Source organism: Variovorax paradoxus (genome assembly GCF_030811855.1).
GTDB classification, from domain to species: domain Bacteria; phylum Pseudomonadota; class Gammaproteobacteria; order Burkholderiales; family Burkholderiaceae_C; genus Variovorax; species Variovorax paradoxus_L.
The window spans coordinates 1-112777 of record NZ_JAUSRN010000014.1; the positions used below are offsets into that span (position 1 = coordinate 1).

The 112777-nt window shown below is 66.2% G+C and carries 100 protein-coding genes and 1 pseudogene (1 of these 101 cut by a window edge); 43 read left to right on the forward strand and 58 right to left on the reverse strand.

The window, feature by feature from the left end; all coding sequences use genetic code 11:
• Positions 1-310: 310 nt before the first annotated feature.
• From J2X92_RS22780 to mltG, 7 genes are all read right to left on the reverse strand, one after another.
• Positions 311-793 carry a DUF2726 domain-containing protein gene (locus tag J2X92_RS22780; protein ID WP_307579000.1) on the reverse strand — a complete coding sequence of 161 codons (483 nt, stop codon included), beginning with the start codon at positions 791-793 and terminating at the stop codon, positions 311-313.
• A gap of 112 nt (positions 794-905) precedes the next feature.
• The gene (locus J2X92_RS22785; protein ID WP_307579002.1) at positions 906-1583 is read right to left on the reverse strand and encodes an ankyrin repeat domain-containing protein; all 678 of its coding nucleotides are present in this window, start codon (positions 1581-1583) and stop codon (positions 906-908) included.
• Positions 1580-2389, reverse strand: a complete 810-nt coding sequence (locus J2X92_RS22790) for a TatD family hydrolase (protein WP_307579004.1) — start codon at positions 2387-2389, stop codon at positions 1580-1582. Before J2X92_RS22790 ends, J2X92_RS22785 begins: the two co-directional genes overlap by 4 nt.
• A gap of 116 nt (positions 2390-2505) precedes the next feature.
• Entirely contained in the window at positions 2506-2895 is a 390-nt protein-coding gene (locus J2X92_RS22795; protein WP_307579006.1) for a PilZ domain-containing protein, read from the reverse strand.
• Positions 2892-3914, reverse strand: coding sequence for a DNA polymerase III subunit delta' (locus J2X92_RS22800; RefSeq protein WP_307579008.1), 1023 nt, complete (start codon positions 3912-3914; stop codon positions 2892-2894). The genes J2X92_RS22795 and J2X92_RS22800 overlap by 4 nt, the downstream gene beginning before the upstream one ends.
• Positions 3911-4570 (reverse strand): dTMP kinase, encoded by a 660-nt coding sequence (gene tmk, locus J2X92_RS22805; RefSeq protein ID WP_307579010.1) that lies wholly within the window; start codon positions 4568-4570, stop codon positions 3911-3913. The genes J2X92_RS22800 and tmk overlap by 4 nt, the downstream gene beginning before the upstream one ends.
• Positions 4567-5604 (reverse strand): endolytic transglycosylase MltG, encoded by a 1038-nt coding sequence (mltG, locus tag J2X92_RS22810; RefSeq protein ID WP_307579012.1) that lies wholly within the window; start codon positions 5602-5604, stop codon positions 4567-4569. The genes tmk and mltG overlap by 4 nt, the downstream gene beginning before the upstream one ends.
• 122 nt (positions 5605-5726) lie before the next feature.
• On the opposite strand from mltG, the gene ygfZ reads away from it, so the two are divergent.
• The gene (ygfZ, locus tag J2X92_RS22815) at positions 5727-6653 is read left to right on the forward strand and encodes a CAF17-like 4Fe-4S cluster assembly/insertion protein YgfZ (RefSeq protein WP_307579015.1); all 927 of its coding nucleotides are present in this window, start codon (positions 5727-5729) and stop codon (positions 6651-6653) included.
• A 153-nt stretch (positions 6654-6806) separates the two neighbouring features.
• Positions 6807-7757 carry a hypothetical protein gene (locus J2X92_RS22820; RefSeq protein WP_307579017.1) on the forward strand — a complete coding sequence of 317 codons (951 nt, stop codon included), beginning with the start codon at positions 6807-6809 and terminating at the stop codon, positions 7755-7757.
• Here J2X92_RS22820 and J2X92_RS22825 read toward each other — a convergent pair.
• Positions 7751-8632 carry a YbgC/FadM family acyl-CoA thioesterase gene (locus J2X92_RS22825; RefSeq protein ID WP_307579019.1) on the reverse strand — a complete coding sequence of 294 codons (882 nt, stop codon included), beginning with the start codon at positions 8630-8632 and terminating at the stop codon, positions 7751-7753. The two genes, J2X92_RS22820 and J2X92_RS22825, sit on opposite strands and share 7 nt — an antisense overlap.
• The gene (locus J2X92_RS22830) at positions 8629-9603 is read right to left on the reverse strand and encodes an alpha/beta hydrolase (RefSeq protein ID WP_307579021.1); all 975 of its coding nucleotides are present in this window, start codon (positions 9601-9603) and stop codon (positions 8629-8631) included. The genes J2X92_RS22825 and J2X92_RS22830 overlap by 4 nt, the downstream gene beginning before the upstream one ends.
• Positions 9604-9671: 68 nt before the next feature.
• Here J2X92_RS22830 and J2X92_RS22835 point away from each other — a divergent pair, with 68 nt between their 5' ends.
• The 7 genes from J2X92_RS22835 to J2X92_RS22865 all read left to right on the forward strand — a co-directional run bounded on the left by J2X92_RS22835 (position 9672) and on the right by J2X92_RS22865 (position 18801).
• Positions 9672-10808 (forward strand): iron-containing alcohol dehydrogenase, encoded by a 1137-nt coding sequence (locus J2X92_RS22835; RefSeq protein WP_307579023.1) that lies wholly within the window; start codon positions 9672-9674, stop codon positions 10806-10808.
• Positions 10809-11086: 278 nt separating this feature from the next.
• Entirely contained in the window at positions 11087-13429 is a 2343-nt protein-coding gene (gene tssI, locus J2X92_RS22840; RefSeq protein WP_307579025.1) for a type VI secretion system tip protein TssI/VgrG, read from the forward strand.
• A 14-nt stretch (positions 13430-13443) separates the two neighbouring features.
• Positions 13444-13881, forward strand: a complete 438-nt coding sequence (locus J2X92_RS22845; RefSeq protein WP_307579027.1) for a hypothetical protein — start codon at positions 13444-13446, stop codon at positions 13879-13881.
• A 12-nt stretch (positions 13882-13893) separates the two neighbouring features.
• Positions 13894-16554 (forward strand): DUF2169 family type VI secretion system accessory protein, encoded by a 2661-nt coding sequence (locus tag J2X92_RS22850; RefSeq protein ID WP_307579029.1) that lies wholly within the window; start codon positions 13894-13896, stop codon positions 16552-16554.
• On the forward strand, positions 16551-17675 hold the full coding sequence (locus tag J2X92_RS22855; protein ID WP_307579031.1) for a pentapeptide repeat-containing protein: 1125 nt from the start codon (positions 16551-16553) through the stop codon (positions 17673-17675). The genes J2X92_RS22850 and J2X92_RS22855 overlap by 4 nt, the downstream gene beginning before the upstream one ends.
• Positions 17672-18391: a DUF3540 domain-containing protein gene (locus tag J2X92_RS22860; protein ID WP_307579033.1), complete on the forward strand. Its 720-nt coding sequence runs from the start codon at positions 17672-17674 to the stop codon at positions 18389-18391. Before J2X92_RS22855 ends, J2X92_RS22860 begins: the two co-directional genes overlap by 4 nt.
• 23 nt (positions 18392-18414) lie before the next feature.
• A complete protein-coding gene (locus J2X92_RS22865; protein WP_093019534.1) occupies positions 18415-18801 on the forward strand; it encodes a DUF4150 domain-containing protein in 387 nt (128 codons plus the stop codon).
• Positions 18802-18810: 9 nt separating this feature from the next.
• Here the strand turns inward: J2X92_RS22865 and J2X92_RS22870 are convergent, their stop codons facing one another.
• The 5 genes from J2X92_RS22870 to J2X92_RS22890 all read right to left on the reverse strand — a co-directional run bounded on the left by J2X92_RS22870 (position 18811) and on the right by J2X92_RS22890 (position 24098).
• Positions 18811-19794: a Bug family tripartite tricarboxylate transporter substrate binding protein gene (locus J2X92_RS22870; protein ID WP_307579036.1), complete on the reverse strand. Its 984-nt coding sequence runs from the start codon at positions 19792-19794 to the stop codon at positions 18811-18813.
• Between the two features lie 88 nt (positions 19795-19882).
• Positions 19883-20956 carry a patatin-like phospholipase family protein gene (locus J2X92_RS22875; RefSeq protein ID WP_307579038.1) on the reverse strand — a complete coding sequence of 358 codons (1074 nt, stop codon included), beginning with the start codon at positions 20954-20956 and terminating at the stop codon, positions 19883-19885.
• Positions 20957-20960: 4 nt separating this feature from the next.
• On the reverse strand, positions 20961-21374 hold the full coding sequence (locus J2X92_RS22880) for a type II toxin-antitoxin system VapC family toxin (RefSeq protein ID WP_307579040.1): 414 nt from the start codon (positions 21372-21374) through the stop codon (positions 20961-20963).
• Positions 21375-21384: 10 nt separating this feature from the next.
• On the reverse strand, positions 21385-21642 hold the full coding sequence (locus J2X92_RS22885; RefSeq protein WP_307579041.1) for a type II toxin-antitoxin system Phd/YefM family antitoxin: 258 nt from the start codon (positions 21640-21642) through the stop codon (positions 21385-21387).
• Positions 21643-21719: 77 nt separating this feature from the next.
• Positions 21720-24098, reverse strand: coding sequence for a Tex family protein (locus J2X92_RS22890; RefSeq protein ID WP_307579043.1), 2379 nt, complete (start codon positions 24096-24098; stop codon positions 21720-21722).
• A gap of 189 nt (positions 24099-24287) precedes the next feature.
• Between J2X92_RS22890 and J2X92_RS22895 the strand changes: the two genes are divergently transcribed.
• The 12 genes from J2X92_RS22895 (at position 24288) to J2X92_RS22950 (ending at position 35419) form a co-directional block, all read left to right on the forward strand.
• Positions 24288-25025 (forward strand): FadR/GntR family transcriptional regulator, encoded by a 738-nt coding sequence (locus J2X92_RS22895; protein ID WP_055806636.1) that lies wholly within the window; start codon positions 24288-24290, stop codon positions 25023-25025.
• 72 nt (positions 25026-25097) lie between these two features.
• The gene (locus tag J2X92_RS22900; protein ID WP_307579046.1) at positions 25098-25928 is read left to right on the forward strand and encodes a substrate-binding periplasmic protein; all 831 of its coding nucleotides are present in this window, start codon (positions 25098-25100) and stop codon (positions 25926-25928) included.
• Positions 25929-25965: 37 nt separating this feature from the next.
• Positions 25966-26820, forward strand: coding sequence for a substrate-binding periplasmic protein (locus tag J2X92_RS22905; RefSeq protein WP_307579048.1), 855 nt, complete (start codon positions 25966-25968; stop codon positions 26818-26820).
• A 4-nt stretch (positions 26821-26824) separates the two neighbouring features.
• Positions 26825-27862 (forward strand): L-idonate 5-dehydrogenase, encoded by a 1038-nt coding sequence (locus tag J2X92_RS22910; RefSeq protein ID WP_307579050.1) that lies wholly within the window; start codon positions 26825-26827, stop codon positions 27860-27862.
• A gap of 43 nt (positions 27863-27905) precedes the next feature.
• Positions 27906-28571: an amino acid ABC transporter permease gene (locus J2X92_RS22915; RefSeq protein ID WP_307579052.1), complete on the forward strand. Its 666-nt coding sequence runs from the start codon at positions 27906-27908 to the stop codon at positions 28569-28571.
• Between the two features lie 16 nt (positions 28572-28587).
• Entirely contained in the window at positions 28588-29247 is a 660-nt protein-coding gene (locus J2X92_RS22920; protein ID WP_307579054.1) for an amino acid ABC transporter permease, read from the forward strand.
• Positions 29244-30029 (forward strand): amino acid ABC transporter ATP-binding protein, encoded by a 786-nt coding sequence (locus J2X92_RS22925; protein WP_307579056.1) that lies wholly within the window; start codon positions 29244-29246, stop codon positions 30027-30029. The genes J2X92_RS22920 and J2X92_RS22925 overlap by 4 nt, the downstream gene beginning before the upstream one ends.
• Positions 30030-30066: 37 nt before the next feature.
• Entirely contained in the window at positions 30067-31278 is a 1212-nt protein-coding gene (manD, locus tag J2X92_RS22930) for a D-mannonate dehydratase ManD (protein WP_093019511.1), read from the forward strand.
• Positions 31279-31283: 5 nt separating this feature from the next.
• Complete coding sequence (locus J2X92_RS22935) at positions 31284-32813, forward strand: mannitol dehydrogenase family protein (protein ID WP_307579058.1); 1530 nt, start codon at positions 31284-31286, stop codon at positions 32811-32813.
• Positions 32814-32850: 37 nt separating this feature from the next.
• On the forward strand, positions 32851-33354 hold the full coding sequence (locus J2X92_RS22940; RefSeq protein WP_307579060.1) for a hypothetical protein: 504 nt from the start codon (positions 32851-32853) through the stop codon (positions 33352-33354).
• Between the two features lie 83 nt (positions 33355-33437).
• Positions 33438-33998 (forward strand): DUF2239 family protein, encoded by a 561-nt coding sequence (locus J2X92_RS22945; RefSeq protein ID WP_373424875.1) that lies wholly within the window; start codon positions 33438-33440, stop codon positions 33996-33998.
• Between the two features lie 56 nt (positions 33999-34054).
• Positions 34055-35419 (forward strand): MATE family efflux transporter, encoded by a 1365-nt coding sequence (locus tag J2X92_RS22950; RefSeq protein ID WP_307579289.1) that lies wholly within the window; start codon positions 34055-34057, stop codon positions 35417-35419.
• A gap of 15 nt (positions 35420-35434) precedes the next feature.
• Here J2X92_RS22950 and J2X92_RS22955 read toward each other — a convergent pair whose 3' ends face one another.
• The 3 genes from J2X92_RS22955 to J2X92_RS22965 form a co-directional block, all read right to left on the reverse strand.
• A complete protein-coding gene (locus J2X92_RS22955; RefSeq protein WP_307579064.1) occupies positions 35435-35911 on the reverse strand; it encodes a VOC family protein in 477 nt (158 codons plus the stop codon).
• 65 nt (positions 35912-35976) lie between these two features.
• Complete coding sequence (locus tag J2X92_RS22960; RefSeq protein ID WP_307579066.1) at positions 35977-37353, reverse strand: sensor histidine kinase; 1377 nt, start codon at positions 37351-37353, stop codon at positions 35977-35979.
• Complete coding sequence (locus J2X92_RS22965; RefSeq protein ID WP_307579290.1) at positions 37350-38006, reverse strand: response regulator; 657 nt, start codon at positions 38004-38006, stop codon at positions 37350-37352. Before J2X92_RS22965 ends, J2X92_RS22960 begins: the two co-directional genes overlap by 4 nt.
• Before the next feature lie 109 nt (positions 38007-38115).
• Between J2X92_RS22965 and J2X92_RS22970 the strand changes: the two genes are divergently transcribed.
• Positions 38116-40182, forward strand: coding sequence for a S9 family peptidase (locus J2X92_RS22970; RefSeq protein ID WP_307579067.1), 2067 nt, complete (start codon positions 38116-38118; stop codon positions 40180-40182).
• Between the two features lie 16 nt (positions 40183-40198).
• Here J2X92_RS22970 and J2X92_RS22975 read toward each other — a convergent pair whose 3' ends face one another.
• On the reverse strand, positions 40199-40537 hold the full coding sequence (locus J2X92_RS22975) for an antibiotic biosynthesis monooxygenase (RefSeq protein WP_307579069.1): 339 nt from the start codon (positions 40535-40537) through the stop codon (positions 40199-40201).
• A gap of 84 nt (positions 40538-40621) precedes the next feature.
• Between J2X92_RS22975 and soxR the strand changes: the two genes are divergently transcribed.
• Positions 40622-41116: a redox-sensitive transcriptional activator SoxR gene (soxR, locus tag J2X92_RS22980; RefSeq protein WP_307579071.1), complete on the forward strand. Its 495-nt coding sequence runs from the start codon at positions 40622-40624 to the stop codon at positions 41114-41116.
• A 33-nt stretch (positions 41117-41149) separates the two neighbouring features.
• Here soxR and J2X92_RS22985 read toward each other — a convergent pair whose 3' ends face one another.
• The 6 genes from J2X92_RS22985 to J2X92_RS23010 form a co-directional block, all read right to left on the reverse strand.
• Positions 41150-42748: an MFS transporter gene (locus J2X92_RS22985; RefSeq protein WP_307579073.1), complete on the reverse strand. Its 1599-nt coding sequence runs from the start codon at positions 42746-42748 to the stop codon at positions 41150-41152.
• Positions 42749-42899: 151 nt separating this feature from the next.
• On the reverse strand, positions 42900-43535 hold the full coding sequence (locus tag J2X92_RS22990; protein ID WP_307579074.1) for a PqiC family protein: 636 nt from the start codon (positions 43533-43535) through the stop codon (positions 42900-42902).
• Positions 43532-45175, reverse strand: a complete 1644-nt coding sequence (locus J2X92_RS22995) for a PqiB family protein (RefSeq protein ID WP_307579075.1) — start codon at positions 45173-45175, stop codon at positions 43532-43534. The genes J2X92_RS22990 and J2X92_RS22995 overlap by 4 nt, the downstream gene beginning before the upstream one ends.
• On the reverse strand, positions 45172-45888 hold the full coding sequence (locus J2X92_RS23000) for a paraquat-inducible protein A (RefSeq protein WP_307579292.1): 717 nt from the start codon (positions 45886-45888) through the stop codon (positions 45172-45174). The genes J2X92_RS22995 and J2X92_RS23000 overlap by 4 nt, the downstream gene beginning before the upstream one ends.
• The gene (locus tag J2X92_RS23005; RefSeq protein ID WP_307579077.1) at positions 45888-46520 is read right to left on the reverse strand and encodes a paraquat-inducible protein A; all 633 of its coding nucleotides are present in this window, start codon (positions 46518-46520) and stop codon (positions 45888-45890) included. The genes J2X92_RS23000 and J2X92_RS23005 overlap by 1 nt, the downstream gene beginning before the upstream one ends.
• Positions 46521-46540: 20 nt before the next feature.
• A complete protein-coding gene (locus tag J2X92_RS23010; protein WP_307579294.1) occupies positions 46541-47929 on the reverse strand; it encodes an MFS transporter in 1389 nt (462 codons plus the stop codon).
• A gap of 289 nt (positions 47930-48218) precedes the next feature.
• On the opposite strand from J2X92_RS23010, the gene J2X92_RS23015 reads away from it, so the two are divergent.
• Complete coding sequence (locus J2X92_RS23015; protein ID WP_307579079.1) at positions 48219-50093, forward strand: M48 family metallopeptidase; 1875 nt, start codon at positions 48219-48221, stop codon at positions 50091-50093.
• A gap of 2 nt (positions 50094-50095) precedes the next feature.
• The gene (locus tag J2X92_RS23020; RefSeq protein WP_307579081.1) at positions 50096-50569 is read left to right on the forward strand and encodes a group II truncated hemoglobin; all 474 of its coding nucleotides are present in this window, start codon (positions 50096-50098) and stop codon (positions 50567-50569) included.
• Positions 50570-50580: 11 nt separating this feature from the next.
• On the opposite strand, the gene J2X92_RS23025 is transcribed toward J2X92_RS23020, so the two are convergent.
• The gene (locus tag J2X92_RS23025) at positions 50581-51195 is read right to left on the reverse strand and encodes a pyridoxamine 5'-phosphate oxidase family protein (protein ID WP_307579083.1); all 615 of its coding nucleotides are present in this window, start codon (positions 51193-51195) and stop codon (positions 50581-50583) included.
• A gap of 27 nt (positions 51196-51222) precedes the next feature.
• On the reverse strand, positions 51223-52392 hold the full coding sequence (locus J2X92_RS23030; protein ID WP_307579085.1) for an MFS transporter: 1170 nt from the start codon (positions 52390-52392) through the stop codon (positions 51223-51225).
• A 78-nt stretch (positions 52393-52470) separates the two neighbouring features.
• Here J2X92_RS23030 and J2X92_RS23035 point away from each other — a divergent pair, with 78 nt between their 5' ends.
• On the forward strand, positions 52471-53385 hold the full coding sequence (locus J2X92_RS23035) for a LysR substrate-binding domain-containing protein (protein ID WP_307579086.1): 915 nt from the start codon (positions 52471-52473) through the stop codon (positions 53383-53385).
• A gap of 63 nt (positions 53386-53448) precedes the next feature.
• Positions 53449-54669, forward strand: a complete 1221-nt coding sequence (locus J2X92_RS23040; protein ID WP_307579088.1) for an MFS transporter — start codon at positions 53449-53451, stop codon at positions 54667-54669.
• A gap of 16 nt (positions 54670-54685) precedes the next feature.
• Here J2X92_RS23040 and J2X92_RS23045 read toward each other — a convergent pair whose 3' ends face one another.
• The 3 genes from J2X92_RS23045 to J2X92_RS23055 are packed head-to-tail and all read right to left on the reverse strand — an operon-like array spanning position 54686 to position 59049.
• Positions 54686-55243, reverse strand: a complete 558-nt coding sequence (locus J2X92_RS23045; RefSeq protein ID WP_307579090.1) for a methylated-DNA--[protein]-cysteine S-methyltransferase — start codon at positions 55241-55243, stop codon at positions 54686-54688.
• Between the two features lie 21 nt (positions 55244-55264).
• Entirely contained in the window at positions 55265-58342 is a 3078-nt protein-coding gene (locus J2X92_RS23050; protein ID WP_307579092.1) for an FAD-binding and (Fe-S)-binding domain-containing protein, read from the reverse strand.
• Positions 58343-58353: 11 nt separating this feature from the next.
• The gene (locus J2X92_RS23055) at positions 58354-59049 is read right to left on the reverse strand and encodes a GntR family transcriptional regulator (RefSeq protein ID WP_307579094.1); all 696 of its coding nucleotides are present in this window, start codon (positions 59047-59049) and stop codon (positions 58354-58356) included.
• Between the two features lie 120 nt (positions 59050-59169).
• On the opposite strand from J2X92_RS23055, the gene J2X92_RS23060 reads away from it, so the two are divergent.
• The 3 genes from J2X92_RS23060 to J2X92_RS23070 all read left to right on the forward strand — a co-directional run bounded on the left by J2X92_RS23060 (position 59170) and on the right by J2X92_RS23070 (position 62511).
• On the forward strand, positions 59170-60417 hold the full coding sequence (locus J2X92_RS23060; RefSeq protein WP_307579096.1) for a pyridoxal-phosphate-dependent aminotransferase family protein: 1248 nt from the start codon (positions 59170-59172) through the stop codon (positions 60415-60417).
• A gap of 50 nt (positions 60418-60467) precedes the next feature.
• Complete coding sequence (locus J2X92_RS23065; RefSeq protein WP_307579296.1) at positions 60468-61445, forward strand: Bug family tripartite tricarboxylate transporter substrate binding protein; 978 nt, start codon at positions 60468-60470, stop codon at positions 61443-61445.
• A gap of 307 nt (positions 61446-61752) precedes the next feature.
• Positions 61753-62511, forward strand: a complete 759-nt coding sequence (locus tag J2X92_RS23070) for a fumarylacetoacetate hydrolase family protein (protein ID WP_307579098.1) — start codon at positions 61753-61755, stop codon at positions 62509-62511.
• Here the strand turns inward: J2X92_RS23070 and J2X92_RS23075 are convergent.
• Positions 62460-63422 carry a LysR substrate-binding domain-containing protein gene (locus tag J2X92_RS23075; RefSeq protein WP_307579100.1) on the reverse strand — a complete coding sequence of 321 codons (963 nt, stop codon included), beginning with the start codon at positions 63420-63422 and terminating at the stop codon, positions 62460-62462. The two genes, J2X92_RS23070 and J2X92_RS23075, sit on opposite strands and share 52 nt — an antisense overlap.
• Positions 63423-63520: 98 nt before the next feature.
• Between J2X92_RS23075 and J2X92_RS23080 the strand changes: the two genes are divergently transcribed.
• Together J2X92_RS23080 and J2X92_RS23085 are read left to right on the forward strand one after the other, a co-directional pair.
• Positions 63521-64711 carry an MFS transporter gene (locus tag J2X92_RS23080; protein WP_307579102.1) on the forward strand — a complete coding sequence of 397 codons (1191 nt, stop codon included), beginning with the start codon at positions 63521-63523 and terminating at the stop codon, positions 64709-64711.
• Positions 64712-64746: 35 nt separating this feature from the next.
• Positions 64747-65778, forward strand: coding sequence for an aldo/keto reductase (locus tag J2X92_RS23085; RefSeq protein ID WP_307579298.1), 1032 nt, complete (start codon positions 64747-64749; stop codon positions 65776-65778).
• Between the two features lie 21 nt (positions 65779-65799).
• On the opposite strand, the gene J2X92_RS23090 is transcribed toward J2X92_RS23085, so the two are convergent.
• Positions 65800-66504, reverse strand: a complete 705-nt coding sequence (locus tag J2X92_RS23090) for an FMN-dependent NADH-azoreductase (RefSeq protein ID WP_373424873.1) — start codon at positions 66502-66504, stop codon at positions 65800-65802.
• 149 nt (positions 66505-66653) lie between these two features.
• Between J2X92_RS23090 and J2X92_RS23095 the strand changes: the two genes are divergently transcribed.
• Positions 66654-67541, forward strand: coding sequence for a LysR substrate-binding domain-containing protein (locus J2X92_RS23095; RefSeq protein WP_307579106.1), 888 nt, complete (start codon positions 66654-66656; stop codon positions 67539-67541).
• A gap of 16 nt (positions 67542-67557) precedes the next feature.
• Here the strand turns inward: J2X92_RS23095 and J2X92_RS23100 are convergent, their stop codons facing one another.
• The 19 genes from J2X92_RS23100 to J2X92_RS23190 form a co-directional block, all read right to left on the reverse strand.
• The gene (locus tag J2X92_RS23100) at positions 67558-68463 is read right to left on the reverse strand and encodes an SDR family oxidoreductase (RefSeq protein WP_307579108.1); all 906 of its coding nucleotides are present in this window, start codon (positions 68461-68463) and stop codon (positions 67558-67560) included.
• A gap of 115 nt (positions 68464-68578) precedes the next feature.
• Complete coding sequence (locus tag J2X92_RS23105; RefSeq protein ID WP_307579110.1) at positions 68579-69517, reverse strand: glutathione S-transferase family protein; 939 nt, start codon at positions 69515-69517, stop codon at positions 68579-68581.
• Positions 69518-69554: 37 nt separating this feature from the next.
• Complete coding sequence (locus tag J2X92_RS23110) at positions 69555-71195, reverse strand: isovaleryl-CoA dehydrogenase (RefSeq protein ID WP_307579112.1); 1641 nt, start codon at positions 71193-71195, stop codon at positions 69555-69557.
• A 95-nt stretch (positions 71196-71290) separates the two neighbouring features.
• Positions 71291-72307, reverse strand: a complete 1017-nt coding sequence (locus tag J2X92_RS23115) for an NADP-dependent oxidoreductase (protein ID WP_307579115.1) — start codon at positions 72305-72307, stop codon at positions 71291-71293.
• Between the two features lie 22 nt (positions 72308-72329).
• Positions 72330-72791, reverse strand: coding sequence for a PaaI family thioesterase (locus J2X92_RS23120; protein ID WP_307579118.1), 462 nt, complete (start codon positions 72789-72791; stop codon positions 72330-72332).
• Positions 72792-72795: 4 nt separating this feature from the next.
• Positions 72796-73590 carry an SDR family oxidoreductase gene (locus tag J2X92_RS23125; RefSeq protein ID WP_055806537.1) on the reverse strand — a complete coding sequence of 265 codons (795 nt, stop codon included), beginning with the start codon at positions 73588-73590 and terminating at the stop codon, positions 72796-72798.
• Between the two features lie 53 nt (positions 73591-73643).
• The gene (locus J2X92_RS23130; protein ID WP_307579120.1) at positions 73644-75041 is read right to left on the reverse strand and encodes a DUF2252 domain-containing protein; all 1398 of its coding nucleotides are present in this window, start codon (positions 75039-75041) and stop codon (positions 73644-73646) included.
• Positions 75042-75107: 66 nt separating this feature from the next.
• Positions 75108-75344 (reverse strand): hypothetical protein, encoded by a 237-nt coding sequence (locus J2X92_RS23135; protein ID WP_307579122.1) that lies wholly within the window; start codon positions 75342-75344, stop codon positions 75108-75110.
• 2 nt (positions 75345-75346) lie between these two features.
• Positions 75347-77203 carry an acyl-CoA dehydrogenase gene (locus J2X92_RS23140; RefSeq protein ID WP_307579124.1) on the reverse strand — a complete coding sequence of 619 codons (1857 nt, stop codon included), beginning with the start codon at positions 77201-77203 and terminating at the stop codon, positions 75347-75349.
• Between the two features lie 136 nt (positions 77204-77339).
• The gene (locus J2X92_RS23145) at positions 77340-78515 is read right to left on the reverse strand and encodes an acetyl-CoA C-acyltransferase (protein WP_307579126.1); all 1176 of its coding nucleotides are present in this window, start codon (positions 78513-78515) and stop codon (positions 77340-77342) included.
• A gap of 43 nt (positions 78516-78558) precedes the next feature.
• A complete protein-coding gene (locus tag J2X92_RS23150; protein ID WP_307579128.1) occupies positions 78559-80034 on the reverse strand; it encodes a M20 family peptidase in 1476 nt (491 codons plus the stop codon).
• A 19-nt stretch (positions 80035-80053) separates the two neighbouring features.
• On the reverse strand, positions 80054-82159 hold the full coding sequence (locus tag J2X92_RS23155) for a 3-hydroxyacyl-CoA dehydrogenase NAD-binding domain-containing protein (protein WP_307579130.1): 2106 nt from the start codon (positions 82157-82159) through the stop codon (positions 80054-80056).
• A gap of 229 nt (positions 82160-82388) precedes the next feature.
• On the reverse strand, positions 82389-83084 hold the full coding sequence (locus tag J2X92_RS23160; RefSeq protein WP_307579132.1) for an ABC transporter ATP-binding protein: 696 nt from the start codon (positions 83082-83084) through the stop codon (positions 82389-82391).
• Between the two features lies 1 nt (position 83085).
• A complete protein-coding gene (locus J2X92_RS23165; protein ID WP_307579134.1) occupies positions 83086-83862 on the reverse strand; it encodes an ABC transporter ATP-binding protein in 777 nt (258 codons plus the stop codon).
• Positions 83862-85178 (reverse strand): branched-chain amino acid ABC transporter permease, encoded by a 1317-nt coding sequence (locus J2X92_RS23170; RefSeq protein ID WP_307579136.1) that lies wholly within the window; start codon positions 85176-85178, stop codon positions 83862-83864. The genes J2X92_RS23165 and J2X92_RS23170 overlap by 1 nt, the downstream gene beginning before the upstream one ends.
• A 90-nt stretch (positions 85179-85268) precedes the next feature.
• Entirely contained in the window at positions 85269-86222 is a 954-nt protein-coding gene (locus tag J2X92_RS23175; RefSeq protein ID WP_307579138.1) for a branched-chain amino acid ABC transporter permease, read from the reverse strand.
• Between the two features lie 80 nt (positions 86223-86302).
• Positions 86303-87541 carry a branched-chain amino acid ABC transporter substrate-binding protein gene (locus tag J2X92_RS23180; RefSeq protein WP_307579140.1) on the reverse strand — a complete coding sequence of 413 codons (1239 nt, stop codon included), beginning with the start codon at positions 87539-87541 and terminating at the stop codon, positions 86303-86305.
• 199 nt (positions 87542-87740) lie between these two features.
• A complete protein-coding gene (locus tag J2X92_RS23185) occupies positions 87741-88970 on the reverse strand; it encodes a branched-chain amino acid ABC transporter substrate-binding protein (protein ID WP_307579142.1) in 1230 nt (409 codons plus the stop codon).
• A gap of 125 nt (positions 88971-89095) precedes the next feature.
• Complete coding sequence (locus J2X92_RS23190; RefSeq protein ID WP_307579144.1) at positions 89096-90739, reverse strand: 3-(methylthio)propionyl-CoA ligase; 1644 nt, start codon at positions 90737-90739, stop codon at positions 89096-89098.
• A gap of 298 nt (positions 90740-91037) precedes the next feature.
• Between J2X92_RS23190 and J2X92_RS23195 the strand changes: the two are divergent.
• The 6 genes and pseudogenes from J2X92_RS23195 (at position 91038) to J2X92_RS23220 (ending at position 95838) form a co-directional block, all read left to right on the forward strand.
• Positions 91038-92113, forward strand: a pseudogene (locus tag J2X92_RS23195) (AraC family transcriptional regulator).
• Positions 92114-92187: 74 nt separating this feature from the next.
• On the forward strand, positions 92188-93669 hold the full coding sequence (locus J2X92_RS23200) for a protein adenylyltransferase SelO (RefSeq protein WP_307579146.1): 1482 nt from the start codon (positions 92188-92190) through the stop codon (positions 93667-93669).
• A complete protein-coding gene (gene msrB, locus J2X92_RS23205) occupies positions 93666-94076 on the forward strand; it encodes a peptide-methionine (R)-S-oxide reductase MsrB (RefSeq protein WP_307579148.1) in 411 nt (136 codons plus the stop codon). The genes J2X92_RS23200 and msrB overlap by 4 nt, the downstream gene beginning before the upstream one ends.
• A 21-nt stretch (positions 94077-94097) precedes the next feature.
• A complete protein-coding gene (locus J2X92_RS23210; protein WP_307579150.1) occupies positions 94098-94640 on the forward strand; it encodes a septation protein A in 543 nt (180 codons plus the stop codon).
• Positions 94637-94921: a BolA family protein gene (locus J2X92_RS23215; protein ID WP_307579152.1), complete on the forward strand. Its 285-nt coding sequence runs from the start codon at positions 94637-94639 to the stop codon at positions 94919-94921. Before J2X92_RS23210 ends, J2X92_RS23215 begins: the two co-directional genes overlap by 4 nt.
• Positions 94922-95052: 131 nt before the next feature.
• Positions 95053-95838, forward strand: a complete 786-nt coding sequence (locus J2X92_RS23220) for a peptidylprolyl isomerase (protein ID WP_307579153.1) — start codon at positions 95053-95055, stop codon at positions 95836-95838.
• Between the two features lie 88 nt (positions 95839-95926).
• Here J2X92_RS23220 and purL read toward each other — a convergent pair whose 3' ends face one another.
• Positions 95927-99961, reverse strand: coding sequence for a phosphoribosylformylglycinamidine synthase (gene purL, locus J2X92_RS23225; RefSeq protein ID WP_307579155.1), 4035 nt, complete (start codon positions 99959-99961; stop codon positions 95927-95929).
• Between the two features lie 115 nt (positions 99962-100076).
• On the opposite strand from purL, the gene map reads away from it, so the two are divergent.
• The 3 genes from map (at position 100077) to pgm (ending at position 105282) form a co-directional block, all read left to right on the forward strand.
• Entirely contained in the window at positions 100077-100901 is an 825-nt protein-coding gene (map, locus tag J2X92_RS23230) for a type I methionyl aminopeptidase (protein WP_307579157.1), read from the forward strand.
• A gap of 34 nt (positions 100902-100935) precedes the next feature.
• Positions 100936-103542, forward strand: coding sequence for a [protein-PII] uridylyltransferase (locus J2X92_RS23235; RefSeq protein ID WP_307579159.1), 2607 nt, complete (start codon positions 100936-100938; stop codon positions 103540-103542).
• Between the two features lie 84 nt (positions 103543-103626).
• Positions 103627-105282: a phosphoglucomutase (alpha-D-glucose-1,6-bisphosphate-dependent) gene (gene pgm / locus J2X92_RS23240; protein WP_307579160.1), complete on the forward strand. Its 1656-nt coding sequence runs from the start codon at positions 103627-103629 to the stop codon at positions 105280-105282.
• Between the two features lie 19 nt (positions 105283-105301).
• Here the strand turns inward: pgm and J2X92_RS23245 are convergent, their stop codons facing one another.
• Genes J2X92_RS23245 through J2X92_RS23255 form a run of 3 tightly spaced genes read right to left on the reverse strand, consistent with a single transcriptional unit; the run spans position 105302 to position 108386 of the window.
• On the reverse strand, positions 105302-106360 hold the full coding sequence (locus tag J2X92_RS23245) for an amino acid ABC transporter permease (protein WP_307579162.1): 1059 nt from the start codon (positions 106358-106360) through the stop codon (positions 105302-105304).
• A complete protein-coding gene (locus J2X92_RS23250; protein WP_307579164.1) occupies positions 106357-107355 on the reverse strand; it encodes an amino acid ABC transporter permease in 999 nt (332 codons plus the stop codon). The genes J2X92_RS23245 and J2X92_RS23250 overlap by 4 nt, the downstream gene beginning before the upstream one ends.
• On the reverse strand, positions 107352-108386 hold the full coding sequence (locus tag J2X92_RS23255; protein WP_307579166.1) for an amino acid ABC transporter substrate-binding protein: 1035 nt from the start codon (positions 108384-108386) through the stop codon (positions 107352-107354). Before J2X92_RS23255 ends, J2X92_RS23250 begins: the two co-directional genes overlap by 4 nt.
• 174 nt (positions 108387-108560) lie before the next feature.
• On the opposite strand from J2X92_RS23255, the gene J2X92_RS23260 reads away from it, so the two are divergent.
• Positions 108561-108956 (forward strand): DoxX family protein, encoded by a 396-nt coding sequence (locus J2X92_RS23260; RefSeq protein WP_307579168.1) that lies wholly within the window; start codon positions 108561-108563, stop codon positions 108954-108956.
• Between the two features lie 34 nt (positions 108957-108990).
• On the opposite strand, the gene def is transcribed toward J2X92_RS23260, so the two are convergent.
• The 4 genes from def to J2X92_RS23280 all read right to left on the reverse strand — a co-directional run.
• Entirely contained in the window at positions 108991-109530 is a 540-nt protein-coding gene (gene def, locus J2X92_RS23265) for a peptide deformylase (protein ID WP_307579170.1), read from the reverse strand.
• Between the two features lie 51 nt (positions 109531-109581).
• Positions 109582-110028 carry a hypothetical protein gene (locus J2X92_RS23270; RefSeq protein WP_307579172.1) on the reverse strand — a complete coding sequence of 149 codons (447 nt, stop codon included), beginning with the start codon at positions 110026-110028 and terminating at the stop codon, positions 109582-109584.
• A gap of 115 nt (positions 110029-110143) precedes the next feature.
• Positions 110144-112228: an NAD-dependent DNA ligase LigA gene (ligA, locus tag J2X92_RS23275; RefSeq protein WP_307579174.1), complete on the reverse strand. Its 2085-nt coding sequence runs from the start codon at positions 112226-112228 to the stop codon at positions 110144-110146.
• A gap of 22 nt (positions 112229-112250) precedes the next feature.
• Positions 112251-112777, reverse strand: partial view of a cell division protein ZipA C-terminal FtsZ-binding domain-containing protein gene (locus J2X92_RS23280; protein WP_307579176.1) — the 3' portion only. Its footprint extends 577 nt past the window's final position; 527 of the gene's 1104 nt are visible here — the last part of the coding sequence; its start codon lies off the right edge, out of view; it ends in the stop codon at positions 112251-112253.

Consider the following 112777-nt stretch of genomic DNA (forward strand, 5'->3'; position numbering starts at 1 on the left):
GAACCAGGGGCAGGCGCCCTACTCCACCAAGGCTTTGCCAGGGACCAAACGGTCCAGGCAGTTCACGTCACAGGACCTCGACGAAGCGGTCAGAGTGGTCTGCCGGGCACCCAGGAAAACAACCGTGTTGGCCTCCGGCTGAAAGGCCTGTGCAGGCTCCAAGGCAAGGCAGTCACGGCGTTCGCCGGGCTCCATCCAAAAAGAAGAAATGCGACATTTCTACTTAGCCAGGAATGCGACATTTGAACTTGGCGTTGACAATACGGAGGTCGCGACCGGAGCCGGCAACCAAGCAAACCAAGGAACGCCCTCAGGATCCCATCGGACTCACAGACGCCATGGTTGGATCGAAGTCCGCCTCCACGCGCCCCACGTCCGGCACCCTCGGATAACGCAGCACGCGGTATCCGGCCTGCAACAGCAGCGCATACCGATCGAGGTCGCGCTGCGACTTGCCTTTGCTGCTCTTGTCGCCGAGCGCGACCACGGCCACGACTTTGAACGAGTGGTCGCACACGACGAAGTCGGCGATCTTGCGGCTGAACGAGCTTCGCGCCGCGCGCGTGCGGGCCGTGAGCAATGCACCGAAACTGACTTGCGGCAGCACCACGAGATCAGGCAGGGTTTGCACGAGCCGGTTGTACATGGCCTGCTCGCGTGCAGTGAGCGGCGGCCGGGCCTTGGGCTTGTCGACGAAGCCGCTGGCGTTCTGCGCTGACTTCTTCCGGGCAACCATCACGAACGCAAGCAATCCCACGGCCACCAAAAAGACCATGAATAGGAACGTATTCATCTCTGCTTCTCCTTCTACGGAGAGTCTCGCACGACTGTGCGGGCGCCCTTTTGAACGCTATTTCGGGCCTGTTCAAACCCGTCGATTCAGCCTTTGACGAGCGCCGCCGGTGTCACCATTTGCCGTCCTTGGGCACGGGCTTGGGGCCGCCTTTTGTGTCGGCCGCCGCGGCAATCAGCTGCGCGGCTTCGGGGCGATTTGCCTTGGTGGCAAAGTCCACCGCGGTCATGCCGAGCTGGTTCTTCATGGTGGTGTCGGCGCCTTCGGCCAGCAGCAGCTTCACGGCCTCGGTCGACCCATACATCGCGGCCATCATGAGCGGCGTGGTGCCGTTGGGCGATTGCGCATCGATGAAGGCGTAGTTGTCGAGCAGCACCTTCATGATGGTCAGCTGACCGCTGCTGGCGGCATAGTGCAGCGGCGTCCAGCCGGTCTTGTTGACGGCGGCGTCGCGCTTCAGCAATTGGGTGACGAGGTCTTGCTGCCCCTTGATGGCCGCCAGCATGAGCGGCGTCTCGTCCTTCGCGTTGGCAATGTCGACGTCGGTCTGCGGCGACTCGAGCAGCACCTGCGCCACTTTGGGCGACGGCTCGCGCAAGGCGATGATCAGCCCGGTCTGGCCATTTTCGTCACGTGTGTTGGGGTCGAAGCCGCGGTTCAGCAAGGTGCGCACGCCGCTGGCGTTGTCTCCGCGTACGGCCCGGAAGAAGTCTTCGAATGAACCTGCTTGTGCGGTAAAAGTTGCAGCTACGACAGCGAGATACAAGAACTTCTTGATGTACTTCTTCATGTTGTCTTGATTCCCTTGAACAGCGTTTCGAAGTTGTCGCTGGTGGCTTTTGCCACGGCTTCGAGCGGCAGATTGCGCAGTTCGGCGATCTGCTTCGCCACAAAAGGCACGTAGGACGGATTGTTGGTCTTGCCCCGGTACGGCACCGGCGCCAGGTACGGGCTGTCGGTCTCGATCAGCATCCGGTCGAGCGGCACGAAGGCCGCCACGTCGCGCAGGTCCTGCGCCTTCTTGAAGGTCAGGATGCCCGAAAACGAAATGTAGAAACCAAGGTCGAGCGCCGCGCGGGCGACTTCGGCGGTTTCGGTGAAGCAATGGAATACGCCGCCCGCGGCATTGCCGGAGCCGTCTTCGCCCTCCTCCTTGAGGATGGCCAGCGTGTCGGCCGAGGCTTCGCGGGTGTGAATGATGAGCGGCATGTGCGTTTGCCGCGCTGCGCGGATGTGCACGCGAAAGCGGTCGCGCTGCCATTCCATGTCGGAAATGCTGCGTCCGCCTTTGCGCTCTTCCATCTGGTAGTAGTCGAGGCCGGTTTCGCCAATGGCGACCACGCGGGGCATGGCCGCGCGGCGCACCAGGTCGTCGATGGTGGGCTCAGCGATGTCCTCGTTGTCGGGATGCACGCCCACGCTGGCCCAGAAGTTGTCGTAGCGGGCCGCCAGCGCCTGCACGTCGTCGAACTCCTCGAGCTTGGTGCAGATGCACAGGGCCCGATCGACCTGCGCCTCGGCCATGGCGGCGCGGATTTGCGGCATCTGGTCCGCGAACTCAGGGAATGTCAGGTGGCAGTGAGAATCGGTGAACATGGCGCTGATTGTCTGGCTTATGCCAAGACCCCGAGGAACCGGCGTTGCCGGCCTCTGATGTCGCCCCGTAGGGAAAGGCGCGCGCGGCACGAAGGGCGCGCAGCCTGCGAGTAAGCTTAGATGGTTTGAGTGGGACGGTCGGAGGCCATCGAGCCGCCGAGCGCCGCCTCGATGCGTGCCTTGAGCTGGCGCGATTTTTCGTCCGACGGGAAACGGATGCCCACGCCCGGCGCCCGGTTGCCGGCGGCGCGCTGAGGCGTGATCCACGCAACCTTGCCGGCCACCGGATAGCGCTGCGGGTCTTCGGGCAGCGTCAGCAGAACGTAGACATCGTCGCCCAGCCGGTATTCGCGCGAGGTCGGAATGAAGATGCCGCCCTCGGCAAACAGCGGAATGTAGGCGGCGTAGAGCGCGCCCTTTTCCTTGATGGCGAGTTGAATCACGCTCGGCCGTTGAGGCGTTGCGGCGGCGGCGGGGACGGGGACGGGGACGGCTGGTTGGTTCATGGGCGGCGAGGAGCAGAGTTTAGGGTGGTTCGCGCCTCGCTCACAAGCGCTTCCAGCATCAGGCCCGCATTGAAGGGGTGTTCGGCGGTTCTGGCCGCGTTGGCGAGCGACTTCGACCAGCGCGCCAGTGCCAGGTGCGAAGGCACGGCGGCCGGCAGGTCGGCGGGCTCGAAAAAGCGCGGCGCGGCGCCGCTGCCGATGGCCATCAGGTCGTGGCAGAGCTTTTGCAGCGCGCTGATGGCCTGCGAGGGCGCCTGATCCGTTAACGCTCCGACGTCGCCGCGCGAAATGGCCTTGGGCAGCAGCGACCACGCCTTGGGCGACTGGCCGGAGCGTGCCAGCCGCAGCGCGTCGCTCGGCCGGCCACCGGCGGTGCGCAGCAAGGCCGCCGCGTCCGCAGCCGGCACGTCATGCGCCACCAGCCAGGCTTCGGCGTCGGCCGTGGCGGGCCATGGCAGCGTGAAACCCAGGCAGCGGCTGCGGATGGTCGGCAGCAGTTGCCACGCGGCCTCGCTGGCCAGCACAAAGCGCACGTCGCCGACCGGCTCTTCGAGCGTCTTGAGCAGCGCGTTGGCGGTGATGGTGTTCATGCGCTCGGCCGGATACACCAGCACCACCTTGCCGCGGCCGCGCGCGCTGGTGCGCTGGGCAAAGCCGACCGCGTCGCGCATGGCCTCGACGCGGATCTCGCGGCTGGGCTTGCGCTTCTTGTCGTCGATGTCGGCCTGCGCCTTCTCGTCGAGTGGCCAGCCGAGTTCTTGCATGGCCACCTCGGGCATCAGCACACAGAGGTCGGCGTGGGTCCGTACCTCGATGGCGTGGCAGCTCGGGCAATGGCCGCAGGCGGCGCCGCCCTCTTCCGCCTTCGGCTGTTCGCACAGCCAGGCGGCGGCCAGCGCCAGCGCGAGTTCGTATTGGCCGAGGCCCGAAGGACCCTGCAGCAGCCAGGCATGGCCACGCTGGCGCAACAGTTCCGCGAGCGGCCGAGCCAGCCAGGGCGACAGCGCCGCCGTGCTCATGGTGCCGCTCCGCTCAGGGTGGCCAGGACGCCGCGCGCGATGAGCGCGGTCTCGACCTGCTGCCAGACCTGGTCGCGCGTCTGGCTGGCATCGATGCGCACGAACCGCTGCGCATCGGCGGCCGCCCGGGCGGCATAGCCGGCCGCAACGCGACGGAAGAATTCAACCGGCTGAGACTCGAACTTGTCGGGCAAGCGAGCGCCGGCCAGGCGCTGTGCAGCGATCTCGGGCGCCAGGTCGAACCACAGTGTGATGTGAGGCTGCAGCAGTTCCGGCGCATCCGCCCTGCCCTGCACCCATCGTTCCAGCGTCGACAGCACCTGTGTGTCGAAGTCGCGCCCCGCACCCTGGTAGGCAAAGGTGGCGTCGGTGAAGCGGTCGCACAGCACCACGTCGCCGCGCGCCAGTGCCGGCTCGATCACCCGCATGACGTGGTCGCGCCGCGCCGCAAACACTAGGAGCGATTCGGTCAGCGGATCCATCGGCTGCTCGAGGATGAGGCCGCGCAAGGTTTCGGCCAGCGGCGTGCCGCCGGGCTCGCGCGTGCGCACAACCGTGCGGCCCTGCGCCTTGAAGAGCGCCTCCATAGCATCGACGTGGCTCGACTTGCCCGCACCGTCGATGCCCTCGAGCGTGAGAAACAGCCCCTCGTTCATTGCGCAACTTTCGGTTTGGGTTCGCCACTGCTGCTGGTGCTGCCACCGCGCTGGTAGCGGTTAACGGCACGGTTGTGGTCGTCGAGCGAACTGCTGAACTGGCTGGTGCCGTCGCCGCGCGAAACGAAGTACAGCGACTTGCTTTGCGCCGGCTGCACCGCGGCGAGCAGCGCCGCCTTGCCCGGCATGGCGATGGGCGTGGGCGGCAGGCCGCCGCGCGTGTAGGTGTTCCAGGGCGTGTCGGCCAGCAGGTCTTTCTTGCGCAGGTTGCCGTCGAAGGCGGTGCCCAGGCCGTAGATCACGGTCGGGTCGGTCTGCAGCGGCATGCCGGTGCGCAGGCGGTTGACGAACACGGCGGCAATCTCGGCGCGGTCCTTGGCTTTTCCTGTCTCCTTTTCGACAATGCTGGCCAAAATAAGCGCCTCATCCGCCGACTTGATCGGCAGATCGGCTGCGCGGGCCGCCCAGGCGGCCTCCAGCTTCTTGTCCATGGCCCGCATGGCCCGCTGCAAGAGCGCGATGTCGGTGGAGCCCTTCGAATAGGTGTACGTGTCCGGGAAAAAGCGGCCCTCCGGGTGCACGCCGGGCCGGCCCAGCTTGGCCATCAGCGCGTCGTCCGGCATGCCGATGGTTTCGGGCTTGAGCTGCTCGGCCTTGGCCAGGGCCGCACGCACTTGCCGGAAATTCCAGCCCTCGACCAGCACCAGGCTGCGGGTGGCCTCTTCGCCGCGCACCAGCACGTTGAGCAGCATCTTGGGCGTGATGCCGCGCTCCAGCTCGTAGCTGCCGGCGCGAATCTGCCGGTCTTGCCCAGAGATGCGGAACCAGAAGTACAGCAACTGCGGCGGCACGTCGGCGCCTGCATCGGCCACGGCCTGTGCAACGCCGCGCGGCGTAGTGCCGGGCTCGACGGAAAGATCGAGGCTTGGCGCGGGCAGCTTGAGCGGCTGGTGCACCCACCAGAGTCCGGCGGCGCCCAGGCCGAGCGCCGCCAGGGCGGCCAACAGAAAAAGCGTGAGGAAGAAGCGGCGCACGGGTCCGATGAATGAGCGGAGAAAAGAAAACGTATAGCGGCGAAAAGCCGGAAGCCTTGCGAGAGCCGGGGCTTGATTCCCCGCTGGCCCGACTGAACGGCTGCGACCATGATAATTCAGCGATGACTACTGTCGTTCTCAATGGTATTACCGCTCTTTCCCACCTTGGCGTGATCCGCGCCGAGGGACCGGACGCCGCGAGCTTCCTGCACGGCCAGCTCACGCAGGATTTCGCGCTGCTCAACGCCGCGGAGGCCCGCCTGGCCGCGCTGTGCACGGCCAAGGGGCGCGTGATCGCGAGCTTCGTCGGCATCCGGCCGCAGCCCGACCTTGTGCTGCTGGTGTGCAGCCGCGACATCCTGGCCGCCACGCTCAAGCGCCTGTCGATGTATGTGCTGCGCGCCAAGGCCAAGCTCACCGACGCCACGGAGCAGTTCGCGCTGTATGGCCTTGCCGGCACTGCGCTGGCGGCCAACGGCCTCGATGCCACGGCCCTGCCCGGCCAGCGTACGGCCATTGGCGAGGACGTCAGCGCGGTATCGCTCTATCCGGCCGACGGCATCCCGCGCGCCATGTGGATCGCCCCGGCCGCCAGCCCGTCGCCCGCTGGTCCGGCATTGGATGCGGAGCTCTGGCAATGGAGCGAGGTGCGCAGCGGTATCGTGACCGTGACCACGCCTGTGATCGAGGCCTTCGTTCCGCAGATGATCAACTACGAATCCGTGGGCGGCGTGAACTTCAAGAAGGGCTGCTACCCCGGCCAGGAAATCGTGGCACGCAGCCAGTTCCGCGGCACGCTGAAGCGCCGCACCTACCTCGTGCAGGCCGATGCGCCGGTGAGCGCGGGGCAGGAGGTGTTTGCCGCCGCCGACGCCGAGCAGCCCGTGGGCACGGTGGCGCAGGCCGCGCCGGCACCCGGTGGCGGCTGGGCCGCGCTGATCTCGATCCAGATCTCGGCCCTGGAAACCGGTGGCCTTCATGCCGGCGGCGCCGACGGGCCGGCGCTCACGGTCGAGCCGCTGCCCTACCCATTGCTCGAAGACATCTAGTCTTTTTTTTCGAATCCCCCAGCGTCCGAAGACACGGACGCTTGGCGCTGCCCCGAAAGAGGCTGCGCCATTTTTTTTGCGCGCGTTTAACCCTGCCGCCGGTGCTGCTCCGTAGAAGCCGTACCGATTCACTCCTGGCAAGGAAGAACCACCATGAAGCGCAGACTCCTCATCTCGACCGCCCTCGCGTGGGCTGCCCTCTCGGCGTGCGCCGAAAGCCCTGCACGGCCGCAGTTTCCGCACTCGCCTCCAATTACATACGAGCGCATCGGCTCGCTGATGCAGGTCAGCGTGGTCGACCGCACGACCGGCCGCGAGTTGCCGATTTATCGGCACCGTGGCGAATACTGGGTCGCCGGGCGGCCCGGCACACGCTACGCCATTCGCGCACGCAATGCGATGGGCGAACGCGTCATGGCCGTGATGTCGGTGGATGGCGTCAACGTCGTCACCGGGGAAACCGCGGGCGTGCTGCAGAACGGCTATGTTTTTTCGGGTGGCGAGCGCAGCGACATCACAGGCTGGCGCAAGAGCGACTCGCAGATTGCGGCCTTCGAGTTCACGTCGATCGCCAATTCGTACGCGAGCCGCACCGGCCGGCCGGATGACGTCGGCGTGATCGGCGTCGCCATGTTCCGTGAGCGGGTGCCTGTGCCGCCTCCGCCGCCCATCGTGCTGCCGCGCCGTGACGACAGCAGCAGTTCCAGCCGCGAGATGGAGCGCCGCAGCGAGGCGCCCTCGGCGGTGGCCGAGGCTGCGCCGGCCGCACCCGCGGCAAAGGCCCGCTCCGCCGACAGCGCCCTGGGTGCCGAATCCGCGGCATCGGCAAAGGGCGGCCTCGCCCGGCAATCGCCGCCCGCCCCGAGCCTGGGCACAGCGCACGGCCGGCGCGAGACCTCGCATGTCGGGCACACCACCTTCGAGCGCGCGCAGTCCACGCCCGACGAAGTGGTCCGCATCCGCTACGACAGCCGCGAGAACCTCATTGCCGCGGGCGTGATTCCGGTGCCGCCGCCCCCGCCGCGCTGGCCGCGCCCTGAAGGGCCATCGGCTTTCCCGGGATCGGAAATGGGCTACGTGCCCGACCCGCCGGCTCGCTATTGATCCAGCCTGCGCCGCATCTCGATATGCGGGATGCCGGCTTCCTCGAACGGCTCGCCATGCACCGTGTAGCCCAGCCGCGCATAGAAACGCTCCGCGCTGCGCTGCGCATGCAGGCCGATCTCCCGGTCGCCGCGTGCCCTGGCGGCGGACTCGAGCGCCCGCATGATCGCGGCGCCATGCCCGCCGCTGCGCAGCACACGGTGCACGGCCATGCGGCCGAGCATGGCCGTGCCGTCCACCGCGTCCAGCAGCCGGCCAGTCGCAATCACCTGGCCGAGCCGATTGCGTGCGACTGCATGCAGCACCACTTCATCGTGCTCGTCCCACTCCAGTTCCTTGGGAATGTTCTGCTCCTCGATGAAGACCGCGCGGCGCAAGGCACTCGCGCCTTCGCCCAGGGTTTTCCAGTTGCCCGTTTCCACCGTGCGCATCGACTCGCCCGCTTCGAAGCCCGTGAGAATTTCGCGCAAGGCAGGCGGCACCGGCCTGGAGGTCTGCGTGGCGGGGTCGGCAAACACATAGACGAGTTCGCAGCCCACCAGGTACTGGTCCTGCCGGAACAGCGCGCCGTCGAAGACGATGGACGAGTTGCCGATGCGCGTGCACTTCATGGCCACGTCGATCACGTCGTCCACGCGCGCGGACGCACGAAAATCCACCGTCGCCTTGCGCACGTAGAGATCACCGCCCAGGGAATGCATGGCCTCTTCATAAGGCAGCGCGAGCGCGCGCCAGTAGTCGGCAATGGCGGTGTCGAAATACATCAGGTAGTGCGCGTTGAACACTATCTTCTGCATGTCGACTTCGGCCCAGCGCACGCGCAGGCGGTGGAAGAAGCGGAAGTCTTTTCTCTGGGGTATGGTTTCTTCGGTCATGGTTTCAGTGCCTCTCTGAGTGCGCGCGCCGCATCGTCCTGCGCCTGCAGCGCCTCGGGAATCGCGCGCCCCATTTTCAGGAATTCGTGGATCACGCCGCGGTAGATCTCCAGATCGACGGCAACGCCTGAGGCGCGCAGCTTGTCGGCGTAGGCAATGCCTTCGTCCACCACCGCATCGCATTCGGCCAGGCCGATCCAGGCCGGTGCCACGCCGTCGACGTCGTCGGCCAGCAGTGGCGCAAAGCGCCAGTCGTCGCGGTCGGCCGGCGTGCGCACGTACTGGCCGAAGAAATAATCGATCAGCGCCTTGGTGAGCAAGGGGCCATCGGCATAGCGTCGGTGCGAGGCAGTGTCCTGGTGGGCCGTGGTGCCGGGGTAGATCAGCATCTGCAGTGCGAGCGGCAGGCCCGCATCGCGGGCAAAAATGGCGCACACCGCGGCCAGCGTGCCGCCGGCGCTGTCGCCGCCCACCGCGAGCCGGCTCGCGTCGATGCCCAGGCGCGCGCTCTCGTTCGCAATGAAGGCGAACGCATCCCAGGCGTCGTTCGAAGCGGTAGGAAACTTGTGCGCGGGCGCCAGCCGGTAATCGACCGAGACCACCGCGCAGCCGCTCTTGTGGCTCAGCACGCGGCACAGCGTGTCGTGCGTGCGGATGTTGCCCACCGTGAAGCCGCCGCCGTGAAAATACACCAGCGTCGGCAGCTTTGCCGATGAAGGCGCATAGAGCCGTGCCGGCAGCTCGAAGCCGTCGCGGGCGGTAATGCTGAAGTCTTCGATGCGCGCAAGGTCGGGCTTGGGCACCTCAAGTACGCCCGCTCCTTTTTCATAGGACGCCTTGGCCTCTTCGGGCGTGAGCTGGTCCAGGCTCGGATGGCCGGCTCGCGCCATGCGTTCGACCACGCTGGCCATCTTGCCGGTGAGCGGTGGCTGCCATGTGCCGGGCGCGACAGCGGCAAGGGTTTTGTTCATGTGCAAGACTGTTCCTGCTTGTTAGATTTGGGTGGTCCGCAATCGTACTGCCCAGGCACCTACACCCCATGGCCCTCATCCAATACCTCACCCAAATCCAGTTCGAGTTCGGCGCCATCAAGCTGCTGTCCAGCGAGTGCGCGCGCATCCGCATCACTCGCCCGCTGATCGTCACAGACGCGGGCGTGCGCGCGGCCGGGGTGCTGCAGAAAGCGCTCGACGCCATTGCTGATCTTGAAGTGGCGGTGTTCGACCAGACGCCGTCCAACCCGACCGAGGCTGCCGTGCGCGCCGCTGTCGAGCTGTATCGCAGCGCCCGATGCGACGGGCTCATTGCCGTCGGCGGCGGCTCCGCCATCGACTGCGCCAAGGGTGTGGCGATAGCCGCCACGCACGAAGGCCCGCTGAAGACCTACGCCACCATCGAAGGCGGCTCGCCCAAGATCACCGACTGCGTGGTGCCGCTGATTGCGGTGCCCACCACCAGCGGCACAGGCAGCGAGGTCGCGCGGGGCGCCATCGTCATCGTCGACGACCACCGCAAGCTCGGCTTCCATAGCTGGTTCCTGATGCCCAAGGCCGCCATCTGCGACCCCGAGCTCACGCTCGGCCTGCCCCCCAAGCTCACGGCCGCCACCGGCATGGACGCGATCGCGCACTGCATGGAAACCTTCATGTCGGCCGCCTTCAACCCGCCGGCCGACGGCATCGGGCTCGACGGCCTGGAGCGCGCCTGGCTGCACATCGAACGAGCCACCAAGGACGGCAGCGACCGCGAGGCACGGCTCAACCTCATGAGTGCCTCGATGCAGGGCGCCATGGCCTTCCAGAAGGGCCTGGGTTGCGTGCACTCGCTGAGCCACAGCCTGGGCGGGGTCGATCCGCGCCTGCACCACGGCACGCTCAACGCCCTCTTCCTTCCCGCGGTCATCCACTTCAATGCCGGTGCCGAGTCGGTGCAGAAGGAGCAGCGGCTGCAGCGCATGGCGCAGGCCATGCACCTCGATTCGGCTGGCGATCTCGGCGATGCGATCCGCGACATGAACGCGCGCCTGGGCCTGCCCAAGGGCCTGGCCGAAGTGGGCGTGACGCCCGGCATGTTCGAGCAGATCATCGACGGCGCCATGGCCGACCACTGCCACAAGACCAATCCGCGGCTGGCTTCGCGCGATGACTACAAGGCGATGCTCGAAGCTTCGATGTAAGTGGGCTTGGGGACGCTGTAGTTCAGGGCGTGTTGTTCAGGGCGGTGGTTGATCGAGCGGAACAAGAGCAGCGCCTGGTGTGCACAGGGCGCCGGGTGCTCCCCGCAGCGAAATAAAGGAGGAGCCGAAGGCGGGGGACATTCGCGGAGGGGAGTACCCGGTGGCCTGTGCACGCGCCCTGAACAAAAGCCACGTCATGTACATGACATAAGGAATTCCTAGACTGCCATCCGAAGGCTTCGCATCCGCAGAAGCCCCAAGGGCGAGGGAAATTCCGAATGACGCGTACCGTCCAGGTTCACACCGTACTGAACGCCGAGCAGCTCAAGTTCCGCGCGATGCGGGGGCATGAAGGACTGTCGCAGTTGTTCGAATTCGAGGTCGACATGGTCAGCACCAGCTTCAACCTCGACCTGAAGAAGCTGCTGGGCACTTCGCTCACGCTCGAACTCACGGACGGCGGCGCGCCGCGCTTTCTCAACGGAACCGTGGTGCGCTTCGAACTCGTGGGCCGCGCCAACGAAACCGGCCGCCACTATGTGTACCGTGCCCTGGTGCAGCCCTGGCTTTGGTACCTTACGCGCACCACAGACTGCCGCATCTTCCAGAACAAGAGCGTGCCCGAGGTGCTCGACGAAGTGCTGGGCAAGTACGGCTTCGAATTTGAAAAACGCCTGACGGGCAGCTATCGCCCCTGGGAATACTGCGTGCAATACCAGGAAAGCGATTTCGCTTTCGTGAGCCGCCTCATGGAGCACGAAGGCATCGCCTACCACTTTGAGCACAAGAACAATTCGCACCTGCTGGTGCTGGCCGACGACACCGGCGGCTACGGCAAGCTGCCGGGCTTTGCCACCATTGCGTATCGCCCGCGCGACCGCGTGCTCCACGCCATGGAGCCCTGCATCGACCAGTGGCGCATCTCGGAGCAGATCACGTCGGGCCGCGTGATGCTCGACGACTTCGACTTCAAGAAGTCGCGCGCCTCGCTGCAAAGCGTGCGGCAAGACCCCAAGGGCCACGATCATTCGAGCTACGAGGTCTACGAATGGCTGGGCGGCTACAGCGAGCACCAGCAGGGCGACACCTACGCGAAGATCCGGCTACAGGAACTGCAGTGCGCGCACGAGCTTGCCGCGGGCCACACCAACGTGGTGGGCATGGCACCGGGCTACCTGTTCGAGATGACGCATTGCCCGCGCGAGTCGGACAACCGCGAGTACCTGGTCACCGAAACCCGCTACGACCTGCAGGAGTCCGAATACTCCACCGGCGGCAGCACGGAATCGGTCTGCCAGTTCGACTTCACGGTGCTGCCTTCGAACGTGCCCTACCGGCCCGCCCGCAAGACGCCCAAGCCGCGCACCAATGGCCCGCAAACCGCCACCGTCGTCGGCCCGGAAGAAATCTGGACCGACCGCTTCGGCCGCGTGAAGCTGCAGTTCCGCTGGGACCGCTATGGCCAGTCGGATGAAAACAGCTCGTGCTGGGTGCGCGTGTCGAGCAACTGGGCCGGCGCCAACTACGGCACCATGCACATGCCGCGCGTGGGCCAAGAGGTGATCGTCGATTTCATCGGCGGCGAGCCCGACCGCCCCATCATCACGGGCCGCGTCTACAACAACGACCAGATGCCGCCGTGGGAGCTGCCCGCCAATGCCACGGCCAGCGGCATCCTCACGCGCTCGAGCACCGGCGGCGCGGCCAACCAGGCCAACATGCTGCGCTTCGAGGACCGCACGGGCGCCGAGCAGATCCTGCTGCACGCCGAACGCGACCTCGACGTCGAGGTGGAAGCCGACGAAACGCACACCACCGACGGCACCCGCACCACGGTCATCGGCGGGCACGAATCCTCCACCTACAAGAGCGGCGAAACGCGCGACATCACCGCGGGCGCGAAAGAAACCATCACCGGCGGCGACACGCGCGACGTTGCCGGCGGCTTCAGCGAAACCGTGACAGGCGGCGTCACACAGACCATTTCGGGCGGCAAGAAGCGCACGCTCAGCGGCGGGCTGAACGATACGATCACGGGCGGCGTGAAGCTGGCGATCGCCGGCGGCTTCCACGGCACCATCGACGGCCAGGAGATCCGCTTCGTGAGCGGCGGGCGCAACGACACCATCAACACCTCGAACACCGTGCTGGTCGACGGACCGTCGAACACCACCGTGACGGGCCCGACGGTCCACACCTCGCCCGACGTGACCTTCAACACGACGAACCACATCCACAACACCACGCAGCACGTCATCAATACCAACGTCTACAACACGACGTCGAACACCTACAACAACATCACGAACGACTACACGAACAACTCGAAAACCTACACCAACAACTACGCCAAGAGCAGCGACTGGCGCCTGTACCGCGCCGGCGGCGTGGGATTCCGCTTCTCCGCGGTCGGGATGGCCATGGACCTCTGGGGGCTGCGTCAGCAGAATTACATCCTCAACTCGCAGTTCTCGGGCGTCCGCCTCGACGTCGCGGTGTTCCGGGCGCAGAACGAGGCGACCGAAATCAGGGGCACGGCGCTCAAGGTCGCGAACATCGGCATGAAGATCGCAAGCGGCGGCCTGGCGTTCGCCGCAAAAGCCATGACCGTCAAGGTCTGAACCACTGGAACTCGATGGACGTCTGGGAGCAGATTCTGTGGGTCGTCTTCGCGGTGATGATGGGCGGCGCGCTGGTGGCCTGCGTCTCGGTGGCGGTGGTCGCCACCGGCGAACAGCGCAAGTACACCAAGGAGCAGCGCGTGGGCAAGGCCTTGGGCAGCACCGGCGTGCTCGCACAGGGGACCGTGCTCGAAGTGCGACGCCCGGAACATCAGCTCACCAGTCCCGGAACCCATGGGCAACGCATGGTGGCGCTCGAACTGGACCTGCAGATGGGGCCCGCGGCCCAGGTGCCGACCGTGGTGCTCAGGACGCTTGTTGACGAACTGCTCCTGCCCCGAATCGCCGTGCCCGGCGCAACCATCCATCTCTTGCAAGACCCCGCCAATCCCGCCGTGGTGTCGGTCGACAGGCAGCGGACGCCCCTTGAAGTACCGCCCGCACAGGGTTAGGGCCTACGGACAATGAAAACCGTCAAGCCGCTCCGGCTGAGCGTCATCACGCGCCCCTTTCTGCGCAGCGGGCATCAGCGGCTGGGCGTGACCGTCATCGGCATGGTGTCGATGGGCGAAGCCCCCGTGCTGCTGCCCGAGCCCGAGTTCTGGAAGATCGCGGCCGACGAGCTCGGGCCCATGGGCGCCATCGACCTGGGCATCCCCAAGGTCTGCGCCGAGTTCCTCGCGACCGGCCATGCCTACACCCATCACCAGAAGGAAAAGACCGCCTGCGCGGTTGCCTTGCGGGTGGGCGGGATCGAGCGGCAGTTGCTCGCCTTCGGCGATCGTTTCTGGCTGGACGGCCGTGCCACCGCGCCGCAGACTTTCGAATCGATGCGCCTGGACTGGACGCGCGCGTATGGTGGCCCCGGCTTTGCCGACAACCCGCTGGGCATCGGCCATGCGCCCGAGATCGTCAACGGCCTCGCGGTGCAGCGCCTGCCGAACATCGAGCACCCGCTGCGCCGGCTCGATCGCCCCGACCGCGAGGTGGAGCCGGCCTCCTTCGGCGCGATCGACCTGAGCTGGCCGCGCCGCATGCGCCTGATCGGCCGGCACTACGACACGCACTGGCGCGAGAACCTGTTCCCCGGCTTTTCCGAGGACATGGACTGGCGCTTCTTCAATGCCGCGCCGCCGGAACAGCGCTGGGCCGACCTCGACAGCATCCCAGGCGGCACGCCTTATGAAGTCTGGAACATGCACCCCACCCTCCCGGTGCAGCGCGGCCAGTTGCCGGATTGGCGCGCGCGCGCCTTCATCGCCCGCAAGACCGCACCGGGCCAGCGTGAGCCGGAGCACTTCGACGAAGTGCCCATGCGCCACACCACGGCGTGGTTCTTTCCGCACCTTGCGCAGGTGGCGCTGATCTACCACGGCGAGATCGGCATTGCCGAAGACGATGCCGACGACGTCACCCACGTGATGCCTGCCATCGAGGCCGCGGGCGATCCGCCCCGCCCGCTCGCGCACTACTTCGAGATCCTGCAGCGCCGCTGCCACCCCGAGACGGGTGCGCTGTACGCGGCCCGCGACGACGAACTGCTGCCCGCCGAGGCCATCGGCCCCTGGCTCGACACGCTGGACGACGACAACGAATCGGCGCTCGTTCGCAACATGCGCGAGCGCGGCGATCGGCTGCGCCAGGACATGATGCAGAAGGCGCGCGAAGCCGGCCACGACCCGCGCCTCTTGCGCGAGCGGTCGGTGCCCGAGCCCTTTCGCAAGGCGCCGACGCTCGCCGAGTTGCCCGAGTTCATCGAGCGCACGCGCGTCTTCACGCAGGACCAGCGACGCAGGCTCGAGGATGGGCGGCAAGAGCTCCAGCGGCTGGGCCGGCTCAACGCGGTGGAGTCGCGCAAGGTCGGGTTCGACACCGGCGAACTGGTAGCCGGCATCGATCGCATGACGACCAAGGGGCCACCCGTCTTCGACGGACAGACCGCGCTGCAGGGCATGTTCGGGATCGCCGAAGCGACCGGGACGCCCGCGCTCTCGCCCGCCCAGCAGCGGGAGTTCACGCAGGTGGTGGAAAAAGGCCAGCGCGGGCTCATCGACATGTACCGCATGGGCGCGCAGCACCAGTCGCCGGCCGATGCAATGCTGAGCGGCCCCGCCGCTGAAGCACGCCAGCGCGTGCAAGACATCATGGGCGCCACCCGCGATCTCTCTGGCATGGATCTCACGGGCGCCGACCTGTCGGGCATGGACCTGCGCGGTGCGCGCCTGCACCGCACGCTGCTCGAAAGCGCGAACCTCGAGGGCGCCCGGCTCGACGGCGCCGACGCCACCGAGGCCGTGCTGGTGCGCGCGCGGCTGTCGCGCGCATCGCTGGCCGGCTGCGTGCTGCACCGCGCCAACCTGAGCATGGTTCAGTGCGTGCACACCGCGTTCACCGGCGCGCGCATGCACGAAACCACGCTCGAGAAAACACGCTTCGACGGCTGCGACTTCTCGAACGCCCTGCTCGAGCATCTGAACTTTCTGGGCGTGCACTTCGCGCGCTGCAACTTCGACGAAGCCCGCTTTTCCTACGTGACCTTCATCGAACAAAGCTGCCTGCAGGATTGCAGCTTTCGCGGCACCACGCTCCACAAGGTGGGATTGATCTCGTGCGTCGTGGCACGGCTGGACTTCACGCGGGCGCAGCTCGAGGCCTGCGCCTGGGCCCACACGCCGGGAGACGACGGCATCCTATTTCGCGACGCAACGCTGCGCACCACCTGCTTTGTCGGCACCAGCAGTCTCCGCAACATGGACTTCGAAGGCGCGACGCTCGTGCAATGCGGCATGCGCGAAATGCCGCTGGATGGCGCCCGCTTCGTGCGCGCGACGCTCGACACCTGCGACTTCTCCGCCTGCAGCTTCACCGGCGCCGACCTGAGCGCCATCGATGCGCTAGAAAGCCTGTTCATCCGGGCGGATTTCACGCATGCCTCGCTGCGCGGCGCCAACCTCATGCATGCCAGCCTCCAGAAGGCACGGCTGGTCGGCACCGACCTGCGCGAGGCCAACCTGTTCCGTGCCGACGTGTCGCAGACCCTGATGGACGGCGTGACCGAAACACGCGGCGCGTACATCGAACAGGCCAAGACCCTTCCGCGCCGCGCCGCGGATCCCGCGCAATGACGCGGGATGAGCTGGCAACCAAGATCCGCGGCGGCGAGCACATCCAGGACCAGGACTTCAAGGGCATGAACTTCGACGGAACGGACCTGCGCGGCGGCACCTTCGGCGCCTGCGATTTCTCCGGCGCGAGCCTGCGCCGGGCGTTGTTGGCCGAGTCGGTGTTCGATGCCTGCCGCTTCGACGACGCGGTGCTCGACGCCGCCGACCTGCACCACTGCGCTTTCACCCGCTGTGGCCTGCCGCACGCGAGCCTGCGCTCGGCCGCGATGATGCATGCGGTCTTCACCGAGACGGACCTGCGGGGCGCCGACTTTGCCGAAGCCCGCCTGGTCCAGGCCACCTTTCACCAGAGCACGCTCGACGGTGCGAACTTCGAACGCGCCGACCTCACGAAGTCGGTGTTCGGCGAAAGCAGCCTCGCCGGCACACGCTTCGACGACGTGGCGCTGAACACCACCGTGTATTACCGCGCCGGACTGCGCGGCGCGAGCTTCAGCGGCGCAAGCTTTCACAACGTCATCTTCAGCGAGGCCGCGCTCGCGGGCCAGGATTTCTCGGCGCAATCGTTTCATCTCTGCCAGTTCATCGACGCCGACCTGGCGGCCTGCAACTTTGCCGGTGCGCGGCTGAGCCAGTGCAACTTCAAGGGCGCGAGGCTCGAGCGTGCGGTGTTGACGGGCGTGCACGCGCCCCAATGTCTTTTTCCGGAAGCCGACTTGCGCCATGCCGACGCCCGCGGCGGACATTTCGACCAGAGCCTGTGGGTCGATGCATGGCTGGACGACGCTGACCTGTCCGGCGCAAGGCTCGAGCAGTGCGTGTTCCACCGCGCGCGCTGCCGGCGAACATCGTTCGCGCGCAGCCAGCTGGTGTATGCGGATTTCTCGTACGCCGACCTCAGCGGCGCAGACCTGCGCGGCGCCACCTTCCTGCGAACCCAGACCCATCGATCGATACAGGCCGGCAGCCGCTGGAGCGACCGCATCGGCGTGCTCGACAGCGACCCCGCGCTATTCGAGGCTGAGCGCTTTTCGGCGGCACGCTCGAGCCGGCCGCAGCGCGCGGGCCGCGACACCTTCGGACGGCCGCTGCCTCCCGATGCACCGGACACCGCCCCATGAATCATCACCACCACGCCACCCGCGAAGCCACCCAGCTCCCATCCCAGGACGACGGCACCGACCGCAATCCCCATGCCGCCGAGATGCGGGCCCTGATGGGCAAGCCGCTGCCCTCCGCCGCAGCCGCCACGCCTTCCTGGACCGGCAGCGCCTTGGGCACCGTCGTGAAGCAGCTACCGGATGGTGGCTTCATGGTCGAACCTCAGAGCGGCGGCGATCGCTGGCACTGCCCGCGCGCTGCGAGCTGCCTGCTCGAGCCCGGCACGGGCGACACCGTGCTGGTGGCCGGGCCGCACCGTGAGAGCCTCTACCTGATCGCCGTCGTTACGCAGGCGGACGCCAGCCAGTCGCACATCGTGACCGAGGGCGACCTCACGATCCGTTCGCGCCGCGGTCGCATCGCGCTGAACGCGCCCGCGCTGGCGCTGCAGGCCGAACGCGCGCAGGTCGACATTGCGGACATGGAATACCGGGGTGCCGAGCTGCGCGTGACCATGCTCGTCGCGCGCTTCGTGGGCCGCACGCTGGAGACCGTGCTCGACCGCCTGAGCGTGCTGACCCGCTCGAGCTTTCGCCTCACCGAAGAAGTCGAGCAGGTGCGGGCGGGCCAGATCGACATGCAGGCTGCCGAGACCCTGCGCCTGCATGCGAAGAACACCTTCGTCACCAGCAAGGCGCTGGTGAAGGTGGATGCCGAACAGATCCACATGGGCTGATCAAGAAAAGAAGGAGCATCAACATGTTTGCCAATGCACAGATGATGGGCATGGACCTCGCGTTTCCGGACGTTTGCAAGACGCCGCCCGCGGTCCCCATCCCCTACCCCAACTTCGCGCTCGGGCCCACGGCCATTCCCAACGCTTGGAACATCCTCTACGGTGGCACCCCGGTCCACAACATGGCCACCACCACGCCCATCACCAACGGCGACAACTCGGGCGTGCTGATGGGCGTGGTGTCGCAGACGGTGATGGGGCCTTCGCGGCACATCACCGGCGCATTCACCGTGCTGCTCAAGGGCACGCCCTGCACGCGCATGACCAGCCTGTCGGTGCAGAACCGCTGCAACATCGTGGGCATGCGCATCGTGCCCAGCCAGTTCAAGGTGCTGGTGCTCGCGGCCTGAGCTTTTCTCTTATTCCGCCTTCACGCCCGCCGTGCGGATCACCTTCGCCCACTTGGCGGTTTCGGCGGCAATGAAGGCATCGAACTCCTCCGGCGTGCTGCCTGCCGGGAACGTGCCCATGGCATCGAGCTTGGCGCGCGTCTCGTCGCTCTTGATGATGCGCGACACCTCTTCCGACATGCGCTTGACGATGTCCCGCGGCGTGCCGGCCGGCGCCAGCATGCCCGCCCAGGTGCTGCCGGTGAAGCCCGCGAAACCCTGCTCGATGAAGGTCGGCACATCGGGCAGTGCGGGCAGGCGCTTGTCGCCCGCCACGCCGATGAGGCGCACCTTGCCGGCCTTGGCCTGGTTGATGAGGCCGGTCGGCGCATCGAAGAATAGCTGGATCTGCCCTCCCATCAAGTCGGTCAGCGCAGGCACCGCACCACGGTATGGGATGTGGATCATGTAGGTCCGCGTGAGCGACTTCCACAGCTCGGTCGTCAGGTGTGCGGCCGAGCCGTTGCCCGACGAGCCAAAGCTCACCTTGCCGGGGTTCGCGCGCGCATAGTCGATGAGCTCGCGCGCGGTCTTGAATGGCGCATCGACATTGACCGCCGCCAAGAGCGGCGACACGCCCATGAGCGAAACGCCCTTCAGGTCTTTCTGCGGGTCGTAGGGCAGCTTGGGGTACAGCGTGGTATTGGCCGCATAGGCCGCAATGACGACCCCGAAGGTCGAGCCATCGGGTGCCGCCTTGGCGATGACATCGACACCGATCAGGCTGTTGGCGCCGGGCTTGTTGTCGACGAGCACCGGTTGACCCAGCTTTGTCTGCAGGCCAACCTGCACCAGCCGCGCCATCTGGTCGGTGAAGCCGCCCGGCGTGTAGGGCACGATGATGCGGATCGGTTTGTTGGGCCAGGTGCTTTGGGCCAGTGCGGGCAGTGGAATGCTTGCGGCCGCAACGGCGGCAAGGGTGAATCGGCGGCGTGAAATTCGGGCCTGCGGCATGGGACGGCTTTCTGGAGAGCAAGAATGACCCGGCCATTCTCGAAGCCGCTGCGCGCGCGCAGCCTCAGGGTTTGCCCCGCCGGAAAATTCAGAGCGGCAGAACGTCTCGCGTCCGGCCGGTCGCAAGCCAGCCCTCGAACTCATCCGAAAGCCGCTCTGCCTCGCGCACGGCCCTGCTCCATGCGCCGATGCGCGCCTGCGGATCTTTCGCAAAATGGATGAAGTCCTTGCGGTCGGGCAGCTTGCCGTTGGGCAGCGAGCGCACCCAGTCGGGGTCGGGCGCGAGCACCACCATTCGATCGAGAAAGCCGGTGGACTTGTGGCGCCAGCGCAGGCCCTTGTCGAGCCAGCCGGGCACCACCGCCCGCTGGAAGTGCGGGTACAGCACGATGCCTTCGTCGGCCGGCTGATAGTCGAGGTGCAGGTGGTAGTCGGTGATGCCGCCGTCCCAATACGCTCCGCGCGGCGCACCGGGAATGTCGTGCACCGCGGCCAGAAGGAACGGAATCGAACATGACGCCTGCAGCACCAGGTTGAAGTTCTCTTCACTCAGCGCATGCTGGCGCGTGCGGAAATCCTTTGTGCCGAAAGGCAGGGCCGCGCCGGGCGTGGAGAACACGCAGCGTTCGAGCCATGCGCCCAGGCCCTTGCGGTACAGGCTGTTGGTGGCAAAGGCACCCAGGTAGCCGAAGGGCGTGCGCGCCCTGCCCTCGCGGCCGAGGATGTGGCGCCCGCGCGAAGTCACCACATGCAGGCGATAGCGCGAATGGTTCAGCACCTCGCCAATGCGTCCGCCGTAGAAGTCGACAAGGCTCTCGGCAAAGCGCTCGCTCAGCTGCTTCGGGCTGAGCCGCTTCTGCCCAGGCGGCACGTCGAACTGCTGGCGCACATAGTCATACTCGAAACGCTCGAAGGCTTTCTGCGGATCGGACAGGCAGGCGGTAGCAAGCCGCCATGCTCCAATCGATGCGCCGACCAGATGAACCGGCTGGCTCGACTGCGCGAGCCAGCGTCCGAAGACGAAACGGTCGAGCGGCCCGAGCACAAGGCCCTTCGGCCCACCTGCCGCGCCGGGAATGGTGCGCACGTCCTGCGGACGCAGTCCGTGCGCTTCGATGTGCTTGCGGGATGCGGGGCCGGCGTAGATGCGCAGGGCTTTCATTTCCTCATGCCGCGCTTGATTCAAACGGGTTGAAGACTTCAACACCGAAACCGGCGAAGTCGCCGACGTTGCGCGTCACGACCGTCAGTGCATGCTGTTTCGCCGTCGCGGCAATCATTGCGTCTTCGTACAGCGTGTTCGAGTTGCGGTGCATCAGCCTGGCCCACAGCCTGAACGTTTCCGCATCCATGGGCAGGACGTTGTACGAGCCGGCAACCAAGGCCGCCCATTGCTCGATCTCATCGGCCTTGGCTGCATCCTGTTCACGCGTGATCTCGATGCCGGCCTGGATTTCGCCGATTGTCACCGCGGAAAGATGCAGGTTGCTGTCGGCAATGGGCGCAAGCCATGCGACGACCGCGCCGTGCGGACGAGGCCGGCGCAGTTCCGAGATGACGTTGGTGTCCAGCAGGTACATACCACCGGCCTCAGCGGATCGGGTTGATGCGCCGCCGGCGTGCCGCGCCGCGCTGCGGAACGAGAAACTCGGTGCGTGCCTCGGCCGAGAGCAGCAATTCCTTGAGGGAGGGCTTGGCCGTAGCATGCAATCGCCGCCACTCTTCCGCCGGCACCAGCACAGCGGCCTCGGCCCCCCGCTTGGTGACCATTTGCGGCCCGTCTGCGAGACAAGCCTCAAGAAACTCGCTGAAACGCGCCTTGGCGTCTTGCACGGGCCAGGTTTTCATTTGAGCCGCCTTGTCTGACTAGTGTTCTGACTAGTGTTCTGACTAGTTTAACAGGCCGGCTGCAAATATGCCCACACCTACTTTCGCAGCCCCTGCAGCTTGGCGAAAGCGCTCGCCATCTGGCCCGCAGGCTGCGGCGCGTTGTCGCGGCGCGCGCCCTGCTGCTGCTGGCCGCGCCCCGCGCCTTCGAAGCGGTTGTCGCGGGGCCCGTCGCGTCGCGCAGGCGCTGCGTCGAGCTTCATCGACAGTCCAATGCGCTTGCGCGCCACGTCCACTTCCATCACCTTGACCTTGACGATGTCGCCGGTCTTCACGACCTCGCGCGCGTCGTTCACGAACTTGTGGCTCAGCTGGCTCACGTGCACCAGGCCATCCTGGTGCACGCCCAGGTCGATGAAGGCGCCGAACTGCGCCACGTTGCTCACAGTGCCCTCGAGGATCATGCCCTCGACCAGGTCCTTGATGTCGTCCACGCCGTCGTTGAAGCGCGCCACCTTGAAGTCGGGGCGCGGGTCGCGGCCGGGCTTCTCGAGTTCGCCGAGGATGTCCTTCACCGTGATGACGCCGAACTTCTCGTTGGCGAAGAGCTCCGGCTTCAGCGTCTTGAGCATTTCGGCACGGCCCATCAACTCGGCAATCGGCTTGCCGGTCTTGACGATGATCTGCTCGACCAGCGGATAGGTTTCGGGGTGCACCCCGGTGATGTCCAGCGGGTCGGCGCCGCCGCGGATGCGCAAGAAACCCGCGCTCTGCTCGAAAGCCTTGGGGCCGAAGCCGGTCACGTCGAGCAGCTGCTTGCGGGTGGAGAACGCGCCGTTCGATTCACGCCAGCGCACCACCGCTTTGGCCACGCTGGCCGACAGGCCGGACACGCGCGACAGCAAAGGCACGCTCGCGGTGTTGAGGTCCACGCCCACCGAGTTCACGCAGTCTTCCACCACGGCCTGGAGCGTGCGCGCCAGTTCGCTCTGGTTCACGTCGTGCTGGTACTGGCCCACGCCGATGCTCTTGGGGTCGATCTTCACCAGCTCGGCCAGCGGGTCTTGAAGGCGGCGCGCAATGCTGGCGGCGCCGCGCAAGCTCACATCCACGTCGGGCATTTCCTGCGAGGCGAATTCGCTGGCGGAATACACCGAAGCACCCGCCTCGCTGACCACCACCTTGTCGACCGTCATCTCGGGCGCACCCGCCTGTGCGGCCATCTTGGCGAGCAGCTTGATGAGGTCGGCCGCCAGCTTGTCGGTCTCGCGGCTCGCGGTGCCGTTGCCGATGGCGATCAGGTTCACGCCATGCTTGGCGCAGAGCTTGCCGAGCGTGTGCAGCGAGCCTTCCCAGTCCTTGCGCGGCTCGTGCGGGAATACCGTGGCGGTTTCGACCAGCTTGCCGGTGGCATCGACCACGGCCACCTTCACGCCGGTGCGGATGCCGGGGTCCAGGCCCATCACCACGCGCGGGCCGGCCGGCGCAGCCAGCAGCAGGTCGCGCAGGTTGTCGGCAAACACCTTGATCGCGACCTTCTCTGCGTCTTCGCGCAGGCGGGTGAACAGGTCGCGCTCTGTGGAGAGCGCCAGCTTCACGCGCCAGGTCCAGGCCACGCACTTGCGGATCAGGTCGTCGCTCGGCCGCCCGGCGTGGCTCCAGCCCAGGTGCAGCGCGATCTTGCCTTCGGCGATGCTGGGCTTGCCCGGTTCGGGCTCGACCGGCAGCACCAGCTTGGCATCCAGGATCTCGAGCGTGCGGCCACGGAACACCGCCAGCGCGCGGTGCGAAGGCACGCGGCCGATCGGCTCGTCATAGTCGAAGTAGTCGCGAAACTTGGCGACATCGGCGTTGTTCTCGTCCTTGCCGGCCATCAGCGTCGACTTGAGCAGGCCTTCGGCCCACAGCCATTCGCGCAGCCGCTGCACCAGCGCTGCGTCTTCGGCCCAGCGCTCGGAAAGAATGTCGCGCACGCCGTCGAGCACGGCCGGCACGGTAGAAAAATCGGGGCCCGGCTTGCCATCGTCCAGCGTGGTGGCGGGCTGAAGGAAGGCCTTGGCTTCCACCGCGGGATCGAGCGTCGGGTCGGCCAGCAGCTTGTCGGCCAGCGGCTCGATGCCGAACTCGCGCGCAATCTGTCCCTTGGTGCGACGCTTCTGCTTGAACGGCAGATACAGGTCTTCGAGTTCCTGCTTGGTCGGCGCGAATTCGATTGCGGCACGCAATTGGGGCGTGAGCTTGCCCTGCTCGTCGATGCTCTTGAGCACTGCGGCGCGGCGGTCTTCGAGTTCGCGCAGGTATGAAAGGCGTGCTTCCAGTTCGCGCAGCTGGATGTCGTCGAGGCCGTCGGTCACCTCTTTGCGGTAGCGGGCAATGAACGGAACCGTGGCACCGCCATCGAGCAGTTCGATGGCAGCCTTCACCTGGTGCTCGCCGACCTTGATCTCGGTGGCGAGCTGGCGAATGATTTTTTGCATGTCGGAGGGGATCCCTGGAACTGGCGACGCCGCTCGGACGCCTTGCGGATAAAGCCGGGAAGTTTGCCATAGGGTGCGGCCACTCCAACAGCAGCCGGGGCACTGCGGAAGCGCTCGGCCTTAGTGGTAAACCACTATGGGTCAAATTGGTTGGCCACGCACAATGTGGTCCAACCACTTTGAAACGCCATGGCACTCAAGCTCATCCATCCCTCTTCCGCGACGATGTCGAAAATCGGCCAACCTCAGATGGAGAAGCCGTACCAACGCCTGGCGGCCAATATTTTCGAATTGGTCAAACAGGGTGAGTTTTTGGTTGGCCAGAGACTGCCGTCCGAAAGAGCATTGGCGGAGCGCTTCGACGTCAGCCGCACCTCGGTGCGCGAGGCCATCATTGCGCTGGAGCTACAGGGCGTGGTCGAGGTGCGCGGCGGCTCGGGCATCTACATCTGCCAGGCGCAGGACGCGCCAACGCGGCTGCCGGTGGTCCAGGAAACCGGCGCCGGGCCTTTCGAGTTGCTGCGTGCGCGCTGCCTGATCGAATCCGAGATCGCATCGCTGGCGGCCACCACGCGCAAGGACGCCGACCTGGACAAGATGTTCGGCGCGCTTGCCACCATGCGCGAGCAGATGCACGACAAGGAAGCCAACGAGGCGGCCGACCGCATGTACCACCTGCACATCGCCGAATCCACCGGCAACAGCGTGCTGCTGCAAACGGTGACGAACCTCTGGGATCAAGCGAAGGGCCCGATCTGGACCCAGATCGAGCAGCACTTTCATTCGCCCGACCTGCGCCTGAAGTCGCAGGACGACCACCAGCGCATCTTTGCCGCGATCGTCTCGGGCGACGCCGATGCCGCACGGCTGGCCATGCGGGCGCACCTGGAACGCGTCATCGGCGAGTTCGCCCAGAGCTGGCGCTAGCCCCCGCCCCGCAGCGTCTGCCGCGGCGATGCGCGGCGGCGCTTCACCCTCGAAAAGACGGAGACACAACCCATGAAGCCCATCCTCGCCCGCGGCCTGACCGCACTGTTGCTTGCCGGCATCTTCGGCAGCACGCATGCGCAAGAGCCGCCCGCGGCCGGCGCGAGCCCACGCATCGATGCCATCCGCAAGGCCGGCGAGCTGCGCGTCGGCGTGCTGCAGAACGCGCCCTGGCTGATCGAGAACACCACCGGCAACGGCGAGCCCTGGAGTGGCCCGGCATGGCTACTGGCCAAGGAGTACGCCCGCCTGCTCGGCGTCAAGCTCAGCACGGTGCCGGTGTCGCACGAGACCAAAGTGCCGGTGCTGGCGTCGAACCAGGTCGACATGACCATCAGCCCGCTGGGCGAAACGCCGGAGCGGCTGAAGGTGGTCGATTTCGTCGCCTACTCCACCACCAGCGTGTGTATGTTCGGCCGTGCCGACAACGCCAAGCTGGCCAAGGCCACTTCGGTCGACGACCTCAACCGGCCCGAGGTGACCATCGCCTACTTCACCGGCGGCGCCGAGGAAGGCTGGGTCAAGGAGCGCTTCCCCAAGGCCAAGCTGCGCGCCGTCGCCAGTTCCGGCGCCACGGCCCCGGTCGAAGAAATCATGGCGCGCCGCGCCGACGCGGCCCCGATCAACCGCGTGCCCTGGGTCGGGCTGCAGCAGAAGGTCAAGGGCCTGGCCGTCCTGCCCAAGGAAAACAACTGCCAAGGTAGTACCGAGAAGGCCTCGCCGGTCGGCCTGGCCGTCGACAAGAACCAGCCCGCCTACCTCGACTGGCTGCGGCAGGTGGCAAAGGCCCGGAAGGCGCAGCTCGATGCCGACGAGGCCCGCGTCATCGGCGCACTGAAATAAGCAAGTCGCACATCAGCCCCAAAAGCAGGAGACCCTCATGTCACACATCCCCAGCACCTTCTTCGGCCGTAAGCTGGCCAGCGCAGCACTCGCCGCCGCCCTGGCCGGCGCTTGCGTGGGCGCGTCGGCCCAAACCCCGCCGGCACCCGGCGCGAGTCCGCGCGTGGACGCCATTCGCAAGGCCGGCGTGCTGCGCGTGGGCGTGGTCAACAACCCGCCCTGGCTGGCGCAGAACACGGCCGGCGATGGCGAGCCGTGGTCCGGCCCGTCGTGGACGCTGGGCAAGGAATTCGCCAAGCTCTTGGGCGTGAAGGTGGAGCCCGTGGCGGTGAGCCACGAAACCAAGGTGCCCGCGCTCACGGCCAACCAGATGGACATCATGATCGGGCCGCTGAACGAGACGGCCGAGCGCGCCAAGATCATCGACTTCGTCACCTTCTCCAGCACTGGCGTGTGCATGTTCGGCCGCGCCGACAACCCGAAGTTCACCGGTGCGCGCTCCCTCGAGGACTTCAACAAGCCCGAGATCACCATGGCGTATTTCTCGGGCGCGGGCGAGGAGCCGCTGGTGCGCCAGCAGTTCTCCAAGGCCAAACTGCGCGGCGTTGCCAACTCTGGCTCGGTCGCTCCCATCGAAGAGGTGTTGGCCGGCCGCTCCGACGTGGCGCCGCTCAACCGCATGCTGTGGCCCAACATCAGCAAGAAGGTGAAGGGCTTGGCCGTGTTCCCCAAGGAAAACGACTGCCAGGACAGCAAGATCTTCCAGATCCAGACCGGCATGGGTGTGGCAAAGGAACAGCAGGTGTACCTCGACTGGCTGCGCGCTGTGGCCCAGCGCATGCAGCCCGCGCTGAGCGAAGAAGAGCGCCGCATGACGCAGAACCTGAAGTAACGCCATGCTGAACTGCGAAATCCACGGCGCGCTCGACCTGCGCCTCGCCGAACGTCCGGCCGAAGCGCTGGCGCCCACCCAGGTGCGCGTGGCCGTCAAGGCGGTCGGCATCTGCGGCTCCGATCTGCACTACTACCGCCATGGCCGCGTGGGCGACTTCGTCATCCGCGCGCCGCTGACGCCAGGGCACGAGGCCTCCGGGCAAGTCATCGAAGTGGGCGCGCAAGTCAGCTCGGTGAAGCCGGGCGACCGCGTGGCCCTCAACCCATCGCGCACCTGCGGTGTCTGCCGCTTCTGCCGCGCGGGCGCCTCCAACCATTGCGAGAACGTGCACTTCTTCGGCAGCGCCAGCCGCTGGCCCCACATGCAGGGCGCGATGCGCGAACAGGTGGTGGTGGAGGCCACGCAGTGCCTCGCCGTGCCCGACACGCTGTCGTTCGAGCTGGCCGCCTTCGGCGAGCCGCTGGCCGTGGCGCTGCATGCGGTGCAGGAGGCCGGCTCGCTGCTTGGCAAGACGGTGATGGTGGTGGGCGCCGGTCCCATCGGCGCGCTGATCCTCATGGCCGCCAAGCTTGCGGGCGCGAGCCAGCTCATTGCGGTGGACATCGTCGACGAGACGCTCGCGGCCTGCACCCGCGTGGGCGCAACGCGCACCATCAATGCGGCCAAGGAACCCGACGCGCTGCAGGCGCTGGCGGCGGACAAGGGTCAGATCGATGCGTGCTTCGAGGTCTCGGGCCATTACGACGGCCTGGCCAATTGCATCCGGTCGACGCGCCCGCGCGGCACCATCGTGCAGGTCGGCACGCTCGGCGGCAACAGCGAGACCTGTCCCTTCAACCAGATCATGGTCAAGAGCCTGCACCTGGTCGGCAGCTTCCGCTTCGTCGACGAATACGCCTGGGCCGTGGACTACCTGAGCCGCGGCGTGCTGGACGTATCGCCCCTGCTGACCGAGGCGGTGCCGGTGGCGCGCGTGCACGACGCCTTCGCGCTGGCGGCGGACCGGCACCGCGCGATGAAGGTGCTCGTCACGTTCTGACGAGATTGCTTGCCCTTCCCCGCCCTACTCTCGCGGAGCTTCAATGGAATTCGATTTCTCGCCGATTGCGGACAACTGGCGCTTCTTTGCCAGCGGCCTGGGCGTCACGGTCGCGCTCAGCCTCATCAGTGCCGTCACCAGCATCCTGGCGGGCCTGGTGATCGCGCTGCTGCGGCTGTACGGCCCCGGCTGGCTGCGCCCGGTGCTCATCTTCTACATCGACTCCATGCGCGCCATCCCGGTGCTGGTGGTGCTGGTGTGGATGTACTTTGCGTTCCCGCTGCTCGTGGGCTTCACCTTTGCGCCGTTCTGGGCCGCGGTGATCGCGCTGACGCTGCACATCGCGGCCTATGCCGCCGAGGTGATCCGCGCCGGCATCGAATCGGTCCGGCCGGGCCAGACGCGTGCCGCACTGGCGCTGGGCATGTCGCGCGCACAGCTGCTGCGCAAGGTGCTGCTGCCGCAGGCCACCATTCGCATGCTGCCGGCCTTCGGCTCGATCCTCACCATCGCCATCAAGGACACCGCCATTGCCACCGTGATTGCCGTGCCCGAGCTGATGCACCGCGCCGAGACCGTGGCGGGTCAGAGCTACCGGCCGGTGGAAGTGTTCACCGCGGTGATGGTGGCGTACTTCGTCATCCTGTTCCCGGTCACGCGCGGGATCGACAGGCTGTACCACCGCGTCGCGCATCTGGGGCGTTCATGATGAAGAGGGCCATCCAATGACTTTCGATTGGTCCGTGATCTGGACGCACCGCCAGGCCTTGCTCGAAGGCGCGGCGCTCACCGTCGGACTGACGGTGCTGACCATGCTGCTGGCCGTGCCGGGCGGCATCATGCTGGCGCTCATGCGGCTGTCGTCGAACAAGCTGCTGCAGTCGGCCTCGCTCGGCTTCGTGGAGTTCTTTCGCAACCTGCCGTTGATCCTGGTCATCTACTGGGTCTTCTACGTGATGCCGATGGCGGTCGAGTTGCAGCTCTCCCCGCTCGTCACCGCGCTGGTGGCCCTGGTGCTCAACGTCTCGGCCTACAACGCCGAGACCTTTCGCGCCGGCATCAACTCCATCCGCAAGGGGCAGCTGGAGGCGGCGCTCGCCATGGGCATGTCGCGCCGCCAGGCCATGTTCAAGGTGGTCATCCCGCAGGCGGGGCGCCGCATCCTGCCGGTGATCGCGAGCACCTGGGTTTCGCTCTTCAAGGACACCTCGCTGGTGTCGGTCATTGCCGTGAGCGAGCTGGCCTATTCGGCAATGCAGATCCGCGCGCAGACCTTCCGCGTGCTGGAGATGCTCACCGCCATGGCCGTTCTCTACTGGCTGATGGGCTACCCGCAAGCCAAGCTGGTGGACTGGATCCACCGCAAATATGGAGTCAAGGAATGATGAACGACATCGCCCGCGCCCCCGCGCGCAAGAACGCCGACCAGCCGCCGGTGCTGGTCTATGAGGACGTGCGAAAGCTCTATGGCGACTTCGTGGCGCTCAACGGCGTCTCGCTGCAGGTCCACAAGGGCGAGGTGATGTGCCTGATCGGCCCTTCCGGCTCTGGCAAATCGACCCTGCTGCGCTGTACCAACGCGCTGGAGACGATCAACGGCGGGCGCGTGCTGATCGACGGCGTGCCGCTGCCCGTGCAGGAGTCGGCGGTGCGCAAGGTGCGCCAGCGCATGGGCATGGTGTTCCAGAGCTTCGAGCTGTTCCCGCACAAGTCGGCACTCGACAACGTTGCCATGGGCCCCATCACCGTGCTGGGCATGCGCGAGGCCGAGGCCAAGGCGCGCGCCATGGCACTGCTGGAGAAGGTCGGCCTGTCCGCCAAGGCGGGCAGCTTCCCGGCCAATCTTTCCGGCGGCCAGCAGCAGCGCGTGGCCATCGCCCGCGCGCTGGCCATGGAGCCGGAGGTGATGCTGTTCGACGAACCCACCTCCGCGCTCGACCCCGAGACCGTGGGCGAAGTGCTCAGCGTGATGCAAAAGCTCGCCCAGGAGGGCATGACCATGATCGTGGTCACGCATGAAATGGGCTTTGCGCGGCGCGTGGCCGACTGGGTGGTGGTGTTCGAGTCCGGCGCCATCATCGAACAGGGCCCGCCGGCGCAGATCTTCGAGCAACCCACCGTGGAACGCACGCGCGACTTCCTTGGCCATCTCGGCTGGAACGGCTGACGAACGAACGCCGCCGCCATCTTTTCTCGCTTCAACCATGAAAATCACCAACGCCCGCGTCATCGTCTGCAGCCCTGGCCGCAACTTCGTCACCCTCAAGATCGAAACCGACGAAGGCCTGACCGGCATCGGCGACGCCACGCTCAACGGGCGCGAACTCTCCGTTGCCGCCTACCTCACCGAGCATGTCATCCCCTGTCTGATCGGCCGCGACGCGCACCAGATCGAGGACATCTGGCAGTACCTCTACAAGGGCGCCTACTGGCGCCGCGGCCCGGTCACCATGACCGCCATCGCCGCCGTGGACACCGCCTTGTGGGACATCAAGGCCAAGGCCGCGGGCCTGCCGCTGTATCAGCTTTTGGGCGGCAAGAGCCGCACCGGCGTGATGGTCTACGGCCATGCCAACGGCAGCGACATCGAGCACACGGTGGACGAGGTGCTGCGCTATGCGGACGCCGGCTACAAGGCCATCCGCGCGCAGAGCGGCGTGCCGGGGCTGGAAAAAGTCTATGGCGTCGGCAAGGGCACGCTGTTCTACGAACCCGCCGATGCCGACCTGCCCTCCGAGCACGACTGGTCCACCGAAAAATACCTGCGCCACACGCCCAAGCTGTTCGAGCGCATCCGCGAAAAGCTCGGCTTCGAGCACCACTTGCTGCACGATGTGCACCACCGCCTCACGCCCATCGAGGCGGGACGCCTGGGCAAGTCGCTGGAGCCCTTCAACCTCTTCTGGATGGAGGACGCCACGCCGGCCGAGAACCAGGACGCCTTCCGCCTGATCCGCCAGCACACCACCACACCGCTGGCGGTGGGCGAGATCTTCAACTCCATCTGGGACTGCAAGGAGCTGATCGAGAACCAGCTGATCGACTACGTGCGCGCCACCGTGGTCCATGCCGGCGGCATCACGCACCTGCGCCGCATCGCCGACCTGGCCTCGCTCTACCAGGTGCGCACGGGCTGCCACGGCGCCACCGATCTGTCGCCGGTGTGCATGGGCGCGGCGCTGCACTTCGACCTGTGGGTGCCCAACTTCGGCATCCAGGAGTACATGCGCCACACCGAGGAAACCGATGCGGTGTTTCCGCATGCCTACACCTTCGACCAGGGCATGCTCTACCCCGGCGACGTGCCCGGCCACGGCGTGGAGATCGACGAGGCGCTGGCCGCCAAGTACCCCTACAAGCGCGCCTACTTGCCGGTGAACCGCCAGCAGCACGACGGCACGCTGTGGAACTGGTGAGCGCCATGCAGAGGCTGCACCCCGACACGCTGGCCGCGCTGCCGTCCGTAGTGGCGCGCCCCGCCTATGACCGCGCCGCGCTCGAGGCGGGCATCGTCCACTTGGGCGTCGGCGCGTTCCAGCGCGGGCACCTGGCTGCCGTCAATGAGGCGGCGCTGCATGCCAGCGGCGACCTCAGCTGGGGCATTGCAGGCGTGTCGCTGCGCAGCGCCGAAACGCGCGATGCGCTCGCGCCGCAGGACGGCCTCTACACGCTCGCGTTGCGCGACGTGGACGAGACCGGCACGCCGCGCGCGTCGTTGCAGGTCATCGGCTGCGTGCTCGGCGTGCAGGTCGCGGCCGAAGACCCGGCGGCGGTGCTTGCGCGCATCGCCCATCCCTCGACCCGCATCGTGAGCCTCACCGTCACGGAAAAAGGCTACTGTCACGATCCGGCCACGGGTGCGCTGCGCGCCGACCATCCCGACGTGCGGCACGACCTGGCGCGCCTCGATGCACCACGCGGCACGCTCGGGTTCCTGGTGTCGGGCCTGCGCCTGCGCCAGCTGCGCGGGCTGGTGCCGGTGACCTTGCTGTCGCTCGACAACCTGCCCTCCAACGGCCACCTGCTGCGCGGCCTGGTGCTGGACTTCGCGCAGCTCGTCGATCCTCAGTTGGCCCGCTGGATCGCCGAGCACTGCAGTTTCCCCTGTTCGATGGTGGACCGCATCGTGCCGCGCACCACCGAGGCCGACCGTGCACAGGTGAACACCGCGCTCGGCCTGGAGGACGCTTGGCCGGTGGTCGGTGAACGCTTTCTCGAATGGGTGGTGGAGGATGATTTCGCAGCCGGCCGTCCGGCCTGGGATGCCGGCGGCGCCCGCTTCGTGGCCGATGCTCGCCCCTTCGAGACGCTGAAGCTGCGCATGGTCAACGGCTCGCATTCGGCACTCGCGTACCTGGGTGCCATGGCCGGCCTCGACACCGTGGACCGCGCCGTCGGCACGCCGGCCCTGCACCGCTACCTGGATCGGCTCATGCGCGAGGAGATCGCGCCCACGCTGCCGGCGCTTCCTGGGCTGGATTTCGATGCCTACCGCCAGCGCCTGCTCGAGCGTTTCGCCAACCCGGCGCTCGCGCACCGCACCGCGCAGATTGCGATGGATGGCTCGCAGAAGCTGCCGCAGCGCCTGCTGGGCACCGTGCGCGATCGGCTCGCCGCCGGCGCTCCCATCGACTGCCTTGCGCTCGCCGTCGCGGCCTGGCTGCACTACCTTCGCGGCGTGGACGAACTCGGCCGCCGCCACGAGATTCAGGATCCGTTGGCCGATGCGCTGGCCGAACGCTGCGCGGCGGCTGAACGCGCAGCAAGAGCCGCCGAGCCGGCGCAGGCCGATGAAGCTCGCGTGGCCCTGCTTGCGACTTTCGCGCCGGTGTTCGGCAACGACCTGGGACGCGATGCGCGTTTCGTCTCCGCCGTGGCGACGCAACTTCGTGCGCTGCGCGAAGTGGGCGTGCTCCAGACGCTGGCGATCCTCGCCCGAGCGGCGGCCTGAGTGGGCGGGCGCGGCCCGCAGTCACAATGCCTTGGCCATGCGCATCTTCACCCGACTCCTGCGCGCCCTTGCCGCGGCGCTGCTCGTGCCCATTCTTCTTTTCGAGGAATGGGGTTGGGAGCCGCTTGCCGCGCTGGTCCGCCGCCTGGCCCGCCTGCCGCTCTGGGCGCGCGCTGAGGACTGGCTGCGCACGCTGCCGCCCTGGGGAGCCCTGCTGGCTTTTCTGCTGCCGGTGCTCCTGCTGCTGCCGGTGAAGGTGCTGGCGCTCTTCCTGTTCGGCCGCGGTCACGCAGCCAGCGGCGTGACGGTATTGATCATTGCCAAGTTGATCGGCACCGCCTTCGTGGCGCGCATCTTCCAGCTGGTCGAGGGCGCGCTCATGCGCATTCCGCTGTTTGCGCGCTGGTACCCGCGCTGGAAAGCCTGGAAGAACCGCGTGCTGACGCTGGTTCGCGAGAGCCGCCCCTGGCGCGTGGTGCGCGCGGTCAACCGACGGATCTACCGCGTTTGGCGCCGGCTGCGCGGCCAGGCGCTCCAGTAGATTAATTTTATCCGGGTAGATTGCATTCTACGTTTTACCCGGATAAAATGTGGCGCATGAATATCTCCACGCCAGCTCCAACAATTCCAACAGCCTTGGCCTCCTCCACCCTCACCGCGTTCTCCGGCTTCCAGCGCGTTGCAGGGGGTTCCCGCGCCGAGGTGCTCGCGCAGTTGCGCCAACGCGCCGATGCGGCTTCCGTGCTGCTGTTCGACGATTCGACCGGCGCGCAAGTCGATCTCGATCTGCGCGAAGACGCAGTGCCCGCGGAACTCGAAGCCCACGACGAAGCGCCGCGCGGTGTCGGGCGCCCCAAGCTCGGCGTGGTGGCGCGCGAAGTCACCCTGCTGCCGCGCCACTGGGACTGGCTCGGGCGCCAGCCCGGCGGTGCCTCCGTCGCGTTGCGGCGCCTCGTCGACGAGGCGCGCCGCGTGAACGCGGACCGCGACACCGAGCGTGCCGCGCGCGAAGCCACCTACCGGTTCATGACGGCCATCGCAGGCGACCTGCCCGGCTTCGAGGAAGCCACGCGCGCTCTGTTCGCGGGCGAACGCGCGCGTTTCGATGAGCTGGTCGCGCCGTGGCCCGAAGACATCCAGGCGCATCTGCAGAAGCTTTCCGCCGCCGGCTGGAGCGCCGCATGAGCGCGACGCCAGGCTCCGTGACCCAAGCCTCCGCCGACGAGACCGGACTGCGCGGTATGCCAGTCGCGCCCGTCAATGCCCCGCGCGCGCTGTGGAAGACCTTCCTGTTCTTTCTCGCGCCGATGCTGCTCAGCAACATCCTGCAGTCGCTCTCCGGCACCATCAACAACATCTACATCGGGCAGATGATCGGCGTTAGTGCGCTGGCGGCCGTGTCGAGCTTCTTCCCGGTGATGTTCTTCTTCATCGCCTTCGTCATCGGGCTGGGTGCTGGCGCTTCAGTGCTCATCGGCCAGGCCTGGGGCGCGCGCGATATCGCCAAGGTCAAGGCCATCGCCGGTACCACGCTGTCGGTCGGCATGCTGCTGGGGCTGGCGGTGGCCGTGTTCGGCGGCGCCTTCACCACGCCGCTGCTCGCCTTCCTGGGCACGCCGCCCGACGTGTTGGCCGACTCCACGCGCTATGCCCGCATCATGCTGATCGCGATGCCGGGGCTGTTCGTGTTCCTGCTGTCCACCGCCATGCTGCGCGGGGTCGGCGACACGGTCACGCCGCTGCTCACGCTGATCTTTTCGACCGCGGCCGGCCTCATCGTCACGCCGGCGCTCATCCGCGGCTGGGGCGGCCTGCCGCAACTGGGCGTTGCGAGCGCCGCCTGGGCCACGGTGGTGGGCTTCGTGGCCTCGACGCTGTGGCTGGGTTGGCGCCTGCGCCGGCGCGGCAGCCCGCTTGCGCCCGACGCGGAATTCATTCGCCACCTGCGCATCGATCCCAAGCTTTTGAAGGCGGTGCTCAAGGTCGGCGTGCCCACCGGCTTGCAGATGATCGTGGTCGCCCTGGCCGAGGTGGTGCTGCTCTCGCTGGTCAACAGCTACGGCTCCAGCGCCACCGCGGCCTATGGTGCGGTGAACCAGGTGGTGGCCTATGTGCAGTTTCCGGCCATCTCGATTGCCATCACGGCATCGATCCTTGGCGCGCAGGCCATCGGCGCGGGTCGTGCGGACCGGCTGGGCGCCATCGCCAAGACGGCGCTGTTGATGAACCTCGTGCTGACCGGCGGACTGGTGCTGCTGGGCTACCTGTTCTCGCGCCACCTGATGGGGTTTTTCATCACCAGCGCGCCGGTGATCGAGATCGCGCAGACGCTGCTGCACATCATGCTGTGGAGCCTCGTCATCTTCGGCATGGCCTCGGCCATCTCGGGGATCATGCGGGCCAGCGGGTCGGTGCTGGTGCCCACGGCCATCTCGATCCTCTGCCTGATCGGCATCGAGGTGCCCGTGGCCTGGTTCATGAGCAACCGCATCGGGCTCAACGGCATCTGGTATGCGTACCCCGTGACCTTCGGGGCGATGCTGCTGCTGCAGACCGCCTACTACCGCCTGGTGTGGCGCAAGAAGGCGATCCGGCGCATGGTGTAGCGGCCGCGGCGGCGGTCACTCTCCGTCGAAAGCTTTCTTCACCCCGGCGATGTCGAGCTTGATCATCTTCATCATCGCCTGCATGGCGCGGGCGGCCTTGGCCGGGTCCTTGTCCTGGAACATCCGGATCACGGGCATAGGCACGACCTGCCACGACACGCCGAAGCGATCGGTGAGCCAGCCGCATTGCACCGGCTGGCCGCCGCCTTCGAGCAGCTTGTCCCAGTAGTTGTCGACCTCGGCCTGGGTCTCGCATTTCACGCACATCGAAATGGCCGGCGTGAACTTGTACTGCGGCCCGCCATTGAGCACCATGAACTCCTGCCCTTGAAGCTCGAAGGTCGCGGTGAGCAGCGAGCCCTTCAGGCTGGGGTTCTCATCGCCCCAGAACTGCTTGGCGGTCACGCGCGAGTCAGGGAAGATGGCGGTGTAGAACTTCACCGCGTCTTCACCGTTGCCGTCGAACCAGAGGCAAGAGTAGATCTTCTGCATGGGAATCTCCTGTGTCTTCGATGATGAACCTCAGGGTTCAATATCCAGGCCGTGGGAGGTCCTTGTCAACCCTCGGACACCACCGGCAGCACGACGCGAAAAGCCACACCCTTGTTCGACAGGCCTTCGGTCACTTCGACCCTGCCCTCCATCCGGGCGACGGCCTGCCTGACGATGGAAAGGCCGAGGCCTGAGCCGCTGGCCTCATGGCCCGCCCCGCGATAGAAGCGCTCGAACACCTGCTCGCGCTCGGTGGCCGGTATTCCGGGGCCATCGTCAGCCACGGTGAGCACCATTCCCTCGTCTTCCGCGCGCAGCGTCACGGCCACCTGGCCGCCGTCATGTAGATAGCGAATGGCGTTGTTCAGCAGGTTTTCCAGGATCGACTGGAACGCCGGTACGTCGATGGAGGCACCGAGGTTGTCGGCCGCATCGAAGGTCAGCTCGATACGGCGCGTCATGGCGCGCGGTGCCGACTGCGCGAGGATCTCCCGTGCCAGCTGCGCAACGTCGATGCGCCTTGGCGCGGCCGGCTGGGCCTCGTCGAGCAGCGCGAGGTCGAGCAGTTGCTGCGTCAGGTGCGAGGCCCGCGCGATCGCCTGTTCCAGATGGGCCTGCGCGCGCGCCCGGTCTTCGCCCGTGCCCGCGCCGGCCAGCGCATGCGCCTGGGCTGCGATGACGGCCATCGGCGTTCGCAGCTCGTGGGCCGCGTCGTGCACGAAGGCGCGCTCGCGCTGCACCTTGTCGCGCAGCTGCTGCAGCATGCGCTCGAGCGCCGAGGTCAACGGCCTGAGCTCGGCATAGGGCGGGTCCACGCCCAGGGGTGAAAGGTCGGTGGCCTTGCGATTGCCGATACCGTCGGCCAACCGACGCAATGGCCGCAGTCCATGTTTCACCGCGAGCCAGACCGGCAGCAGCACGATCGGAAATGCGAGCAGCAGATAGGGCAGCATGTTGCGCGTGTTGTTGTGCAGCACCTTGGCAAAGGTGCGCTCGGGCTCCGCGAGGCGCAGCGACCAGTGCGGCGTTTCATCCTGGTAGACCCAGTACGGTTCGCCGCCGATGTCTTGAGTGGTCACCTGCCGCAGAGGCCCCGCAAGAAGCTCGCCCTGTATCCCGGGTGACGAATAGACCAGCCTGCCGCCGCGGTCCCAGAGCTGGAACCGCAGCGTTCCCGGCGGATTGCCGCTGATGCGAAGGGTCTTGTAGATCGTCTCCGTCGACACGATGACCGCGCGAACGCCGGCCTCGTCGTCGAGCTGCGAAATTGCTTGCGTGAGCGACCGGCCGAGCTTGCTCAAGCCCTGGTCGACGGCCAGCGACTGCCGGAAGTTGACGTACATGTACGCCTGCAGTGCCAGCAGCACGAAGACGAAGGCCAGCAGCACGGCCAGAAAGACACGCTGCACGAGCGTGGGGCGCCACAGCCTGCCGCTCATCATGAGGCGAGCATGTAGCCCACTCCGCGCACCGTGTGCACCAGCGCGCTGCCGATCTTGCGCCGCAGGTTCGACACATGCACTTCCACCGCGGCAAAGTCCAAGGGCTCGCCCAGCGGCTCCAGCTTTTGCGCAAGCGCACCCTTGGCCACCACGGCGCCCGGTTCGCGCGCGAGTTCAAGCAGAAGCCGGAATTCGCGCGGCGACAGCTCCAGCGGCTCACCATTCAGCGAGGCCTTGTGGCGGCGCGGCTCGATGGTCAGCGCGCCCAGGGTCCACACCTCGCTGGCCTGCCGCGCCGAGCGGCGCAGGACGGCGCGGATGCGGGAAATGAGCTCGGCGGTGGCAAAGGGCTTGATGACGAAATCGTCCGCACCACCATCGAGCCCGGCCAACCGGTCTTCCACCGCCGAGCGCGCGGTGATCACGATGACCGGAAGGCTGCTGCCCTCCCGCCGCCAGCGCGCGAGCAGGTCCAGGCCGCTGCCGTCGGGCAACGAGAGGTCGAGCAGCACGCAATCGAAAACGGTGGCGTCCAGCGCGCGTGGCGCGTCGGCCGCACGCCGGCGCCATTCGCTGCTCAGACCCTCGACCTTGAGCGCGGCCTGCAAGGCGCGGCCAAGGTCGAGGTCGTCTTCGATCAGCAGGATGTGCACACGGCCATTGTGCGCGAGCCAACCTTTGGCAATGCCAAAGGTTGGCACCGGCAGAATCTTCCTGCACGGACAAGGCCGTGCATCAAAACATCCAAGAGGGACGAGGAACATGAGATACAGCAGAACCCCCAGCCGCTGGCGCATCGCTCTTGCGGCCGCCTGCGGCACGCTCGCGCTTCTTTCCGGCTGCGCCACCGGGCCCACGCACCCGTCGCTGGTTGCCGCGCGGCAGGACAACACGCTGCCGCCCCTCGTTCCCATGCGCCGCTTCGTCGCCAACATCGACGCGGTCAACGGCCATGTGCTCTCGCCCGACGGGCAGCAGCTCGTATGGTTTCAGGCGGTCGGCACCGACGTGGGCCTTGGCGTGCGCAAGACGGCCGATGCCGCCACGGTCAACAGCGCCAGCACCCGCACCTTCGCGACCGGCACGCTGGCACGGCCCTTCGTGTCCGGGCCGACCTACTTGTGGCTGCCCGACAGCCGCCACCTGGCCTACCTCAAGGACTTCACGGGCGACGAGAACACGCAGATCTTCGTGCTCGACACCGAGGCGCCAGCCGCCAAGCCCTGGGCCGTGACGCCCTGGCCCGGCGTGCGCTCGGCCATGCTGGGATGGGGCGCGCCCGGCAGCGCCACCTTCTACTTCGCGAACAACCAGCGCGACCGCTCCAGCATGGACCTCTTCGAAGGCGATGCCCGCACGCGCACCGTGCGCGAGATTGCGCGCAGCGAACCCGACAGCCGCGTGATCTCCTGGTTCATCGACACCCGGCGCGAACTCGCCGGCCGCATGCGGCAGCTTGGTAGCGCCGACGGCTCCGACCGGCTGCTGGAACTGCGCCAGCCCAACGGCGGCTGGCGCGCCTTCAGAACGGTGAAGGCTTTCGATTCCTTTTGGCCCCAGCGCATCGACCTTGCCGCTGGGCGGCTCTGGACGTTGACGAATGTCGGCCGCGACAAGCTCGCCCTGGTCGAAATCGACCTGGCCACGGGCGCGGAGCGGCTGCTGGCGGAAGATGCGGCGGTCGATCTCGACTACGGCGTGTTCCCACCGCAGCAGGGAGCGCCGCTCGCGTACGTCTCGGAACCCGGCCGCCCGCGCATCGCCTATCTCGATGCCGCGCTGGGCAACGAAGTGGCCGGTGCCGTGAAGACGGCCCGGGAGCGCGGCTGGCTGAACGCCGAACCCGTCATCACGCGCCCCGCGGGCATGGCCAACGACCAGCGCCGCATGGTGCTGCGTTCGACCACCGAGAACGAAACCGTGGAGCTGCTGCTCGATCGCGCAAGCGGGCAACTCACGCGGCTCACGCCGCCGCGCGAGCCGACCGCCGACCTCTTCTCGCCCATGGAGCCCTTCTCGTTCAAGGCGTCGGATGGTCTAGAGGTCCATGGCTATCTCGTGCGCCCGCGCGGCGTGCAAGGGCCTGCGCCGCTGGTGGTGAACATCCACGGCGGCCCGTGGACCCGGGACTCGTGGCAGTCCAGTAGTTTTACTCCCACGCAGATGCTGGCGAACCGGGGCTATGCGGTCCTCAACGTGAACTACCGCGGGTCCGCTGGCTACGGGCGCGCCTTCATGATGGCCGGCGCGCACGAGACCAGCGGCCGGCTTCAGCGCGACATTGCCGAAGCCGTGCAGTGGGCCATCGACCAAGGCGTGGCCGACCCGAAGCGCATGGCCGTGCTCGGCGCGAGCTTTGGCGGTTTCTCCGTGCTCACTCAGCTCATCCAGAAGCCGCATGACTACCGCTGTGGCATCGACCTGGTGGGCGTTGCCAACTGGCCCCGCGTGATCGAGAACTGGCCGCCGTTCTGGCGCAACCGCCACTACTTCGCGGCTTTCTACGGCGACGTCGAGAAGCCGGAGGAACGCGAACGCATGCTGCAGGATTCGCCCATCTCGCAGATCGACCGCATCACGGCGCCGCTGCTCGTGATCCACGGCGCCAACGACGTGCGCGTGCTGCGGCAGGATTCGGACGAGGTGGTGGCCACGCTCCAGAAGCTTGGCCGGCCGGTCGAGTACATGAGCTTTCCCGACGAGGGCCACAGCGTGCGCAAATGGCGCAACCGGCTGGCGCAATGGCGCAAGATCGAAGACACCCTGGCGGTATGCCTCGGCGGCCGCAGCAACGGGTTCGACTTCTATGAGCTGATGTCGCGGCAGTGAGCCGCCGGCCAATCCCTCACGCGGCGCGGTAGAACCCCAAGTCAGCGCGCACGTCATTGCGCCGCACGAAGTCGGCCGGGTCGAAACCCTCCTCTGCGAACTTCTTCTGCACGAAGCTCGTGGCCGTAGCCACGGCCTGCTCACTGACCCACTCGACCACGGTCAACACGTTGAACTCGCCCGGCCCGCCGGTCTGGGTGAGCACCTGGTTGCGCACGCATCCCGGCAGGCTGCGCAAGGTTTGCTGAATGCGCTGCATCTGCGCGACGAAAGCGGGCAGCACCTCGGCCGGAACGATGAACTTGTCGACGCGAAAAACGGGTGTCGGAACGTTGGGGGTTTGATCGCTGGTCATGTTTTTTCCTTGATTTCGCGGGCACGAACTGCCCGCCGGAAAGCATTCTCAAACCTCAAGTAAAGTCGAGGTCAAGAGGTATTCATGAACAACACCCTGGAACAAGCCGGCATCGCTCCCGTGCTGAGCGTCGGCGAAGTCGCGCGCCGCAGCGGCGTGACGGTATCGACGCTTCACTTCTATGAGTCGCAGGGGCTCATCGCCAGCACGCGGACAGCGGGCAACCAGCGGCGCTACGCGCGAGAGACGCTGCGCCGCGTGGCGTTCATCCGGGTTTCGCAGCGGGTGGGCATTGCACTCGCCGACATTGCCGCGGCGCTCTCCAACTTGCCCGCCCACGCGGCGCCCAGCCGTGCCGACTGGGCACGGCTTTCCGCCAACTGGCGCGCCGACCTCGACGACCGCCTGGCGCAGCTCAAGAAGCTGCGCGACACGCTGGACGACTGCATCGGCTGCGGCTGCCTGTCGATCGACCGATGCCGTCTGCGCAATCCGCTCGACAAGCTCGGTGCCGAGGGACAAGGCCCGCAGCGCCTGCTGGTGAAACGGAAGACCGGCAACGGTGCAGACGTGAACTGAGAATGGGCGCCCTCCCCAAGAGGCCCGATCTTCTCAGCCGCCGCCCTTGCGCTCGATGGCAGGCCCGCCGCCAATCATCAGCCAGGCGCTCAGCGCACTGAGCACGGCCAGTCCAGCGCTCAGCAGCATCACCCAGCGAAAGCCGGCCACGAAGGAGTCGGCCACGGCGCGCTTCAGGGTCGCGGCGGTGGCCGCATCCACGCCCGGCGGCAGCGCGGCGCCGGCCAGCTTGCTGCGCTCGCCTTCGAGAAAGAACGACACCTGCGGTGAGGCTCCGATGCCGCGCAGGCTCTCCGCCAAAGCGCCGTCGAACGCCCAGGCCATGACCACGCCGAACACCGCGATGGCCAGCACCGCGGCCGCGCGAGACACCGCGTTGTTGACGCCCGAGGCCACGCCCGCCTGCTCGGGCCCCACCGCATTCATCACGGTGGTGGTGAGCGGCGCCACCGTCACGGTCATGCCGAAGCCCAGCACCACTACCGCGGGAAAGAAGCCGCTCCAGTAGCTCGCGCCGACACCGGGCACCGCGAACAGTGCAAAGCCCACCGCGGCAATCGCGGGGCCGATGACCAGCGGCAGCCGCGGTCCGAAGCGGTCGACCAGCTGGCCGGCCCAGCGCGAGAGCGCGAACATGATGAGGATGAACGGCAGCAGCGCGGCGCCCGCCGCCGTGGCCGAGTAGCCTTGCACCTGGATCAGGTTGAGCGGGAAGAAGTACAACCCGCCACCCAGCGCCGCGTAGAGCAGTAAGGTCAGCAGGTTGGCACCGCTGAAGTTGCCGATGCGCAGCAGCGCCAGCGGCAGCATCGGCGTGCGTGCCTTGCGTTCCGCGGCAATGAAGGCCGCGCTGCCCACGATGCCGATGGCCAGTGCCGCCAGCACCGCGGGCGAATTCCAGTGCTGCGTGGGCGCTTCGATGAACGCGTAGACGATGCCGCCCAGGCCGGCGGTGGCCAGCAGCGCGCCGAAAAAGTCGAGCCCACCGGTGGCCGACGAGCCATGGCTTTCGGGCACGTGGCGCCACACGATCCACATCACGAGCAGTGCCATCGGCACGTTGATGAGAAAAGCCCAGGCCCACGAGAAATGGTCGACGAGGAAGCCGCCGAGCACCGGTCCCGCGGCCGCCGTGATGCCGCTGAAGCCCGACCAGGTGCCGATCGCCTTGCCGCGCTCCTTCTCGGGAAATGCGGCGCTGATTAGCGCGAGGCTGCCAGGCACCAGCAAGGCACCGCCGATGCCCTGCGCCGCGCGCGCGGCAATCAGCTGCTGCACGTTGGCCGAAAGCCCGCAGGCCACCGAGGCGATGGCGAAGATGCCCACGCCGATCGCGAACATGCGGCGCCGGCCGAAATGGTCGCCGAGCGCACCGCCCACCAGCAGCAGCGCCGCGAGCAGCAAGGCATAACTCTCGACCACCCATTGCGCCTGGAACGCCGTGGCGCGCAGGTCGGCCTGGATGGCCGGCAGCGCCACGTTGACGACCGTGCCGTCGATGAAGGCCATGCTCGAGCCCACGATGGCTGCGGCCAGCACCCAGGGCTTGGAGGCATCGGGGCAGGCGCCCTCTGACCCGGTGCCATGCAGGATCAGTGTGTCGTCGCAGGGCGCCTTTCCGATCTGTGCCATGGTGATCTCCGATCTGTGCGATTCCTGGCTTGCTCCTTCCCCCTCCGGGGGAAGGTTGGGATAGGGGCGGTCTTCAACTGGGCGCCATGCTTGTGTGACCGCCGTCGTGCCCCCACCCCTGCCCTCCCCCAGAGGGGGAGGGAGAAAGAAATCAGGGCGTGCATGCGGTCGCTGCCGCGTTCGCCCGCGCCGCAGCCACGCTGCGCGCAATAGCCGCCGCCGCTGCCGCGGTCACGTGCTGCGCGCCCTGCGCCATCGCATCGATGCCGCTTGCAACCGGCTCGCCCACGTTCAGCTGGCACACGATCGTGCGGGTCTCGTCGGAGCGCCGCAGCGTCCAATTGAAGCCTGCATCCACACGGCCGCCATCGATCGCATCGAACTGGCGCACCTGCACCGCGATGCGCCATACGGGCTGCGACGCTTGCCGGCCGCCCTTGGTGACGTCGAGCGCACCAAGGCGCGCCGCAATGCCGCTGGCAAGCGCGTCCTGCAGTTCGTTCTCGAACGACGCGGCCCAGCGGTGCTGCTCGAGCACGTCGACCTGCACGCCGCCGTTCGGCCGGCCCACCACCATCTGCGGCCTTGCCAGCCGCTCTGGCACGGCCACGGGTGCCAGCTCGATGTAGAGCGGCGCGGCGCTGCCGACGGTCGAAGGTGCGGTATCTGCAGCCGGCACCGTGCTTGCCAGCGTGTAGTAGTTGTCGGGATTGCTCGCGCAGCCTGCCAGAACGATCAGTGCAGCGGCGGAAGCAGCGAGCAAAAACGGTTTTCTCTTCTTCTTCATTTCTTGTCGTCCGGTTTGCCGCGCAGCAGCGACTCGGGATGGCGTTCGAGATAGTCGGTCAGCACGCGCACCGAGCCCGCGGCGCGGGTGAGTTCCCGCAGCGTCTGGCGCATGTCCTGTTGCAACGGCGAATCGTCGGCCAGCGTGCGCTCGGCGTTGTTGACAGTCTTGCGCACGTCCTTCATGGCGGCGGTGAGCTCGGGCGTCACGTCGGTGTTGATGCGGGTCACGGCCTGCTCGGTGCTGGCCAGTGTCTTGTTGAGCGCGGCGAGCGTGGTGCGCAGGTCGCCCGCAATCTGCTCGTAAGGCACCTTGTTGAGCTTGCTCGCGATCTCTTGCACCTGCGACTGGATCTCGTCGAGGCTGTTGGCCACGGTGGGCAGCTCGATGGGGTTCTTGTCCATGTTGATCTTGGCCGGCGGCGCCTTCGGGAAAAAGTCAAGCGCAACATAGACCGAGCCGGTCAGCAGGTTGCCGTTGCGCAGCTGGGCGCGCAGGCCCTTTTCGGTCAGGAAGCGCAGGCGCTCCTGCTGCGTGGCACGCGACTCCTCCCCGGATTCGCCCGCGCGGCGTCGCAGGCGGTCGGGGTACACCTGCACCAGCACCGGCATGCGGAACTCGCGCTCGGCACGGTCGAACTCCACACCGATCGACTTGACCTCGCCGATCACCACGCCGCGGAAGTCGACCGGTGCACCCGGCGAGAGGCCGCGCAGCGATTGGTTGAAATACATCAGCAGCGTTTGCGGTGGACCATCGGGCTCCTTCATGGCCGTGGTCTCGTCTTCGGCCAACGTGAAGGCCGTGTTCTCTTTAGCGAGCGGCCCCATGGCATCGTCGGGCGCCTTGAAGGCGATGCCGCCGAGCAGGATGGTGGCCAGCGATTGCGTGCGCAGCGTGAAGCCGCTTGCACTCAGCTGCGCATCGATACCGCTGGCTTGCCAGAAGCGCGTGTTGACGCCCACGAACTTGTCGTATGGCGCGTTGACGAACACCCGCAGCGTCACGCCGCGGCCGTCGCCGTCGAGCTGGTAGGCCGCCACTTGGCCCACCTTGACGCGCCGGAAATACACCGGCGATCCCACGTCGAGCGACCCAATGTCGGTCGCGCGCAGCAAGAACTGCTGGCCCGAGGCATCGCGCGTGACGATGGGCGGAACCTCCAGCCCCTTGAACTCGCTCGCAGTTTCCTTCGACACGCCGGCATCGGCGCCAATGTAGGCGCCCGACAGCAAGGTGCCCAGGCCGGAGATGCCGGAAGTGTCCAGGCGCGGCCGCACCACCCAGAAGCGCGAGTCTTCGGCGGTGAAGCCTTCGGCTTCCTTGTTGAGCTGCACCTGCACGCGCACGTGCGAGCGGTCGCGCGCAAGCCGCAGGCTTTGTACCGTGCCGATCTGCACGTCCTTGTACTTGACCGCCGTCTTGTTGGCCTCCAGGCCTTCCGCGGTTTCGAAGGTGAGCACGATCTCGGGCCCACGCTCCATCAAGATGCGGACGACCAGCATCACGCCAACCAGCGCGGCCACGATGGGAATCAGCCAGATCAGCGAGGGCAGCCATTCGCGCCGCCGCACCACGCGCGGCGGAGGCAGGCCCGCAGGGGCCGGTTTTTCGTCGGGTCTCGCTTCTTCGTCACTCATGCTGGCTTTTCTTCCCTGTTGTCGAGCAGCGGCTGCTCGCGTTCACGTTCATGTTCGGCTTGTTGCTGCTGCCTGCTGTCCCACGAGAGCCGCGGATCGAAGCTCAGCGAGGCCAGCATGGTCAGCACCACCACGGAGCCGAATGCCGCAATGCCCACGCCCGCGTTGATAACTGCAAAACCCTGGATCTGCACCAGCCCGGCGAGGAGCGACACCACGAACACGTCGAGCATCGACCAGCGGCCGATGATCTCGATGATGTGATAGAGCTTGGCCCGCTCGGGCCGCCGCCAGCCGCTGCCGCGCTGCGCCAGCAAGGCAAGCAGGATCAATACCGTGAGCTTGAATAGCGGCACCAAAAAGCTTGCGATGAAGATGATGGCCGCGAGCCCGTAGGCGCCCGACACCCAGAAATAGATCACGCCGCTCAGGATGGTGTCGTACTGAGCGCCGAACAGCGTGCGGGTGATCATCACCGGCAGCAGGTTGGCCGGTACGTACATGATGCAGGCCGCGATCAGGAAGGCCCAGGTGCGGCTCAGGCTGTAGGGCTTGCGCGTGTACAGATGCGTGCCGCAGCGGCCGCAAGGTTCGCCTTCCTGTGCATCGCGCCAGACGGCATCGCAATGCGGACAGGCCAGGAGGCCGAGCGAGGCGGCCGTTGCCACCGGCGCTTCGTCCTGGTCATCTTCAACCGGGCGGAAGGGGCCGATCACGCCGTCTTCTCCTCGGGCTCGCCGGGCGGGCGGAAAGTCATTTCCCAGAAGGCATTGGGATTGAACGAGAGCACGGCGGTCAGCATGACCGTCAATGCCATGAAGGCCCAGAGCGCCGGCCCGGCCACCACCGTGGCCATGCTCGACAGCTTGACGATGGCCACCAGCACGCCGAGCAGGAACACTTCGATCATTCCCCAGGGCCGCAGCATCTGCATGGCGCGCACCAAGATGGCAAAGCCGGCCGGCCGGTGCTCGCGCTGGAGCGGAATCAGCAGGTAGGCCAGGATGCACAGCTGCAGCAGCGGAAAAAGAAGCGTCGTCGCCAGCACCAGCAACGCCACGATCGACATCCCCTCCGTGCTCAGTACCAGCACCGCGCCGGCCAGCGTGGTCTGGCTGCGCAGGCCTTGGAGCTCGATCTCGACGATCGGAAACAGATTGGCAATGGCGAACATGATCAGGCACGCCACGGTGAGCGGCAGGATGCGGCGGTGCTGGTCGCCCGGGTGGCGGTAGAGCTCGGTGCCGCAGCGGGCGCAGCGCGACACTTCGCACCGCTGCAGCGGCGCACGGCTGAAAACCGCATCGCAGCCCGGGCAAACCACGGTATCAGGTACTTCCGTCATGGGGCCGTACCCTAACCTATTCAGCCGTGGGGCCCCGTCGTCTTCAGCCGCAGGCTGCTGAAAACCGCCGCCACGCCCGCACAGCAGGCTGCCAGCACCAGCGCCACCACCGGCCCGCGCCCGCCGTGCGGGGTCCAGACGCTGAACACGCCCGCCAGCACCACCGCGCCCAGCGTCTGCCCCGTGAGCCGCGCCGTTCCGAGCATGCCGCTGGCCGCGCCGCTGCGGTGCGCCGGCGGCGAGGTCACGATGGTGTGGTTGTTGGGCGACTGGAACAGCCCGAATCCGAGGCCGCACAGCGCCATGCGCCACGCGATGTCGGCATTGCCCGGTTGCGCCGGCAGCGCGGCCAGCAGGCCGAGACCGAGCGCCAGGAGGCCCAGCCCAATGCCCCCGAGCAGCCCGTCGGGGTAGCGCCCGATCAGCCGGCCCGCGACGGGCGCCATGGCCACGATGGCCAGCGGCCAGGCGGTAATAAGCAGACCGGCCTCGATGTGGCTGCGCCCATACACCTCGAGCAGCAGGAAAGGCAGCGCGATATAGGCCAGCATTTGCGCGCAGAACGCGGCCACCGAAGTGCCCATCGACAGCGCGAACACCGGAATGCGCAGCAGGTCGATTGGAAAGAGCGGCACCGCCAGGCTGCGTTGCCGCCGGATATAGACGAAGCCCACGGCAACGCCGGCCAGCAGGATCACCCACGCGGACGACGATGGCGCCCCGCCCTCGCGCACGCCGAGCCGGTCGACGCCCAGGAACACCAGCGAGAACATCAGCACGTTCAGCGCCACGTCGAGCGGCGAGAAGCGCAGCCCCGGCGCGGGCGCCACACGGTTGAACGGCAGCGCCTTCATGCCCAGCGTGAAAACCAGCAGCCCGAGCGGCACGTTGATCGCGAAGAGCCACGGCCACGAAGCAACCGATAGGATGGCCGCCGCCACTGAGGGGCCCGCCACGGACGACGTGGCCACCACCATCGAGTTGATGGCCATGCCGCGCCCCAGCAGCGCCGAGGGAAAGGTCAGCCGCACCAGCGCCGCGTTCACGCTCATGATGCCGGCGGCGCCCAGGCCCTGGAAGGTGCGCGCGACGATCAGCGTGCCGAGCGAATCGGCAAAGGTGGCGCCGAGCGAGGACACCGTGAACACCGCCATGCCCACCAGGTAGACGCGCCGGTAGCCCACCAGGTCGCCAAGCGACGCCAGCGGCAGCAGCATGACCAGGGTGGCGATCTGGTAGGCATTGACCACCCAGATCGCATGCGACGGGCTGGCCTGCAGTTCGCGCGCGATACCGGGCAGCGCCAGGTTCACGATGGTGCCATCGAGCACGGCCACCATGATGCCCAGGATGATGACCAGCATGGCGCGGCGGCGCGCCACCGGTTCAAGCCCGTCGACCGGCTGCATGGAGGTGGCGTCTTCGGACGCGGGGGCTTCAGCGCCCGGCAAATGGGCTTCCTTGAAGGTCGGAAAAGAACGCATTGGACCGATTGTCGCGAAGGGCGGCACCCGGTGCAGGCGTGGGGTCGGCTGACGGCCGTTGCTAATTCTGCACAAAGACTACGACCTTGGTATTCACGCCATCCGCGCGAGCGTCAATAGCCATTCGCAAGCATGCAAACGGTCGCTACGCTATCGCCTGTCCGAACAGTCCGATACAACGAATCACAACAACCGCTTCCAGGAGGAGCACCCCATGGCCATTGCTCGAACAATCCATGCCGATCTTTTTCGCGTGTTTCTTTTAACCCTGGTGTCGCTCTTTGCCATTCCGGCCGCGACGCTGGTTTTTACGGAGTACGTGCTGCGCACGGAAGACGCCGACTTTCTTCAGGCAATCGAAAAACGCATTGCTTCCGACACCCGCCTGTCGGCCGAGGACAAGGCGCAGACCACCGCTTTCTACCGCAGCCACCCGCTCTCCAAGGCCTGCGAAGCCACCGCCGAGGAAGACAGGGAGTTCCACGACAAGGTGTGCCGCCCCAACTCGATGTACTGGCACTTTCACTGGGCCGACCGTGCCGCCCTCTGGACGCTTGCGCTTGGCGCGGCACTGCTCGCGGCGGCCCTGGTGCTGGGCGCCCTCGCCTTCGCCAACCGCGGCTTGCGCTATGCCAGCTTCGTGGCCGGCTGGCGGCTCATGACGGTGTCGAGTGCGGTCGAGGTCGTGCTGCAAAGCGCGATGCTGGTGTGGCTGTCGTTCTGGCTCACGGCCTACTTCTGGCAGAGCTACTACGTCAAGCTCATTGCCATTGCGGGCATTGCAGCCGCGGCGGCCGTGTTCTATGCGATCTACACGCTGTTCAAGAAGCTGCCCTCGGACAACGAGATCGAAGGCGAAGTGGTCACCGAGGCCGATGCGCCGCGCCTGTGGGAGCGCATCCGCCAGCTCGCCACCCGCGTGAAAACCGCGCCGCCCGACCAGATCGTTGCCGGCATCGACACCAACTTTTTCGTGACCGAGGCGCCCTGCCAGGTCGGCGGAAACTTGCTCAATGGCCGCACGTTGTTCGTCAGCATTCCGCTGCTGCGCGTGCTCGATCAGTCCGAAGCCGATGCGGTGCTGGCGCACGAGCTGGCCCACCTGGGCGGTGGCGACACCCGCAGCAGCGCCGCGCTCGGCCCCAAGCTGCAGCAGTTCGACCAGTACACCTGGAAGATGCGCGGCGGCGGCCTGACCATCGTGGCGCACTACCTGCTGCGCCTGTACCGCATGATCTTTGCCTTTGCACTGGCGCGCGACAGCCGCGAACGCGAATACAAGGCCGACCGTGTTTCCGCGGGACTTACGGCGCCCGGCGCCATTGTGCAGTCGCTCATCAAGATCTCGGCGTACGCGAGCTATCGCAACGACGTCGAGCGAAAGCTCTTCGAACAGAACCGCCAACACGATGGTGCACTGGGCATCGCTGGCTTCGTGGCAGCCGGCCTGCCGCCCTATGCCAATTCGGAGGCCTTCATCGAAACCATGAAGACCGCCGACGTGCCGCATCCTTACGACACCCATCCGCCGCTGCTCGAACGCATGCGCAACGTGAACCACCACGTGCCCGAAAGCGCCTACGGCGCCATCGTCGCGACCGCGCCGGCGGCCTCGTGGGCCGACGACATCGAGACCGCCGCCGCCATCGAGCATCGGCTGTGGAGCGACTACGAACAGCGCTTCGTCCAGAACCACGAGCTGAGCCTTGCCTATCGCTACGAGCCGGCCACTGACGAAGAGCGTGCCGTGGTGCTGCGCCACTTTCCGCCGGTCGCGTTTGCGCTGAAGAACGACGAGAGCGTCGAAGTGAGCTACACGGGCCTGCATCAGAGCGTCGATGGAGGCTCTACGATCGGATGGGACGAAGTCAAGGACCTGACCTACCAGGACAACACCTTCGGCGACATCCTGGTCGTCACGCACCACGACAAGGGCATGCTGGGCGCGCGAACCACCAAGGTGAAGGTGGGCGGCATCGGCAAGCAGAAGGAGAACTTCAAGGCTGTCGTCGGCCGCTATTGGCAGCGGCACCAGATCATGAGGGCGCAGCAAAAGCAAGAGCAAGAGCAAGAACAAGCGTCGTCATAAACATGTCTGATTCCGAAGACGTTCCAACGCTCTACCAATGGCTTGGCGGCAGCGAGGCGCTGCTTCGCCTGACGACGCGCTTCTATGAAAACGTCAAGGCCGACGCCTTGCTGGCACCGGTCTTCGCCCACATGGACGCCGATCATCCGGCCCACGTGGCCGCCTTCCTGGGTGAAGTGCTGGGCGGTCCGGCCGACTATTCGCAGCATCACGGCGGGCATTCGCACATGATCCGGCAGCACCTGAACCGCCACCTGCAGCAGGAGCAGCGGCGCCGCTGGGTCGGGCTGCTGCTGGAAACGGCGGACGAACTCTCGATGCCGGACGATCCCGAGTTTCGTTCGGCGCTGGTCGGTTATCTCGAGTGGGGATCGCGGCTTGCGGTCATCAACTCGCAGCCGGGCGCAGCGGTGGACGCGGATGCACCCATGCCCCGATGGGGCTGGGGCGAGGTCAAGGGGCCGTATTCAGGCTGAGCGCGCCTCGCTCAATACAGGGTAGCCCGCTGCCGCGCCGGCAACTCGCGATCATAGGTTGCGCCGTCGAAGGCGGCATCGGTCAGCGCCGACAGGATGGCGCCGGGCGTGGGCACCTCGCGACGCACATCCAAGGGCAGCGGCGCCCAGAGCTGCGAGCGCTGGATCGCGCGGGCGCACTGGAAGAAAACAGTTTCGACCCGGATCTCGATCACGCACTGCGGCGGCTTGCCATCGACCGCGAAGCGCGCCAGCAGTTCGGGCGCGACCGTGATGCGCGCGGTTCCGTTCACGCGCAAGGTCTCGCCCACGCCGGGAATCAGGAACAGCAGCGCCACGCGGGGATCGGCCACGATGTTGCGCAGGCTGTCGATGCGGTTGTTGCCGCGGCGCTCCGGCAGCAGCAATGTCTTCTCGTCCTGCACCGCCACGAACCCGGGTGGATCGCCGCGCGGCGATGCGTCGAGGCCGCCAGGGCCTGTGGTGGCGAGCACCGCGAACGGCGAGGCGGCAATCAGCGCCTGGTAGCTCGGGTGCAGGTAAGGCACCTCTTTCTTGAGCGAGGCTTCGCCGGCCTGGCCGAAAAGCGCTTCGAGTTGGTCGATGGTTTCGATGGCATGGGTCATGGGATCGCTCCTTGTTTCTTGTCGTCTTCAGCCGGTGGTCCGCGCCGCTTCGGCCGGCGGGGCCGAAGCCTTTCTAACGCAGGCCAGCGCCGCCACCGCAAGCAGCACCGCGCAGGTGCCGTAGAGCCACGGCGGCGCAACGACGGGCAGCAAGAGCCCGGCCAGGAGCGGCCCGGTGCCGGCGCCGATGTCGCGCCAGACCGATCGCGCGGCCAGCGCCTGCACACGCCCGGGCCCGGGCGTGCGCCGCGCCACGATGGGCGGCAGCAAGGGCAGCTGCAAGGCGCGCAGCACCACGATCAGCGCCGCACAGCTCCACAGCCAGCCAAGGCCGAAGCCCACCAGCGCAATCGCCGTCGCCAGCGAGAGGCTCACCAGCAGGCGCTCGGCGCCAAAGCGCTCCGCCATGTGGCCACCGACCGGGCTCAGAAGAATTTCCGCCAGGTAGCGCAGCGCCATCAACGCGCCGGCCACGATCACCGCGCCGCCCGGCATCAGGTCTTTGCCGAGATAGGACAGACCGACGATGAAAAGCCCGTCAAGCGTCAGCCCTTCCATGAACGACCAGGCATCGAGCGTGTTCGGCCGCTTGAATCGTCGCACGGGCTTTTGTCCGGCACCGTGCGGCAGAGAAGGCAGCCGTCTCGCTGCAAGCACGGCCAGCAGCGAGAACACGGCAAGAATGCCGAAGATGGCGCGCGGTCCGGCCCAGTGCGCCAGCAGTGCGCCGAGCGGCAGTGCCAGCACGGGCCCCGTCGCGATGAGCGCGCGCGAACGCCCGTTGCGGCGGGCCGCGCCGACAAGCTCCGCCGTGGCCAGCGACTGCGTCGACAGATTCAGCGCGGCAAAGCAGAGGCCCCACACGAGCCGCAGCGGCAGCAGCGCCCAGAAGCCCGAGAGCGTGGCGTAGCCCAGTCCGCAGAACGCAGCCGCCACGACGGCGATGGTGCAGGTGAGCCTGTCGCCATGGTGCGCATAGAAGTGCGCCACCCAGCCATAGCCCGCGATGCGCACGAGCCGATTGGCCGCGAGCAGCATGCCGGCTTCCGCCAGCGTCACACCGAACTGGTCGGCATACATCGGCAGCAACAGGTACAGCACGACGTCGGCCGGCAGGGAAAGCCCGAGCGCGATGGCCGCATGGCGGGAATTCAGGTCGGTGGCAACTGGCGTTGGAGCGGGCGGGGTGCGAGACATCGAGGCCGCATGGTGCGCCGTGGCAACGCCCGCTGGCAAACGACATTTGCGCCTGCCTTGCGTGAGAAAATTGCACGCATGCCGCTTCGAGAACCGCCCCTCAATGCCGTGCGCGCCTTCGTCGCGGCGGCGCGCCACCAGAGCTTCACGAGAGCGGCCATCGAGCTCCACGTGACGCACAGCGCGGTGAGCCGACAGATCAAGAGCCTCGAGGAATGCCTTGGCATCACGCTGTTCGAGCGCCGCATCCGCCAGGTCACCTTGACCGCGGAAGGGCAGCAGTTCTTCACCGAGGCAGGCCCGGCCATCGCGCAGATCCATGCGGCGGCGCGCGCGCTGCAGGCGCAAGGGCCGGCCCGTGCCGTCAGGATCAACGTGCGGCCCTCCTTCGCCGTGCGGTGGCTCATTCCGCGGCTGCCCTCGTTCGTCGAGCGCTATCCCGAGATCGAGCCGCAGGTGGTCACGAGCACGGTCATGCCCGAGCAGGCCGCAGGCAGCTTCGACATTGCCGTGCGCCGCGGGCTCGAGGGTTGGCCACCCTCCATCGAGGTGCGCCCGTTCCTTGAAGATGAAGTGCTGGTGGTCGGTGCACCGGCGCTGTTCCAAACGCACCCCCTCGCGGACCTGCGCGCACTGGCGTCGCACGTGCAGCTGTCGGCCCGCACGCGCAAGGAAGACTGGGACGCCTGGAAGAAGCATGTCGGCGCACCGCGCGCCAGGCCGGCGGGCCGGCTCCAGTTCGACCACCTGCACTTCGTGCTGCAGGCCGCGGTCGACGGACTGGGCATTGCCTTGGCGCCGACCTCGCTCGTGGCGCACGACCTGGCCTCGGGCCGCCTGCAATCGCCGCTTCCCTCGCTGCGCATGACGCTGAACCGCTACTACTACGGCCTGGCGCCCGATGCCGCACCGGAAGCCGCGCATGTCGCCGAATGGTTCGAGGAAATGATGGGCGCCGCCTCGCGCAGCGCAAGGATGCTCGCAGGTCCGTAAACGGCCAGCGCCAAAGGGCGCGCGCCCGCAGCATGCTGGCTTCCACACGAAGCTCTTCATTGCATGACAGCCGCCCCTCCCCGCCCCTTTCTCTACCTTGCGTGGTCCAATCTTGCGGCCCAGTCCGCCGAGCAACTGAGCCTTGCGGCCGTGCCGCTGGCCGCTGTCCTCGTGCTCGGTGCAGGACCGGGCGAGATCGGGTTCCTGGCCGCCATCCAGACCTTGCCCTTCCTCCTGCTTTCGATGCCGCTGGGCCTGCTGGCCGATCGCATGTCGCGGCGGCGCCTGATGGCCTGCTCCGAAGGGTTGCGCGCCGCCTCGCTGTTGGTGCTGCTTGGCATGGTGCTCGCGTCGAAACTCGGCATCGGCTGGCTGGCGGTGCTCGGGTTCCTGGGTGCAGTCGGCACCGTGGGCTTCAGCGTTGCGACGCCTGCCCTGGTGCCGGCACTCGTGCCGCGCGATGCATTGGCCGCGGCCAACGGCCGGCTGGAGCTTGCGCGCAGCGCCGCATTCACTGCCGGGCCTGCGCTGGCGGGTGCACTCGTCGCCTGGGCGGGCGCATCCATGGCTTTCGCGCTGGCCGGCGTGCTCTCGATCTCGGCGGTGGGCCTGTTGCAGCGGCTGACCGAGGCGCCACGCGCATTCGCAGCGCAGCACCATCCGCTACTCGACGTGCGGGACGGCGCGCGCTTTGTCTGGCAGCACGAACTGTTGCGGCCTATGCTGATGACAGGTGCTGTCTTCAACATCTCGTGGTTCGTGCTGCAGGCCGGCTACGTGCCGTATGCGGTGCAGGTCTTGGGCCTGGGCGCCCAGGCGGTTGGTTTTACGTTGGCCATGTACGGCGCAGGCATGGTGGCGGGGGCGCTGCTGACTTCGCGCGTGGTGGCGTACCTGCCATTCGGCCGTGCGATCCAGGTCGGGCCCGCGGTGGCGGTTTTTGCGGCGGCGGCAATGGCTGCCACGCTCATCGTTCCGGGCGCATCGCTGGCGGCGCTGTCATTCTTTCTCTTCGGCGCCGGGCCGATGGTCTGGACCATCACCTCCACCACGCTGCGGCAAAGCGTTACGGCATCCACGATGCTGGGCCGGGTGTCGGCCGTGTTTCTCACGATCAATGCGGGCGCCCGGCCCATTGGTGCCGCGCTCGGCGGCGCTGTGGGTGCCGCATGGGGAGAGTCCGCCTGCCTGCTGCTCGCACTGGCGGGTTTCTTGTTGCAGGCGGGAATCATCTTTGCCTCGCGCGTTGCGGGGCTGCACCGGTTGCCGGTTGCGGCGGCATGACTGCGCGCGGAAGCTGCTAGAAAAGCGAAGCCATCCCGTTCGGCCGGGCGCCTTCGATGTCGAGCATGCGCAGTTTCGTCAGCGCGCCGCCGCCGGCCGAAAAGCCGCCGGGCTTGTTGCCCGCGGCCAGCACGCGGTGGCATGGCACCACAGGCGCGAAGGGGTTGTGGCCCATGGCCTGGCCCACCGCGCGCGACAAGCCTTTGTCGCCAAGCTCCGCCGCGATGTCGCCATAGGTGCGCGTCTGGCCGGGCGGAATGCGTCGTGCAATGGCATAGATGCGCTGGTGGAATTCCGACACGCGGCTCATGTCGAGCACGATGTGGTTCAGGTCGTCGGACGCGCCGTTCAGCAAGCCCTGGATGGCCGCGATCGCCTGCCGTGCGCCCTCGGGCGGCACCGACTCGGGCAGGTCCGCGAAGCGGCGGCGCATGCGGGCACGCGTGGCGGCCTCGCCGTTGTCCTCGGGCAGTTGCACGCCGATGAGCCCGCGCGGACCCCAGGCCAAGGCGCAGGTGCCTATTGCGGTGTCGAACAGCGCGAAGCCGGATTCCTCCGTGGTTGCTGCATTCATCGCGCCATTGTGGGCCAGGCGCTAAATCTTTTCGGCCGGCAGGGTTGGCGGCACCAGGTGGCGTTCGAGCAGCACGGCCACGTGCACCGCTTCGCGCTGCGCGCCGTCGTCGATCTGGTGTCGGCAGCTGGTGCCGTCGGCCACCACGATGGCATCGGGCCTGGCGCGTATCGCCGGCAGCAGGCTGGCCTCGGCCATCTGCATTGAGACGTCGATGTGGCGCGCCTCGTAGCCGAAGCTGCCAGCCATGCCGCAGCAGGAGCTTTCGATCAGTTCGGGCTCGGCGCCGGGAATCAGCCGCAGCACGTCCAGCACCGGGCTGACGGCGCCAAAGGCCTTCTGGTGGCAATGGCCGTGCAGCAGGATCGGCGCCGTAGCGGGCGTGAGCGCGAGCTTGAAGCTGCCGGCTTTCATCTCGCGCGCAATGAACTCCTCGAACAGCAGGGCCTGTTTGGCTACTGTCTCGGCCTTCTTGCCGAAGCCCATCACCAAGGTCTCGTCGCGCAGCGTGAGCAGGCACGAGGGCTCGAGCCCGACGATGGGAACGCCGGCCTCGGCCAGGGGCCGAAGCGCATCGATCAGCGCCTCGGCGCGGCGCTTGGCCTCGTCGACCATGCCGCTGGCCAGGAAGGTACGGCCGCAGCAATGGTGGCCGCCGCTCTTCTCGACCGTGTGCAGCGTGTAGCCCGCCGCCTTGAGCACACGGGCCGCCGCCAGCGCGTTCTCGCTTTCGAAGGTACCGTTGAAGGTGTCGACGAAAAGCACCGCCGCTTTGCCGCCGCTGGCCTGCACCGACAGCACTCCCTCGCGGCTTGCGAACATGCCATGCATGTCTGCCTTGGCACGCCAGAAGGTGTCCGAGCGCCATTCGGGCAGCGACCGCCGTGCGGAAAACCCCAGCAGCTTTTCACCCAGCCATGCCGCGCCAGGCAAGGTGTTGCGCAGGTTCATGAGCCATGGCACGCGGCTCGCACGGTGTGCGTAGTCGGGCATGTAGGCCACCAGCTTGTCCTTCAGCGTGTGGCCGTGGCGCTTCTTGTAGTGGTCGAGAAACTCGATCTTCATCTTCGCCATGTCGACCCCGGTCGGGCAGTCGCGCTTGCAGCCCTTGCAGCCGACGCACAGGTCCATGGTCTCGTGCATCTCTTCGCCGGTGAAGGCATCGGCTCCGAGCTGGCCGGAGAGCGCGAGCCGCAGCGTGTTGGCGCGCCCGCGCGTCAGGTGCTGCTCGTCGCGCGTCACGCGGTAGCTCGGGCACATGGTGCCCGCGTCGAACTTGCGGCAGTGGCCGTTGTTGTTGCACATCTCCACGGCCTTGGCGAGGCCGCCGGTGCTGTCGCCGCCGGTGCCCGGGGCGGTGGTCTGCTCGGTGACGGGGTCGGCATTGACGTTCCAGGCCGACCAGTCGAGCACGGGCTTGAGCTCGATGCGACGGTAGGGCTTGGGGGCCGTGGGCGGTGCAAAGCGGAACAGCGAAGCGTCGTCCATGCGCGGCGTGTCGACGATCTTGCCGGGGTTGAACAAGTTGGCCGGATCGAGCTTCTGCTTGATGGCGCGAAAGGCCTGGTTGATGGCCGGGCCGAACTGCCACTCGATCCATTCGCCACGGCACAGGCCGTCGCCATGCTCGCCGCTGAAGGCGCCCTTGTACTTGCGCACCAGCGCGGCGGCCTCTTCAGCGATGGCGCGCATCTTGGCGCCGCCGTCCGCGCGCATGTCGAGAATCGGCCGTACATGCAGCGTGCCGACGGAGGCATGCGCATACCAGGTGCCGCGGCTGCCGTATCGGGCGAACACCTCGGTCAACGCATCGGTGTATTCGGCCAGGTGCTCGAGCGGCACGGCGCAGTCCTCGATGAAGCTCACCGGTTTGCCGTCGCCCTTCAGGCTCATCATGATGTTGAGGCCGGCCTTGCGCACTTCCCACAGGTTCTTCTGGCGCCCGTCGTCGGGCATCTCGACCACGCTTCCGGGCAGGCCGAGATCGCCCATCAGCTCGACCAGCTGCTTGAGGCGCGGCAGCAGCGCGGCCTTGTCGGCGCCAGCAAACTCCACCAGCAGGATGGCCGCCGGCTTGTCGATCAACGCGGTTTCCACCGTTGGCTTGAAGGCCGGATTGGCAAGGCTCAGCTCGATCATCGTGCGGTCGACCAGTTCCACCGCCGTGGGGCCGAGCTTCACGATGTGCTGCGCCGCGTCCATGGCCGAATGGAAGGTCGGAAAGTTCACGATGCCCAGCACCTTGGCGCGCGGCAGCGGCGCAAGCTTGAGCGTGAGGCTCCGGGTGTAGGCCAGCGTGCCTTCGGCGCCGACCAGGAGGTGCGCAAGGTTCACGCTGCCGTCCGCGGTGTACGGCTTCTCACTCTGGTTGTCGAAGATGTCGAGGTTGTAGCCGGCCACGCGGCGCAGCACCTTCGGCCAGTTGGCGTGGATCTGATCGCGGTGCTGCAGCGCGAGCCCGTGCACGAACTTCGCGATGTCGGCCGCACGCGCGCCGAGCGAGGCCTGCCGACCAAACTCCATCAGTTCGCCGCTCGAGAGCCAGGCGCTCGCGCCCAGCACGTTGTGCACCATGTTGCCGTAGGCAATGGAGCGCGAGCCGCAAGAGTTGTTGCCCGCCATGCCGCCCAGCGTGGCCTGCGCGCTGGTCGACACGTCGACTGGAAACCAGAGGCCGTGCGGCTTGAGTTGCGCGTTCAGGTGGTCGAGCACCAGACCGGGTTCGACGGTAGCAGTGCCCTCCTCCACGTTCAGGTCCAGCACTCGCCGGAAATGCTTGCTGTTGTCGATCACCAGCGCGGCGCCCGTGGTCTGGCCGCACTGGCTGGTGCCGCCGCCGCGCGCGAGCACCGGCACCTTCAGGTCGCGTGCAATGTCGATGGCGGTGGCAATGTCGCTGTCGTTGGTCGGCACGAAGGCGCCCACCGGCGTGATCTGGTAGATCGACGCATCGGTGGCATAGCGCCCGCGCGAGCCGTCGTCGAACAGCACCTCGCCTTGCGTTTCCGCGCGCAGCCGCCGCGCCAGCGCCTCGCAGGTGTCGTTGGGCGGAAGAACGGTTCCGGCGGGCTGGATGTGGCTGGCGGGATCGACGCGCATGGTGTGTGGGCTCAGCTCGCCTTGTGGGGTTGGGGATAGATTTCGCCGGCCTGCAGCAGCGCCAGCACGGTGTCCCGCTTGCGGATCAGGTGCGCAACCAGCACCTTGCGCATGGCCGGCGCGTCGCGCGCGGCCAGCGCCTGGATCATCTGTTCGTGCTCCTCGACCGCGTGCTTCCACTTGGCCTCGTCCTGGTTGGTGCGAAAACGCAGCGACTGCACGCGCGCGTTGATCGAGCGGTAGGTGTTGGCCAGCACCGGATTGCCGGCGGCCTCGTTGATGGCGGTGTGGATGCGCGCGTTGAGGCGGTAATAGCCCGAGAGATCGCGCCGCGTGAAGCAGGCCATCATTTCGTAGTGCATCGCGCGCACCTCGGCCAGTTGTTCGTCGGTGATGCGCTTGGCCGCCAGTTCGCCCGACATGCCTTCGAGCATGGCCAGCACCTCGAAAGTGTCGACCACATCGTTCTCAGTGAGCTTGACGGCCACGGCGCCGCGGTTGGGCAGCAGGTCGACCAGCCCTTCGGCCGCCAGGAGCTTGATGGCCTCGCGCAGTGGCGTGCGCGACACGCGCAGCTGAAGGCACAGCTCGCGCTCGTTGAGCTTGGCGCCTGGGGCAATGTGCCCCTCGACCAGCATCGCGCGCAGTCGCGCGGCCACTTGGTCGTGCAGCGCGAGGCGCGAGATTTCGATGATTTCTGCAGTCATGCTGTTTTCCTTGAATGCATTTTGAATGCAAAAAACGGCACCAACAATCCCCGTGAATGAGGGTAAACCAGCATGTCTAATTTAATTTTGAATGCAAAACTGAAAGCGAAAGGACAGTCCATGCTTCAACTCGACATCCATCCCACCGGCCGCCACTTCCTCCAAATCCCCGGCCCGAGCCCGGTTCCCGACCGCATCCTTCGGGCCATGAGCCTGCCGACCATCGACCACCGTGGGCCTGAGTTCGGCACGCTGGGGCTCAAGGTGCTCGGCGGCATCAAGCAGATCTTCAAGACCAAGCATCCGGTCGCGATCTATCCCGCTTCCGGCACCGGTGCGTGGGAGGCCGCGCTTGCCAATACGCTGAGCCCGGGCGACCACGTGCTGATGTACGAGACCGGCCACTTCGCATCGCTGTGGCAGAAGATGGCCACGCGCCTGGGCCTTTCGACCGAGTTCCTCGCGTGGTCGGGCAAGGATGACCAACTGCCGGCCGCGCCAAGCTGGCGCCGCGGCGTGCAAGCCGACCTGATCGAGGCGCGCCTGCGCAAAGACACCGAAAAGAAGATCAAGGCCGTGTGTGTGGTGCACAACGAAACCTCCACCGGCGCCACATCCGACATCGCCTCGGTGCGCCGCGCCATCGATGCGGCGGGCCACACCGCGCTGCTGATGGTCGACAGCATCTCGGGCCTTGCGAGCGCCGATTTCCGGCATGACGAATGGGGCGTGGACGTCACCATCAGCGGCTCGCAGAAAGGCCTGATGCTTCCGCCGGGAATCAGCTTCAACGCGCTCTCGCCGCGCGCGCTCGAAGCCTCCAAGAGCGCGAAGCTGCCGCGCGCGTTCTGGGCCTGGGACGAGATCGTGGAGATGAACAAGGACGGCTACTGGCCTTACACGCCCAACACCAACCTGCTCTACGGCCTGTCCGAGTCGCTCGACATGCTGCTCGGCGAGGGGCTGGACAACGTCTTTGCGCGCCACCAGCGCTGGGCCGCGGGTGTGCGCGCCGCGGTCAACGCCTGGGGCCTGCCGATCCAGTGCGCCGACCCGGCCGTGTATTCGCCCGTGCTCACTGGCGTGATCACGCCCGAGGGCGTCGATGCCGATGCGCTGCGCCGGCTGATCCACCAGCGCTTCGATCTTTCGCTGGGCACGGGTCTCGGCAAGCTCAAGGGCCGCATGTTCCGCATGGGCCACCTGGGCGACAGCAACGACCTGACGCTGGTGGCCATGGTCGCGGGCGTCGAAATGGGCATGAAGCTCGCCGGCATCAAGCTGGCGGGCAGCGGAGTGCAGGCCGCGATGGACCATTTTGCGAGCCACGCGGCGGCGCCCGTCGGCCTGCAGAAAAAAGCCGCGTAGTCGCCAACACCGACACGCATCGGACCCACCACAACATGGAGACAAAGATGATGCAGAGACGTTCGCTGATCCAGGCTGCGGGAGCCGCGGCCGCCACGCTGGGCGTGCCCCGGCTCTTCGCGCAGGAGTGGCCTTCGGGACCGGTGCGCATCGTGGTGGGGTTTCCGCCGGGCGGAGGCACCGATGCGCTCGCGCGGGTGGTCGCCCAGAAGCTCACGACGATGTGGAACCAGCAGGTCATCGTCGAGAACAAGGCCGGCGTGGCCGGCGTGCTGGCGGCCGAATACGTCGCCCAGCAGCCCAGCGACGGCAGCACGCTGCTCATGGCGCACATCAACAGCCATGCGCTCGCGCCCAGCCTGCAGCCCAAGCTGCGGTACAACGTGGAGCGCGACTTCGTGCCGATCGTGCTGGTGGGCGTCACGCCCAACCTCTTGATCGCCAGTCCAACGCAAAAGGCAGTCACGGTGAAAGACATCGTGGCGGCCTGCAAGGCCTCGCCCGGCACGGTGAGCTTCGGCTCCGCCGGCGCGGGGTCGGCGCAGCACCTGGCGCTGGAAATGTTCAAGCTGCAGGCCGGCGTCGATGCCATGCACGTGCCCTACAAAGGCAGCGGCCCGCTGCTGGCCGACCTGATGGGTGGCCAGATCCAGTACAGCTTCGAGACCATGACCGCGGCCACGCCGCACGTGAAGAGCGGCCGCGTGCTGGCCGTGGCGCAAACGCGCACCAGGCGCGCCAAGGGCCACCCCAACGTGCCCACGATGCAGGAGCAGGGCTTTGCGGGTTTCGAAGCCACCACCTGGTACGGCCTTGCAGGGCCGGGCAAGCTGCCCGCGGGCATTGCCGAGAAGGTGAATCGCGACGTCAACGCGGTGCTTGCGATGCCCGATGTGCAGGAGCGTCTCGATACCTACGGCGCCGAGGACGGCGGTGGTTCGCAGGACAAGTTCAGGCAGTTCATCTCCACCGAGATCGCCAAATGGGCCAAGGTGGTGAAGGATGGCAAGGTGCACGTGGAAACTTGACGCGGGGCACTGAGTCATTCAGGGCGGCGCTCCCGCCGACGGGGTACCTTGCTCCGCGAATGTCCCCCGGCTTCGCCTCCTCCTTTATTTCGCTGCGCAAGGCACCCCATCGACGGGAGCGTGATTCAGAGCAGTCGTTGATCAGCGATACACCAGCAGCGTGCCCCAGTGCACAGGGCGCCGGGTGCTCCCCGCAGCGAAATAAAGGAGGAGGCCGAAGGCCGGGGGACATTCGCGGAGGGGAGTACCCGGTGGCCTGTGCACGCGCCCTGAACGCAACTGACAAAATCGCCAAATGAATTCACCAATGACAGCCCTCGCCGATGCACTCGTTGCCGCGCGCCAATTCAACCGCACCCTCGATGCCACGCCCTGGCTGGCCACGCTCCAAGATGCAGCGCAAGCCTACGAAGTGCAGGACGCCGTCGCCTCTGCGCTCGGCTGGTTCGAAGCGGGCACCGTGCCGGGCTGCTGGAAATCCGGCGGCGGCTCCCGCAATGTGACGCTTACGCATGCACCACTGCCCCCGGCCGGCGTGCGCGCGAGCCCGGCGGAGTTCGGCGACCTGGCGCTTCATTCGCCCGGCATCGAGGCCGAAATTGCGCTGCGGCTCGGACAGGACGTGACACCCGCCATGGCCGCGACGCTCGGCCATGAAGACGCCGCTTCGCTGATCGACGCGATGGCGGTCTCAGTGGAGATCGTCGACTCTCGCTGGCATGACCTCGCCGCCACGCCGGCCTTGCTGCGCCTTGCCGATTCGCAGGTGCACGGCGCTCTGGTGCTCGGCGAATGGCAGCCCTACGCGGCCGTCGACTGGGCTTCGCAGCGCTGCGAAACGAAGGTCGGCAATTCGGAAACCGTGGTGCGCGAAGGCACCCATCCGCTGGCCGATCCGGCATGGCTGCTGCCCATCTGGCTGCGCCACGTCACGCGCCACGGCCAGACCGCGCCGACCGGCACGGTCGTGACCACCGGCTCGTGGGTTGGCGTGCTGCCCTGCCGCCGCGGCGATCAAGTGACCGCCGAGTTTGCTGGCACCGGCGCGGTGCGCTTGATCGTGTAGCGCCCTTCTCCCACGCCCGAGCACGCCACCAAAAAGTCGAGCACCGCACGCACGCGCGCTGGCAAGGTGCCGGCCTTGCCGATGTACACGGCGTGGATCGGCTCCACCTCGCCGGGGTTGAATTCTTCGAGCAGCGGCACGAGCCGCCCCGCATCGATGTCGTGCTGGATGTGATACAGCGACAACCGCGCCACGCCCGCGCCCGCAATGGCCAACTGCCGCAGGGTTTCACCGTCGGCCGCGCGCACCGGCCCGGCCACGGGCAACGAGATCATTCGTCCGTCGACGCTCAGCGGCCAGTCGGGCGTGCTGCGCCGGTAGCTCCAGCCCAGCCGGTTGTGGGCTTCCAGTTCCTGCGGCGTGTGCGGCGTGCCGTATTTGGCAAGGTAGCCGGGCGAGGCCACGATGGTCTGGCTGGTTTCGCCGAGGCGCCGTGCCACCAGGTCGGACGAAGGCAGTTGGCCCCACCGAATGGCGATGTCGGCGCGCTCGTCCATCAAATCGACGACGCGGTCGGTCAGCGCAATGTCCAGCGTGATCTGCGGGTGCAGTTCCAAGAGGCGCGGCACCAGCGGCACCAGCTTGTGATGCCCGAAGGACACGCTCGCATTGATGCTCACGCGCCCGCGCGGCGCGGCGCCCGCGGCAGCGCAACGCTCGGCCTCGTCCATGTCGGCCAGCACGCGCGTGCTGCGTTCGTAGAAGTGCAGGCCCTCGGGCGTGAGCTGCAGCTTGCGCGTGGAGCGGTGCACCAGCTGGATGCCCAGCCGCAACTCGAGGCGTGCGACCAGCTTGCTTACCGCCGAAGGCGTCATGTCGAGGAGGCGCGCCGCGGCGGAAAAGCCGCCGGACTCGACCACCTGCACAAAGGCTTCCATTTCGCCGGAGCGGTTGACGTCGATGCGTGGCATGCCGATTCCTTGCGCCTTTATTGTGAATTCAACTCACAAGTCTATGTCTTGGCGGCATTCTAGTCATCCAATGCAATGGCCTGCAAAGTAGAGCCATCATGCCAATCGCTCTACTTGCCCTCACCGCCGGTGCCTTCGGAATAGGCACCACCGAATTCGTCATCATGGGCCTGCTGATGCAGGTTTCAGCTGATCTCCATGTTTCCATCACGGCTGCCGGAATGCTGATCTCGGGCTATGCGCTCGGGGTCGCGGTCGGCGCACCGGTGCTCACAATCGCCACCCGCAAGCTGCCGCGCAAGACAGTGCTGCTCGCGCTGATGGCGATCTTCACGCTCGGCAACCTGGCCTGCGCGCTCGCGCCCAACTACGAGCTGCTGATGGCGGCGCGGGTGGTCACCTCGCTCGCGCACGGCACCTTCTTCGGCGTGGGTTCGGTCGTGGCTACGGGCCTCGTGGCGCCGGAGCGCCGCGCGTCGGCCATCGCGATCATGTTCACCGGGCTTACGGCCGCCACGCTGCTGGGCGTGCCGGCTGGTGCATGGCTCGGCCTGCAGTACGGCTGGCGCGCCACCTTCTGGGCGGTGACGCTGATCGGCGTGGTGGCTTTTGCGGTGCTTGCGCTGTTCGTGCCGCGCGTTCGGACCGAGGCCAAGGCCGCGCCGCTGCGCGACGAGCTCGCGGTGCTCGCACGGCCGCAGGTGCTGCTCGGCCTGGCGATGACGGTGCTCGGCTTTGCGGGCGTGTTCGTGGTGTTCACCTACATCCAGCCCCTGCTGACGCAGGTCACCGGCTTGCCGGAGTCGGCCGTATCGCCGATTCTGCTGGTGTTCGGCGGCGGCCTGGCCGTGGGCAACATTCTTGGCGGCAGGCTGGCCGACAAGTCGACCATGCCCGCGGTGCTCGGCACGCTGGTGGCTCTCGCCGCCGTGCTCGGGGCGATGCAGTTCACCATCGGAACGCCGTTCACCGCCGTGGTGTTCGTCGGCCTGCTCGGCATCGCGTCTTTCGCGACCGTGGCACCGATGCAGCTGCGCGTGCTCGAGAAGGCTTCGGGCGCGGGCCAGAACCTGGCGTCGAGCCTCAACATCGCGGCCTTCAACCTCGGCAATGCCCTCGGCGCGTGGGCGGGCGGCGTGGTCATCGACCATGGCCCGGGCCTGCGCGCACTCGGCTGGGTGGCTGCATTGCTCACGCTCGCGGGGCTGGCCATCGCACTCTGGAGCCGTTCGCTCGATCGGCGCGAAGGCAGCGCCGCGCCGGCCGATTGCGCCTCGGTGCAAGCCTGATGCGCACCACTTTTTTCTACGACAAGGACAACATCATGGAACAACGCTTTCTCGGCCGCTCTGGCTTCAAGGTTCCCGCCCTGGGCTTCGGCGCCGGCACCTTCGGCGGACAGGGCCCGCTCTTCAGCGCCTGGGGCAACACCGACGTCGAAGGTGCTCGCAGCATCGTCGACATGGCCTTGAACGCCGGCGTAACCCTGTTAGATACGGCCGACGTGTATTCGAACGGCGCGTCGGAAACGATCCTTGGCGCAGCGCTCAAGGGCCGGCGCGACAAGGCCATCATTTCGACCAAGCTGTCGCTGCGCGCCGGCGACGGGCCGAACGACGTCGGCGCCTCGCGCCATCACCTGATCGCCGCGACCGATGCCGCGCTGAAGCGCTTGGGCACCGACTACATCGACATCCTGCAGCTGCATGCCTTCGATGCGATAACGCCGGTCGAGATGGTGCTCGACACGCTCGATGACCTGGTGCGCGCCGGTAAAGTGCGGCTCATCGGCGCGTCCAACTTCTCAGGCTGGCAGCTGATGAAATCGCTTGCCGCCTCCGATCGGCTCGGGCTGCAGCGCTTCGTGGCCAACCAGACCTACTACTCGCTGATTGGCCGCGACTATGAGTACGAACTCATGCCGCTCGGCATGGACCAAGGCGTGGGCGCTATCGTGTGGAGCCCGCTGGGCTGGGGCCGCCTGACCGGCAAGGTGCGCCGCGGCCAGCCGCTGCCCGCTGGCAGCCGCCTGCACGAAACCGCCGGCTTCGCGCCGCCCGTGGACGACGAGCGCCTGTACCGCGTGATCGATGCCATGGACCAGGTGGCCGAGGAAACCGGCAAGACGCTGCCGCAGATCGCGCTCAACTGGCTGCTGCAGCGGCCCACGGTGTCGAGCGTGCTGATCGGCGCGCGCAACGAAGAGCAACTCAAGCAGAACCTCGGCGCCCTAGGCTGGCAGCTCAGCGCGGAGCAGATCAAGCGGCTCGATGCCGCCAGCGCCGTGACCCCGCCCTACCCCTACTACCCGTACTGGAACGGGCAGTTCGCCGAGCGCAGTCCGGTGGCGGTGTGAGCGACTGAAGCAGATGAACGCCTAGGCCAGTGCGGCGTCTGGAGAGCGCTCATTCGTCAGCTTCCCGCTGAGCTGATCCACCAGTCGGTCGACTTCCTGCTCGGCCTTTCGAAGCGATTGCGCGAGCTCCTCGCCGCCGAATTCGTCCGACTCCACCGCCGCCTCGTGCACGCCGGTAATGCCGATGTAGCCGAACACGGAGCGCACCGAGCTTTCGGTATGGTTCAGGTGCGCCACGCGTCCGCCTGGCCCGTAGCCGTGATCGCCACGCGCGCCGAGCAGCACCATTCGCTTGCCCGAGTCGGCAAGCATCGGCCAGTAAGGCACCGCGCCGCGTGCGCGATCGAAGCCGAAGGTGCGGCCCACGCGCACGATGTTGTCGATATACGCCTTGAACTGCGCGGGGACGCTGAAGTTGTACATCGGCAAGCCCACCACGATCAGGTCGGCGGCAACAAGCTGGTCGACGAGCCGATCGCTCTCGGCCAATACCTCGGCCATCCAGGGTTCACGCTCGGCGGGAGCGGTGAACGCGGCGTGGATCCATCGGCCGTTGACGTGCGCAGGCGGATGCTGGCCCACGTCGAGATAGTCGACGTGGTCGTTTGGGCGGGCCTTGCGCCAACGCTCGACAAAGCGCGCGGAGAGCCGGCGCGTGTGCGAGCCGTGAGCCTCGATGCCGGAAAGCCCGGGACGGGCACTGGTGTCGATATGGATAAGGTTCATGGTCATCAATGAGTGAGTTGATCTGTTCTGTCTGGTGCATTCAAAATGACTGCACAGGCCTCTAATCTAGAGACGCACGTAGACTGCGACAAACGATAATTTCTCCATAAATGAATGAAATTGGCTCATCTGTTCGGCGACCACGCAGCTTGCCGCCTCTGCTCTCGCTGCGCGCATTCGAAGCGGCTGCCGCGCATCTGAGCTTTCAGCGCGCTGCGCACGAGCTTTCCGTCACGCCGTCGGCCATCAGCCATCAGGTGCGCTCGCTCGAAGACACGCTCGGCCGGCCGCTGTTTCGCCGGCTCACGCGGCAGCTGGCGTTGACACCCGCGGGTCAGCGGCTCTTCGACGACTTGCGCGCGGGCTTCGATGCGCTCGAGGCGGGAATCGAGAGGCTGCGCCAACCTTTCGCATCGCAGGCCGTCACGCTCACCACCAACACTGCCTTTGCCGCACGATGGTTGCTGCCGCGCATGGCAGGCTTTCGCAAGGCCTGCCCCGGCATCGAACTGCGGCTGCATGCCAGCGACACGCTGGTCGACCTGGCGCGCGGCGATGCCGACATTGCGGTGCGCTCCGGCAGCGGCAACTGGCCCGGGCTGACAGTGAGCGAGCTGATGCCCGAACGCTACGCGCCGCTGTGCAGCGCAATGCTGGGCCTGAAACGGGTGAGCGATTTGCCGAAGCACCAGCTGATCCATTCCGATTGGCAGCCCGCCGCGGTAGCTCCGGCACCGTGGTCGCGGTGGTTCCGCGAAGCGGGCGTTGCGCCGCCCAGGGGCCGGTCGATGAAGGCCGCCGGCCTGTCGTTCTCGGACGAAACCCACGCCATCCTGGCCGCGCTCGCGGGCCACGGCGTGGCACTGCTGAGCCTCACGCTCGCGGCGGAAGAACTGCGCAGCGGCGCGCTCGTGCAGCCCTTCGGGCCTGCGCTCGATACCGGGAGCTACTTTCTCGCGGTGGCAAATGGGCGGGAAGACGAACCGGCGATCCGTGCCGTTTGGAATTGGATCGTCTCGCAGGCTGGAGTCGAGTGATCAGCGCACCAGATGCTCAAGCGCCCCGCAACTGCTCCCGCAGCTTCTGCCCGATTTCAGGCCGCTCGAGAAACGGATCGGCCGGATTCGCGCCCACCACGATGTTCTCCATGCGCGCTCTTACGTTGCCCAGCGACTTCGGGTGGCTGAACACGTAGAACTGGTTCTCGCTGATGGCGTCGAACACCTTGGCGGATACTTTGGCGGCGGTGATCTTGCCGCTGCTCACGGCCTTGTTGCTCATGGCTTGGCCGATGAGCTGGCTCTTGGTGAGCTCGGTCTCCTTCGGCGCGTTCGGGCGGTTGCGCTCGCTGCTGGTGATGCCAGTGGGCACGAAGTACGGGCACAAGAGGCTCGCGCCGATCTGGTCGGTGACGAGGTTCAGGTCCTGGTACAGGGTCTCGGTCAGGCTCACCACCGCGGCCTTGGCGGCGTTGTAGATGCCCATGTTGGGCGGCGTGAGCAGCCCGGCCATGCTGGCGGTATTGGTGATGTGGCCGCGGTAGCTTGGGTCCTTGGCGGCGGCTTCGAGCATCATGGGCGTGAACAGGCGCACGCCGTGGATCACGCCCCACAGGTCGACGCCGAGCACCCATTCCCAGTCGGCCACGGTGTTCTCCCACACCAGGCCGCCGGCTCCCACGCCGGCGTTGTTGAACACGAAATGCGGCGCGCCGAAGCGCTCCTTCACCGCAAGGGCCAGGGCCTCCATCTGCGCTGCGTCCGACACGTCGACCTTGCGCGCGAGCACCTGCACGCCGGCAGCTTCCATCTCGGCCCGCGCCTTGTCGAGCGCATCCTGCTGCACGTCGACGAGCACGAGGTTCATGCCGCGCGCCGCTCCGATGCGCGCGCACTCGAGGCCGAAGCCCGAACCCGCGCCGGTGAGTACGGCCGTCTTGCCCTTGAAGTCCTGAATCATTTGCCGGTGTCCTTCTGCGTTGAATGTCTGTCTCTGACGTTGGAACCCCTATTGAAATACCAAACGCTTGCCGGCGCAGTCACGAAGGTTCCGCACTGAAGCCGTCGAAAAGGGCTCAGGCCTCCGCTTTCTTGAGCACGTAGCCAATGCGCGGAAAGTGCACGTGCACCGTGCCGATGCGCTCGTTGCTGCGTTCCAGCGTGTAGTGCGTGCGCGTGGCCGCCACCAGCGTGCCGGGGGTTTCCTCGAGGCCGAAGCTCTCGGCTCGCACCGTCACGGCGGTACCGAGCGGAATGCCGTGGTCGTCCTGGAAGGTGCTGTCGGTCAGGAGCGTGTGCGGCGTGGCTGCCTTGGCGACGGCAATAGCTTCCTCCGCGCTGGCTTTTTCGATCGTGCCGTGGCCGATGGCGGCCATGCGGTCCATCCAGTCGATGACCGCGGGCGTGAGGTCGAGGATGCCGCGCACCGAGTCGATGCGGCGCGTGTACCAGAGCGGGTGGTAGGCCGAGAAATCGGCGATGCACGGCACTTCGCCCAGCAGGTAGGGCTTGTCGTCGAGCATGTCGGACAGCCGGCGCAGGTATGACTTGTAGGCGCTGGTGGCGTCTGCGGGTCGCAGCCGCGTCATGTTGCCCGCGCTCATCTTGCCGCGGTCTTCGCCGAAGGCCTTGGCAGCTTCGGGCGGCGCCTTGGCGAACACCTCGGCTGCACCCCGGGGCTGCAGGCTCCAGGCCATCGCGGCCCAGAAGAGCGTGGTGTCGGCCCACTGAGCGAGGATGCGGGACATGCCCTTTTCGGGCTCGGGATAGAGCGTGGACTCGGGCTGCAGGTGCTCGAGCACGTCGGCGATGAGCGCGCTGTCGCAATACATGTCGGCGCCGATCTGCAGGAATGGCGTCTTGCGGTAGCCACCGGTGAGCACCTCCACCTCGGGCTTGGGCATGATGGGTGGAATGAGGACCGACTTCCAGGGCAGCTTCTTGGCGCCGAGGATGAGGCGCACCTTTTCCGAGAACGGCGAGGTGTTGTAGTGGTGCAGGATGAGGTCGGCCATTTACTTGTTCCCTTTGGAGTGCTTGGATTTGTTGTGTTCAGAGCGGCTGCGCGCGCTCGATGATCGAATCGAAATGGGTGCCCGCACCCAGTGTGCCAAAGGCGTTGCCCCAGTCGCCGCCCAGGCGCGATGCGCAGAAGGCATCGACCACGGCCGGCGGTGCGGTTTGCGCGAGTAGCGAAGCCTGCACCGCCAGCGCCACGTCCTGCGCAAGGCGGCGTGCCTCGGCCTGCGAGGCCATGGCCTCGATGCGCGCCGGCAGCGCGTCAGCCAGCCGGTCGAGCGCGGCATGGTGTCCGCGCGCCGGCGCCAGTTCCGCGGCGAGCGCGGCAACCGCATCGCCCTTGCGCAATCCGCGCAACAGGTCGAGCGCCATGATGTTGCCGGCGCCCTCCCAGATCGAATTGAGCGGCATCTCGCGGTAGATGCGCGCCATGATGCCTTCGCCGCCCTCTTCCACATAGCCGTTGCCGCCCAGGCATTCCATGGCTTCCTGCGCAAAGTGACTGCCGCGCTTACAGATCCAGAACTTGGCGACCGGCGTGAGCAACCGGGCCATGAGCCGCTCGTGCGCGTCGTCCGGGTGGTCGAAGGCGCGCGCGAGGCGGATGGCCAGCGCCGTGGCGGCTTCGCTTTCGAGCGCGAGGTCAGCCAGCACGTTCTTCATGAGCGGCTGCTCGATCAACGGCTTGCCGAAGGCACTGCGCTGGCTGGCGTGATTGAGCGCAATGCTCAATGCCTGCCGCATCAGGCCGCTGGTGCCCAGCGCGCAGTCGAGCCGGGTCATGGTGCCCATTTCGAGGATCTGCGGAATGCCGCGCCCTTCTTCGCCCACGAGCCATGCGCTGGCAGCGTGGAACTCGACCTCGGAACTGGCGTTGGCCTTGTTGCCGAGCTTGTCCTTCAGGCGCTGAATGTGAATGGCATTGCGGCTACCGTCAGGCAGCACGCGGGGCAGGAAGAAGCAGCTCAGCCCGGCCGGCGCCTGCGCCAGCACCAGGAAGGCATCACACATCGGCGCCGAGAAGAACCACTTGTGGCCGGTGATGGCATAACGCTCGCCCCAGTCGTCGCAGCCGTCGCGCGCGGCTTGCGTGGTGTTGGCCCGCACGTCGGAGCCGCCCTGCTTTTCGGTCATGCCCATGCCCATGGTCACACCGGGCTTCTCCTTGACGAAGGCAAGCGACGGGTCGTACCAAAGGCTCCCGAGCTTGGGGCCCCAATCGGGGTATACCGCGGTATTGCCGCGCAGCGCCGGCGTGGCCGCGTAGGTCATCGAGATGGGGCAAAGGATCGACGGCTCCAGCTCGGTGAAGAGCATGAAGCCGGCGGCACGCTCGACGTGCGGCGAGGCAGAGATGGCGGTCCAGGGCGTGCCGTGCAAGCCCGCACCTACCGCGGCCGCCATCAAGAGGTGATAGCTCGGATGAAACTCCACCTCGTCGATGCGTCGCCCGAAGCGGTCGTGCGTGTGCAGCTCTGGCATGTGGGTGTTGGCGAGCCGCGCGTGCGCTTGCATCTCTGCCGAGCCCAGGGTGACCCCGAGCTCCTGCAGCTGCGCCACGTGCAGCTGAGGTGCGTTGAACTTCAGCGCATCGCGCAGGGGCCGGTTGGTTTCGAAGAGGTTGTAGTCCACCAGCGGCTCGGGCTGGTTGAAGACCTCGTGCGTCGAATTCATTCGAATACCTCCGTGCTTCGCACCTCGGTGCACGCTTGCTTGGGACGGCCCGGCCCGGCGCGCATGACCGGCCTTCTTGCCGTACGTTCAGTTCATCAGATCAGCTTGACGAGTTGCTTGCCGAAATTCTTGCCCTTGAGCAAACCCAGGAAGGCCTCAGGGGCGGATTCGATGCCCTGCGCAACCGATTCTCGCGGCTTGAGCTTGCCGGTGCCCACCAGTGCGCCGAGTTCGGTCAGCGCCTCGGGCCACACTTCCATGTGCTCGCTGACGATGAAACCTTCGATCTTCATGCGGTTAATCAGGATCAGCGCCGGGTTCGCAAGCGGCAGCGGCTGGCCGTCGTAGCCCGCGATCATCCCGCACAGCGCCACGCGCGAGAAGGCGTTGGCGCGCAGCAGCACGGCGTCGAAGATGTAGCCGCCGACGTTCTCGAAGTAGCCGTCGATGCCATTCGGACAGGCTTCCTTGAGCGCGGCGCTCATGCTCTTCACGTCGGGATGCTGGCGGTAGTCGATGCAGGCGTCGAAGCCGAGTTCTTCGGTCACGTACTTGCACTTGTCCGGGCCGCCCGCGATGCCCACCACGCGGCAGCCGCGCGCCTTGGCCAGTGCGCCGAAGGCGCTGCCGACGGCGCCGCTGGCGGCCGTGACGACCATCGTCTCGCCGGCCTTGGGTGCAATGATCTTTACCAGGCCGTACCAGGCGGTGACGCCCGGCATGCCGACCGCGCCGAGGTAGTGCGAGAGCGGCACGTGCGTGGTGTCGACCTTCTTCAGCGCGCCGGGCTGCGAGGCATCGACGACGCTGTATTGCTGCCAGCCGCCGAAGCCCACCACCTTGTCACCGGGGGCGAACTTGGGGTGCTTGCTTTCGACCACTTCGCCGGCCGTGCCGCCCTGCATCACCTGGCCGAGCGGTTGCGGTTGCGCATAGCTCTTCGAATCGTTCATGCGGCCGCGCATGTACGGGTCGAGGCTCATGAAGTGGTGGCGCACCAGCACCTGGTTGTCGGCCAGCGCGGGCGTCTCGGCGGTTACCAGCTTGAAGTTGCTGGCAACGGCCTCGCCATCGGGGCGGTTGTCGAGGTGGATCTGTTTGTTGGTAGGCATCAGTGTCTCCGGGGAAATGCAATTAATCGGTGGAAGGCGGACGCATCGCGTTCGCGCTGGCAGGGCCCGTGGGCAGGCGGCGCTTCACGTACTTGAAGGTGCCGGTGGCATGCGCGCACACGCGGTTCAGCTCGTCGTAGATCTTGGCTTCGGTGAAGGCTAGCGTCGCACTGCGGTGGATGAGCGTGCCGCGTGCGTGCAGCGGGCCCACTGAGGGCTGCATGAAGCTGGTCTTCATCTCGATGGTGACCACGCCCATCTCGGGTGCCACGCTGCGCGCGGCAGCTGCCATGGTGATGTCGAGCAGCGTCATGCAGGCGCCGCCGTGCGTTACGTCGAAGGTGTTCAGGTGCTCGGGCTTGGCGGTGTAGAGGATCTCGGACTCGCCGCCTTCGAACTTGGTGAGCTCGAAACCCAGATGGCGCGCAAACGGGATCTGGCTCGTGTACGAGCGGATGTTGATGTCGGTGGAATCTTCTGCCATTTTTTCAGGCACCAAGGACCACGCTCACGCCGCCGTCTACGGCCAGCCACTGGCCGGTGATGTGCTTGCCGGCATCGCTGGCGTACAGCAGCGTGATGCCCTTCAGGTCTTCCTCGTCGCCCAGGCGGCCGAGCGGCGCGTGCGAAGCCATTTTTTCTTCGCCCAGCGACTTGATCAGGCCGGCGGCCATCTTCGTCATGAAGAATCCTGGGCAAATCGCGTTCACGTTGATGTTGTAGCGGCCCCATTCGGCGGCGAGCGTACGCGTGAAGCCGATCACCGCCGTCTTCGAGGTGTTGTAGGCCAACGTCTGCATCTCGGGCGGATTGCCGTTGAGGCCGGCGATCGAGGCGATGTTGATGATGCGGCCGGTCTTCTTGGGAATCATGTAGCCATTGGCGACGTGCTGCGACAGGATGAAGTAGCCGCGCACGTTGAGATTCATCACCTTGTCCCAAGCCTCGACGGGATGGCTCTCGGCTGGGGCACCCCAGCTGGCGCCCGCGTTGTTGACGAGGATGTCGATCGCGCCCATGCGCTGCAGCGTCTCGTCGGCCAGGCGGCGCGTGTCTTCTTCCTTCGAGCAGTCGGCCGCAATCCAGCGCGCGTCGATGCCGGCGGATTGCAGCTCGGCCGCGGCCTGCTCCAGGTCCTCGGCCTTGCGCGAACTCAGCATGATCTTCGCGCCGGCTTCTCCCAGCGAATGCGCCATTTGCAGGCCCAGGCCGCGCGAGCCGCCGGTAATGAGGGCGGTCTTGCCGGTAAGGTCGAAGAGTTGCTTGGTGGTGCGAGGGGTCATGTCTGTTGTCTCCGGAACATGTGAAAGAGGGATTCGTGGCCTGCCTGCCGCCGCTACGAAGCGTCGCCGACGGCCTTGACGGCGGCGAGCTTGCCCGACGCCACTGCTTTTTTCAGCTGGCGCCAGTCGGCCTGATTGACGTCGGCATAGGCCTCGGCAAAGTCCGCGAGCGCGGTGTTGAATGTCTTGGAGCGCCCGAGGTAACCGGCAATGGCCCAGGCGTCGCCGCCCTTGGCATGCGCACGCGCCAGGCTGTAGCCGCAGGCCTCGGCAAACTCGACGAGATCGACCGGCTTGAAGTCTTCGAGCTTGTAGGAAGCTTTCATGTCGCGCAGCTGGCGCACATAAAAACCGCGTCCGCCGGATTCCTCGGCCCAGCCGAGGAAAACGTCGCTGGCGGCTTGCGCCAGCCGCTGCCCCTGCACCACGCGCTGGCCGGGAGAGTTCGGTTGCGGCGCCGAGCCCAGATGGGCTTCCAACACCGATTCGCCGGCTTCCTTGCATTGCAGGAACAGGGGATGGGCCTGGTCGGCCACCAGCAGCAACAGGAAGCAACGCCGGCCCACCGAGCCGACGCCAGGCGTCAGAACCGCCACGTCGTGCAGCTCATAGCGATCGAACAGCCGCTGGCGTTCGGGTGGAAGGCTGGCGCGGTACTGCGCCAGGAACGCCGGCAATCCGGAGCGAAAGCGGCCGATCTCCCGTGCGGTGGCCTTGGCGTCGTGATAGACGAACGGCGGACGGTCGCGCACCATCAGGCGGCCCTCAACCATCTCCGTCGCCTCTTCGGCAAACACGCGCGAGGTGCTGCGCCGGGCCTTCTTGATGACTGAGAGCTCGGTCGCATCCTCGGCGCCGAGTTTCAGCAGCGTTTGAGACGTGAGGCGCGCGTACCAGGCCTCCAGCGTGTCCATGCGCGCAAAGCGGCGCATGCGGTCACGGTACGCCTCGGCGAGTTGCCGGACCGCGTCGCGCCCGGTGCGCGGCTTGAAGCCCAGATCGCGCGCGGCCACGACAAACGAGGTGGCGAGCCGGCGCACATCCCAGTCGAAAGGACCCTGCAGGGTTTCGTCGAAGTCGTTGATGTCGAAGACCAGCGAGCGCTCGGGGCTGGCGAAGAAGCCGAAGTTCGCGAGGTGCGCATCGCCGCACAGCTGCGTCGCGATGCCGCTGTGCGGCAACCTGGCCAGGTCGTTCGCCATCAGGCTGGCGGCACCGCGGTAGAAGGTGAACGGCGTGGCCAGCATGCGGCCATGGCGGACCGGCACCAGTTCGGGCACCCGGCCGCGGTTGGACGCCTTCAACCAGCCGAGCGGGCTGCGGCCTGCCGCATCTGGCTTGGGCGCCTGTGCCCACAGGCCGAGCGGAAAGTGCGCACGCTGTGCGCGCCCGAACGCCCGCCGATCGGCCGGAGTGGCCTTGGCGTCGGGCGCACGGAGTTCAGATTTCATAGTCCGCACTTTGGCGCGATTTGCGCACTGCGCCGATGTTCCGAACTCAGCATGGTCCCGCCTTCCTTATTTGTCATTGAGGCGCGAACGCACGTAGATGAGCACGAAGCCCACGAGGGCGATCACGCCGCCCGGCACGGCCATCGACCAGCCGATCGCCGGCTCGGTGCGGCCCGTGGCAATGCCGAGGATCACGAGAAACAGGCCGCCGTAGATCAGGATCCAGATCCACTTCTCGAGCCGGGCGTGCGGCTTCGGGGGCTTGATGGGGTTGGGGGTGTTGTTGGGAGCGGCGTTGGCCATTGTCAAAAGGCGTCCTCGGGCAATGCTGTGCAGGTGGGGTCGCGGCTCTCGACCACGTTGAGCCAGGCGCCGATTTTCGGCAGCTCGTAGTGGAAGAAGTAGTCCGTGGCGCCAATCTTGCCAGCTGTTACCGCCCTCGCCTTTTCTGCGTCGATTTCCAGCGCGCGCCGCGCCACGTCCAGCCAGATCCAGGCCAGCACGGTATGGCCGAATGCCTGCATGTAGGGCACGGCGTTGGCGAGCGCGTCGGCCGGGTCGCCGGTGGACCAGGCGGCCTCGGTGGCCCTGCCGATGCGTTGTAGCGCGGCGCCCAACGCCTTTGCGTGGGCCGCGAGCGCGGGCACCTTGGTTGCGCGGCCGATGGTGTCGGTGATGCGGCCGGCCAGCAATTGCAGGCCCCGGCCTTTTTCCATCAGCACCTTGCGGCCCAGCAGGTCGGCGGCCTGAATGCCGTGGGTGCCCTCGTGGATCATATTCAGGCGGTTGTCGCGCCAATACTGCTCCACCGGAAAGTCGCGCGTGTAGCCGTAGCCGCCATGCACCTGGATGGCCAGCGAATTGGCTTCCAGGCACCACTCGCTGGGCCAGCTTTTGGCAATGGGCGTGAGCACCTCGAGCAGCAGGCGCGCGTCGTCCGCAGCCTCTGCACCGCCGGTCTTCTGCTCGTCGACCAGCCGGGCGCAGTACAGCTCCAGCGCCAGCGCGCCTTCGCAGTACGCCTTTTGCGCGAGCAGCATGCGCCGCACGTCGGCGTGCTCGATGATGCGCACCTGCGGGCTGGCCGAGTCCTTCACGACCTGGCTGCCGGCGCCCGCCTCGGGCTTCTTCACGAGCCGGCCCTGCGGCCGGGTCTTTGCGTAGTCGAGCGAGGCGTAGTAGCCGGCCATGCCCAGCATGGTGGCGGCCGTGCCGACGCCGATGCGCGCCTCGTTCATCATGTGGAACATGCAGTGCAGGCCCTTGCCGGGCTCTCCGACGAGGTAGCCCACCGCGCCCGCCTTGCCATCGACCGGGTACTTGCCCTCGCCGAAGTTCAGCAGCGTGTTGGTGGTGCCGCGCCAGCCGAGCTTGTGGTTCAGGCCCGCGAGGGCCACGTCGTTGCGCTCGCCGGTCAGTTCGCCTTCGGTGTTCACCATGCGCTTGGGCACGATGAAGAGCGAGATGCCGCGCGTGCCCGGCACCAGCTTGCCGTTGGCGTCAGGAATCTTGGCAAGCACGATGTGCACGATGTTCTCGGTAAGCTCGTGGTCGCCTGCCGAGATCCACATCTTGTTGCCCGTGAGCCGATAACGCGGCCCGAGCGGGTCGTTCTGGTAGTCGTCGCCGTCAGGCACCGCGCGCGTCGCCACGTCGCTCAGCGACGAACCGGCCTGCGGCTCCGACAGGCACATGGTGCCCGCCCAGCGGCCCGAAAACTCGTTCTTGGCGAACACTTCTTTCTGCATCTCGGTGCCGTGCACCATCAGCAGGTTGGCGTTGCCGCTGGTGAGCATGTTCGAGCCGATGCTCACCGAGGCCATCGCGAAGAAACCGTTGGCCGCGGCCTGCAGCGTGTAGGGCAGCTGCATGCCCCCGATGTCGTAGTCCTGCGCCGCGCTCATCATTCCCGATTCGACAAAAGCCTTGTGCGCATCGTGCGTGGCCTGCGGCAGGACGATCTTCTCGCCATCGAAGTGCGGCTCCTGCGTATCGACGATGCGATTCGCCGGTGCGTACTTTTCGCGTGCGATGCGTTCGCAGGTGTCGAGCACCGCGTCGAAGGTCTCGCGGGAATGATCGGCAAAGCGCTCGCGCTGGTTCAGAGACTCGGCGTCGAGCCAGTCGTAGAGCAGGAAGTCGAGGGTGGGACGCAAGCTCATGATCGATCTCGGTGTGAATAGATGCGCGGGTTCTGCGCCAGGAACACCGCGGAACCGGCTTTGCCGGGCCGCTGGTGTTGCCCCCGGAAGGGGGTTGGCGAAGGCGACACGAACTGCGCCGCAGACTGGGGGAGAGTCAAATGACTTCGAAGACGCCCGCAGCGCCCATGCCGCCGCCGATGCACATCGTGACCAGCACCTTCTTCGCGCCGCGGCGCTTGCCCTCGATGAGCGCATGGCCCGTCAGGCGCTGTCCGCTCACGCCGTAGGGGTGGCCTACGGCAATGGCGCCGCCGTCCACGTTCAGGCGGTCGCCCGGAATGCCGAGCTTGTCGCGGCAGTAGATCACCTGCACCGCGAACGCTTCGTTCAGCTCCCACAGGTCGATGTCGTTGACCGTGAGGCCCAGTCGCTTGAGCACCTTCGGAATGGCGAAGACGGGGCCGATGCCCATTTCGTCGGGCTCGCAGCCGGCCACGGCAAAGCCGAGGAAGCGGCCGAGCGGCTTCAGGCCCTTTTGCTCGGCGTACCTTTCGTCGACCACCACACAGGCGCCGCCGCCGTCGGAAAACTGGCTGGCATTGCCGGCCGAGATGAGGCCGCCTGGCATGGCCGAGCGGATGCCGCTGATGCCTTCCTTGGTGGTGCCGGGGCGAATGCCTTCGTCGTTCTCGACCGTGACTTCCTTGGTGCGCAGGCCCATCACCGGATCGGCCACGCCAGCCAACACGGTGATCGGTGCGATCTCGTCCTTGAAGCGGCCGGCTTCGAGCGCGGCGGTGGCCTTCTGCTGGCTGGCGGCGCCGTATTCGTCCATGGCGTCGCGGCCGATGTTGTAGCGCTTGGCGACCTGCTCGGCCGTCTGCAGCATGTTCCAGTAGATCTCGGGCTTGTGCTTCACGAGCCAGGGGTCGGCCAGCATGTGCTTGTTGGCTTCGTTCTGCACGCACGAGATGCTCTCGACGCCGCCGGCCACGTACACGTCGCCTTCGCCCGCGATGATGCGCTGCGCGGCGGTGGCAATGGTCTGCAGGCCCGACGAGCAAAAGCGATTGATCGTCATGCCCGATGTGGTGACGGGGCAGCCGGCGCGCAGCGCGATCTGGCGCGCGATGTTGGAGCCGGTGGCGCCCTCGGGCGTGGCGCAACCCATGATCACGTCATCGACTTCTGCGGCTTCGATGCCGGCGCGCGCAATGGCATGCTGAACCGCGTGGCCGCCGAGCGTGGCGCCGTGCGTCATGTTGAAGGCACCCTTCCAGCTCTTCGCGAGCGGCGTGCGGGCGGTGGAAACAATGACGGCGCTGGTCATGGTGAGGTCCTTTGAAGATGGAAGGGAAAGAGGGTTGTTGTCGTCATTGCGCCGGCGCAACGTTGGTGTTGCGCAGGAGCTGGTGATAGAAGCCGATCATCTCGCCGTAGTTGGAGATGGCCAGGCGTTCGTTGTTGCCATGGAAGCGCGCGAGGTCTTCGCTCTTCATGCGGAACGGCGAGAAGCGGTAGACCGCATCGCTCACCAGGCTGAAGTGGCGCGAATCGGTGGCGGCCGTCATGAGGCCGGGAGCCACGACGACATCCGGAAACGACTGGCGCACCGCCTGCTGGATGGCGCGGTAGCCGGTGCTGTCGGTCGGCGAAACGGGCGACGGCTCCGAGTTGCCCGGGTAGCGCTTGATCTTGATCTCGTCGTTACCGAGCGCCTTGCGCAGATGCGCCTCCACGCTGTCGATTGTGTCGCCCGGCAGGATGCGGAAGTTGACTGCCGCCTCAGCCCGGCCGGGCAGCACGTTGTCCTTGTTGCCGGCACGCACGATGGTGAGCGCAGTGGTCGTGCGCAGCATGGCGTTGCTGCTCGGGCTCTTTTCGAGCCGGCCACGCACCAGCGGCTCGGTGAGCCACAGGTTGGACAGCATCACGCGATTGACGCCGCCCATCTCGGGCGCGAGCGCGCCGAACATCTGCGCGGCCACGCCCTGGATGGCGCCGGGCATCGGCGTGGATTCGAGCCGCGCGAGCGCCGCACTCATGCTGCCGATGGCACTGTGCTGCGGCGGCATCGACGAATGGCCTGGGGCGGTGTCGAGCGAAAGAAAGAAGGTGCCGTAGCCCTTTTCGGCCAGGCCGATGAGCGCCGCGGGCTTCGACAAGCCGGGCAGCACGCCATCGAGGATCAGCAAACCTTCATCGAGCACCCAGTCCAGGCGCACGTTGCGCGACTTCAGCAGTTCGGCAATCGGCCGCGCACCACGCAGGCCGCTCACCTCTTCGTCGTCGCCCATCACGAGGTAGACGGTCTGCCTCGGCTTGAAGCCACTCGCGACCAGCAGCTCGATGGCTTCCATCTGCGCGAACAGGTTGCTCTTGTTGTCGAGTGTGCCGCGGCCCCAGACGAAGCCGTCCTTGATCTCGCCCGCGAAGGGATCGACGGACCAGGCTTTCTCGGTGCCCGGTGCGATTGGCACCATGTCCTGGTGCGCCATGAGCGCGATCGGCTTCGCCGCCGGATCGGTGCCGGACCATGTGTAGAGCAGCGCCCTCTGGCCGACCACTTCTTTCTTGAGGGTGGCGTGGAGCTTGGGGAATTGCTGCGCAAGATAGGCATGCAGCTTGTCGAATTCGGCCAGGTTCCCGGCCGGATCTTCGAGGCTCGAAACGGTCTTGATCGGAATCGCGCCCGCCAGCCGTTTGGCGGCGGCCTGCACGTCGATCTCGAGCCTGGGCGCCGGCGCCACCGCCAATTGCTGCGATGGCGTGCGCCAGGTCTTGACCGCCACGGCAGCTACCAGTGCCATGAGCACCAGCAGCAACCCGAGAAAGATGCGTTTCAACATGGACGGTCAGGGTCCCGGATCAGCTGAACTGCTTGCCTTCGGCCACCAGCCTCTGGATCAGCGGCGCGGGCTGCCAGAACTCGGCGTCGTCGCGCGGGTTCTTGGCAAAGCGCTTCATGGTTTCAGCCACGTTGTAGAGGCCGACCTGCGATGCGTAGTGCATCGGTCCGCCGCGCCAGATCGGGAAGCCATAGCCGGTGAGGTACACCATGTCGATGTCGCCGGACTTGGACGCGATTCCATCTTCGAGGATGTGCGCGCCTTCGTTCACCAGCGCGTAAACCAGGCGCTGAACGATCTCTTCATCGGAAATCTTGCGCGGCGTGATGCCCAGTTCCTTGCGGTGGTCCTCGATCATCTTGTTGACGAGCTCCGATGGAATCGCGTCACGCTTGCCGGCCTGGTAGTCGTACCACCCTGCCCCGGTCTTCTGTCCAAAGCGGCCCAGCTCGCACAGCTTGTCGGCCGTGCGGCTGTACTTCATGTCTGGATGCTCCACCGCGCGACGCTTGCGAATCGCCCAGCCGATGTCGTTGCCGGCCAGGTCGCCCATGCGGAACGGACCCATGGCAAAACCGAACTTCTCGACGGCCTTGTCGACCTGCTGAGGCGTGGCGCCTTCATCGAGCAGAAAGCCCGCCTGGCGCGAGTACTGCTCGATCATGCGGTTGCCGATGAAGCCGTCGCACACGCCCGAGACAACCGCCGTCTTCTTGATCTTCTTGCCGATGTCCATGACTGTGGCGAGAACGTCCTTGCCCGTTTCCTTGCCGCGCACCACTTCGAGCAGCTTCATCACATTGGCGGGGCTGAAGAAGTGCATGCCGACCACGTCCTGCGGACGCTGGGTGAACGATGCAATCTTGTCGACGTCCAGCGTCGAAGTGTTGGAAGCCAGGATCGCACCCTTCTTGGCCACGCGATCAAGCTCCTTGAACACCTTCTCCTTCACGCCGAGTTCCTCGAACACGGCTTCAATGATCAGGTCGGCGTCCTTCAGGTCGTCGTAGCTCAGCGTGGTGCTCAAGAGCGCCATGCGCTGCTCGTACTTGTCCTGCTTGAGCTTGCCCTTCTTGACCTGCGATTCGTAGTTCTTCTTGATGGTGGCAATGCCGCGGTCCAGCGCTTCCTGCTTCATCTCGAGAATCTTGACGGGGATGCCCGCGTTCAGAAAGTTCATCGAAATGCCGCCGCCCATGGTGCCGGCGCCGATCACGCCGACCGACTTGACTTCGCGCTTGGACGTGTCGTCAGCCACGTCGGGGATCTTGGAGGCTGCACGTTCGGCCATGAACAGGTGGCGCAGCGCCAGCGACTCGGGCGTGAACATCAGCGATGTGAAGATGCGGCGCTCTTCGGCCATGCCGGCGTCGAACTTCATCTTGGTGGCAGCCTGCACGGCATCCACGCACTGCAGCGGCGCGGGGTAGTTCTTCGACATGCCGCCGACCATGTTCTTGGCGAACTGGAAGTAGGCGTCGCCCTGAGGATGCTTGCACGGCAGGTTGCGCACCAGCGGCAATGCGTCGCCGCTCTTGCCGGCCACGCTCTTGGCGAATGCAATGGCTTCTTCGAACACGGACTCGGGCGAGGCCGCGAGCTTGTCGAACAGCTTTTGGCCCGGCAGGCTGGCGAGCAGTTCGCTCTTGACGGGCTCGCCGCTCACGATCATGTTGAGCGCGGTTTCCACGCCCAGCACGCGCGGCAGGCGCTGCGTGCCGCCGGCACCGGGGATGAGGCCCAGCTTGACTTCGGGCAGCGCGATGCTGGTACCGGGAGCCGCGATGCGGTAATGGCAGCCCAGGGCCAGTTCGAGGCCGCCGCCCATGCACACCGAGTGGATGGCCGCGACGATGGGCTTGGGCGAAGCTTCCAGCGCGAGGATCACGCTCAGCAGGTTAGGCTCTTGCAGCGCCTTGGGCGTGCCGAATTCCTTGATGTCCGCACCGCCCGAGAACGCCTTGCCTGCGCCCGTGATGACGATGGCCTTGACGGCGTCATCGGCATTGGCTTTCGACAGGCCATCGGTGATGCCGATGCGGGTCGAAAAACCGAGACCGTTGACCGGCGGGTTGGTCAGTGTGATCACGGCGACATCGCCGAGCACTTTGTATTCAGCCGTCATGCTGCGTTCCTTGGTGTGTGAAGAAAAAGAAGAAAAAGCACGAGTGTTCTTTTTCGAGGATTCTAGGCGTTTCGCGTGGCCTCACAATGGCACGCAGTCGCTGCCGAGACAAGACTCATTAAAGGTTACAGCCCGTTCCAGGAACACCGCGGAACCGGCTCTGCCGGTCCGCTGGTGTTGCCCCCCGCGAGGGGGTGGAAAAAACGTGCGCGAAGCCTGGGGGCGAGCCCTAGACTTCGAGCCACTCCTTGCGAGTGGTCGCATCGGCACGCAGGCTGTCGGGCGTGCCGTCGAACACGATGCTGCCATGGCCCATGACCAGTGCACGGTCGGAGATCTGCATTGCAATGGTCAGCTTCTGCTCGATCAGCAGCACCGAAATACCCTTGTTCTTGAGCGTCTTCAGGTACTGCCCCACCAGCTCGACGATCTTCGGCGCAAGGCCCTCGGTCGGCTCGTCGATGATGATCAGGTCGGGGTCGCCCATGAGGGTGCGGCACAGCGTGAGCATCTGCTGCTCGCCGCCCGAAAGCACGCCTGCCTCGGTGTGCTGACGCTCCTTCAGGCGCGGGAACATGCCGTACATGTCGTCGAACGACCAGCGGCTGCCCTTGCCCGAGCCCTTCTGCCCCAGGAGCAGGTTCTGGTGCACCGTGAGCTTGGGAAAGATGTCGCGGTTCTCGGGCACGTAGCCGATGCCCAGGTGGGCGATTTCGTACGCCTTCCTGCGCAGGATGTCCTGGTCTTTCCAGCGCAGCGTGCCCTCGGCATGCACCAGGCCCATGATGGCCTTTGCGGTGGTCGAACGGCCCGAGCCATTGCGGCCCAGCAGCGCGACGATTTCACCGGGGCCGACGTTGAACGAAACGCCATGCAGCACATGGCTCTTGCCGTAATAGGCATGGATGTCGTGAAGCTTCAGCATGTCAGTGTCCTGCCCCTTGTGCGTCGGCGACCGAAGAGCCGAGGTAAGCCTCCTGCACGCGTGCATTGGCGCGAACCGCAGCCGGCGTGTCGAAGGCGATCACCTCGCCATACACCACCACCGCGATCTTGTCGGCCAAGCCGAAGACCACGCCCATGTCGTGCTCGACCGTGAGCAGCGTCTTGCCGACCGTGACCTGCTTGATGAGCGAGATGAAGTGCGCGGTCTCGGTCTTGCTCATGCCGGCCGTGGGCTCGTCCAGGAGAATCACGCTGGCGCCGCCCGCAATGGTCACGCCAATTTCAAGTGCGCGCTGCTCGGCATAGGTGAGGTTCACCGCATGCACGTCGCGCTTGCGCTCCAGGCCGATCTGCTTGATGAGCTGCTCGGTGCGTGCATTCGCGTCGTCCAGATTCGAAAGAAAGCGCAGGAACGTGTACTTGTAGCCCAGGCTCCACAGCACGCCGCAGCGCAGGTTCTCGAACACGCTGAGCTTGGGGAAGATGTTGGTGATCTGGAAGCTGCGCGACAGGCCCAGCCGGTTGATCTCGAAGGGCTTCTTGCCGTCGATGCGCTCGCCGTTCAGCAGCACCTCGCCGCTGGTGGGCGCCAGCCGCCCACTGACCAGGTTGAACAGCGTCGACTTGCCCGCGCCGTTCGGGCCGATGATGGCCACGCGTTCCCCTGCATTCACCGCCAGGTCCACGCCGCGGATGATTTCGGTCTTGCCGAAATTCTTGCGCAGCGCCTTCAGTTCCAGTGCGTATTGCGCGCTCATTACGCCGCCTCCCGACGTTTGATTTCTGCTTCGATTTCTTCCTGTGCCTGGCCCCAGACCCGCACGAAGCGGCGGCGCGCTACCTCGAGCGCGCCGAGGCCGATCACCAGGATCGCCGCCGCGCCGAGCCAGCTTGCCATGCCCGATGTGTCGAGCGTCACGCCGAAGAAGTTCAGGTTCGGGCCCATCGCCGCGTTGAGCTGGATGTGATAGATCATCTCGATGAGCGCCGCGGCGCCTATGACGACCGGCACCAGCGCCACCGCGATGGCGACGTACAGCAGCCAAAGGCGGTTGAACTTGCCGAACTTGGCGACGCGCAGGTTCATCATCACCAGGCTGGCGATGCCGCCCGGCGCAAACATCACCATGAACACGAACACCAGGCCGAAGTAGAGCTGCCACGCCTTCGAAAGCTCGGACAGCAGGATGGACGCGAACACCAGCAGCACCGCGCCGATGATCGGACCGAAGAAGAACACCGCGCCACCCAGGAAGGTGAACAGCAGGTAGCCGCCCGAGCGGATGGCGCTCAGGCTGTCGGCAGCGTTAACGATCTCGAAGTTGATCGACGCCAGCCCGCCGCCGATGCCCGCGAAAAAGCCGGCAATGATGAATGCGAGATAGCGCACGCGCTGCGTGTTGTAGCCGATGAACTCCACGCGCTCCGGGTTGTCGCGCACCGCATTCAGCATGCGGCCAAGCGGCGTGCCGGTGAAGGCATACATGAGCGCGGTGCACACGAAGCAATACGCGGCGATCAGGTAGTACACCTGGATCTGCGAGCCGAAGTTGAAGCCGAAGAAGGTCGGGCCGTAGACCCGGTCGGTGGTGATGCCGCCCTCGCCGCCGAAGAAGCTCGGGAACATCAGTGCCATGGAGGCCACCAGCTCGCCGATGCCCATGGTGATCATCGCAAAGGTGGTGCCCGACTTCTTGGTGGTGACGAAGCCCAGCAAGATGGCAAAGAACATGCCTGCCAGGCCGCCCACCAGCGGAATGGCCACCAGCGGAATCTGAAACCCGCCCTTGCCGCCCATGTTCATCGCGTGGATGGCAAGAAAGGAGCCTAGCCCGACGTACACCGCATGGCCGAAGCTCAGCATGCCGCCCTGCCCCAGCAGGATGTTGTAGCTCAGGCAGATGATGATGAGGTAGCCCATCTGCGAGAGCATGGTGAGCGCGAGGCTGCTCTTGAACACCAGCGGCGAGATGATCAGTGCGATTGCAAACAGCGACCAGATCAGAAAGCGCCCGATGTTCCAGGGCTTGAACCGGTAGTACTGCGTGGTCTGGGCTGTGGTTGTCGATGTCATTTCGGTTCCACCCTTTCTTGTGCCCTCTGCTGTTGCAAGAGGGTTGGTGCGAGGGTCGGCGGCAATGGTGGGGGACTGTGCTTGAGTCATTCAGTCCTCCCGCGTGCCCAGCAAGCCCTTGGGCCTGAAGATGAGGATCAGCACCAGGAACAGGTACGGCAGGATCGGCGCGACCTGCGAGATCGTGAGCTTGAGCAGCTCGTAGCCGAAGGTCTTGTCTGTGACGGTGAAGCCCAGCGTCTGCAGCCCGCCCGCAAACGACTGGTCCATGGCCACGGCAAAGGTCTGGATGATGCCGATCAAGAGCGACGCAAGGAAGGCACCGGCCAGCGAGCCCATGCCGCCGACCACCACCACCACGAAGATGATCGACCCGACCGAGGCCGCCATGGCCGGTTCGGTGACGTAGGTGTTGCCACCCACCACGCCCGCGAGGCCCGCGAGCGCGGCACCGCCGCCAAAAACCAGCATGAAGACGCGCGGCACGTTGTGGCCCAGCGCCTCCACCATGTCGGGGTGCTTGAGTGCCGCCTGGATGACCAGGCCGATGCGCGTGCGCGTGAGCAGCAGCCACACCGAGATGAGCATCAGCACCGCCACCAGCATGATGAACGAGCGTGACTTGGGAAACTGCGTGCCGTAAAGCGAGAACAGCGGCCCTTGCAGCTGCGGCGGCAGGCCGTAGGGCACCGTGGAGCGGCCCCAGGCGAGCTGCACCAGTTCGAGAATCAGGTACGACAGGCCGAAGGTCACCAGCAGTTCGGGCACGTGGCCGAACTTGTGGACCCGGCGCAGGCTGTAGCGTTCGAAGGCAGCACCCAGCAGGCCCACCAGCAGCGGCGCGATGAAAAGCGCCGGCCAGAAGCCGATGATGCCGGACAAGGTGTACGCGATGTACGCGCCGAGCATGTAGAAGCTGGCGTGCGCGAAATTGAGCACGCCCATCATGCTGAAAATCAGCGTAAGGCCAGAGCTCAGCATGAACAGCAGCAGCCCATAGCTGACGCCGTTGAGCAGCGAGATGACGAAGAATTCGACGTTCATCGGTCTTTCGTGTCGGTTGGAAAAGAAAAAGGCCCGAGTGGTGAAGTCGGGCCTCGACCGGTCAGCGCGCGATCAGGCGATCAGGAATTGTTGGGCCGCTTCATCTGGCACGAGGTAGGCGTGCTCGCGACGTAGGCCTCGTAGAACTTGACCGGCGCCAGCGTGTAACCGGTGTTCTCCGGGCTGTAGGGGTTCTTGGCGTCGGTCTTCTGCCAGCGCGTGATCCACAGGCCCTGCTGCAGCTGGTGGTCGGCCTTGCGCATCTCGACGTCGCCGTTGAAGGTCTTGAACTTCATGCCTTCCATGGCGGCGGCCACCTTGACGGGTTCGGTCGACTTGGTGCGCACGAAAGCTTCGCTGAGCATGGCGTACACCGTGTAGATGTCGGTGGTGTACATGTCGTCGTTGAAGCGCTTCTTGTACTCACCCATCAGCGGCTGCACCGGACCCGGCGCGTTGTAGTGGCTGTAGCCCACCTGGTAGACCTTGCCGTCCGAGGCGGCGCCCATGGCGGTAGGCGTGCCGGTGGTCACTGCGTAGTAGGTATAGAACTTGACGTTCAGGCCCGAGTCGTTGGCCGACTTGATGAGCAGCGCCAGGTCGGAGCCCCAGTTACCGGTGATGACGGAGTCGGCACCCGAAGCCTTGATCTTGGCGATGTAGGGCGAGAAGTCGCGCACCTGTGCCAGGGGATGCAGGTCGTCGCCGACGATCTCGATGTCGGGGCGCTTGTCCTTCAGGTTCTGCTTGGCGAACTTCGAGACCTGCTGGCCGTGCGAATAGTTCTGGTTGATCAGGTACACCTTCTTGATGTCCGGCTGCTCCTTCATGAAGGCGGTCAGCGCTTCCATCTTCATGGAGGTGTCGGCATCGAGGCGGAAGTGCCAGTAGCTGCACTTGCTGTTGGTGAGGTCGGGGTCGACGGCCGCGTAGTTGATGTAGAGCACTTCCTTGCCCGGGTTGCGGGCGTTGTGCTTTTCGAGCGCATCGATGATGGCCAGCGCGGGGCCGGAGCCGTTGCCTTGCACCACATAGCGCGCGCCCTGGTCCATGGCCGAGCGCAGCGCGCTGGTGGTTTCCTGCGGGCTCAGCTTGTTGTCGATGGCGATGATCTCGAACTTCACGCCGGCTGCATTCTTCTTGTTGAATTCCTCGGCCAGGAACTGGAAGGTCTTGAGCTGGTTGGTGCCGACCGCCGCCATCAGGCCGGACAGCGGGTCGAGCCAGGCAATCTTCACGGTTTCACCCTTTTGAGCCAGCGCGCCGGCGGCGGCTGCGGAAAGGATGGCTGCTGTAGCGATTTTCAGAGCGAACTTCACGATCTATATCTCCTGGTCAAACCGTTCAAAAGGCCGCACGAGAGTACAAGTGTTTGCAGCCCCTCCCCTCAGGGAATGCCCGTAAGAGGGCCGCTGCAAGGGCCGTTTCTATCGCGCAGGCGACACCGCATTTCTACGAGGTGCTACCGGGTGGTTAAACGGTGCTACCCATGGGTAGGAAATGCGTTTGCAAAATGCCTCAGGGGCGCTTCATCTGGCAGGTGGTGGGCGTGCTGGCCACGTACGATTCGTAATACTTCACCGGTGCCATCGTGTAGCCCGTGTTCTCGGCGTCATAGGGGAACTTGCCGCCCGCCTTTTGCCACTTGGTGATCCACAGGCCCTGCTGCAGCTGGTGGTCGGCCTTGCGCATTTCGATCTCGCCGTTGAAGCTCTTGAACTTCATGCCTTCCATGGTGGCCGCCACCTTCACGGGATCGGTGGAGCGCGCCCTGTCGAAGGCGGTGTCCAGCATTGCGAAGGCGTGATAGATCGACGTCTGGATCATGTCGTCGCTCATCTTCTTCTTGAACTCGCCCATGATCCGCTGGATGTCGCCGCCCATGTTGTAGTGGCCGTAGCCCACCACGAACACACGGCCGTCGGCAGCGGCGCCCATGGCCGTCGGCGCCCCCGTGCCGTAGGCGTAGTAGGTGTAGAACTTGACGTTCAAGCCCGAGTCGTTGGCCGACTTGATGAGCAGCGCCAGGTCGGAGCCCCAGTTGCCGGTGATGACGGAGTCGGCACCCGAAGCCTTGATCTTGGCGATATACGGGGCGAAGTCGCGCACCTGCGCGAGCGGATGCAGGTCGTCGCCGACGATCTCGATGTCGGGGCGCTTGTCCTTCAGGTTTTGCTTGGCGTACTTGGAGACCTGCTGGCCGTGCGCGTAGTTCTGCCCGAGGATGTAGACCTTCTTGATCTCGGGCTGGTCCTTCATGAAGGTGGTCAGCGCCTCCATCTTCATGGAGGTGTCGGCATCGAGGCGGAAGTGCCAGTAGCTGCACTTGCTGTTGGTGAGATCGGGGTCGACCGCGGCATAGTTGATGTAGACCAGCTCCTTGCCAGGATTGCGCGCGTTGTGCTTTTCGAGCGCATCGATGATGGCCAGCGCGGGGCCGGAGCCATTGCCCTGCATCACGTAGCGTGCGCCCTGGTCCATGGCCGAGCGCAAGGCACTGGTGGTTTCCTGCGGGCTCAGCTTGTTGTCGATGGCAATAAGTTCGAACTTCACGCCGGAGATGTTCTTCTTGTTGAACTCCTCGACCATGAATTGCGTGGTCTTGAGCTGGTTGGTCCCCACCGCCGCCATCAGCCCCGACAGCGGATCAAGCCAGGCGACCTTGACGGTCTCGCCCTTCTGAGCGAAAGAGGCTGTGGCGCTGAGCAGCATTGCACAGAAAGCTACTGACTTGATAGCAGGGGGCATGAAGAATCTCCAGGGTAAGGGGCCGAGATCGCAGCGTACAAGCGCCGGTTTTTTCGCCGCACAGGGAATGCCCGCAAGCAGGGCCGCCAAAGCGGCCTGGCTATCGCCTGCGCGACAGCTCGCGGCTATGCAGTGGGCAACTTGTAGTCTTTCAACAGTTCGCGCAACTTTGTCTTGAGAATCTTTCCGGTGGCGCCGAGCGGAATTGCCTCGACGAAGACCACGTCGTCGGGGATCTGCCACTTGGCTGTCTTGCCTTCGTAGAACTTGAGCAGCTCTTCGCGCGTGACCTCGGCGTTGGGCTTCTTCGTCACCACGACGATCGGTCGCTCATCCCACTTGGGGTGCGCCACGCCGATGCACGCGGCCATGGCGATGGCCGGATGCGCGACTGCGATGTTCTCGACCTCGATCGAACTGATCCATTCGCCGCCGGACTTGATCACGTCCTTGCTGCGGTCGGTGATCTGAAGGTAGCCGTCGGGATCGATGGTGGCGACGTCGCCGGTGGGGAACCAGCCGCGGCCCTGCTCGTCGGGAACCAGCGGATCGCCGCCCTCGCCCTTGAAGTATTCCTTCACGACCCACGGCCCCTTGACCAGCAGGTCTCCAAAGGCCTTGCCGTCCCAGGGCAGTTCCTTGCCGTTGCCGTCGACGATCTTCATGTCGACGCCGAATATCGCGCGGCCCTGCTTCAGGCGAATTGCAAGCTGCGCATCGGCCGGCATCGCGAGATGCTTGTTCTTGAGCGTGCACAGCGTGCCCAGGGGGCTCATCTCGGTCATGCCCCAGGCATGCAGCACCTCGACCTTATAGACGTCCTGGAACGCACGGATCATGGCCGGCGGGCAGGCCGAGCCGCCGATGACGGTGCGGTCGAGGGTGGAGAACTTCAGCTCGTTGGCCTGCATGTGGCCGAGCATCATCTGCCACACGGTGGGCACGCCGGCCGCGAAGGTCACGCCTTCGGACTCGATGAGTTCGAACACCGACTTGCCGTCGAGCGCCGGTCCGGGGAACACGATCTTCGCGCCGACCAGCGCGGCCGAATAAGGAATGCCCCAGGCATTGACATGGAACATCGGGACCACGGGCAGCACCGAATCGCGCGCCGAGATGCGCATCACGTCGGGCAGCGCCGCGGCGTAGGCGTGCAGCAGCGTCGAGCGGTGACTGTAGAGGGCTGCCTTGGGGTTGCCGGTGGTGCCGCTCGTGTAACACATGCTCGACGCGGAGTTCTCGTCGAAGGTCGGCCAGTCGTAGTCGGTGGATTGCCCGCTCATCCATGCCTCGTAGCTCACGAGGTTGGGAATGCCGCTGTCGGCCGGCAGCTTGTCGGCGTCGCACAGCGCAATCCATTTCCTGACGGTGCTGCACTTGGCATGCACCGCTTGCACCAGCGGCAGGAAGCTCAGGTCGAAGCATAGGATCTGGTCTTCGGCGTGGTTGGCGATCCAAGCGATCTGGTCAGGGTGCAAGCGCGGATTGATGGTGTGGAGCACGCGGCCGGTGCCGCTCACGCCGTAGTACAGCTCCAGGTGCCGGTAGCCGTTCCAGGCCAGCGTGGCGATGCGGTCGCTGAACAGCAGTTGCTCGCCGTCCAGCGCATTGGCGACCTGCCTTGCGCGCGACGCGATCTTGCTCCAGGTGCTGCGGTGGATATCGCCTTCGACGCGGCGCGAGACGATTTCGGCGTCGCCATGGTGACGCTCGGCGAACTCGATCAGCGACGAGATCAAAAGCGGTTGGTCTTGCATCAAACCCAGCATCTAAAGGCTCCTGTTCTTTTGTGAAATGGCTGCTAAAACTTTGCGGTCAACGGATTCACTCAATCTTCGGTCGTTCGCACAATGACAGAAACCCGCACGCGGAACTCGACGCTGACGTCTACCGGGAGGTAGCACGGACCGGGAGTCGACAAAGCGTCCACACCGGGTTAACCGGAATTCCTGCATCGTTGCCCGGTGGCCATACTCCGGCCGGCCGAACCCGCCAGAAAATTCTAGGAACAGACCGCGTTTCTTCCGCTATCGCAAGCGAGCCAATTCAATGACTTCAGGAGCCTCCATGCCACATGCCCAGCGCCGACTGCAACGCCGGCCCGGCTGCGCGCAGCAACCAGAGGGCCGGACCAGTTCGGCCGTCTGGCTCGAGGGCGTGCTCTCGATGTTCGAGGCCGAAGGACTTAACGTGCCGTCGCTGCTGCAGGCCGCTGGCTTCGATCCCGATTCGCTGCGCCGCCAGAACGCCCGCATCCCCGTCGACGAAGTCACCCTGCTCTGGCAACTTGCCGTGGCGCGCGCCGGCAGGCCGTCGCTCGGCCTGCACCGCGACCTGGCCGCCACGCACAGCAAGCTGGGCACGGTCGGCCATGCCATGGCCTGCAGCCCCGACCTCGGCTCGGCGCTCGCGCGGCTGGCGCGCTACATGGCCGTGATCTCGGACGCGACGGCCTTCTCGCTGCACCCGGATCCGCGCGGTTGCTGGCTGGTGATGGAGCACAGCGGCGGCAGCTTGCCAATACCGCGCCAGCGCGTCGAATACGCCCTCCTGACCACGCTCATGCAATGCCAGTGGCTCACGCGCCGCGAACTGCAGCCGCTGGCCATGGAGTTCGTCTACCCTGCGCCGGCCAGCGACCGGCTGCATCGCGAGGCCTTCGGCTGCGACGTGCGATTCCACGCCGCGGCCAACCGCATGCTGCTGTCGAGCGCCGACCTGGCCATGCCGCTGCCCACCCATCATCCTGCGCTGGGCGAGATGCAGGAGCACCTGCTGGACGACCAGCTGAACCTGCTCGGCCAAACCACGACCAGCACCCTGGTGTGCGCCGAGATCGCGCGCCGGCTGCCGCAGGGCGAACCGCGCCGGCAGGACGTGGCCGCCGGCCTGGGATTAGCGGAGCGCACGCTGCAGCGCCGGCTGCAGAAGAGTCGGTGTCGTTTCAGTCGCTGCTCGACCGCACCCGCCGCGAGCTCGCGCGGCAGTACCTGGCGGAAGACCGGCATACGCTCACCGCGGTGGCGGACATGCTGGGCTTTGTCGACAGCAGCAATTTCTTCCGCGCCTGCAAACGCTGGTTCGGGCTGCCGCCCGCCCAATACCGGGCACGGATCTGGGACATCTCGGCACTCGCCTACTGACCCTCATTGCCCCTTTGCAAGAGCGCGATGGCCCGCGCCGCAAGGGGTTACGCGCTCTGCCGGACAATGCCGGCATGAGCTTGCTTGCCGAAGACATGGTCGCCGCCGACCTGGGATTGCAATGGAAACCCGGATTCCTGGCACTGGGACCCGCGTTTCTCACCGAATTGCGGCCGACGCCCCTGCCCGATGCCTATTGGGTGGGCCAGAGCGAGGCGATGGCGCGCGAGCTTGGCCTTCCGGCCGAATGGCGGCAATCGGACAGCACGCTGGCTGCCTTGACCGGCAGCGTGCCCATTGCGGGAACGCGGCCCTTTGCCACCGTGTACAGCGGCCACCAGTTCGGCGTCTGGGCCGGCCAGCTCGGCGATGGCCGCGCGATCATGCTGGGCGAGACCGCGGGCGGGCTCGAGGTACAGCTAAAAGGCGCGGGCCGTACCCCCTACTCGCGCGGCGGAGACGGCCGTGCCGTGCTGCGTTCGAGCATCCGCGAGTTTCTCTGCAGCGAGGCCATGCAGGGCCTTGGCATCCCGACCACCCGGGCATTGTGCGTGACCGGCTCCGACGCGCCCGTGTACCGCGAAGTACCGGAAACCGCGGCCGTGGTGACCCGCGTGGCGCCCAGCTTTGTGCGGTTCGGACATTTCGAACACTTTGCAGCCAACCAGCGGGACGCCGAACTGCGCGCATTGACCGATTACGTGATCGACCGCTACTACCCGGCCTGCCGCACCACGGAGCGCTTCAATGGCAACGCCTATGCGGCCTTCCTCGAAACCGTGAGCGAGCGCACCGCCGCCCTGCTCGCCCAATGGCAGGCGGTGGGCTTCTGCCATGGCGTGATGAACACCGACAACATGAGCATCCTCGGGCTCACCATCGACTACGGGCCGTTCCAATTTCTGGACGGCTTCGATCCGCGCCACATCTGCAACCACAGCGACACCAGCGGACGCTACGCCTTCAACCAGCAGCCCAACGTCGCCTACTGGAACCTGTTCTGCCTGGCCCAGGCGCTGCTGCCGCTGATCGGCGACCAGGAAATCGCGGTGGCTGCGCTGGAGTCGTACAAGACGGTGTTCCCGAGCGAGTTCGAGGGCCGGATGCGTGCCAAGCTCGGGCTTTCTGAGCCGGCCGAAGGCGATCGCGCGCTCATCGAGGGCGTGCTGAAGCTTTTGGCCGCCGAAAAGGTCGACTACACGATCTTCTGGCGTCGCCTTTCGCAGCACATGGCTGGCGGCAGCGCCGAGCCGGTGCGCGACCTATTTCTGGACCGCGCCGGCTTCGACGCCTGGTTGCTATTGTTTTCAGAGCGCCATGCGGAGGCCTCGCGTTCTGAGGCCGCGGATCAGATGCTCAAATCCAATCCGAAGTATGTGTTGAGGAACCACCTGGGCCAGCAAGCCATCGAAGCGGCTGGCCAAAAGGACTTCTCGGGTGTGGCAACCTTGCTGACACTGCTCGAAACCCCATTTGAAGAACATCCCGGCTCCGATGCCTATGCCGGGTTTCCGCCCGACTGGGCTTCCACGATCGAAATCAGCTGCTCATCATGACCACTCCCGTACAGAAAACCGACGCCGAATGGAAAGCCCTGCTCGCTGAAAAAGGCGCCGAGCCCGCGGCCTTCGAGGTCACGCGTCATGCGGCCACCGAGCGCCCATTCACCGGCAAGTACGAAGCGCACTGGGAAGACGGCACTTACCATTGCATCTGCTGCGGCGCCAAGCTGTTCGAGGCCTCGGACAAGTTCGACGCGGGTTGCGGCTGGCCCAGCTTCTCGGAAGAAGCCGTGCCGGGCGCCATCAAGAACATCGTCGACCGCTCGCACGGCATGGTGCGCACGGAAAACGTCTGTGCGAACTGCGGCGCCCACCTGGGCCACGTATTCCCCGACGGCCCCACCGAAACAGGCCTTCGCTACTGCATGAATTCCGCCTCGCTGGACTTCCAGAAGAAATAACCAACCTGCCCTCTCCAGCGCATGAAACTGATCCTCGACTTCTTTCCGATCCTGCTGTTCTTCGGCGCCTACAAGCTGGCCGACATCTACACCGCCACCGGCGTGCTCATGGCCGCCACCGTGGTGCAGATGGGCATCACCTACGCCATGGAGCGCAAGCTGCAGGCCATGCAGAAGGCCACGCTGGTGCTGATCCTCTTGTTCGGCACCCTCACGCTGGTGCTGCACGACGACCGCTTCATCAAGTGGAAGCCCACGGTGCTCTACGGCGCCATGGCCATTGCCCTGGCGGTTGCGCTCTGGGCGCTGAAAAAGAACTTTCTCAAGATGCTGCTGGGCTCGCAGCTGCAGCTGCCAGACCGCGTGTGGGGCCGCCTCAACGTGGCGTGGATCGGCTATTGCCTCTTCATGGCGGCCATCAACGGCTACGTGGCGGCGTACTTCACCACCGAGGCCTGGGTCAACTTCAAGCTCTGGGGCTACGTTTTCCCCGTCGTCTTCCTGATCGCGCAGGGGCTCTATATCTCGCCGCACCTCAAGAGCGACGACAAGCCTGCCGCATGAGTGCCGCCGCTGTGAGCGACCCCCTGCCGACGGCGCGCGACCTTGAAGAGGCGCTGCGCGAAGCGCTCCGGCCCACGGTGCTGGAGGTGATCGACGAGAGCAGCGCCCACGCCGGCCATGCCGGCGCCAACGCGGAGGGCCGCGGCACCCATTTCAGGGTGCGCGTGGCTTCCCCACTGTTCGAAGGGAAGCCCCGCGTGGCGCGCCATCGCCTTGTGTATGATGCCCTCCAAGTTTTTATCGCGCAGGGTCTGCACGCCATCGCCATCGAGGTGCTCTGAATCTTTCGATCAGTTGCATGCCGCTACCGCCCCCATGGCGCGGCGGCCCGCCTCCACTCTTCTTCGTTCGTTCCGCTTTGTTCCACGCGCTTTTTCATACGCGCATTTCCCCTCAGCCTGATATTCATTCCATGAAAAAACAAATCTTGCAGGCCGTTGCGGCCGCAGCGCTGCTCGGTGCGATTCCCGTGGCGGCTATGGCGCAGAACGCGGCCATCGTCAACGGCAAGCCCGTGCCCAAAGCGCGCATGGACGTGCTGGCCCAGCAACTGGCGGCCGCCGGCCGGCCGGTCACGCCGGAAATGCAGGGGCAGCTGCGCGAGGAAATCGTCGCGCGCGAAGTGTTCATGCAGGAAGCGCAGAAGCAAGGCCTCGACGCCACCGAGGACTACAAGAACCAGCTCGAGCTCGCCCGCCAGGCCATCCTGATCCGCGCGCTGTTCGAGAACTACCGCAAGACCAGCCCGGTCTCGGACGCCGACGTGAAGGCCGAGTACGACAAGTTCGTGGCGGCAAATGGCGGCAAGGAATACAAGGCCCGCCACATCCTGGTCGAAACCGAAGACCAGGCCAAGAAGATCATGGCCGACCTGAAGAAGGGCGCCAAGTTCGAGGACATCGCCAAGAAGCAGAGCAAGGATCCGGGATCGGGCGCCAATGGCGGCGACCTCGACTGGGCCAACCCCGCGAGCTTTGTGCCCGAGTTCTCGGAAGCGATGATCAAGCTCAAGAAGGGCGAGACCACGCCAGCGCCAATCAAGACGCAGTTTGGGTATCACATCATCCGCGTCGATGACATCCGCCAGGCGCAGCTTCCCAAGCTGGAAGAAGTGAAGCCGCAGATCACGCAGCAGCTGCAGCAGCAGCGCCTGCAGAAGTATCAGGAAGAACTGCGCGCCAAGGCAAAGGTCGAGTAAGACCAACCGGGAGCCTTTGCAACCCCATGAAAAAAGCGGCCCGCGGGCCGCTTTTTTTGTTGCCCGCCGCGTGGCGGGCTTGCGTCGATCAGCCCACCCAGCGGCGCGCATTGCGCCAGATCTGCATCCACGGGCTCAGCGCGCTCTTGTCGCCCGAAGTCCAGCTCATCTGGATATTGCGGAACACACGCTCAGGGTGCGGCATCACGGCGGTGAAGCGGCCGTCCGGCGTGGTCACCGAGGTCAGGCCTCCCGCACTTCCGTTCGGGTTGAACGGGTACTGCTCGGTGGGCTGGCCGTGGTTGTCCACGAAGCGCATCGCGCCAATGGCCTTGGCCGCATCGCCGCGGTGCTTGAAGTTGGCATAGCCCTCGCCATGCGCCACCGCGATCGGCAGGCGGCTGCCGGCCATGCCCGCGAAGAAAAGGCTCGGCGATTCGAGCACCTCGACCATCGAGAGGCGCGCCTCGAAGCGCTCGCTCTGGTTGGTGGTGAAGCGCGGCCAGGCTTCGGCGCCCGGAATGATGTCGGCCAGTTCGGCGAACATCTGGCAGCCGTTGCACACGCCCAGGCCGAAGGTGTCCTGGCGGCCGAAGAAGGCCTTGAACTGTTCGGCGAGCTTGGGGTTGAAGGTGATGCTGCGGGCCCAGCCGATGCCGGCGCCCAGCGTATCGCCGTAGCTGAAGCCACCGCAGGCGACCACGCCCTTGAAGTTGGCAAGGTCCGCCCTGCCCGTCTGCAGGTCGGTCATGTGGACGTCGTAGGCTTCGAAGCCGGCTTCGGTGAAAGCGTAGGCCATCTCGACGTGCGAGTTGACGCCTTGCTCGCGCAGGATGGCGACCTTGGGACGATTCTGAAGGATGGCGGGGGCATTGATGTCGCTGCCCTCACCCCTGCCCTCTCCCAGAGGGAGGGGGAGGAAGATGTGCATGCCCGGATCGGTCGGCTCACCGGCGGCGGCGTGTTCGGCGTCGGCGCACGCAGGGTTGTCGCGCTCGCGGGCGATCTTCCAGCTGACCGAATCCCACACCTGGTGAAGGTCGTGCAGCGTGGCGCTGAACACCGACTTGGCGTCGCGCCAGACTTCAAGCTTGCCCTTGCCGGCGTCCATGGTCGAGCTGACGGGCCGCGTCTTGCCGACGAAATGGCTGTGGGCGCTGAGGCCGTGGGCGCGCAGCACCTGCATCACGTCGTTGCGCTCGGCGGTGCGCACCTGCAGCACCATGCCGAGTTCTTCGTTGAAGAGCGCCTTGAGCGTGAGCTCTTCGCGCCGCGCGCTGACCTGCTGCGCCCAGTTCTTGGCGTCGCCGGTTTCCATGCGGCTGTCGGAGATGCCGTCGCCTTCGGTGACCAGCATGTCGACGTTGAGCGCCACGCCCACATGGCCGGCAAAGGCCATTTCGCAGGCGGTGGCGAAGAGGCCGCCGTCGCTGCGGTCGTGCATGGCCAGGATCTTGCCGTCGGCGCGCAGCGCGTTCACCGCATTGACCAGCGCGACGAGTTGCGCCGGGTCGTCGAGGTCGGGCACGGTGTCGCCGCTCTGGTTCAACGTCTGCGCCAGGATGCTGCCGGCCATGCGGTGCTGGCCGCGGCCCAGGTCGATGAGCACGAGGGTGGTGTCGGCCTCTTCGGCGTCGAGCTGCGGGGTGAGCGTGCCGCGCACGTCGGCGAGCGTCGCGAATGCGGTGACGATCAGGCTGACGGGCGACGTGACCTTCTTTGCTTCGCCATCGTCTTTCCACTGCGTGCGCATCGAGAGCGAATCCTTGCCGACCGGAATCGACACGCCCAGTACCGGGCACAGCTCCAGGCCCACGGCCTTGACGGTTTCGTACAGCGCGGCGTCTTCGCCCGGTTCGCCGCACGCGGCCATCCAGTTGGCCGAGAGCTTGACGCGCGAAAGCTCGATCGGCGCGGCCAGCAGGTTGGTGATGGCCTCGGCCACGGCCATGCGGCCAGAAGCCGGCGCATCGAGTGCGGCCAGCGGGGTGCGCTCGCCCATGCTCATCGCCTCGCCGGCAAAGCCCTTGTAGTCGGCGAGCGTGACGGCGCAATCGGCCACGGGCACCTGCCACGGGCCGACCATCTGGTCGCGGTTGCTGAGGCCCCCCACGGTGCGGTCGCCGATGGTGATCAGGAAGCGCTTGGAGGCCACGGTCGGGTGCGCAAGCACGTCGATGGCGGCCTTCTGCAGATCAACGCCCGTGAGGTCGAGTGGCTTGAAGCTGCGCGCCACGGTTTTCACCTCGCGGTGCATCTTGGGTGGCTTGCCGAGCAGCACGTCCATCGGCATGTCGACCGGCTGGACCGCGGCGCCTTCATCGGCCACCAGCAGCTGGCGCTCCTCGGTCGCCACGCCCACCACCGAGAACGGGCAGCGCTCGCGCTCGCAGAAGGCCTTGAACTGTTCGAGCGATTCCGGCGCGATGGCCAGCACGTAGCGCTCCTGGCTTTCATTGCACCAGATTTCCTTGGGTGCCATGCCCGACTCTTCGAGCGGAACCGCACGAAGGTCGAAGCGCGCACCGCGGCCGGCGTCGTTGGTCAGCTCGGGGAAGGCATTGCTCAGGCCGCCCGCGCCCACGTCATGGATCGCCAGGATCGGGTTGGCCGCGCCCTGCTGCCAGCAATGGTTGATGACCTCTTGCGCGCGGCGCTCGATTTCGGGGTTGCCGCGCTGCACCGAGTCGAAGTCGAGCTCGGCCGCGTTGGCGCCGGTGGCCATCGAGCTGGCGGCGCTGCCGCCCATGCCGATGCGCATGCCGGGGCCGCCAAGCTGGATCAGCAGCGAGCCGGCCGGGAACTGGATCTTCTTCGTCTGGGTGGCGTCGATGCTGCCGAGGCCGCCCGCGATCATGATGGGCTTGTGATAGCCGCGCTGCACGGTGTCGATGTCGCTGGAGACCGTCTGCTCGTATTCGCGGAAGTAGCCCAGCAGGTTGGGCCGGCCGAATTCGTTGTTGAACGCAGCGCCGCCCAGGGGGCCCTCGGTCATGATCTGCAGCGGGCTCGCGATGTGTTCGGGCTTGCCGTAGTGGCCCTCTTCCGGCCAGAGCCTCGATACGGTGAAGCCTGTCAGGCCGGCCTTGGGCTTGGAGCCGCGGCCGGTGGCACCTTCGTCGCGGATCTCGCCGCCTGCACCGGTCGAGGCGCCAGGGAACGGCGAAATGGCGGTCGGGTGGTTGTGCGTTTCCACCTTCATGAGTACATGGCTCAATGCGCTATCTTTTTGATAGCTTTGCGAATCCGAACGAGCGACAAAGCGCTCGATGGTCGTACCCTCCATCACCGACGCGTTGTCTGCATACGCAATGACCGTGTGCTGCGGGTTCTGCTTCTCGGTATGGCGGATCATCGAGAACAGGCTCTGCGGCTGCGCCTTGCCATCGATGGTGAACTGGGCATTGAAAATCTTGTGGCGGCAGTGCTCGCTGTTGGCCTGCGCGAACATCATCAGTTCGACGTCGCTCGGATTGCGGCCGAGCCGGGTGAAGGCTTCGACGAGGTAATCGATCTCGTCCTCGGCCAACGCAAGACCGAAGCCGGTGTTGGCCGCTACCAGCGCGCTGCGGCCGCCGGCCTGCACGTCGACCAGCGCCATGGGCTGTGCTGGCAACTCGCTGAAGAGGCTCGCGGCCTGTTCCACCGTGGCGAGCACCGATTCGGTCATGCGGTCATGCAGCGGACCGGCCACGGCGGCCAGCAGATCGCCTTCGAGCACGGTCGCCTTGCCGATCAGCGGCGACTTGAGCTTGAGGTGGTATTGCGTGACGCGCTCGACACGGCGGAGCGCCAGCCCGCAGTTGTGGGCGATGTCGGTGGCCTTGGAAGCCCAGGGCGACACGGTGCCCAGGCGTGGGGTGACGACCACGGAGGTGCCGGCCTTGGCCAGCGCCTCGAAAGGCTCGCCGTAGGTCAGCAGCGCGGCGAACCGGTCGTGATCGGCGGCGCCCAGGGCGGCGTCGGTGACCACCAGGTGCACGAAACGGGCGGCAACGCCTTCGATGCGCGGCTCGATGGCTTGCAGCTTGGGCAGCAGCTGCCGCGCGCGGAAATCGCTGAGCGCGCTGCCGCCCTCGAACAGGGTTACGACGGGAAGGGCTTGGGATGCGGGCTGCGTCACGGTCGAAGGGGCCTTGGGGCCGCGTTGGGAATCAAAGAATCGAGGCGGATGGCCGCTGACTGGGGTCATCCGCGTTAACCCGGAATTTTAGCTTGCTGAATGGGATAATTCCGGGATGAGCATTACCTACAAAGACGCCGCAGGCATCGAAGCCATGCGGGTCGCCTGCCGCCTGGCTTCCGAGGTGCTGGACTACCTCACCCCGTTCATCAAGCCCGGCATCACCACCAACGACGTCGACCGGCTGGCCGCCGAATACATGGTCAAGCAGGGCACGACATCGGCGACGGTGGGCTACATGGGCGCCAGCAGCGTGCCTTTCCCGAAGTCGCTCTGCACCTCGGTCAACCACGTGGTGTGCCACGGCATTCCGAATGACAAGCCTTTGAAGAAGGGCGACATCATGAACGTCGACGTGACCGTCATCAAGGACGGCTGGTTCGGCGACAACAGCCGCATGTACATCATCGGCGACGCTTCCATTGCCGCCAAGCGCCTGTGCCACATCACCTTCGAAGCCATGTGGCACGGCATCATGCAGGTGCGCCCGGGCGCGCACCTGGGCGACGTGGGCTACGCGATCCAGAAGTTCGCCGAAGGCCAGGGCTATTCGGTGGTGCGCGAGTTTTGCGGCCACGGCGTGGGCCAGCGCTTCCATGAAGAGCCCCAGGTGCTGCACTACGGCCGGCCGGGCACGCTGGAAGAACTCAAGCCCGGCATGATCTTCACCATCGAGCCGATGATCAATGCCGGCAAGCGCGAGGTGAAGGAAGACTTCAGGGGCGGCCAGTACGACGGCTGGACCATCGTCACCCGCGACCATTCGCTGTCGGCGCAATGGGAACACACGGTGCTGGTCACCGAAACGGGCTACGAGGTGCTCACGCTGTCCGAAGGCAGCCCACCCCTGCCCTCGTTCGTCACTTCCACGAAAACGTGAGCCGCGCGAGCGGCGCGCGGCCCCGGACTAAGCCGTGATCGAACCAGCCAAGATCGACGTTGCCACGCTGCGCGAAGCCTATCGCGCAAAAAAGCTGGCGCTGTTCGACACCCTGCGCTTTGCGCGCGCGCCCACGCGCAGCGTGCACACCGTGCTGCGCCAGCTGTCGGCGCTGGCCGACCAGACGCTGTGCGCGCTCTGGCGCAACGCCGACTTCGGCGACTCGCTCACGCTGGCGGCCGTGGGCGGCTTCGGCCGCGGCGAGCTGTTTCCTTATTCCGACGTAGACGTGCTGTTGCTGCTGCCGCCCGAAGGCCACGCCAGCGAGATCGATCCGGCGCGCATCGAGGCCTTCATCGGACACTGCTGGGACGCGGGCCTGGAGATCGGCTCCAGCGTGCGCACCGTCGAAGAGTGCCTGGCCGAGGCCGAGAAAGACGTCACGGTCCAGACCTCGCTGCTCGAATCGCGGTTGGTCGCTGGCAACAAGAAGCTGTTCGTGGCGTTCCGCAGGCGCTTTGCGCGGGCCATCGATCCGCAGGCTTTCTTCGTGGCCAAGTCGCAGGAAATGCGGCACCGCCACCAGAAGTACGACAGCACGCCGTATGCGCTGGAGCCCAACTGCAAGGAATCGCCCGGCGGCCTGCGCGACCTGCAGACCATCCTGTGGATGACCAAGGCCGCAGGCTTCGGCAACCGATGGGACGACTTGGCCAAGAACGGCCTGGCGACCTCCTTCGAGGCGCAGCAGATCAAGCGCAACGAAGCCCTGCTCTCGCTGATCCGCGCGCGGCTGCACGTGATTGCCAAGCGGCGCGAAGACCGCCTGGTTTTCGACTTGCAGACGGCCGTGGCCGCGAGCTTCGGCTATGAGGGCGAATCGCAGCGCAAGTCGAGCGAAGCGTTGATGCGGCGCTACTATTGGTCGGCCAAGGCGGTGTCTCAGCTCAACCAGATCTTGCTGCTCAACATCGCGGAGCGGCTGCAGCCGGTGGACGAGCAGCACACGCCGATCAACGAGCGCTTCTTCGAGCGCGCCGGCCTGATCGAGATTGCAAGCGACGATCTCTACGAGCGCGAGCCGCACGCCATTCTCGAGACCTTTCTTCTCTACCAGAAGACCATCGGCGTGCAGGGCCTGTCGGCCCGCACGCTGCGCGCGCTCTACAACGCGCGCCACGTGATGGACAGCAAGTTCCGCAACGACCCGGTCAACCACGAGACCTTCATGCGTATCCTGCTGCAGCCCTACGGCATTACGCATGCGTTCAGGCTCATGAACCAGACCTCGGTGCTGGGGCGCTACCTGCGGGTGTTCCGCAGCATCGTGGGACAGATGCAGCACGACCTGTTCCACGTTTACACGGTGGACCAACACATTTTGATGGTGCTGCGCAACGTGCGGCGCTTCTTCATTGCCGAGCACGCGCACGAATACCCGTTCTGCTCGCAGCTCGCGGCCGGCTGGGACAAGCCGTGGATCCTTTACGTGGCCGCGCTCTTCCACGACATTGCCAAAGGCCGCGGCGGCGACCACTCGACGCTCGGCGCGCGCGACGTGCAGCGCTTCTGCAAACAGCACGGCATTGCGCGCGAAGACGCGAGGCTGATCGAATTCCTTGTTGCCGAGCACCTGGTGATGAGCCAGGTGGCGCAGAAGCAGGACCTGAGCGACCCCGAGGTGATCGGCGCCTTTGCCAAGCGCGTGGGCAATGAGCGCTACCTCACCGCCCTCTACCTGCTGACGGTGGCCGACATCCGCGGCACGTCGCCGCGCGTTTGGAATGCCTGGAAGGGCAAGCTGCTCGAAGACCTGTACCGCTACACCCTGCGCGCGCTCGGCGGGCGCATGCCCGACCCGGACGCCGAAGTGGAATCGCGCAAGCGTGAAGCGCTGGTACAGCTGGCGCTGCATGCCCAGCGTTTCGAGGCCCACAAGGCGCTGTGGGACACGCTCGACGTGGGCTACTTCATGCGCCACGACGCCACCGAGATCGCCTGGCATGCCAAGCAGCTTTCACGCTTCGTGCCGCCGCCCAACGTGCCTGTCGACCCCAAGGCGCCGCCGGTCGTGCGCGCGCATCTTTCGCCCGTTGGCGAAGGCCTGCAGGTGGTGGTCTACACACCCGACCAGCCCGACCTGTTCGCGCGCATCTGCGGTTATTTCGACCAGTCGTCGTTCAACATTCTTGACGCGAAAGTACACACCACGAGCAACGGCTACGCGCTCGACACCTTCCAGGTGGTGACCACTTTCCAGCCCGATCACTACCGCGACCTCATCAGCATGGTCGAGTCGGGCCTTGCGCAGACGCTGACCGAAGCCGGCCCCCTACCCGCGCCCAGCGTGGGACGGGTGTCGCGCCGCGTGCGCAGCTTCCCAATCAAGCCGCGCATCAGCCTCTTGCCCGACGACAAGGCGCAGCGCTGGCTGCTCAATATCTCGGCCAGCGACCGCGCGGGGCTTTTGTATTCGGTGGCGCGCGTGCTCGCACGGCATCACCTGAACCTGCAGCTTGCCAAGATCACGACCCTGGGCGAGCGTGTGGAAGACACCTTCCTGATCAGCGGGCCCGAACTGCAGGGCCAGAAGACGCAGCTTGCGATTGAGACCGACCTGATGGAAGCGCTGGCCTCGTAGGACGCTTTCCGCTTGTTTCATGCGCAGGCGCGTCCTGCGGCATGATGTTGTCGACTTGATTCAACTCGAACGGCAACACCCGACATGAGCCAGAAAACCAATCCCCTCGCAGGCCAGCCCGCACCGCTGGAGCTGCTGGTCAACGTTCCGCGTCTTGTCTCCGCCTACTACTCGGGCCAGCCCGATCCCTCGGTAGCGGCGCAGCGCGTGGCCTTCGGCACCTCGGGGCATCGCGGCTCCTCCTTCGACAACGCGTTCAACGAATGGCATGTGCTGGCGATGAGCCAGGCCATTGCCGACTATCGGCGCCAGAAAGGCATCGACGGGCCGCTGTTCCTCGGCATCGACACGCATGCGCTTTCCACGCCGGCGTTCAACAGCGCGGTGGAAGTGCTCGCGGCCAACGGCGTGGAACTGATGCTCTCGAAGGACGACGAGTACACGCCCACGCCGGCCGTCTCGCATGCCATCCTGGTCTACAACCGCGGACGCACGACGGGGCTGGCCGACGGCATCGTGATCACGCCTTCGCACAATCCGCCCGAAAGCGGAGGCTTCAAATACAACCCACCGAACGGCGGCCCTGCGGGCACCGACATCACTTCCGCGGTCGAGGCTGCCGCCAACGCCTTTCTCGCTAGCGGGCTGCAGGGCGTGAAGCGCCTGCCGTTCGCACAGGCACTGCGTGCCTCGACCACGCACCGGCACGACTACCTGAACACCTACGTCGAAGACTTGGCGCAGGTGCTCGACATGGACGCGATTCGCGGTGTGGAGATCGACCTGGGCGTCGATCCGCTCGGCGGCGCCGGCGTGCACTACTGGCCCGCCATCGCAGAGCGCTACAAGCTCAAGCGCCTCGAGGTGCTCAGCCAGGAAGTCGACCCGACCTTCCGCTTCATGTCGCTCGATTGGGATGGCCGCATCCGCATGGATCCTTCGTCGCCCGACGCGATGCACAAGCTGATCGCGCTGAAAGACCGTTTCGGCATCGCCTTTGCATGCGACACCGACCACGACCGCCATGGCGTGGTCGCGCGCAGCACGGGCTTGATGCAGCCGAACAGCTATCTCGCGGTGATGATCGACTACCTCTACACGCACCGCCCGCAGTGGCCGGCGCAAGCGGCCGTTGGCAAGACGGTGGTGAGCAGCCAGATGATCGACCGCGTCACGGCCCGGCTCGGCCGCAAGCTCTACGAGGTGCCTGTCGGCTTCAAGTGGTTCGTCGATGGGCTGGTAGATGGTTCGCTGGGCTTTGGCGGAGAGGAAAGCGCGGGTGCGACCTTCCTGCGTTTCGACGGCTCGGCATGGACCACCGACAAGGACGGCATCGTGCCCGCACTGCTCTCAGCCGAGATTGCTGCGCGCACCGGACGCGATCCGGGCGAGCGCTACGCCGAGTTGACACAGGCGCTGGGCCAGCCGGTGTCCGATCGCGTCGATGCGGCGGCCACCGTCGAGCAAAAAAAGAAACTGTCCAATCTGTCGCCGCAGCAGGTCAGCTCGAGCGAGTTGGCAGGCGACAAGATCGAGGCCGTGCTCAGCCATGCGCCGGGCAACGGCGCAGCCATCGGCGGTGTGAAGGTCGTCACGGCCAACGGTTGGTTCGCCGCGCGCCCCTCGGGCACCGAGAACATCTACAAGGTCTACGGCGAGAGCTTCAAGGGTGCGGAGCACCTGGGACGCATCCTGGAAGAGGCGCAGCAGCTGGTGGACAAGGCGCTGTCGGCGGGCTGACAAACCGCGAGGCACCGGCTCAGCGGGTGCCCTCTCCCAGCCGCCTCTCGAGCCACACGCTGTAGCGCGACAGCCCGAAGCACAGCACCCAGTACACAGCCGCAATGAAGAGGTAGCCCTCCAGATAGAACGGCCGCCAGGTCGGATCGCCGCCGAGCGCGAGGCCCAGCGCGCCGGTGAGCTCGAAAAGGCCGACCACCGTGACCAGCGAAGTGTCTTTCAGCGTGCCGACCACGTTGTTGGTCAGCGCGGGCACCACGAGCCGCAACGCCTGCGGCAACACGATGTCTCGCTGAACGGGCCAGCGTCCGAAGCCCAGGGCCATCGCCACCTCGGTCTGCCCGCGCGGCACGGCCTGCAGCCCGCCGCGGATGATCTCGGCCAGGTAGGCCGCCACGAACAGCGCCAGGCCCGCGAGCACGCGCACCAGCACGTCGGGCTGCCAGCCAGCGGGCCACAGCAGCGGCAGCAGGAAAGAGGCCATGAACAGCACAGAAATCAGCGGCACACCGCGCACCAGCTCGATGTAGCTCGCGCTCAGCGTGCGCACCACCGGCCAGCCCGAGCGGCGCCCGAGTGCCAGCAGCAGTGCCAGCGGAAAAGCCAGCGCCAGGCCCACCACCGCAAGCCCGATGGTGAGCGGCAGTCCGCCCCAGCGGCTCGTCGGCACGGCGTTGAGGCCGAGCACGCCGCCGCGCATCAGCAGCACGAAGAACAGCAGCGCCACCACCCAGAGCGGCAGCAGCCACCAGCGCCAGCTGCGCGGCCAGGCGCTGAGCACCGTGACGCACGACAGCACGACCACCGCGATGGCCGGGCGCCATTGCTCTTCATAGGGGAAGCGGCCGAACAGCATCGGCCGCCATTTCTCGGCCACCACGCCCCAGCAAGCGCCGTGCTGCACTGCGCGGCAGGCTTCGGCATCGGGCCGGAACACCGCGTGCACCACGCCCCATTCGACGACATGGAAGCCGCCCCACGCGAGCAGCGCGATCAACACCACGGTGGCCAATGCGCGCAGCGGCGAACCCCAGAGCTCGCTGCGCCAGGCGATGGGCCCTTGCGCGACATTTCTCATCGCCAGCCTCGCAGCGCAACGCGCGCGTTGTAGCGATTCATGCCGAAGGAGATGACGAGCGACAGCAGCAGGTAGACCGCCATGATGATCGCGATGCACTCGAAGGCGCGGCCGTTCGAGCCGATGGTGGTGTTGGCCACCGACACCAGTTCCGGATAGCCCACGGCCACCGCGAGCGACGAATTCTTGGTGAGGCTGAGCAGCTGGTTGGTGAGCGAAGGCACGATCACCCGCAGCGCCTGCGGCAGGATCACGATGCGAAGCTGCTGCACCGGCGTCAGGCCCAACGCCTGCCCGGCCAGCACCTGCCCTTGGGATACGGAGAGGATGCCGGCGCGCACGATCTCGGCCACGAAAGCGGCGGAGTAGAAAGACAGGCCCGCAACGATGGTCACGTACTCGGGGCTCAGTGCCGCACCGCCACTCACGCCGAAGTCGCCCTTCTCGGGCCACTCGAAATGCGTGGGCCACCAGCCGCCCTCGCTCGACGCCGGCCAGGGCACACTAAGCCCGCTCTTGCTGAGCCACACACCGGGGAGCAGGCGCACGGGCTCGGTCGGGTCGGGCAGCAGGTTGGCCATGGCAAAAGCCAGCATCAGCAACTGCACCAGCAGCGGCACGTTGCGCAGCAGTTCGACGTACGCGGTGCAGATGCCGCGCAGCAGCACATGCGGCGCGAGTCGGCCAATGCCGATCAGGGTGCCGAGCACGACCGAAAAAATGGCGGCGGGCACCGAGGCGCGCACCGTGTTGATCAGGCCCGCCACGAAGGCCCGCCAGAACGGCTGGCTGGCATCGAAGTCGAGCCAGCCTTCGCTGATGGAGAAGCCCGCGGGCTCGGTCAGAAAGTCGAAGCCCGACCGCACGCCGCGCGCGCGCAGCACTTCGAGCGCATGGTGCACCACCCAGAAGGCGCCGGCCACGACGGCCAGCACCAGCAGCGCCTGGACGACCCAGGCCAGCCAGGCGCCGCGGCGCGAGGCCTCGCCGCTCATCGAACCGGGGGTGCGTAGATCAGGCCGCCCTTGTTCCAGAGGTTGTTGGAGCCGCGCGGCAGCTTGAGCACCGACTTCGGCCCGACGTTGCGTTCGAACATCTCGCCGTAGTTGCCCACGGCCTTGATGGCGCGGAACGACCAGTCCTTGTCGAGGCCCAGCAGCTTGCCCAGGTCTTCACCGGTGCCGACCAGGCGCTGCTGCCCTGGGTCCTTGCTGTTGGCCTTGAGCTCGTCGGCATTGGCCTGCGTGACGCCGAACTCTTCGGCCTCGATGAGCGCGTTGGGCACCCACTTGGCAATGGCAAACCATTCGTCGTCGCCGCGGCGCACCAGCGGCGCGAGCGGCTCCTTCGAGATCAGCTCGGGCAGGATGACGTAGTCGTCGGGGTTCGGCGCTTCCTTGTTGCGCAGGCCCGCCAGCGCCGAGGCGTCGGTGGTGAAAGCCTGGCAACGGCCCGAGAAGAAGGCCTTGAACGAGGCTTCGAAGCTTTCGAACACGACGGTCTTGACCGGGATGTTCTGGGCCCGGAAGTAGTCGGAAACGTTCTTCTCGTTGGTGGTACCCGACTGCGTGCAGATGGTGGCGTTCTTGAGCTGCTTGGCGCTCGTCACCTTGAGCTTCTTCGGCACCAGGAAGCCCTGGCCGTCGTAGTAGGTGATGGTGGTGAAGTTGAAGCCCAGCGATGCGTCGCGCGTGAGCGTCCAGGTGGTGTTGCGCGCGAGGATGTCGATTTCACCGGCCTGCAGGGCCGAGAAGCGCTGCTGCGAATTGAGCGGCACGAAGTCGACCTTCTTGGGGTCGCCCAGCACGGCCGCCGCAATCGCACGGCAGGTATCGACGTCCAGCCCCGACCAGTTGCCCTGCGTGTCGGGCGCGGAAAAACCGGCCACGCCATTGGTCACGCCGCACTTGACGGTGCCGCGCTGCTTGACGGCATCGAGGGTCTTGCCGGCAAAGGCGGGAGCGGTCGCGGCAAGCGCCACGACGGATGCGGCCGCGGCAAGCGCGGGACGGAATCGGCTCTTCATTGGTGTGTTCTCCTCAACAGTAGGCAAAAGGCAGTGTACGGGGCTGCGTGCGAGTCTGCCAAAGAACGGACGGTTGGATGCATATGCCACCAAGCGGCTTGCGGCGGGCTTTTTTCGCCCGCTGCATTCACTAACATACGGCCCTTCAATCACTCTCTCATCAGGAAACCGTTCATGACCAAATCCGACGACACCGGCAAGCTCGTTCTGCGCGTTGCACTCGGCATCCTCATCCTGTTGCATGGCATTGCGAAGGTCGGCAAGGGCGTCGACGGCATTGGCGGCATGCTGGCGTCCCACGGGCTGCCGGCGGCCTTGGCCTACCTGATCTACGTCGGAGAAATCATTGCGCCGGTGTTGCTCATCGTGGGCCTGTTCACTCGGCCGGCGGCGCTGATCGTTGCGATCAACATGGTGGTGGCAATCTGGCTGGTGCACCAGAAGGACATCGGCACGCTCAATAGCCAAGGTGGCTGGGCGCTGGAACTGCAGGGCATGTTCCTGTTTGCCGCGTTGGCCATCAGCCTGTTCGGCGGCGGCCGGTTCGCCTTGGGCGGCAGGTACAACTGAGCGCATGAGCCGGCCGCGAGCCGGCTTTTTTCTTTCAGTCGTCCTCGGCTGCGTCGAGGCCTGGAAACAGGACCTCGGTGTAGCCGAAGCGCGAAAAATCGCGCACCCGCATTGGGTAGAGCTTGCCCAACAGGTGATCGACTTCATGCTGGACCACCCGCGCGTGAAAACCGCTGGCGACTCGGTCGATCGGATCGCCATAGGGGTCGAAGCCGGTGTAGCGGATGTTCGCAAAGCGCGGCACCACGCCGCGCAGGCCAGGCACCGACAGGCAACCTTCCCAGCCCTCTTCTTCCTCTTCGCCGATCGGTGTGATGACGGGGTTCAGAAGCACGGTGCGGGGCACCGGCGGCGCATCAGGGTAGCGGGGATTGACAACGTCTGTGCCGAAGATCACGAGTTGCTGGTCGACGCCGATTTGCGGCGCCGCCAAGCCGGCCCCGTTGACCTCCTGCATGGTCTCGAACATGTCGCGCACCAGGAGGTGCAGTTCGTCAGTGTCGAAGGCGGACACCGGCTGCGCAATGCGCAGCAGCCGGGGGTCGCCCATTTTGAGGATTTCACGGATGGCCATGGCGGGATTATCGCGACCGCCAGGGCCGCTCACCGGCCCACCTTTCGAGAATCAGGGAGGGGTTTGACCCTTGGAGTCGGGCGACGTATACAGCTTCTGATCGCCGCGCGGCGGCTGCGACCGGTACTGCGGCAACGGCGAACCGCCCGACGGCGCCACGGCCGCACCACCGGATTGGCGGCCACCGCCGCCCCAACCCGGACGCGACGGCACGGGCACCGGCACAGGCACTGGCCGCGCGACAGGATAGCCCGGCCTGCCGTAGTAAGGCCGCCCGCCGTCGTAGTATGGCCGCCCGCCGTAGTAAGGACGGCGGCTTTCGTAGTAGCCGCCGCCTTCGATGTAGACGGGCGCCGGCTGAACGACCACCGGATTGTCGTAATACGGCTGCGAGTAGCCCCCGCTGTAGTAGGGGTCGGCAGGAACGCCTACGCAGCCACCGAGCAGCGCAATGCCGCCGATGGCAACGCAGGTACCAAGAACACGAATCTTTTGCATAAGGGACTCCTTGTCAGCCTTCTGTTTTATCAACGCCAGCTTGTAGACCCTGTTGACTGCGCCGGTGTGAAGTCACGTAACGAGCGGTAAGAACACCGCGCCGGCGCCCCTCTTTTCAACCCGGGACGCCATTGGCGAGTATGTCCAGCATCCCCGCCTCGTCGATCACATTGACGCCAATCTCTCGAGCCTTGTCGAGCTTGCTGCCTGCCTCCTCCCCGGCCACCAGGTAGCTTGTCTTCTTGCTGACCGAGCCTGCCACCTTGGCACCGGCGGCTTCCAATTTATCCTTTGCCTCGTCCCTGCTGAGCGTAGGAAGGGTGCCGGTGATCACGAAGGTCAAGCCCGCCAGTGGCTTGGGCGCGCGCGCGGCGGGCTCGCCCTCTTCCCATGTCAGTCCGCAGGCCCGCAGCTGCTCGACCACTTCGCGGTTGTGCGGCTGGTCGAAGAAGGTGCGGAGGCTTTGCGCAACCACCGGACCGACGTCGTTGACCTCGAGCAGCTGCTCTTCGTTCGCGTCCATGATCGCGTCGAGCTTGCCGAAGTGCTTGGCCAGGTCCTTCGCGGTGCTCTCGCCCACATGCCGGATGCCAAGGCCGAACAGGAAGCGCGGCAGCGTGGTTTTCTTGGAGGCCTCGAGCGCATCGACGATGTTCCGGGCCGACTTCTCGGCCATGCGGTCCAGGCCCGCCAATGTCGTGAAGCCGAGCCTGTAAAGATCGGGCAAGGTGCGGATCAGGTTGGCATCGACCAGTTGCTCGACCAGCTTGTCGCCGAGCCCGTCGATGTCGACCGCGCGGCGCGCGGCAAAGTGCAGGATGGCTTCCTTGCGCTGTGCCGCGCAGAACAGGCCGCCGGTGCAGCGATAGTCGACCTCGCCTTCTTCGCGCAGCGCTTCCGACCCGCACACCGGGCACTGGTGCGGCATGGTGAAGAGCGGCCCGCGTTCGGTGCCGGGCCTCGCCAGGCTCTCGGGCACCACGCCGACCACTTCAGGAATCACGTCGCCGGCGCGGCGCACGATGACCTTGTCGCCCACGCGCACGTCCTTGCGGCGTGCCTCGTCCTCGTTGTGCAGCGTGGCATTCGTCACGGTCACCCCGCCGACGAACACCGGCGCGAGCTTGGCCACGGGCGTGAGCTTGCCGGTGCGGCCCACCTGCACTTCAATGCCGAGCACGTCGGTGATCTGCTCCTGCGCCGGGTACTTGTGCGCCACGGCCCAGCGCGGCTCGCGCGAGACGAAGCCCAGCCGGCGCTGCAGCTCGATGCTGTCGACCTTGTAGACCACGCCGTCGATGTCATAAGGCAAGGCATCGCGCTGGCGCCCGATGTTTTCGTGGAACGCGATCAGTTCAATCGCGCCCCTGGCACGCGCAGTCTGCTTCGCCACCGGGAAGCCCCATGCATCAAACTGCTGCAGCCAGTCGAACTGGGTCGAAAACTCCGGCCCGCCTTCGGTGGCGGGCGTGACTTCGCCAAGGCCATAAGCAAAAAAGCTCAGCGGACGCGCCGCGGCAATTGCGGGATCGAGCTGGCGCACCGCGCCGGCCGCCGCATTGCGCGGGTTCACGAACACCTTCTCGTTCTTCTGCCCGGCCGCGATCTTTTCGCGCTGGCGTTCGTTGAGGGCCTCAAAGTCAGCGCGCTTCATGTAGATCTCGCCGCGTACTTCGACCACGGGTGGCGCCTTGCCTTTCAGCCGCAGCGGAATCTCGCGCACGGTGCGGATGTTCTGCGTGACCTCTTCGCCGATTTCGCCGTCACCGCGCGTGGCGGCCTGCACCAGCACGCCGTTTTCGTAGCGCAGGTTCATGGCCAGACCGTCGAACTTGAGCTCGCAGACGTACTCGACCTGGGGACCGTCTTCGGCCAGGCCGAGCTCCTTGCGCACGCGGGCGTCGAAGGCACTGGCGCCACCGGGCGTGATGTCGGTCTCGGTGCGAATCGACAGCATCGGCACCCTGTGGCGCACCTTGGTGAAGCCGTCGAGCACCTTGCCGCCCACGCGCTGCGTCGGCGAGTCGGGCGTGCGCAAATCGGGAAATTCCGCCTCGAGGGCCTGCAGTCGCTGGAACAGCCTGTCGTACTCCGCGTCGGGCAGCTCGGGCGCGTCGAGCACGTAATAGAGGTGGGCGTGCTTGTGAAGCTGTTCGCTCAGTGCGGCGGCTTCGCGTGCCGCTTCGTCGCGCGTGGTCATGGATGTCTCCCGAACGATCGGATCAGCTGAAGAGGCGGCGCGCCAACGGCGAGCCGGCGGCCAGGTCGCGCGACTCGAGTGTGTCGTAAAGCTGCTCGAGGTCGGCGCCGATGGCATCCATGGTCTCCTCGCGCAGCAGTTGCCCGTCACTGTCAGTCACCACGCCGTCCATCTCGCGCGCCAGCGTGGCGGCGGCCTCGCGCATGCGGCGGAACGGCTCCTCGGTGCGATCGACCTGCGGCACGTCCAGGCTCAGGCTGAGTTCGCGGATGGCCGATTGCGCGGGATCGTCGGCCAGCGCAGCTTGGGTGTCGAATGAAAGTCCGAGGATCGGCGGCAGCCCGGCTTCGCTGGTGGGCAGCACCATGCGGCCGGGGATGATGCCCGCTACGAAACCCAGCCGGGCCGCGTTCTGCTGCACGTAGCCGGGGCTCCAGGCCGCATGGAGTGCGCGCAGCACAAAGCCCAGCTGCGCATCGTGCGCGCTGGCGAACTGGTCGAGTTCGCGGGCGCGCGCCACTTCGTCGAGCATCTCGGGAAACTCCAGCG

What these genes read in the sequence shown, in the direction of transcription:
- manD (WP_093019511.1), top strand. Translation starts at nt 30,067, where the DNA reads ATGAAAATCACCAACGCCCGCGTCATCGTCTGCAGCCCTGGCCGCAAC.
- J2X92_RS23215 (WP_307579152.1), top strand. Translation starts at nt 94,637, where the DNA reads ATGAGTGCCGCCGCTGTGAGCGACCCCCTGCCGACGGCGCGCGACCTT.
- J2X92_RS23250 (WP_307579164.1), bottom strand. Translation starts at nt 107,355, where the DNA reads ATGAGCGGCGAGGCCTCGCGCCGCGGCGCCTGGCTGGCCTGGGTCGTC.
- def (WP_307579170.1), bottom strand. Translation starts at nt 109,530, where the DNA reads ATGGCCATCCGTGAAATCCTCAAAATGGGCGACCCCCGGCTGCTGCGC.
- J2X92_RS22950 (WP_307579289.1), top strand. Translation starts at nt 34,055, where the DNA reads ATGCCAGTCGCGCCCGTCAATGCCCCGCGCGCGCTGTGGAAGACCTTC.
- J2X92_RS23110 (WP_307579112.1), bottom strand. Translation starts at nt 71,195, where the DNA reads ATGAATTCGACGCACGAGGTCTTCAACCAGCCCGAGCCGCTGGTGGAC.
- J2X92_RS23010 (WP_307579294.1), bottom strand. Translation starts at nt 47,929, where the DNA reads ATGCAGCCGGTCGACGGGCTTGAACCGGTGGCGCGCCGCCGCGCCATG.
- J2X92_RS22845 (WP_307579027.1), top strand. Translation starts at nt 13,444, where the DNA reads ATGGACGTCTGGGAGCAGATTCTGTGGGTCGTCTTCGCGGTGATGATG.
- J2X92_RS22910 (WP_307579050.1), top strand. Translation starts at nt 26,825, where the DNA reads ATGCTGAACTGCGAAATCCACGGCGCGCTCGACCTGCGCCTCGCCGAA.
- J2X92_RS23050 (WP_307579092.1), bottom strand. Translation starts at nt 58,342, where the DNA reads ATGCGCGTCGATCCCGCCAGCCACATCCAGCCCGCCGGAACCGTTCTT.
- J2X92_RS23040 (WP_307579088.1), top strand. Translation starts at nt 53,449, where the DNA reads ATGACAGCCGCCCCTCCCCGCCCCTTTCTCTACCTTGCGTGGTCCAAT.
- J2X92_RS23030 (WP_307579085.1), bottom strand. Translation starts at nt 52,392, where the DNA reads ATGTCTCGCACCCCGCCCGCTCCAACGCCAGTTGCCACCGACCTGAAT.
- J2X92_RS22960 (WP_307579066.1), bottom strand. Translation starts at nt 37,353, where the DNA reads ATGATGAGCGGCAGGCTGTGGCGCCCCACGCTCGTGCAGCGTGTCTTT.
- J2X92_RS22915 (WP_307579052.1), top strand. Translation starts at nt 27,906, where the DNA reads ATGGAATTCGATTTCTCGCCGATTGCGGACAACTGGCGCTTCTTTGCC.
- J2X92_RS22795 (WP_307579006.1), bottom strand. Translation starts at nt 2,895, where the DNA reads ATGAACCAACCAGCCGTCCCCGTCCCCGTCCCCGCCGCCGCCGCAACG.
- J2X92_RS22985 (WP_307579073.1), bottom strand. Translation starts at nt 42,748, where the DNA reads ATGGCACAGATCGGAAAGGCGCCCTGCGACGACACACTGATCCTGCAT.
- J2X92_RS23260 (WP_307579168.1), top strand. Translation starts at nt 108,561, where the DNA reads ATGACCAAATCCGACGACACCGGCAAGCTCGTTCTGCGCGTTGCACTC.
- J2X92_RS22990 (WP_307579074.1), bottom strand. Translation starts at nt 43,535, where the DNA reads ATGAAGAAGAAGAGAAAACCGTTTTTGCTCGCTGCTTCCGCCGCTGCA.
- J2X92_RS22875 (WP_307579038.1), bottom strand. Translation starts at nt 20,956, where the DNA reads ATGAAAGCCCTGCGCATCTACGCCGGCCCCGCATCCCGCAAGCACATC.
- J2X92_RS23045 (WP_307579090.1), bottom strand. Translation starts at nt 55,243, where the DNA reads ATGAATGCAGCAACCACGGAGGAATCCGGCTTCGCGCTGTTCGACACC.
- J2X92_RS22935 (WP_307579058.1), top strand. Translation starts at nt 31,284, where the DNA reads ATGCAGAGGCTGCACCCCGACACGCTGGCCGCGCTGCCGTCCGTAGTG.
- J2X92_RS22975 (WP_307579069.1), bottom strand. Translation starts at nt 40,537, where the DNA reads ATGACCAGCGATCAAACCCCCAACGTTCCGACACCCGTTTTTCGCGTC.
- J2X92_RS23065 (WP_307579296.1), top strand. Translation starts at nt 60,468, where the DNA reads ATGCAGAGACGTTCGCTGATCCAGGCTGCGGGAGCCGCGGCCGCCACG.
- J2X92_RS22870 (WP_307579036.1), bottom strand. Translation starts at nt 19,794, where the DNA reads ATGCCGCAGGCCCGAATTTCACGCCGCCGATTCACCCTTGCCGCCGTT.
- J2X92_RS22890 (WP_307579043.1), bottom strand. Translation starts at nt 24,098, where the DNA reads ATGCAAAAAATCATTCGCCAGCTCGCCACCGAGATCAAGGTCGGCGAG.
- J2X92_RS23220 (WP_307579153.1), top strand. Translation starts at nt 95,053, where the DNA reads ATGAAAAAACAAATCTTGCAGGCCGTTGCGGCCGCAGCGCTGCTCGGT.
- map (WP_307579157.1), top strand. Translation starts at nt 100,077, where the DNA reads ATGAGCATTACCTACAAAGACGCCGCAGGCATCGAAGCCATGCGGGTC.
- J2X92_RS23020 (WP_307579081.1), top strand. Translation starts at nt 50,096, where the DNA reads ATGTCTGATTCCGAAGACGTTCCAACGCTCTACCAATGGCTTGGCGGC.
- J2X92_RS22955 (WP_307579064.1), bottom strand. Translation starts at nt 35,911, where the DNA reads ATGCAGAAGATCTACTCTTGCCTCTGGTTCGACGGCAACGGTGAAGAC.
- J2X92_RS22830 (WP_307579021.1), bottom strand. Translation starts at nt 9,603, where the DNA reads ATGAACAAAACCCTTGCCGCTGTCGCGCCCGGCACATGGCAGCCACCG.
- J2X92_RS23135 (WP_307579122.1), bottom strand. Translation starts at nt 75,344, where the DNA reads ATGGCCAACGCCGCTCCCAACAACACCCCCAACCCCATCAAGCCCCCG.
- J2X92_RS22780 (WP_307579000.1), bottom strand. Translation starts at nt 793, where the DNA reads ATGAATACGTTCCTATTCATGGTCTTTTTGGTGGCCGTGGGATTGCTT.
- J2X92_RS22855 (WP_307579031.1), top strand. Translation starts at nt 16,551, where the DNA reads ATGACGCGGGATGAGCTGGCAACCAAGATCCGCGGCGGCGAGCACATC.
- J2X92_RS23190 (WP_307579144.1), bottom strand. Translation starts at nt 90,739, where the DNA reads ATGCTGGGTTTGATGCAAGACCAACCGCTTTTGATCTCGTCGCTGATC.
- J2X92_RS23025 (WP_307579083.1), bottom strand. Translation starts at nt 51,195, where the DNA reads ATGACCCATGCCATCGAAACCATCGACCAACTCGAAGCGCTTTTCGGC.
- J2X92_RS23130 (WP_307579120.1), bottom strand. Translation starts at nt 75,041, where the DNA reads ATGAAATCTGAACTCCGTGCGCCCGACGCCAAGGCCACTCCGGCCGAT.
- J2X92_RS23145 (WP_307579126.1), bottom strand. Translation starts at nt 78,515, where the DNA reads ATGACCAGCGCCGTCATTGTTTCCACCGCCCGCACGCCGCTCGCGAAG.
- J2X92_RS23070 (WP_307579098.1), top strand. Translation starts at nt 61,753, where the DNA reads ATGACAGCCCTCGCCGATGCACTCGTTGCCGCGCGCCAATTCAACCGC.
- J2X92_RS22895 (WP_055806636.1), top strand. Translation starts at nt 24,288, where the DNA reads ATGGCACTCAAGCTCATCCATCCCTCTTCCGCGACGATGTCGAAAATC.
- J2X92_RS23140 (WP_307579124.1), bottom strand. Translation starts at nt 77,203, where the DNA reads ATGAGCTTGCGTCCCACCCTCGACTTCCTGCTCTACGACTGGCTCGAC.
- J2X92_RS22940 (WP_307579060.1), top strand. Translation starts at nt 32,851, where the DNA reads ATGCGCATCTTCACCCGACTCCTGCGCGCCCTTGCCGCGGCGCTGCTC.
- ligA (WP_307579174.1), bottom strand. Translation starts at nt 112,228, where the DNA reads ATGACCACGCGCGACGAAGCGGCACGCGAAGCCGCCGCACTGAGCGAA.
- msrB (WP_307579148.1), top strand. Translation starts at nt 93,666, where the DNA reads ATGACCACTCCCGTACAGAAAACCGACGCCGAATGGAAAGCCCTGCTC.
- J2X92_RS22790 (WP_307579004.1), bottom strand. Translation starts at nt 2,389, where the DNA reads ATGTTCACCGATTCTCACTGCCACCTGACATTCCCTGAGTTCGCGGAC.
- J2X92_RS23160 (WP_307579132.1), bottom strand. Translation starts at nt 83,084, where the DNA reads ATGCTGAAGCTTCACGACATCCATGCCTATTACGGCAAGAGCCATGTG.
- J2X92_RS22905 (WP_307579048.1), top strand. Translation starts at nt 25,966, where the DNA reads ATGTCACACATCCCCAGCACCTTCTTCGGCCGTAAGCTGGCCAGCGCA.
- tmk (WP_307579010.1), bottom strand. Translation starts at nt 4,570, where the DNA reads ATGAACGAGGGGCTGTTTCTCACGCTCGAGGGCATCGACGGTGCGGGC.
- J2X92_RS23155 (WP_307579130.1), bottom strand. Translation starts at nt 82,159, where the DNA reads ATGACGGCTGAATACAAAGTGCTCGGCGATGTCGCCGTGATCACACTG.
- soxR (WP_307579071.1), top strand. Translation starts at nt 40,622, where the DNA reads ATGAACAACACCCTGGAACAAGCCGGCATCGCTCCCGTGCTGAGCGTC.
- J2X92_RS22880 (WP_307579040.1), bottom strand. Translation starts at nt 21,374, where the DNA reads ATGTACCTGCTGGACACCAACGTCATCTCGGAACTGCGCCGGCCTCGT.
- J2X92_RS23100 (WP_307579108.1), bottom strand. Translation starts at nt 68,463, where the DNA reads ATGATTCAGGACTTCAAGGGCAAGACGGCCGTACTCACCGGCGCGGGT.
- J2X92_RS22785 (WP_307579002.1), bottom strand. Translation starts at nt 1,583, where the DNA reads ATGAAGAAGTACATCAAGAAGTTCTTGTATCTCGCTGTCGTAGCTGCA.
- J2X92_RS23125 (WP_055806537.1), bottom strand. Translation starts at nt 73,590, where the DNA reads ATGACCCCTCGCACCACCAAGCAACTCTTCGACCTTACCGGCAAGACC.
- J2X92_RS22850 (WP_307579029.1), top strand. Translation starts at nt 13,894, where the DNA reads ATGAAAACCGTCAAGCCGCTCCGGCTGAGCGTCATCACGCGCCCCTTT.
- J2X92_RS23090 (WP_373424873.1), bottom strand. Translation starts at nt 66,504, where the DNA reads ATGAACCTTATCCATATCGACACCAGTGCCCGTCCCGGGCTTTCCGGC.
- J2X92_RS23105 (WP_307579110.1), bottom strand. Translation starts at nt 69,517, where the DNA reads ATGGCCGACCTCATCCTGCACCACTACAACACCTCGCCGTTCTCGGAA.
- J2X92_RS23035 (WP_307579086.1), top strand. Translation starts at nt 52,471, where the DNA reads ATGCCGCTTCGAGAACCGCCCCTCAATGCCGTGCGCGCCTTCGTCGCG.
- J2X92_RS22925 (WP_307579056.1), top strand. Translation starts at nt 29,244, where the DNA reads ATGATGAACGACATCGCCCGCGCCCCCGCGCGCAAGAACGCCGACCAG.
- J2X92_RS22995 (WP_307579075.1), bottom strand. Translation starts at nt 45,175, where the DNA reads ATGAGTGACGAAGAAGCGAGACCCGACGAAAAACCGGCCCCTGCGGGC.
- tssI (WP_307579025.1), top strand. Translation starts at nt 11,087, where the DNA reads ATGACGCGTACCGTCCAGGTTCACACCGTACTGAACGCCGAGCAGCTC.
- J2X92_RS23165 (WP_307579134.1), bottom strand. Translation starts at nt 83,862, where the DNA reads ATGAGCGCGCAATACGCACTGGAACTGAAGGCGCTGCGCAAGAATTTC.
- J2X92_RS22865 (WP_093019534.1), top strand. Translation starts at nt 18,415, where the DNA reads ATGTTTGCCAATGCACAGATGATGGGCATGGACCTCGCGTTTCCGGAC.
- J2X92_RS23060 (WP_307579096.1), top strand. Translation starts at nt 59,170, where the DNA reads ATGCTTCAACTCGACATCCATCCCACCGGCCGCCACTTCCTCCAAATC.
- J2X92_RS23210 (WP_307579150.1), top strand. Translation starts at nt 94,098, where the DNA reads ATGAAACTGATCCTCGACTTCTTTCCGATCCTGCTGTTCTTCGGCGCC.
- J2X92_RS22900 (WP_307579046.1), top strand. Translation starts at nt 25,098, where the DNA reads ATGAAGCCCATCCTCGCCCGCGGCCTGACCGCACTGTTGCTTGCCGGC.
- J2X92_RS23150 (WP_307579128.1), bottom strand. Translation starts at nt 80,034, where the DNA reads ATGTTGAAACGCATCTTTCTCGGGTTGCTGCTGGTGCTCATGGCACTG.
- J2X92_RS23245 (WP_307579162.1), bottom strand. Translation starts at nt 106,360, where the DNA reads ATGAGAAATGTCGCGCAAGGGCCCATCGCCTGGCGCAGCGAGCTCTGG.
- J2X92_RS23200 (WP_307579146.1), top strand. Translation starts at nt 92,188, where the DNA reads ATGAGCTTGCTTGCCGAAGACATGGTCGCCGCCGACCTGGGATTGCAA.
- J2X92_RS23055 (WP_307579094.1), bottom strand. Translation starts at nt 59,049, where the DNA reads ATGACTGCAGAAATCATCGAAATCTCGCGCCTCGCGCTGCACGACCAA.
- ygfZ (WP_307579015.1), top strand. Translation starts at nt 5,727, where the DNA reads ATGACTACTGTCGTTCTCAATGGTATTACCGCTCTTTCCCACCTTGGC.
- pgm (WP_307579160.1), top strand. Translation starts at nt 103,627, where the DNA reads ATGAGCCAGAAAACCAATCCCCTCGCAGGCCAGCCCGCACCGCTGGAG.
- J2X92_RS23270 (WP_307579172.1), bottom strand. Translation starts at nt 110,028, where the DNA reads ATGCAAAAGATTCGTGTTCTTGGTACCTGCGTTGCCATCGGCGGCATT.
- J2X92_RS23175 (WP_307579138.1), bottom strand. Translation starts at nt 86,222, where the DNA reads ATGAACGTCGAATTCTTCGTCATCTCGCTGCTCAACGGCGTCAGCTAT.
- J2X92_RS22825 (WP_307579019.1), bottom strand. Translation starts at nt 8,632, where the DNA reads ATGACCGAAGAAACCATACCCCAGAGAAAAGACTTCCGCTTCTTCCAC.
- J2X92_RS22970 (WP_307579067.1), top strand. Translation starts at nt 38,116, where the DNA reads ATGAGATACAGCAGAACCCCCAGCCGCTGGCGCATCGCTCTTGCGGCC.
- J2X92_RS22820 (WP_307579017.1), top strand. Translation starts at nt 6,807, where the DNA reads ATGAAGCGCAGACTCCTCATCTCGACCGCCCTCGCGTGGGCTGCCCTC.
- J2X92_RS23185 (WP_307579142.1), bottom strand. Translation starts at nt 88,970, where the DNA reads ATGCCCCCTGCTATCAAGTCAGTAGCTTTCTGTGCAATGCTGCTCAGC.
- J2X92_RS22920 (WP_307579054.1), top strand. Translation starts at nt 28,588, where the DNA reads ATGACTTTCGATTGGTCCGTGATCTGGACGCACCGCCAGGCCTTGCTC.
- J2X92_RS22860 (WP_307579033.1), top strand. Translation starts at nt 17,672, where the DNA reads ATGAATCATCACCACCACGCCACCCGCGAAGCCACCCAGCTCCCATCC.
- J2X92_RS23170 (WP_307579136.1), bottom strand. Translation starts at nt 85,178, where the DNA reads ATGACATCGACAACCACAGCCCAGACCACGCAGTACTACCGGTTCAAG.
- J2X92_RS23015 (WP_307579079.1), top strand. Translation starts at nt 48,219, where the DNA reads ATGGCCATTGCTCGAACAATCCATGCCGATCTTTTTCGCGTGTTTCTT.
- J2X92_RS23080 (WP_307579102.1), top strand. Translation starts at nt 63,521, where the DNA reads ATGCCAATCGCTCTACTTGCCCTCACCGCCGGTGCCTTCGGAATAGGC.
- J2X92_RS23255 (WP_307579166.1), bottom strand. Translation starts at nt 108,386, where the DNA reads ATGAAGAGCCGATTCCGTCCCGCGCTTGCCGCGGCCGCATCCGTCGTG.
- J2X92_RS22835 (WP_307579023.1), top strand. Translation starts at nt 9,672, where the DNA reads ATGGCCCTCATCCAATACCTCACCCAAATCCAGTTCGAGTTCGGCGCC.
- J2X92_RS23085 (WP_307579298.1), top strand. Translation starts at nt 64,747, where the DNA reads ATGGAACAACGCTTTCTCGGCCGCTCTGGCTTCAAGGTTCCCGCCCTG.
- J2X92_RS22885 (WP_307579041.1), bottom strand. Translation starts at nt 21,642, where the DNA reads ATGAAAACCTGGCCCGTGCAAGACGCCAAGGCGCGTTTCAGCGAGTTT.
- J2X92_RS23005 (WP_307579077.1), bottom strand. Translation starts at nt 46,520, where the DNA reads ATGACGGAAGTACCTGATACCGTGGTTTGCCCGGGCTGCGATGCGGTT.
- J2X92_RS22800 (WP_307579008.1), bottom strand. Translation starts at nt 3,914, where the DNA reads ATGAGCACGGCGGCGCTGTCGCCCTGGCTGGCTCGGCCGCTCGCGGAA.
- J2X92_RS23115 (WP_307579115.1), bottom strand. Translation starts at nt 72,307, where the DNA reads ATGCCTACCAACAAACAGATCCACCTCGACAACCGCCCCGATGGCGAG.
- J2X92_RS23075 (WP_307579100.1), bottom strand. Translation starts at nt 63,422, where the DNA reads ATGCCACGCATCGACGTCAACCGCTCCGGCGAAATGGAAGCCTTTGTG.
- J2X92_RS23120 (WP_307579118.1), bottom strand. Translation starts at nt 72,791, where the DNA reads ATGGCAGAAGATTCCACCGACATCAACATCCGCTCGTACACGAGCCAG.